This is a genomic window from Rhizobium sp. RU20A, assembly GCF_900155885.1.
In the GTDB taxonomy this organism is placed as follows: Bacteria; Pseudomonadota; Alphaproteobacteria; order Rhizobiales; family Rhizobiaceae; genus RU20A.
In genome coordinates, this window is record NZ_FTMB01000001.1 from 1017411 (window position 1) to 1129885 (window position 112475).

112 protein-coding genes, 2 tRNA genes, 1 other RNA gene and 1 pseudogene (2 of these 116 cut by a window edge) are annotated in these 112475 nt (G+C 62.8%); 51 read left to right on the forward strand and 65 right to left on the reverse strand.

The window, feature by feature from the left end:
• Both F3H41_RS04950 and F3H41_RS04955 read left to right on the forward strand, forming a co-directional pair.
• On the forward strand, window positions 1–250 hold the 3' end of the coding sequence (locus F3H41_RS04950) for a sulfate/molybdate ABC transporter ATP-binding protein (protein WP_149737434.1). It extends 785 nt beyond the left edge of the window; the window shows 250 of its 1035 coding nt (coding positions 786–1035); its start codon lies off the left edge, out of view; it ends in the stop codon at window positions 248–250.
• Between the two features lie 172 nt (window positions 251–422).
• Window positions 423–498 (forward strand) — tRNA-Lys (locus F3H41_RS04955).
• Between the two features lie 310 nt (window positions 499–808).
• Here the strand turns inward: F3H41_RS04955 and F3H41_RS04960 are convergent.
• Genes F3H41_RS04960 through F3H41_RS04970 form a run of 3 tightly spaced genes read right to left on the reverse strand, consistent with a single transcriptional unit; the run spans window position 809 to window position 3604 of the window.
• Entirely contained in the window at window positions 809–1720 is a 912-nt protein-coding gene (locus F3H41_RS04960) for a PhzF family phenazine biosynthesis protein (protein ID WP_149737436.1), read from the reverse strand.
• 31 nt (window positions 1721–1751) lie between these two features.
• The gene (locus tag F3H41_RS04965) at window positions 1752–2498 is read right to left on the reverse strand and encodes an NUDIX hydrolase (RefSeq protein WP_149737437.1); all 747 of its coding nucleotides are present in this window, start codon (window positions 2496–2498) and stop codon (window positions 1752–1754) included.
• A complete protein-coding gene (locus F3H41_RS04970) occupies window positions 2498–3604 on the reverse strand; it encodes an endonuclease/exonuclease/phosphatase family protein (protein ID WP_149737439.1) in 1107 nt (368 codons plus the stop codon). Before F3H41_RS04970 ends, F3H41_RS04965 begins: the two co-directional genes overlap by 1 nt.
• Window positions 3605–3790: 186 nt before the next feature.
• Here F3H41_RS04970 and F3H41_RS04975 point away from each other — a divergent pair, with 186 nt between their 5' ends.
• Together F3H41_RS04975 and F3H41_RS04980 are read left to right on the forward strand one after the other, a co-directional pair.
• Window positions 3791–4174 carry a DUF4189 domain-containing protein gene (locus F3H41_RS04975; protein ID WP_149737441.1) on the forward strand — a complete coding sequence of 128 codons (384 nt, stop codon included), beginning with the start codon at window positions 3791–3793 and terminating at the stop codon, window positions 4172–4174.
• 174 nt (window positions 4175–4348) lie between these two features.
• Window positions 4349–6250: a hypothetical protein gene (locus F3H41_RS04980; protein ID WP_149737442.1), complete on the forward strand. Its 1902-nt coding sequence runs from the start codon at window positions 4349–4351 to the stop codon at window positions 6248–6250.
• Window positions 6251–6562: 312 nt separating this feature from the next.
• Here F3H41_RS04980 and F3H41_RS04985 read toward each other — a convergent pair whose 3' ends face one another.
• The 5 genes from F3H41_RS04985 to F3H41_RS05005 all read right to left on the reverse strand — a co-directional run bounded on the left by F3H41_RS04985 (window position 6563) and on the right by F3H41_RS05005 (window position 10628).
• On the reverse strand, window positions 6563–7789 hold the full coding sequence (locus tag F3H41_RS04985) for a PLP-dependent aminotransferase family protein (protein ID WP_149737444.1): 1227 nt from the start codon (window positions 7787–7789) through the stop codon (window positions 6563–6565).
• 144 nt (window positions 7790–7933) lie between these two features.
• Window positions 7934–8230, reverse strand: coding sequence for a helix-turn-helix domain-containing protein (locus tag F3H41_RS04990; RefSeq protein WP_149737445.1), 297 nt, complete (start codon window positions 8228–8230; stop codon window positions 7934–7936).
• Window positions 8227–8379, reverse strand: coding sequence for a hypothetical protein (locus F3H41_RS21410; RefSeq protein WP_244616074.1), 153 nt, complete (start codon window positions 8377–8379; stop codon window positions 8227–8229). Before F3H41_RS21410 ends, F3H41_RS04990 begins: the two co-directional genes overlap by 4 nt.
• 529 nt (window positions 8380–8908) lie before the next feature.
• Complete coding sequence (ilvC, locus tag F3H41_RS05000) at window positions 8909–9928, reverse strand: ketol-acid reductoisomerase (protein WP_149737446.1); 1020 nt, start codon at window positions 9926–9928, stop codon at window positions 8909–8911.
• A 49-nt stretch (window positions 9929–9977) separates the two neighbouring features.
• A complete protein-coding gene (locus F3H41_RS05005; protein ID WP_244616075.1) occupies window positions 9978–10628 on the reverse strand; it encodes a TetR/AcrR family transcriptional regulator C-terminal domain-containing protein in 651 nt (216 codons plus the stop codon).
• A gap of 196 nt (window positions 10629–10824) precedes the next feature.
• Here F3H41_RS05005 and F3H41_RS05010 point away from each other — a divergent pair, with 196 nt between their 5' ends.
• The 4 genes from F3H41_RS05010 to F3H41_RS05025 all read left to right on the forward strand — a co-directional run bounded on the left by F3H41_RS05010 (window position 10825) and on the right by F3H41_RS05025 (window position 12459).
• Complete coding sequence (locus tag F3H41_RS05010) at window positions 10825–11304, forward strand: hypothetical protein (protein ID WP_149737450.1); 480 nt, start codon at window positions 10825–10827, stop codon at window positions 11302–11304.
• Window positions 11305–11315: 11 nt separating this feature from the next.
• Window positions 11316–11639 (forward strand): hypothetical protein, encoded by a 324-nt coding sequence (locus F3H41_RS05015; RefSeq protein ID WP_149737451.1) that lies wholly within the window; start codon window positions 11316–11318, stop codon window positions 11637–11639.
• 39 nt (window positions 11640–11678) lie between these two features.
• On the forward strand, window positions 11679–12050 hold the full coding sequence (locus tag F3H41_RS05020) for a DUF4087 domain-containing protein (RefSeq protein ID WP_149737453.1): 372 nt from the start codon (window positions 11679–11681) through the stop codon (window positions 12048–12050).
• Window positions 12051–12150: 100 nt separating this feature from the next.
• The gene (locus F3H41_RS05025; protein ID WP_149737454.1) at window positions 12151–12459 is read left to right on the forward strand and encodes a hypothetical protein; all 309 of its coding nucleotides are present in this window, start codon (window positions 12151–12153) and stop codon (window positions 12457–12459) included.
• A gap of 14 nt (window positions 12460–12473) precedes the next feature.
• Here the strand turns inward: F3H41_RS05025 and F3H41_RS05030 are convergent, their stop codons facing one another.
• Window positions 12474–12938 (reverse strand): Lrp/AsnC family transcriptional regulator, encoded by a 465-nt coding sequence (locus F3H41_RS05030; protein ID WP_149737455.1) that lies wholly within the window; start codon window positions 12936–12938, stop codon window positions 12474–12476.
• 159 nt (window positions 12939–13097) lie between these two features.
• Here F3H41_RS05030 and F3H41_RS05035 point away from each other — a divergent pair, with 159 nt between their 5' ends.
• Window positions 13098–13814, forward strand: coding sequence for an aspartate/glutamate racemase family protein (locus F3H41_RS05035; RefSeq protein WP_149737457.1), 717 nt, complete (start codon window positions 13098–13100; stop codon window positions 13812–13814).
• A 17-nt stretch (window positions 13815–13831) separates the two neighbouring features.
• Here F3H41_RS05035 and F3H41_RS05040 read toward each other — a convergent pair whose 3' ends face one another.
• The gene (locus F3H41_RS05040; protein WP_244616123.1) at window positions 13832–14191 is read right to left on the reverse strand and encodes a helix-turn-helix domain-containing protein; all 360 of its coding nucleotides are present in this window, start codon (window positions 14189–14191) and stop codon (window positions 13832–13834) included.
• 201 nt (window positions 14192–14392) lie between these two features.
• Between F3H41_RS05040 and F3H41_RS05045 the strand changes: the two genes are divergently transcribed.
• Both F3H41_RS05045 and F3H41_RS05050 read left to right on the forward strand, forming a co-directional pair.
• Window positions 14393–15283 (forward strand): SDR family oxidoreductase, encoded by an 891-nt coding sequence (locus tag F3H41_RS05045; protein WP_149737461.1) that lies wholly within the window; start codon window positions 14393–14395, stop codon window positions 15281–15283.
• Between the two features lie 306 nt (window positions 15284–15589).
• Window positions 15590–16702, forward strand: coding sequence for a hypothetical protein (locus F3H41_RS05050; protein WP_149737463.1), 1113 nt, complete (start codon window positions 15590–15592; stop codon window positions 16700–16702).
• A 30-nt stretch (window positions 16703–16732) separates the two neighbouring features.
• Here F3H41_RS05050 and F3H41_RS05055 read toward each other — a convergent pair whose 3' ends face one another.
• On the reverse strand, window positions 16733–17860 hold the full coding sequence (locus F3H41_RS05055) for an ATP-dependent RecD-like DNA helicase (protein WP_149737464.1): 1128 nt from the start codon (window positions 17858–17860) through the stop codon (window positions 16733–16735).
• A 199-nt stretch (window positions 17861–18059) separates the two neighbouring features.
• Between F3H41_RS05055 and F3H41_RS05060 the strand changes: the two genes are divergently transcribed.
• Complete coding sequence (locus tag F3H41_RS05060; RefSeq protein WP_149737465.1) at window positions 18060–19118, forward strand: AbrB family transcriptional regulator; 1059 nt, start codon at window positions 18060–18062, stop codon at window positions 19116–19118.
• 3 nt (window positions 19119–19121) lie between these two features.
• Here F3H41_RS05060 and F3H41_RS05065 read toward each other — a convergent pair whose 3' ends face one another.
• A complete protein-coding gene (locus F3H41_RS05065; RefSeq protein ID WP_149737466.1) occupies window positions 19122–19481 on the reverse strand; it encodes a type II toxin-antitoxin system PemK/MazF family toxin in 360 nt (119 codons plus the stop codon).
• A complete protein-coding gene (locus F3H41_RS21200) occupies window positions 19474–19743 on the reverse strand; it encodes a MazF family transcriptional regulator (protein WP_188129342.1) in 270 nt (89 codons plus the stop codon). The genes F3H41_RS05065 and F3H41_RS21200 overlap by 8 nt, the downstream gene beginning before the upstream one ends.
• Before the next feature lie 68 nt (window positions 19744–19811).
• On the opposite strand from F3H41_RS21200, the gene F3H41_RS05075 reads away from it, so the two are divergent.
• Window positions 19812–20657: an aldo/keto reductase gene (locus F3H41_RS05075; RefSeq protein ID WP_244616076.1), complete on the forward strand. Its 846-nt coding sequence runs from the start codon at window positions 19812–19814 to the stop codon at window positions 20655–20657.
• A 37-nt stretch (window positions 20658–20694) separates the two neighbouring features.
• Here the strand turns inward: F3H41_RS05075 and ilvN are convergent, their stop codons facing one another.
• Both ilvN and F3H41_RS05085 read right to left on the reverse strand, forming a co-directional pair.
• Window positions 20695–21267, reverse strand: a complete 573-nt coding sequence (gene ilvN, locus F3H41_RS05080) for an acetolactate synthase small subunit (RefSeq protein ID WP_149737470.1) — start codon at window positions 21265–21267, stop codon at window positions 20695–20697.
• A gap of 17 nt (window positions 21268–21284) precedes the next feature.
• Window positions 21285–23063, reverse strand: coding sequence for an acetolactate synthase 3 large subunit (locus F3H41_RS05085; protein ID WP_149737471.1), 1779 nt, complete (start codon window positions 23061–23063; stop codon window positions 21285–21287).
• Window positions 23064–23358: 295 nt separating this feature from the next.
• On the opposite strand from F3H41_RS05085, the gene F3H41_RS05095 reads away from it, so the two are divergent.
• Window positions 23359–25431 (forward strand): ATP-binding protein, encoded by a 2073-nt coding sequence (locus F3H41_RS05095; protein WP_244616077.1) that lies wholly within the window; start codon window positions 23359–23361, stop codon window positions 25429–25431.
• 3 nt (window positions 25432–25434) lie between these two features.
• On the opposite strand, the gene miaA is transcribed toward F3H41_RS05095, so the two are convergent.
• Window positions 25435–26367, reverse strand: a complete 933-nt coding sequence (gene miaA, locus F3H41_RS05100) for a tRNA (adenosine(37)-N6)-dimethylallyltransferase MiaA (protein WP_149737475.1) — start codon at window positions 26365–26367, stop codon at window positions 25435–25437.
• Between miaA and serB the strand changes: the two genes are divergently transcribed.
• A complete protein-coding gene (serB, locus tag F3H41_RS05105) occupies window positions 26366–27259 on the forward strand; it encodes a phosphoserine phosphatase SerB (RefSeq protein ID WP_149737476.1) in 894 nt (297 codons plus the stop codon). The two genes, miaA and serB, sit on opposite strands and share 2 nt — an antisense overlap.
• Before the next feature lie 14 nt (window positions 27260–27273).
• Here the strand turns inward: serB and F3H41_RS05110 are convergent, their stop codons facing one another.
• Window positions 27274–27774: a DUF4405 domain-containing protein gene (locus F3H41_RS05110; RefSeq protein ID WP_149737477.1), complete on the reverse strand. Its 501-nt coding sequence runs from the start codon at window positions 27772–27774 to the stop codon at window positions 27274–27276.
• 201 nt (window positions 27775–27975) lie between these two features.
• Between F3H41_RS05110 and F3H41_RS05115 the strand changes: the two genes are divergently transcribed.
• From F3H41_RS05115 to F3H41_RS05135, 5 genes are all read left to right on the forward strand, one after another.
• The gene (locus F3H41_RS05115) at window positions 27976–28722 is read left to right on the forward strand and encodes an EAL domain-containing protein (protein ID WP_149737479.1); all 747 of its coding nucleotides are present in this window, start codon (window positions 27976–27978) and stop codon (window positions 28720–28722) included.
• Between the two features lie 83 nt (window positions 28723–28805).
• A complete protein-coding gene (locus tag F3H41_RS05120) occupies window positions 28806–29102 on the forward strand; it encodes an antibiotic biosynthesis monooxygenase (protein WP_149737480.1) in 297 nt (98 codons plus the stop codon).
• A 314-nt stretch (window positions 29103–29416) separates the two neighbouring features.
• The gene (locus F3H41_RS05125; protein WP_149737481.1) at window positions 29417–30829 is read left to right on the forward strand and encodes a cytochrome P450; all 1413 of its coding nucleotides are present in this window, start codon (window positions 29417–29419) and stop codon (window positions 30827–30829) included.
• 15 nt (window positions 30830–30844) lie between these two features.
• A complete protein-coding gene (locus F3H41_RS05130; protein WP_149737483.1) occupies window positions 30845–31825 on the forward strand; it encodes a lysophospholipid acyltransferase family protein in 981 nt (326 codons plus the stop codon).
• Window positions 31826–32041: 216 nt separating this feature from the next.
• The gene (locus tag F3H41_RS05135) at window positions 32042–32548 is read left to right on the forward strand and encodes a ferritin-like domain-containing protein (protein ID WP_149737485.1); all 507 of its coding nucleotides are present in this window, start codon (window positions 32042–32044) and stop codon (window positions 32546–32548) included.
• Window positions 32549–32659: 111 nt separating this feature from the next.
• Here the strand turns inward: F3H41_RS05135 and F3H41_RS05140 are convergent, their stop codons facing one another.
• The 10 genes from F3H41_RS05140 to F3H41_RS05185 form a co-directional block, all read right to left on the reverse strand.
• A complete protein-coding gene (locus F3H41_RS05140) occupies window positions 32660–33703 on the reverse strand; it encodes an acyltransferase (RefSeq protein ID WP_149737487.1) in 1044 nt (347 codons plus the stop codon).
• 238 nt (window positions 33704–33941) lie between these two features.
• A complete protein-coding gene (locus tag F3H41_RS05145; RefSeq protein ID WP_149737488.1) occupies window positions 33942–34289 on the reverse strand; it encodes a cupin domain-containing protein in 348 nt (115 codons plus the stop codon).
• 36 nt (window positions 34290–34325) lie between these two features.
• Window positions 34326–35651, reverse strand: coding sequence for an FAD-binding oxidoreductase (locus F3H41_RS05150; protein WP_149737490.1), 1326 nt, complete (start codon window positions 35649–35651; stop codon window positions 34326–34328).
• Window positions 35652–35664: 13 nt separating this feature from the next.
• Entirely contained in the window at window positions 35665–36555 is an 891-nt protein-coding gene (locus tag F3H41_RS05155) for an ABC transporter permease (RefSeq protein ID WP_149737492.1), read from the reverse strand.
• 33 nt (window positions 36556–36588) lie between these two features.
• The gene (locus F3H41_RS05160; protein ID WP_149737494.1) at window positions 36589–37539 is read right to left on the reverse strand and encodes an ABC transporter permease; all 951 of its coding nucleotides are present in this window, start codon (window positions 37537–37539) and stop codon (window positions 36589–36591) included.
• A gap of 162 nt (window positions 37540–37701) precedes the next feature.
• Entirely contained in the window at window positions 37702–39366 is a 1665-nt protein-coding gene (locus F3H41_RS05165; RefSeq protein ID WP_149737495.1) for a peptide ABC transporter substrate-binding protein, read from the reverse strand.
• 141 nt (window positions 39367–39507) lie between these two features.
• Window positions 39508–40839, reverse strand: coding sequence for an FAD-binding oxidoreductase (locus tag F3H41_RS05170; protein WP_149737496.1), 1332 nt, complete (start codon window positions 40837–40839; stop codon window positions 39508–39510).
• A gap of 1 nt (window position 40840) precedes the next feature.
• Window positions 40841–41554 carry an SDR family NAD(P)-dependent oxidoreductase gene (locus tag F3H41_RS05175; protein ID WP_149737497.1) on the reverse strand — a complete coding sequence of 238 codons (714 nt, stop codon included), beginning with the start codon at window positions 41552–41554 and terminating at the stop codon, window positions 40841–40843.
• Entirely contained in the window at window positions 41551–42048 is a 498-nt protein-coding gene (locus F3H41_RS05180; RefSeq protein WP_149737499.1) for a MarR family winged helix-turn-helix transcriptional regulator, read from the reverse strand. The genes F3H41_RS05175 and F3H41_RS05180 overlap by 4 nt, the downstream gene beginning before the upstream one ends.
• 300 nt (window positions 42049–42348) lie before the next feature.
• The gene (locus F3H41_RS05185; RefSeq protein ID WP_149737501.1) at window positions 42349–43989 is read right to left on the reverse strand and encodes an ABC transporter ATP-binding protein; all 1641 of its coding nucleotides are present in this window, start codon (window positions 43987–43989) and stop codon (window positions 42349–42351) included.
• A gap of 228 nt (window positions 43990–44217) precedes the next feature.
• On the opposite strand from F3H41_RS05185, the gene F3H41_RS05190 reads away from it, so the two are divergent.
• The gene (locus tag F3H41_RS05190) at window positions 44218–44730 is read left to right on the forward strand and encodes a ferritin-like domain-containing protein (RefSeq protein ID WP_149737502.1); all 513 of its coding nucleotides are present in this window, start codon (window positions 44218–44220) and stop codon (window positions 44728–44730) included.
• 33 nt (window positions 44731–44763) lie between these two features.
• Complete coding sequence (locus F3H41_RS05195; protein ID WP_149737504.1) at window positions 44764–45339, forward strand: isochorismatase family cysteine hydrolase; 576 nt, start codon at window positions 44764–44766, stop codon at window positions 45337–45339.
• A gap of 4 nt (window positions 45340–45343) precedes the next feature.
• Here F3H41_RS05195 and F3H41_RS05200 read toward each other — a convergent pair whose 3' ends face one another.
• On the reverse strand, window positions 45344–46519 hold the full coding sequence (locus F3H41_RS05200; RefSeq protein ID WP_149737505.1) for a zinc-dependent alcohol dehydrogenase: 1176 nt from the start codon (window positions 46517–46519) through the stop codon (window positions 45344–45346).
• Between the two features lie 363 nt (window positions 46520–46882).
• On the opposite strand from F3H41_RS05200, the gene F3H41_RS05205 reads away from it, so the two are divergent.
• The 11 genes and pseudogenes from F3H41_RS05205 to F3H41_RS05245 all read left to right on the forward strand — a co-directional run bounded on the left by F3H41_RS05205 (window position 46883) and on the right by F3H41_RS05245 (window position 57095).
• Window positions 46883–47644 (forward strand): helix-turn-helix domain-containing protein, encoded by a 762-nt coding sequence (locus F3H41_RS05205; protein ID WP_149737507.1) that lies wholly within the window; start codon window positions 46883–46885, stop codon window positions 47642–47644.
• Window positions 47641–48123, forward strand: a complete 483-nt coding sequence (locus F3H41_RS21415; RefSeq protein WP_210246642.1) for a MobC family plasmid mobilization relaxosome protein — start codon at window positions 47641–47643, stop codon at window positions 48121–48123. The genes F3H41_RS05205 and F3H41_RS21415 overlap by 4 nt, the downstream gene beginning before the upstream one ends.
• A 278-nt stretch (window positions 48124–48401) precedes the next feature.
• Window positions 48402–48839: pseudogene (locus F3H41_RS21470) on the forward strand (relaxase/mobilization nuclease domain-containing protein); the annotation flags it as partial.
• Between the two features lie 274 nt (window positions 48840–49113).
• Entirely contained in the window at window positions 49114–49368 is a 255-nt protein-coding gene (locus F3H41_RS21475) for a hypothetical protein (RefSeq protein ID WP_244616144.1), read from the forward strand.
• Between the two features lie 3 nt (window positions 49369–49371).
• A complete protein-coding gene (locus F3H41_RS21480) occupies window positions 49372–49704 on the forward strand; it encodes a hypothetical protein (protein WP_244616145.1) in 333 nt (110 codons plus the stop codon).
• 135 nt (window positions 49705–49839) lie between these two features.
• Window positions 49840–51621 (forward strand): type IV secretory system conjugative DNA transfer family protein, encoded by a 1782-nt coding sequence (locus F3H41_RS05220; protein ID WP_244616078.1) that lies wholly within the window; start codon window positions 49840–49842, stop codon window positions 51619–51621.
• A gap of 180 nt (window positions 51622–51801) precedes the next feature.
• On the forward strand, window positions 51802–52035 hold the full coding sequence (locus F3H41_RS05225; RefSeq protein WP_149737513.1) for a type II toxin-antitoxin system Y4mF family antitoxin: 234 nt from the start codon (window positions 51802–51804) through the stop codon (window positions 52033–52035).
• A 282-nt stretch (window positions 52036–52317) separates the two neighbouring features.
• Complete coding sequence (locus tag F3H41_RS05230) at window positions 52318–53124, forward strand: DNA adenine methylase (protein ID WP_149737515.1); 807 nt, start codon at window positions 52318–52320, stop codon at window positions 53122–53124.
• A gap of 2 nt (window positions 53125–53126) precedes the next feature.
• Complete coding sequence (locus F3H41_RS05235) at window positions 53127–54320, forward strand: metallophosphoesterase (RefSeq protein ID WP_149737516.1); 1194 nt, start codon at window positions 53127–53129, stop codon at window positions 54318–54320.
• On the forward strand, window positions 54320–56173 hold the full coding sequence (locus F3H41_RS05240; protein ID WP_149737517.1) for a hypothetical protein: 1854 nt from the start codon (window positions 54320–54322) through the stop codon (window positions 56171–56173). Before F3H41_RS05235 ends, F3H41_RS05240 begins: the two co-directional genes overlap by 1 nt.
• A gap of 304 nt (window positions 56174–56477) precedes the next feature.
• A complete protein-coding gene (locus tag F3H41_RS05245; protein WP_149737519.1) occupies window positions 56478–57095 on the forward strand; it encodes a hypothetical protein in 618 nt (205 codons plus the stop codon).
• A gap of 51 nt (window positions 57096–57146) precedes the next feature.
• On the opposite strand, the gene F3H41_RS05250 is transcribed toward F3H41_RS05245, so the two are convergent.
• From F3H41_RS05250 to F3H41_RS05275, 6 genes are all read right to left on the reverse strand, one after another.
• Window positions 57147–57464, reverse strand: a complete 318-nt coding sequence (locus F3H41_RS05250; RefSeq protein WP_149737521.1) for a helix-turn-helix transcriptional regulator — start codon at window positions 57462–57464, stop codon at window positions 57147–57149.
• Between the two features lie 17 nt (window positions 57465–57481).
• Window positions 57482–58804: a HipA domain-containing protein gene (locus F3H41_RS05255; RefSeq protein ID WP_149737523.1), complete on the reverse strand. Its 1323-nt coding sequence runs from the start codon at window positions 58802–58804 to the stop codon at window positions 57482–57484.
• Window positions 58805–59038: 234 nt separating this feature from the next.
• Complete coding sequence (locus tag F3H41_RS05260) at window positions 59039–59545, reverse strand: hypothetical protein (RefSeq protein ID WP_149737525.1); 507 nt, start codon at window positions 59543–59545, stop codon at window positions 59039–59041.
• A gap of 80 nt (window positions 59546–59625) precedes the next feature.
• Window positions 59626–60771, reverse strand: coding sequence for a hypothetical protein (locus tag F3H41_RS05265; protein ID WP_149737526.1), 1146 nt, complete (start codon window positions 60769–60771; stop codon window positions 59626–59628).
• Between the two features lie 174 nt (window positions 60772–60945).
• Window positions 60946–61299 carry a hypothetical protein gene (locus F3H41_RS05270; RefSeq protein ID WP_149737528.1) on the reverse strand — a complete coding sequence of 118 codons (354 nt, stop codon included), beginning with the start codon at window positions 61297–61299 and terminating at the stop codon, window positions 60946–60948.
• Window positions 61296–61706, reverse strand: a complete 411-nt coding sequence (locus F3H41_RS05275) for a helix-turn-helix transcriptional regulator (RefSeq protein ID WP_149737530.1) — start codon at window positions 61704–61706, stop codon at window positions 61296–61298. The genes F3H41_RS05270 and F3H41_RS05275 overlap by 4 nt, the downstream gene beginning before the upstream one ends.
• 95 nt (window positions 61707–61801) lie before the next feature.
• Between F3H41_RS05275 and F3H41_RS05280 the strand changes: the two genes are divergently transcribed.
• The 3 genes from F3H41_RS05280 to F3H41_RS05290 are packed head-to-tail and all read left to right on the forward strand — an operon-like array spanning window position 61802 to window position 63438.
• On the forward strand, window positions 61802–62020 hold the full coding sequence (locus F3H41_RS05280; protein ID WP_149737531.1) for a helix-turn-helix domain-containing protein: 219 nt from the start codon (window positions 61802–61804) through the stop codon (window positions 62018–62020).
• Between the two features lie 10 nt (window positions 62021–62030).
• Window positions 62031–62297, forward strand: a complete 267-nt coding sequence (locus tag F3H41_RS05285; protein WP_062554093.1) for a helix-turn-helix domain-containing protein — start codon at window positions 62031–62033, stop codon at window positions 62295–62297.
• Window positions 62263–63438: a tyrosine-type recombinase/integrase gene (locus tag F3H41_RS05290; RefSeq protein ID WP_244616079.1), complete on the forward strand. Its 1176-nt coding sequence runs from the start codon at window positions 62263–62265 to the stop codon at window positions 63436–63438. The genes F3H41_RS05285 and F3H41_RS05290 overlap by 35 nt, the downstream gene beginning before the upstream one ends.
• Before the next feature lie 2 nt (window positions 63439–63440).
• On the opposite strand, the gene F3H41_RS05295 is transcribed toward F3H41_RS05290, so the two are convergent.
• Window positions 63441–63516: transfer RNA gene (locus tag F3H41_RS05295), tRNA-Ile, on the reverse strand.
• Window positions 63517–63701: 185 nt separating this feature from the next.
• On the opposite strand from F3H41_RS05295, the gene F3H41_RS05300 reads away from it, so the two are divergent.
• Complete coding sequence (locus tag F3H41_RS05300) at window positions 63702–64454, forward strand: SIMPL domain-containing protein (RefSeq protein WP_149737532.1); 753 nt, start codon at window positions 63702–63704, stop codon at window positions 64452–64454.
• A gap of 247 nt (window positions 64455–64701) precedes the next feature.
• Here F3H41_RS05300 and F3H41_RS05305 read toward each other — a convergent pair whose 3' ends face one another.
• The 9 genes from F3H41_RS05305 to F3H41_RS05345 all read right to left on the reverse strand — a co-directional run bounded on the left by F3H41_RS05305 (window position 64702) and on the right by F3H41_RS05345 (window position 72282).
• Window positions 64702–65061 carry a hypothetical protein gene (locus tag F3H41_RS05305; RefSeq protein ID WP_149737534.1) on the reverse strand — a complete coding sequence of 120 codons (360 nt, stop codon included), beginning with the start codon at window positions 65059–65061 and terminating at the stop codon, window positions 64702–64704.
• A gap of 194 nt (window positions 65062–65255) precedes the next feature.
• Window positions 65256–65660 carry a ketosteroid isomerase-related protein gene (locus F3H41_RS05310; RefSeq protein WP_149737535.1) on the reverse strand — a complete coding sequence of 135 codons (405 nt, stop codon included), beginning with the start codon at window positions 65658–65660 and terminating at the stop codon, window positions 65256–65258.
• Window positions 65661–65919: 259 nt separating this feature from the next.
• Window positions 65920–66342, reverse strand: coding sequence for a secondary thiamine-phosphate synthase enzyme YjbQ (locus F3H41_RS05315; protein WP_149737536.1), 423 nt, complete (start codon window positions 66340–66342; stop codon window positions 65920–65922).
• Window positions 66343–66356: 14 nt separating this feature from the next.
• The gene (locus F3H41_RS05320; RefSeq protein WP_244616124.1) at window positions 66357–67856 is read right to left on the reverse strand and encodes a DegQ family serine endoprotease; all 1500 of its coding nucleotides are present in this window, start codon (window positions 67854–67856) and stop codon (window positions 66357–66359) included.
• A 252-nt stretch (window positions 67857–68108) separates the two neighbouring features.
• Window positions 68109–68492 carry an ACT domain-containing protein gene (locus F3H41_RS05325; RefSeq protein ID WP_149737540.1) on the reverse strand — a complete coding sequence of 128 codons (384 nt, stop codon included), beginning with the start codon at window positions 68490–68492 and terminating at the stop codon, window positions 68109–68111.
• Between the two features lie 210 nt (window positions 68493–68702).
• Window positions 68703–69656: a protease modulator HflC gene (locus F3H41_RS05330; protein WP_149737541.1), complete on the reverse strand. Its 954-nt coding sequence runs from the start codon at window positions 69654–69656 to the stop codon at window positions 68703–68705.
• On the reverse strand, window positions 69656–70777 hold the full coding sequence (gene hflK, locus F3H41_RS05335) for an FtsH protease activity modulator HflK (protein WP_149737543.1): 1122 nt from the start codon (window positions 70775–70777) through the stop codon (window positions 69656–69658). Before hflK ends, F3H41_RS05330 begins: the two co-directional genes overlap by 1 nt.
• Before the next feature lie 161 nt (window positions 70778–70938).
• On the reverse strand, window positions 70939–71454 hold the full coding sequence (locus tag F3H41_RS05340; RefSeq protein WP_149737545.1) for a dihydrofolate reductase: 516 nt from the start codon (window positions 71452–71454) through the stop codon (window positions 70939–70941).
• 33 nt (window positions 71455–71487) lie between these two features.
• The gene (locus F3H41_RS05345; protein ID WP_149737546.1) at window positions 71488–72282 is read right to left on the reverse strand and encodes a thymidylate synthase; all 795 of its coding nucleotides are present in this window, start codon (window positions 72280–72282) and stop codon (window positions 71488–71490) included.
• Between the two features lie 120 nt (window positions 72283–72402).
• Here F3H41_RS05345 and ssrA point away from each other — a divergent pair.
• From ssrA to F3H41_RS05365, 4 genes are all read left to right on the forward strand, one after another.
• Window positions 72403–72770, forward strand: a transfer-messenger RNA (tmRNA) gene (gene ssrA, locus F3H41_RS05350).
• Window positions 72771–72889: 119 nt separating this feature from the next.
• Entirely contained in the window at window positions 72890–73408 is a 519-nt protein-coding gene (locus F3H41_RS05355; RefSeq protein ID WP_149737548.1) for an SspB family protein, read from the forward strand.
• Between the two features lie 20 nt (window positions 73409–73428).
• A complete protein-coding gene (locus F3H41_RS05360; protein WP_149737549.1) occupies window positions 73429–73638 on the forward strand; it encodes a DUF4169 family protein in 210 nt (69 codons plus the stop codon).
• Between the two features lie 63 nt (window positions 73639–73701).
• Entirely contained in the window at window positions 73702–73923 is a 222-nt protein-coding gene (locus tag F3H41_RS05365) for a ribbon-helix-helix domain-containing protein (protein WP_149737550.1), read from the forward strand.
• A 34-nt stretch (window positions 73924–73957) separates the two neighbouring features.
• Here the strand turns inward: F3H41_RS05365 and F3H41_RS05370 are convergent, their stop codons facing one another.
• The 5 genes from F3H41_RS05370 to F3H41_RS05390 all read right to left on the reverse strand — a co-directional run bounded on the left by F3H41_RS05370 (window position 73958) and on the right by F3H41_RS05390 (window position 84824).
• Window positions 73958–74740: a GGDEF domain-containing protein gene (locus F3H41_RS05370; RefSeq protein WP_149737551.1), complete on the reverse strand. Its 783-nt coding sequence runs from the start codon at window positions 74738–74740 to the stop codon at window positions 73958–73960.
• Between the two features lie 219 nt (window positions 74741–74959).
• The gene (locus F3H41_RS05375; protein WP_149737552.1) at window positions 74960–78727 is read right to left on the reverse strand and encodes an AsmA-like C-terminal region-containing protein; all 3768 of its coding nucleotides are present in this window, start codon (window positions 78725–78727) and stop codon (window positions 74960–74962) included.
• A 64-nt stretch (window positions 78728–78791) separates the two neighbouring features.
• Window positions 78792–80222, reverse strand: a complete 1431-nt coding sequence (locus tag F3H41_RS05380; protein ID WP_149737553.1) for an FAD-linked oxidase C-terminal domain-containing protein — start codon at window positions 80220–80222, stop codon at window positions 78792–78794.
• Between the two features lie 205 nt (window positions 80223–80427).
• Complete coding sequence (locus tag F3H41_RS05385; RefSeq protein ID WP_149737554.1) at window positions 80428–83601, reverse strand: efflux RND transporter permease subunit; 3174 nt, start codon at window positions 83599–83601, stop codon at window positions 80428–80430.
• Entirely contained in the window at window positions 83601–84824 is a 1224-nt protein-coding gene (locus tag F3H41_RS05390; RefSeq protein ID WP_149737555.1) for an efflux RND transporter periplasmic adaptor subunit, read from the reverse strand. The genes F3H41_RS05385 and F3H41_RS05390 overlap by 1 nt, the downstream gene beginning before the upstream one ends.
• A 327-nt stretch (window positions 84825–85151) precedes the next feature.
• On the opposite strand from F3H41_RS05390, the gene F3H41_RS05395 reads away from it, so the two are divergent.
• From F3H41_RS05395 to rpsU, 4 genes are all read left to right on the forward strand, one after another.
• Entirely contained in the window at window positions 85152–87662 is a 2511-nt protein-coding gene (locus F3H41_RS05395) for a UvrD-helicase domain-containing protein (RefSeq protein WP_149737556.1), read from the forward strand.
• A gap of 307 nt (window positions 87663–87969) precedes the next feature.
• Window positions 87970–88179 (forward strand): cold-shock protein, encoded by a 210-nt coding sequence (locus F3H41_RS05400; protein WP_149737557.1) that lies wholly within the window; start codon window positions 87970–87972, stop codon window positions 88177–88179.
• Window positions 88180–88555: 376 nt separating this feature from the next.
• The gene (locus tag F3H41_RS05405; RefSeq protein WP_149737558.1) at window positions 88556–88867 is read left to right on the forward strand and encodes a cold-shock protein; all 312 of its coding nucleotides are present in this window, start codon (window positions 88556–88558) and stop codon (window positions 88865–88867) included.
• Window positions 88868–88996: 129 nt separating this feature from the next.
• Complete coding sequence (gene rpsU / locus F3H41_RS05410) at window positions 88997–89233, forward strand: 30S ribosomal protein S21 (protein ID WP_149737559.1); 237 nt, start codon at window positions 88997–88999, stop codon at window positions 89231–89233.
• 163 nt (window positions 89234–89396) lie between these two features.
• Here the strand turns inward: rpsU and ppk2 are convergent, their stop codons facing one another.
• Both ppk2 and F3H41_RS05420 read right to left on the reverse strand, forming a co-directional pair.
• Window positions 89397–90335, reverse strand: a complete 939-nt coding sequence (ppk2, locus tag F3H41_RS05415; RefSeq protein WP_149737560.1) for a polyphosphate kinase 2 — start codon at window positions 90333–90335, stop codon at window positions 89397–89399.
• Window positions 90336–90486: 151 nt separating this feature from the next.
• Window positions 90487–91764, reverse strand: coding sequence for a DUF2778 domain-containing protein (locus tag F3H41_RS05420; protein ID WP_244616080.1), 1278 nt, complete (start codon window positions 91762–91764; stop codon window positions 90487–90489).
• Window positions 91765–92100: 336 nt separating this feature from the next.
• Between F3H41_RS05420 and F3H41_RS05425 the strand changes: the two genes are divergently transcribed.
• On the forward strand, window positions 92101–93306 hold the full coding sequence (locus F3H41_RS05425; RefSeq protein ID WP_149737562.1) for a GGDEF domain-containing protein: 1206 nt from the start codon (window positions 92101–92103) through the stop codon (window positions 93304–93306).
• A gap of 100 nt (window positions 93307–93406) precedes the next feature.
• Window positions 93407–93901, forward strand: a complete 495-nt coding sequence (locus F3H41_RS05430; protein WP_149737563.1) for a CreA family protein — start codon at window positions 93407–93409, stop codon at window positions 93899–93901.
• Between the two features lie 75 nt (window positions 93902–93976).
• Here F3H41_RS05430 and F3H41_RS05435 read toward each other — a convergent pair whose 3' ends face one another.
• The 4 genes from F3H41_RS05435 to F3H41_RS05450 all read right to left on the reverse strand — a co-directional run bounded on the left by F3H41_RS05435 (window position 93977) and on the right by F3H41_RS05450 (window position 97828).
• Window positions 93977–94291 carry a hypothetical protein gene (locus F3H41_RS05435; protein ID WP_149737564.1) on the reverse strand — a complete coding sequence of 105 codons (315 nt, stop codon included), beginning with the start codon at window positions 94289–94291 and terminating at the stop codon, window positions 93977–93979.
• 194 nt (window positions 94292–94485) lie between these two features.
• The gene (pncA, locus tag F3H41_RS05440; protein WP_149737565.1) at window positions 94486–95115 is read right to left on the reverse strand and encodes a bifunctional nicotinamidase/pyrazinamidase; all 630 of its coding nucleotides are present in this window, start codon (window positions 95113–95115) and stop codon (window positions 94486–94488) included.
• Between the two features lie 161 nt (window positions 95116–95276).
• Window positions 95277–95741 carry a chemotaxis protein CheW gene (locus tag F3H41_RS05445; RefSeq protein ID WP_149737566.1) on the reverse strand — a complete coding sequence of 155 codons (465 nt, stop codon included), beginning with the start codon at window positions 95739–95741 and terminating at the stop codon, window positions 95277–95279.
• 2 nt (window positions 95742–95743) lie between these two features.
• On the reverse strand, window positions 95744–97828 hold the full coding sequence (locus F3H41_RS05450) for a methyl-accepting chemotaxis protein (RefSeq protein WP_149737567.1): 2085 nt from the start codon (window positions 97826–97828) through the stop codon (window positions 95744–95746).
• A gap of 225 nt (window positions 97829–98053) precedes the next feature.
• On the opposite strand from F3H41_RS05450, the gene F3H41_RS21205 reads away from it, so the two are divergent.
• From F3H41_RS21205 to F3H41_RS05460, 3 genes are all read left to right on the forward strand, one after another.
• Window positions 98054–98227, forward strand: coding sequence for a hypothetical protein (locus F3H41_RS21205; protein ID WP_188129344.1), 174 nt, complete (start codon window positions 98054–98056; stop codon window positions 98225–98227).
• 199 nt (window positions 98228–98426) lie between these two features.
• Window positions 98427–99026, forward strand: coding sequence for an SCO family protein (locus F3H41_RS05455; RefSeq protein ID WP_149737568.1), 600 nt, complete (start codon window positions 98427–98429; stop codon window positions 99024–99026).
• 104 nt (window positions 99027–99130) lie between these two features.
• The gene (locus F3H41_RS05460) at window positions 99131–100036 is read left to right on the forward strand and encodes a 50S ribosomal protein L11 methyltransferase (RefSeq protein ID WP_149737569.1); all 906 of its coding nucleotides are present in this window, start codon (window positions 99131–99133) and stop codon (window positions 100034–100036) included.
• 245 nt (window positions 100037–100281) lie between these two features.
• On the opposite strand, the gene F3H41_RS21210 is transcribed toward F3H41_RS05460, so the two are convergent.
• Entirely contained in the window at window positions 100282–100443 is a 162-nt protein-coding gene (locus F3H41_RS21210; protein ID WP_188129345.1) for a hypothetical protein, read from the reverse strand.
• 317 nt (window positions 100444–100760) lie between these two features.
• Here F3H41_RS21210 and F3H41_RS05465 point away from each other — a divergent pair, with 317 nt between their 5' ends.
• Window positions 100761–102590, forward strand: a complete 1830-nt coding sequence (locus tag F3H41_RS05465) for an aminopeptidase P family protein (protein WP_149737570.1) — start codon at window positions 100761–100763, stop codon at window positions 102588–102590.
• Window positions 102591–102647: 57 nt separating this feature from the next.
• Here the strand turns inward: F3H41_RS05465 and F3H41_RS05470 are convergent, their stop codons facing one another.
• From F3H41_RS05470 to F3H41_RS05510, 9 genes are all read right to left on the reverse strand, one after another.
• A complete protein-coding gene (locus tag F3H41_RS05470) occupies window positions 102648–102956 on the reverse strand; it encodes an AzlD domain-containing protein (protein WP_149737571.1) in 309 nt (102 codons plus the stop codon).
• Window positions 102953–103702, reverse strand: a complete 750-nt coding sequence (locus tag F3H41_RS05475) for an AzlC family ABC transporter permease (RefSeq protein ID WP_149737572.1) — start codon at window positions 103700–103702, stop codon at window positions 102953–102955. The genes F3H41_RS05470 and F3H41_RS05475 overlap by 4 nt, the downstream gene beginning before the upstream one ends.
• Window positions 103703–103895: 193 nt before the next feature.
• Window positions 103896–104729, reverse strand: coding sequence for a 3-methyl-2-oxobutanoate hydroxymethyltransferase (panB, locus tag F3H41_RS05480; RefSeq protein WP_149737573.1), 834 nt, complete (start codon window positions 104727–104729; stop codon window positions 103896–103898).
• Complete coding sequence (gene panC, locus F3H41_RS05485) at window positions 104726–105601, reverse strand: pantoate--beta-alanine ligase (protein ID WP_149737574.1); 876 nt, start codon at window positions 105599–105601, stop codon at window positions 104726–104728. Before panC ends, panB begins: the two co-directional genes overlap by 4 nt.
• A gap of 281 nt (window positions 105602–105882) precedes the next feature.
• Window positions 105883–107331: a bifunctional serine/threonine-protein kinase/universal stress protein gene (locus tag F3H41_RS05490; protein WP_210246643.1), complete on the reverse strand. Its 1449-nt coding sequence runs from the start codon at window positions 107329–107331 to the stop codon at window positions 105883–105885.
• A gap of 4 nt (window positions 107332–107335) precedes the next feature.
• The gene (locus F3H41_RS05495) at window positions 107336–108073 is read right to left on the reverse strand and encodes a metallophosphoesterase family protein (RefSeq protein WP_149737576.1); all 738 of its coding nucleotides are present in this window, start codon (window positions 108071–108073) and stop codon (window positions 107336–107338) included.
• Between the two features lie 98 nt (window positions 108074–108171).
• The gene (gene ligA / locus F3H41_RS05500) at window positions 108172–110337 is read right to left on the reverse strand and encodes an NAD-dependent DNA ligase LigA (RefSeq protein WP_149737577.1); all 2166 of its coding nucleotides are present in this window, start codon (window positions 110335–110337) and stop codon (window positions 108172–108174) included.
• Between the two features lie 89 nt (window positions 110338–110426).
• On the reverse strand, window positions 110427–112100 hold the full coding sequence (recN, locus tag F3H41_RS05505) for a DNA repair protein RecN (RefSeq protein ID WP_149737578.1): 1674 nt from the start codon (window positions 112098–112100) through the stop codon (window positions 110427–110429).
• 234 nt (window positions 112101–112334) lie between these two features.
• On the reverse strand, window positions 112335–112475 hold the end of the coding sequence (locus F3H41_RS05510) for an outer membrane protein assembly factor BamD (protein ID WP_149737579.1). Its footprint extends 726 nt past the window's final position; the window shows 141 of its 867 coding nt (coding positions 727–867); its start codon lies off the right edge, out of view; it ends in the stop codon at window positions 112335–112337.

A 112475-nucleotide genomic window follows, 5' to 3' on the forward strand; every position in this document is an offset into this window, starting at 1 on the left:
GGCCGAGGGACATGCGGATGGCGATGGCAGGCTCTACTTCCGCCCGCATGATATCGAGATGCTGGAGGGCTGCGGCGGCTGTCTCGCCGGCATCGTCACGGCCTCGCGCCGCGTTGCCGGCACGCGCCATGTGGAAGTGTCCACGGGCGCCTCCAATGCCAGCGTCGAAATCGAACTACCCATCGATCGCGGCAATGTCGACGGCAGCCGCCTCGCCTTCCGCCCGAAAAAGTGGACCCTGTTCCGCTGAACCCTTGCGACACAGGGGCTGGCGCCCACCGCGCCACCCCCGCCGTCTTTCACCTTTCCACAGGCAGGATGGAAGCCGGCAAAAAGAAATTCAAAAAAATCCGGCGGGGCGCTGGACAAGCCGAAAGAAGCTCTTTATAGCCCCCCTCACACCGCGGCGACGCGGTCCGGATGGGTGATTAGCTCAGTTGGTAGAGCAGCTGACTCTTAATCAGCGGGTCCACGGTTCGAGCCCGTGATCACCCACCAAAAACCAAAGACTTCCCGAAATCAGTTGCTGTTTTGGTCGAACGTTCTGAAGTGTTGTTTCAACGCGCGGAGCGCGGCCAGGCGGGCCTGGTAGGCGCGGCGAATCACGTGGATATAGGTTTCCTGCGGGGACCCTGAGTCGCCCTTGAAGGCTCCTCCCATCCTCACAAATTCTTCTCCGCGACGAAGTCAGACTGCATCATGCCGTCGAGCATGCGTATGATGCAATCGCGCACCTCCGTGAGAGAGCACGAGCCTCGCTTTCATCCGGGGATGCGAAGCGCCCGAGGGGCGCGGGCTGGCAGAACCGTCAGATGAAAAGCTGGCCTTCGGCCACCTTGACGGCGTGGCCACCGATCCGGGCGGCACTGACCTTCGAACGCAGGATATCGACGTGCAGATGCAGATAGGACGCCCGCCCCATCTCCACGCCCTGCTCGATCAAAAAGGCATGGTGCCCGTCCACCGGCTGGTCGAAATGGTTGATCGTGCCGGAAAAGGCAGCGGCGGCGGCGCCGGTTGCCGGGTCTTCTGAAATGCCCATGCCGGGTGCGAACATGCGCGCGTGGAACCGCGCCTGATGATGCCGTCCGCCGCGGCAATAGACGTAGGCGGCGGCAAGCCTGCCATCCGCCATCGGCGCCATGTGCTCCCAGCGGGCCAGATCGAAATCGATCGCGGCGGCGGCCGACAGATCATGCACGGGAATGGTGACGAAGGGCACGCCCGCGCTCCAGAGCATCGGCATATGGTTCTCGAAGCCGATATCCGTGCTCTTGATCGAAAGCGCATCGGCGAGCGCCTGCCGGTCGAAGCTTGCCGGCAGAGCCTCGGCATGGCGCGGCAGATCGAACTCGGCAAAGCTTGGCTGCCCCGCCTCCAGCCGGATCGCGCAGCGCACCGGTCCGACCTCTTCCTCCAGCACCTTTACGAGATCGATCGTCGCTCCGCGATGGGCAGCTTCCGCGAGCGCCACCGCGGTGCCGACCGTCGGATGGCCGGCGAAGGGAAGCTCGTGAACAGGCGTGAAAATGCGCAGCCGCGCGCCATGGGACGGGTGTTCGGGTGCCAGCACGAAGGCGGTTTCCGACAGCGAGAATTCGCTCGCAATCGCCTGCATCTCGTCCGCTGACAGCCCATCGCCATCCAGCACCACCGCCAGCGCGTTTCCCTTGAGCGGTTCTGCGGTGAAGACGTCATAGATGGCGTAGCGGCGGACCATGGGTGGCTCCCTCCAGTGTTTTCCTGTCTTTTCAGGAAGTTTGCCCGCCTTCGAACAGCCAGGCAAGCATGGGCGGCATGAAATGCGCATAGCCATGGCGGGCCGGATCAGCATCGCGGATCGCCACTACGCCGGCAATTTCCGGATCCGCCTCATCGGCGGCATGGGCGCCGATGCGGCCAACGAGCGTCTCGGCATCCTCCGCGAAGCGATAGACGCGGAACAGCGTCACATAGTCGTCGGCGTGCAGCGCATGAAAATCCCCGACGCTGACGGCATCCGCCAGCGAAAGGCCGGTCTCTTCCAGCACCTCGCGGGCCATGTTGAGATCAGCGTCGCAGCGCCCGTCGATGACGTCCTCGGGATCGAGCGAGCCGGCCGCGCAATAGACCTTGCCCGGATTGGCCGTATGCGCACCCATCTTGATCGCGATCACGGCGTTGTCGGCCGATAGCAGCACCGGAATCGAGAAGAGATGCGCCGCCCCGCCCGCAGGCTTCGCCTTGCGCCAGTAAAGCAGCGTGGAAAAGGGCACGACATGGCCGACGGCATGCACGGCGCCCGCAGACAGGGTGATGCGGCTGTGCAGCACCATCTGCCCGTCATACAGGCTGGGATTGGCTGCCACCTCCGCCGCCCAATTGTCGCTGATCTCGGCCGCGTGGCTCAACAGCAGCGGATGCGGGTCGGGCGAAACCGTGAGGTCCAGCCGGTCGAGGCGGAAAATCGTGTTCTCGGCAATGCCATTGGTGATGAGCGCGGGGGAAATGGAAGACATCAAAGGTCCAGTGTTGCAACGACCGGGCAGTGGTCGGAGGCTTTCGGCCGGTCCCAGCCGGTCCGCGGAAAGCGCTCAACCGCCTGCCCTGGCGGAAATAGGGTTCGAAACGGCTGCCCCTGGCGGATGATCTCCGGCACGGCATCGGGATTGCTTCTAGCAAGCGCCTGTGACAGCCAGAGGTAATCGAGCTGGCAAAGATGGCGTTCCTGCGGCCCGCGGCTGTGGAAGAGCGTCCAGCGGTCGATCTCCGGCCGGCGCCGCACGATGTTCTCGGCAAAGCCGTCATGGCTGAAGACGTCGAGCGCGCTTTCGCTCTCGGCCCGCGGCTGGAACGCATAGCCGCCGCGCCGGTCGCCGGTCACATCGATACGATCCTGATAATCGTTCATGTCGCCGGCGATGATAAAGGCCGCCTGTCCGCCGCCTGCGCCAAAACGATCCTCGATGATCCGCCGCACCGCCAGCGCCTCGGCCCGGCGCACCGGCATGGTGGCGCTGCGCCCGTCCAGCCCGTCCCGCGCCGGCCCCATCGATTTGAAATGCACCACATAGAGGGTGAAGGGCCGCCCGCCGACGGTGATGTCGAGCTCGAGACAGTCCCGCTTGAAGATCCGGTCGGAGGGAAGAAGCGAGAGAGCAGCGAGCGCGGGCGTGTGAAGATTAAGATCGGCATAGGTGAGCGCGGCATGGGAGCGCACGTTGGTGCAGACGATCGGCTCGCCGTCGCGCGTCTCCTCGCGCATCAGCACGGCCACATCGATGCCGCGCGTGTCATTGCCCTCGATCAGATATTTGCGCCGGTAGCCGCTACCGACCATCTTGAAGAGGTAGCCGTATTCGAAGGCCTGCAGCCCGGCCATGTCGTCAACTTCCTGGAGGCACAGAATATCGGCATCGCATTCCGCAATTGCCAGCGCCGAGAGCTGACGCGTGTCGTCCGTATGGGCGATCGTGCGCGCTTCTTCGAGCCGCTGATACTCCGCCTCGCTGCGCACCTCGAACAGTCTGAGCACCCGATCCTGCTTCAACTGGTTGCGAAAGCCGCTGAACTCGAAGCGGCTCATCAGGTTCTCGATGTTGAAGGTGGCGATGCGAAGCGACATGGGCGAAGCGAATCCGTTGCGATAACGCGAGACTACACGAATTGACGGATGGAAAACTCTTGTTCACCACGCCGGCATCCGCCCGGAAATGGACGCTTGGTGCTTACGAATAAATCACCGGCAGCGCTCGTTATATCAGCATTGTCTGCCGGATCGAAAACGCTCCGCAACCCAAGGGGAAATCACATGCTGCCTGTCCTTCGTCGCTCGATTTTCGGCCTCGGCTTCGTTCTCGCCTCGCTCGTCTCGGCGGAAGCCGCGCTCGCCGACAGCTTCGGCGCCATCTCCTATTCGCCCGAGACCGGCGCGACCGGCTGGTCGCACTCCTGGGACAACCGCCGCAAGGCCGAGCGCGTCGCGCAGGAAAACTGCTACGCCAATGCCGATGATTGCCGCGTTGCCATCTGGTTCAATAACGCCTGCGGCGCCGTCGCGGTCGGCGACGATGGCGGTTGGGGCTCCGCCTGGGCCTACAACAGCCGCGGTGCCCAGCGCGCCGCCGTCGCCCAGTGCTCGCGCTATTCCGACGGATGCCGCGTCGTACGCTGGCAATGCTCGGGCGCGCGCTGAGAGGACCACCGAGAAGCGGCCGTCCCACCAGAAACGGCCGCCCAATTGCTTTGCCGGCTCATTGCTGAAACGCTGATTCTCTGCGATTTCTTCCGGGAGCGCCGCGTGTTCGCCGAACGCGCAACGGGCGCTCTCAGTCCTTGAGACTGCGCATCGGACAGATAGGTTTGGGGAATGCAAAATAGGGGCAGCCTGGGGGCGCGACTGCGTTACGCCTTCGACAAGAGCATGGCCGGCGGATCAGTGGCGCTGATCGGCTGGCTCGCAATCATTTCATTGATCGTCATCATGATTGCCGCCGCCTTTCTGGCGGTGACGGGCATTGCGCCGGAGGGCGGCGAGCCCGTCGGCTTCATCGAAGGCGCCTGGGAATCGCTGATGCGCACTATGGATGCCGGCACGATGGGCGGCGACATGGGCTGGAGTTTCCGCGGCGTCTCGCTCTTCGTCACGATCGCCGGCATCTTCGTCTTCTCGGCCTTGATCGGCGTTCTCTCCTCCGGTCTCGACAACAAGCTGGACGAGCTGCGCAAGGGCCGCTCCCATGTGCTGGAACGCGACCACACGATCATCCTCAACTGGTCGCCCTCGATCTTTGATGTGATTTCCGAGCTCGTCATCGCCAACAAGAGCCGCCGGCGCCCCTACATCGTCATCCTCGCAGGCAAGGACAAGGTGGAGATGGAGGACGAGATCGCCGACAAGGTGGCCGATCTCGCCAACACGAAGATCATCTGCCGCAACGGCGATCCGACAGACCTTTACGATCTCGGCATCGTCAACCCGCAGACCTCCCGTTCGGTGATCGTGCTCTCGCCGGAGACGGAAGACCCGGATTCGCAGGTGATCAAGTCGGTGCTCGCCATCGTCCACGATCCGAACCGGCGCAAGGAACCCTACCAGATCGCCGCCGAAATCCGCGATGCGCGCAATGCCGAAGTGGCCCGCATCGTCGGTGGAAACGAAGTGCAGCTGGTGCTCGCCGACGAGCTGATTTCGCGCATCGTCGTGCATTCCAGCCGCCAGGCGGGCCTCAGCGCCGTCTATTCCGAACTCCTCGATTTCGACGGCTGCGAGATCTACACGCTGGAGCAGCCGGGCCTCACCGGGAAAAGCTTTGCTGCGGGGGTGATGGGATACGAGACCTGCACGCTGATCGGCGTTCAGGACACGGCCGGCAAGGTGCATCTCAATCCGCACCCGGCCCGCGTCTTCGCCGCCGGCGAAAAGGCCATCATCATCGCCGAGGACGATGCGGCAGTGCGTATGAGCGAGCAGGAAATCCGCCTCACGCGCGAGGCCGTCCGCCCGCCCCAGTCGCGCACGGCCGGCGCCGAACGCACCCTCATCCTCGGCTGGAACCGCCGCGGCCCCATCATCGCCGCCGAACTGTCGCGCTACGTCGCCCCCGGCTCGCTGCTGACGATCGCCGCTGATACGCCCGACATTGCGGCCGATGTCGCCGACATCGAGCGGGCGAACGACAATCTGGCCATCGAACTCAAGCAGATCGACACCAGTGACCGCCGGCAGCTCGATGCGCTGGAGGTTCCGGGCTATGACCATGTCCTTGTGCTAGGCTACAGCGACCACATGGGCGCGCAATCGGCCGACACGCGCACGCTGGTCGTTCTGCTGCAACTGCGCAAGATCGCCGACGCCGCCGGCCGCCATATCAGCGTCGTCAGCGAAATGATCGACGTGCGCAACCGGGATCTGGCCGAAGTGACCCGCGCCGACGACTTCGTGGTCAGCAACAAGCTGGTCAGCCTCATGCTCGCCCAGGCCTCGGAAAACGCCAGCATGTCGGCGATTTTCGACGAGTTGCTGGATGAGGAGGGCTCGGAAATCTACATGCGGCCGATGACCGACTATATCGACATCACCGAGCCCGTGAACTTCTACACGATCTGCCTGTCGGCCCTCAAACGCGGCGAAATCGCCATCGGCTACCGCCGCCAGCGCGCCGGCACCGCAGACCCGCGCGATCTCGCCGGCGTCGTCGTCAATCCGAAGAAGACCGAGAAGATCGCCTACGACGCCGCCGACCGCATCATCGTGCTGGCGCGGGACTAAGCGGGCGGGTGAAGGTGCCGGCGCCGTGCTGCGGCATCCCCTTGTGCCGCTGCCGTATTCCGGCGCGCGCACCTCCCTCTCCGTCGTCCTGGGGCCTGACCCGAGGACCGACGCGCCCCTCTGCAGCCTTGGGGATGGGTTCTCGGCTCGAAGGCCGAGAATGACGGCTGGGAGTGTGTAGCCGGTGCCATCAAGCAAGCGAGAGCCCCACGCTGCACGGCTCCAACCGTGCTCGCCCTCCATCACAGGAATCAAAAAGGGCCTGCGCATCCACGCAGGCCCTCTTCAAAATCCATCAATCCAAAAGCCCGCTCACGCCGCCTTTGGCGCTTCGGCGCGGATCAGTTGTCCCAGGCGCTCCACGCCGCTGTCGATCATCGCGTCGGAGGCACAGGAGAAGGACAGGCGAATCGTGTTCTCGCCCGAACCGTCGGCGAAGAATGCCTTGCCGGGCACGAAGGCGACGCGCACCGTCTCCAGCGCCCGCGCCAGAAGCCGGGCCCCGTCCATGCCCTTGGGCAGCGTCACCCAGACGAACATGCCGCCCTCGGGCTTTGTCCACTCGACACCATCGGGCATATGGGCCTCCAGCGCGGCCAGCATGCGCTTGCGGCGGTGGCCATAGGTGGCGCGGATCTTGCCGAGCTGCTCATCGTAGAGCCGTTCCGCGACCTTGGTGATGACCATCTGGTTGACCGTGGAGGAATGCAGGTCGCCGGCCTGCTTGATGAGGACGAGCTTGCGCACGACTTCGGAATTGGCAACGACCCAGCCGACGCGCAGGCCCGGCGCCAGCGTCTTGGAGAAGGTGCCGCAATAGAAGGTCCGGGTCTTCTCGATGTCGCCGCCATTGCGGGCCAGATCAAGCGCCAGAATCGGCGGCACGCTTTCTCCCTCGTAGCGCAGCGACTGGTAGGCGGCATCCTCGATTACGGGAACGTCAAGCGTCTCGGCAAGATCGAGCAGCCATTCGCGCTCGGCCTTCGTCATGGTGACGCCTGTCGGATTGTGGAATTCGGGAACGCAATAGGCGAACTTGACGCGCCCGCCCTTCTCGCTCGCCGCCTCCGTGTAGGAGGCCGGCTCGCGATTGGAAAGCGGCACCAGCTTGTCGTAATTCGGCTCATAGGCATTGAAGGCGCCAAGCGCACCCATATAGGTCGGCCAGGTCACCAGCGCGGTGTCCTTCGGCGACAGGAAGAGTTTGCCGAGATAATCGAGCAACTGCTGCGAACCGGAGGTGATGAAGACATTCTGCGCCGTGCAGGTGATGCCGATCTTGGCCATGTCCTGAACGATCCAGTCGCGCAGCGGCTTGTAGCCTTCCGAGACCGAATATTGCAGCGCCGCATCGCCCTGCGCGCCCGACAGAACCTCCGAATAGGCCTCCGCCACCTCCGCCTTCGGAAACAGCGCCACATCCGGAATGCCGCCGGCAAAGGAGATGATGTCGGGCTGCTCCAGAAGCTTCAGAAGCTCGCGGATTTCGGACGCTTTCATGCGGCTCGCCCGGGTGGCGAAGATGCTTTCCCAGTTCATGTCGTGTTTCCTCGAAATTTTGTGCCAGACATGACCATGAGTCCGGATTTAAGTCAATAATGCTGACCTAATTTTTGAGATGCGGTTTTGCGGTTTTCGACACCGCATCAGGCGGCGCGGGGAAGATGTTGGAGAACGGCCGTTTCACCCGGCCTGCAAAGCGTCCTGCACGGCCTGAGGCGCACGGTCGATCACCAGGAGATAGGCACGCGTCGGCCCCTCCGGCTGCCGCGCCCCCTGCTCCCAATGGCGCAGCGTCTTGACCGAAAAGCCGAAGCGGCCGGCAAACTCCTCCTGCGTCATCTGCAACCGGGCACGAATGGCCCTCACATCAATGCGATCGGGAACGTTCACCCGGAAGCCATCGGTGGGCCCTTGCCCCCCGGCAAAGGAGGCCGCCTGTTCGAGGCCCCGGCGGATGCTGTCTGCGACAGAGCTCATGATCGTTTCCTTCTGTACGTGTCCACCAGGAGCGTCGTCAGCTGGCGGAATTCGTTGCGGTCCTGCTGGGTGAGATTGGCCCGCTCGTTCTTGGCGTAGGCCGTCAGCGCGAAAAGCGGCATTCCGGCATCGTGGTAGAAGTAGATCACCCTTGCACCGCCCCGTTTGCCGCGTCCCTCCAGCCCCCCAGCGCAGCTTCCGTATTCCTCCCGTACCCTGCACGAGGTCGCCGGCAAGGGGATTATGTGCGAGGTAATCGATCAGCAGGCTGCGCTCCTGCTCGTCCATCAGCCTGCGCGTGGACGAAAGGAATTCAGGGGTTTCAACGACCGTGACGGGCGAAGTCCGTGCCATAAGCGAATCTACCCCAATGGAGTATAGCAGGCAAGCGGGAAGCTTTATCCTTCGACGTTCGATCCTCGGTCTTCAAATGCAAAACGGCCGGAGGACATGCCTCCGGCCGGTGGTTACACTCCTGCACCCGTCGTGCTGGGGCTTGGCCCGAGCACCCGCAAGCCACTGATACGGCTTGCGAAATGGATCATCGGGTCGAGCCCGAGGATAACGGAAGCGGGCTTGGCATGCCGCTAGGTTCACAGCCTTGTCGACGAGCTTGTTCTTGCCGATCCCCGCACCGCCGAAGGCGTGCCAACGAGAGGACCGGGATCGGCAAGCCGCCTAGTTTACAGCCTTGTCGACGAGCTTGTTCTTGCCGATCCAGGGCATCATGCCGCGCAGCTTCGCGCCGACTTCCTCGATCTGGTGGACGTCGTTCATGCGACGGATGCCCTTGAAGCGGGCGGCGCCGGAGCGGTATTCCTGCATCCAGTCGGACGTGAACTTGCCGGTCTGGATGTCGTGCAGCACGCGCTTCATCTCGGCCTTGGTCTCGGCAGTGATGATGCGCGGACCCGTGACGTATTCGCCCCACTCGGCCGTGTTGGAGATCGAGTAGTTCATGTTGGCGATGCCGCCTTCGTAGATCAGGTCGACGATGAGCTTCACTTCGTGCAGGCACTCGAAATAGGCCATTTCCGGGGCGTAGCCGCCTTCGACCAGCGTTTCGAAGCCGGCGCGGATCAGTTCGACGAGACCGCCGCACAGAACGACCTGTTCGCCGAAGAGGTCGGTTTCGCACTCTTCCTTGAAGTTGGTCTCGATGATGCCGGAACGGCCGCCACCAACGCCGCAGGCGTAGGAGAGCGCGAGGTCGAGCGCGTTGCCCGACGCGTTCTGGTGAACGGCAACGAGGCAGGGAACGCCGCCGCCCTTCTGGTATTCGCCGCGAACCGTGTGGCCCGGGCCCTTCGGCGCGATCATGACGACGTCGAGCGCGGCCTTCGGCTCGATGAGGCCAAAGTGGACGTTGAGGCCGTGCGCGAACGCGATCGCTGCGCCGTCACGGATGTTGCCGGCGATTTCGGCCTTGTAGATGTCGGCCTGCAGCTCGTCCGGGGTTGCCATCATCAGGAGGTCAGCCCACTTGGCAGCTTCGGCAACCGTCATCACCTTGAAACCGTCGGCTTCGGCCTTCTTGATCGTCGGCGAACCGGCCTTCAGCGCGATGACGACATTGTTGGAGCCGCTGTCCTTGAGGTTCAGCGCGTGGGCACGGCCCTGCGAACCATAGCCGACGATGGCTACGTTCTTGGCCTTGATGAGGTTCAAATCGGCATCACGATCGTAATAGACGCGCATTGTGGTGTCCTTCCCTTGGCTCGTCGTTTTCCTTCGGAGCAGCCCTCACTCAGGCCGCTGCCGTATCCCTTCCCGTCCCGTAGAGCGTCAGGAAGGCGTCGACCGCCCGCCCCGCCCGCCGGGAAAATTCCGTCTTCATCGGCCCGGCATCCTCGCCGAGCAGCATCCGCAGATGCAGATCCGAGACCACGAGGCCATAGAAACTCTCATAGGCGATCTCGCTCGTCTCGAAGCGCAGGAGACTGGCGCGCCGGCCCGCCTCCATCAGCGCGACCGCGCGGCGACGCACCTGCCGGCGGCCCTGATCCTCCAGCAGCCGGCCGAGCTTGGAGCCCTCGCGGCTTGCCTGCCCGATCGCCAGCCGGTTCAGCGCCAGCGAGACCTCGCCGGAGAGAACGTCGAGCAGATCCTGCGCAAAGCTCACGAGAAGCGCCTTCAGCCGCTCGGCAGACAGGCGACCACCCTCGACCTCGACGCCGCGCACCTTGCTCGCCTGATAGGCGATCATGGCCGACAAGAGACCATCGCGGTCCCCGAACCACTTGTAGAGGCTCTCCTTCGAGCAGTTCGCCGCGCGCGCCAGTCCGGCCGTCGTCAGCGCCTTCTCGCCACCCTCGACCAGCAGGCCAAGGGCCACGTCGAGAACGGCTTCCTGCCGTTCCGAGCGCTCCGGCGCGTCGATGGTTATGGCGGTCTGCAAGGCTTCCTCCTGCGGCGCCGCAGGGCGCCAAAATAAGTACCGTACGGTACGGTTCGCCTTATGGCACCGGCCGGAGCTGCCGTCAAGCGACAAATCGCACCGAAAATGGTGAGAAGACCGCTAGCGACCGCGGACCCATCCCCCTGCACAGGCGCATGAGGATGCGCTAGGACATTGGACATATGGAGAAACACGCATGACCCCTGCCCGCATCCACCCCGCCCGTCGCCGATCCGCATCCTGGCTTGCGATCGGCCTTGCCGCCGTGCTCTTGCTCCCGCCCGTGACCGCCGAGGCCGGCAGCCAGGAGGATGTCGAAGCGCGGATCGAAGCCATGCATGGCAACATGGACGACTTTTGGCAGACCTTCGACGGCCTGCGCGAGAGCGCCAGGGGCCACGACGCGGAAAGCATCGCCGCCTTTGCGGAATATCCGCTGACGGTGAACGCCAATGGCGAGACCTACGACATCCAGTCCGCCCGGGATTTCGTGGATAATTTCGATGCGATCGTGACACAGGATACGCTGGATGCCATCACCGGCGTCGATATCGGCGATCTCCTCGTCAATGGCGATGGCGTGGCAATCGGCGACGGCACCGTCTGGCTCGCGGCCATCTGCGACAATTCCGACTGCTCGGCCACCCACTGGGCCATCACCGCCATCAACAACTGAGGCGGCCGCTCATGCGCAGTCTTCTCGCCCTTGCCCTTCTCATCAATGCCCTGCTCGTCACGATGGCGGTGCCGCCGGTCCGCGCCGCCGACAGCCTGACGCCGCCCTGGGTCGGGGTCTGGGACTGCGAAGTCGCGACCTTCACCTTCACGCCGACGCATTACGATGCCGGGGAAGGCCCCATGCCGATCCGCGCGGCAACGGTGGATGACGGCGTCTGGACGCTGTCCTTCGACGACGACTACCGCATCAACCTCTCCGCCGTGACCAAGACGACGATGGAGTGGCTCTCGCAAGCGAGCGGCGACGGCTTTTCCTGCAAACGCCTGTCCTGACGGGGTATGGCGCCCCAAGGCAGCAATCGAGGTTTTCCCATGAAGTCGCTGATCCCCCTCGTTTTTCTGAGCGCATTGACTTTCTCTGTCATCGCCACCGGCGCTGCAGCTGCCGAAAACCGCTGCGGCTATATCGAAAATCCGACGCCCGGCAACTGGTGGCTGACGGATGCCGATGCGAGCTGGACGATCGGCACCCAGGGCTCCGATGCCTATCCCGATGGCTTCGATCTCGTCCCGGATATTTCGGCCGGCGACTACCGCGCCACCAATGGCAATTACGGCTACGCCTGTGCCTGCATGTCTGTCGACACCGACAGGGCTGACGAGCGCATCACTGCGATCTACAGTTTCAAACAGATCCCGCTGTCGCGCTGCGAGAAGGACCCGGCCCTGAACCGGCCGGAATAGAGACAGCCTGTTTCCAGCGGAACGGCGTGGCGGACCAAAGCAGGTGAGGATGAGGACGAGGATGCCGAAACAGGCATCCGCAACCTCAAGGGAGATCACCATGCTGAAGATTGCATCCACCGCCGTCCTCGCCGGCCTCATCCTTTCCTCAACCGCCCTGCCCGGCCTTGCCCAGTCCTTCGACCGCGGCAACGGCAATGATCGCGGCGGCACCGGTGGTGGGCGCGGCGAGTATTTCTCCGGCGCATCGTCGGCGCCGGTCACCCATGTGCGCGCGCCCGGCCGCATCATTCTGCTGCAGCGCGGCGGCGCATACTGCGCGACCACCTGGGCCGCCCTGCACGACCGCCATGGCAAGCGCAACGCCATCCGCCACTGTGATGACCGTCGCCACATCGACCTCGATTGATCGCCAATCCCTGGTCAGCGGGCGTGTCCAACCGGCACGCCCGTCCCGCTTTTGAGCACCTCCATGGAGATCGACGCCGAGACGTCGAAAAGCTCCACCCGCCGCACGATCTCCTTGTAGATCACGTCGTAATGCTCGACCCGCGGCAGAACGATTTTCAGAATATAGTCGTAGTGCCCCGTCAGCCGATGCGCCTCGGTGATCTCGGCGATCTCGCCGACCGTTTTGCGGAACAGCTCGATCCAGCCGTCCTGGTGATGGGCTGTCTTGATGAGCGCGAAGACGGTTGTCGGCACCCCCATCTTCTCCCGGTCGAGCACGGCGACGCGTGCCGCAATATGCCCGCTTTCCTCCAGCCGCTGAATGCGGCGCGCGCAGGCCGAGAGCGACAGGCTGACTTTCTCGGCCAGCTCCGAGATCGGCAAGGACGCATCCGCCTGCAACAGGTCAAGCAGGCGTCGATCGCGCTCATCCAGCATTGCCATCCTCCATCGTGACGAGAAAGTCGCGCGTAATACGCGTCGACGACAGGAATTTATCGCTTGACCAGCCAAAAGAGAAGCAAACTTTGCAACCCCTTCGCGGCGTGTTCGGGCGATCATCAACCATCATCACAAAGCGCAAAAAGGGGACGCGAGATGAAGACCATTGGACTGATCGGTGGCATGAGCTTCGAGAGCAGCCTCGTCTATTACCGCATGATCAACGAGGCCGTTCGCAGCCGGCTCGGTGGCCTGAACTCGGCGGAAGTCATCCTTCACTCGGTCGACTTCGCCCGCATCGTCGCACTCCAGAAGGCCGGCCGCTGGGATTGCGCCGCCAAGGCGCTGTCCGATGTCGCCCGCGGCCTGGAAGCTGCCGGCGCCGACACGGTGCTCATCTGCACCAACACCATGCACCTCGTCGCCGACGCCGTCGCCGATGCCGTCAGGATCCCGCTGATCAACATCATCGACGAAACCGCCGCCAGCCTTTCCGCCGCCGGCTGCCTGAGGCCCCTGCTGCTCGCCACCCGCTACACGATGGAACACGGCTTCTATGCCGAGCGCATGGCCCGCCACGGCATCGAGATCATGGTGCCGGACGCGGACGGCCGCACCCGCACGCACGAGATCATCTTTGACGAACTCTGCCAGGGTCGGATCGAAGCCGCCTCGCGCGACGATCTTCTCGCTCTCATCGAGACGGCGAAGGCTGCGGGTGCCGATGCCGTTATTCTCGGTTGCACGGAGATCTGCCTGATCCTCGACCCAGCGGCCCTGCCGCTGCCGGGCTTCGATTCCACGGAAATCCACGCCGTCGCCGCCGTCGATTTTGCCCTCGCCGACCGCGCGCAAGAGCGCCAGGTCGCCTGAGGCGAGGAAAGAACGCCTCAAGCGCCGTCGCTGTCGAACCGGCGGCGCGCATCCTTGATCGCGCCGTGATGCTCCACCGACCAGTCGACCAGCACCCTCAAAACGCCGAGGAAGGATTGACCGAGATCGGTAAGGCTATACTCCACGCTCGGCGGTAGCGTCGGATAGACGGTTCGGGTGATGTAGCCGTCCCGTTGCAGGTCACGCAGCGTCTGCGTCAGCATGCGCTGCGAAATATCCGGGATCTGCCGCCTCAGCGCCGAAAAGCGCGTCGGCCCCGCCGCCAGCGACAGCATCAACAGCACATTCCACTTGCCGCCCATGCGGTCCACCACATCGCGCACCGGGCAATCGGACGCGGTGAAGCTCAGCCCCATCACGGTCAGCACCCGCTCGCCGGCACTTTCGCGCACATGCCTGTTCATGGCGGTTCCCTCCACGTAACCATCGCATGATTTTCTGCCTCCTTTACAAGAGGCCGTCAATTCCGAAATAAGACATGGTCTCAAAAAGAGACCAAGGACATTTCGCAAGGAAGACGCAAGCCGCGCTTCCCGGACGCTCAAGAGGAAAGAACCATGGGCAAGACCATTCTCGTCACCGGCGCTTCCGGCCAGTTCGGCCGCCTCGTCATCGAAAACCTGCTGGCCAGCGGCAAGGTCGATGCGAGCGACATTATTGCCGGCAGCCGCCACACCGCCAAGCTCGCCGATCTCGCGGCGCGCGGCGTTCAGACCCGCACTGTTGATTTCGATGCTCCCGCCGAGACGCTGTCCGCCGCCTTCGCCGGCGTCGACACGCTGCTGATCATCTCCACCGATGCGCTGGACGCCAACGGAACACGCCTGAAGCAGCACAAGGCCGCCATCGCCGCCGCCAAGGCTGCCGGCGTCGGCCACATTGCCTACACGTCCATGCCAAACGCCGAGACCTCGCTGGTGACCTTCGCGCCCGACCATCTCGGCACCGAAGCAGCGATCAAGGAAAGCGGCATCCCCCACACGATCCTGCGCAATTCCTGGTACGTCGAAAACCTATTCCTCTCGCTGCCCGCAGCGCTCGCCTCCGGCACCTGGTACACCTCCGCCGGCGAGGGTAAGACACCCTACATCGCCCGCGCCGATCTCGCCGCCGCGGCGGCCGGTGCCCTGCTCATCGCTGGCGCGGAAAGCCGCACCTACACGCTGACCGGCGACAAGGCCTATACGAACCGGGAGATCGCCGCGCTCGTGACCGCCATCACAGGCAAGCCGATCGCCGTCGTCGATCTCGACGACGACAGCCTTGCCGCCGGGCTTTCCCATGCCGGCGTGCCCGAGGCCTTCATTCCCACCTTCGTTTCCTTCGATCGCAACACGCGCGAAAAGCTGTTCGACATCGTCACCGATGACGTTCGCACCCTCTCGGGTCGTGCACCGCAGAGCCTTGAACGCGTGCTCGAAGCCAGCAAGGCAGCTTTCGGCGCCTGAGCATCGCCACGCGTTTGCTGTCTACACTCCCATTCGAGCCCCTCCCGGCGGCGGCCTGTCGCCGGGATTGAATGGTAGAGAGAGAAACCCGTGCAGCGCCCCGGCACGTGCCGGTGCGTTCAACATGCGTCATATGGAAAATGACACTTGTCAAATTCCCGCTGACTGTGCCTATTCTGTGGACGCGAGGGCCAGAAATGGGGATATGCCTATCCTCGTTGCTGCGAATCGACAGACTGTCGTGCGAGGACGCGCACATCCTTGCAGACGTGTCCGCATGTCGGGATCCAAAACGTAGAAAGAGCCATGCGCCAGGGGACCAGGCCAACTCCGGCGGATATCCGCAAAAGCCTCGACCGGGTGTTGTCGAGCAGCGTTTTCTCACGCTCCGAACGGCTGCGCGACTTTCTCTCCTATGTGGTCACGCGGGAAATGGCGGGCGAAGGCCCGCAGTTGAAGGGCTACGCCATCGCCATCGACGTCTTCGGCCGATCCGACGACTTCAACGCCGATACGGATCCGCTGGTGCGTGTCCACGCCGGCAAGCTGCGAAAGCTGCTCGACCGCTACTATGACGAGGAAGCCGGTGACGAAACCTGGCGGATCAGCCTGCCGCGGGGCGCCTATGTGCCGTGCTACACACCGCTGACGCAAGCCACCATTTGTGCAGAGGAAGATGCTCCTGCGCCCGTAGCCGCAAATCCGTTGCCGCCGACCCCGCTATCGGACTGGCGACCGCGGCCGATGTCGTCGCCGATGGCGCTCCTGTCCTTTGTCCTGCCACTGGCGCTGTTTGCACCGCTCAGCACCCCCGCACTCTCTCTGGACGGGGCGCGCAACACCCAGTTTGCGGCGCGACTGTCGCACGGTCTGGCCGATCCGGCGCAGGCGCTCCCCTTCGTCTCGATCGCAGAGACATGGCCGTCCGGCGGTGTCGAGCGCCGGTTCGCTGACGCGATAAGGGCGGCCGCGGTCAATTACCGGGTGCAGGTCTATCCGACGACTGGAACCATCCAGCCGCCCTATGGCACGGTACGCGACATGCGCTTTTCCATCCGCATTCGCACTCTCAATGTTGGCGGCGATCTCGCCGTGGACCTCGTTCACGATCCCTCGCACGACATCGTGGACACCCGGGTGATTTCCGCCGACGCCATCGACACTTCGGCCGACCTCACGTTTGAATCGACCACCCTCGCCGCAAGCTGGCTCAAGGTCACCGGCATGCTGTTTTCCTACGCCGAGAAGGCCGGGCTATCGAGCCCTCTGATGCTGTGCATGACGAAGACCAGCATCTACCACGCAAAGCTCACCAGGGACGCCTATGCCGCCGCCCGCTCCTGCCAGCGCGCGCTGCGCGGCCGCGCCAGCGATGATGCGCCGCTGGTGACCAATCTCAATCTGTTGACGCCCCCGTGACCTCGGGGAAATCGCGGCAATCCTGCGATGTCAGCGCACGATGGTGATCCGCTCGGCGGCGCGTGTGATCGCGGTATAAAGCCAGCGCTCGCGTGTATCGCGGAAAGCCCAGCTCTCGTCGAACAGGACGACGGTGTTCCACTGGGAACCCTGCGCCTTATGAACGGTCAGCGCGTAGCCGTAGTCGAATTCGTCGTAACGCTTGCGGGTCGACCAGGGGATCTCGCCCTCGGTCTCCTCAAAGGCAGCCTTCAGCAGCTTGATCTTCGCCGCCCCGCGATCCATGTCGTCGTCTTCCGGGCGGATCATCAGGTTGATGCCGGGCTTGACGGTTTCCTTGGACGAACTCATCACCTGCCAGAGCGACCCGTTCAAAAGCCCTTTGGCCGGATCGTTGCGAAGGCACACCAGCTTGTCGCCGGATTGCGGATAGTCCGTTGCAAACCCTTTGAGCTCGCGAAGCCGCATATTGTAGCGCCGGCGCGTCTTGTTGGTGCCGACGAGGACCTGGTCTGCCTCGAGCACCAGCGGCTGGGTCACCTCGCCGCGCGGGATTACCTGGGCGGTGCCGTAGTCCCCATGCATGATCTCCTTGCCCTCGCGGACCTGCATGGCAAGCTGGATGATCGGATTGTCGCGCGCCTGCCGGTGGATGTCGGTCAGAAGAAAATCCGGTTCCTCATTGGTAAAGAACCCGCCGCCGGAAACCGGCGGCAACTGGCCGGGATCGCCGAGAACGAGGATCGGCGTGCCGAAGCTCATGAGGTCCCTGCCCAGCGCCTCGTCCACCATCGAGCATTCATCGACGATGATCAGCGCGGCTTTTGCGACCGGCGACTGGCGGTTGATGGAAAACATCGGCGCGACCTGCGTCTTGCCGGTCTCCTCGTTCTCCACCTCTTCCTCGCCGCGCGGGCGATAGATCAGGGAATGGATCGTCTTGGCATTGGAGGCGCCACGCGAGCGCAGCACCTGCGCCGCCTTGCCGGTGAAGGCCGCAAACAGCACTTCCCCATCGACATTCTCGGCAAAATGCTTCGCCAGCGTCGTCTTGCCCGTGCCGGCATAGCCGAACAGCCGGAAGAGCGGCGAACGCCCTTCCTTCAGCCAGCGTGAAACGGCCTTAAGGGCCTCGTCCTGTTGCGGTGCGAACTGCATGGTCGGGACAAGGCAGGATTCGGGGCGATCCTGCAAGCCAAATCGGCAGTTGCGATTGACGCGCAAGATCGCGCTTTGCTCTCCCCTTTCGATCGCGAAGGCCTTAAAGGGGGTGCGGGAGACCAATCCAAGGCGTTGACCTCAATCCGGCAGCAAAGACCGGAGGGAAACGAACCGGCACGGGAAACACGAAGAGATCATGCCCGCAAACGCTCTGCGCTGGATCTGGCTCGCCGTCCTGACGCTCGCCATCACCTTTGGCCTCGAAGCAGTGCAACTGCCCGCTGCCCTGCTCATCGGCCCGATGGCGGCCGGCATCATCATTGCCCTCACCGGCACCCGGCTGACGATGCCCGCCTTTGGCCGCAGCATTGCCCAGGCCGTCATCGGCGTGATGGTCGCGGGAACCGTCACAGCCGATCTCCTCGTGACGTTTTCGGCACGCTGGCCGGTGTTCCTCGCCAGTATCGTTTCCGTGGTCGCCGTCAGCACGCTCAGCGGCTATGTCCTCGCCCGGATGAAAGTGCTGCCGGCAACGACCGCCATCTGGGGTTCCTCGGCAGGCGCCGCGTCGGCCATGGTGGTGATGGCGCAGTCCTACGGCGCCGATGCCCGGCTCGTCGGCTTCATGCAATACCTGCGCATCATCTTCGTCGCGGGCATCGCCGCGGTCGTCGCCAGAACCGTGGGCGGCGTCACCGCCAGCACGCCGGCCCATACCTTCTTCGCGGCACCGGATGTCGTCCCCGCCCTTAACGCCGCCGCCATCGCGATCGGTGGAAGCGTGATCGGCAAGGCAACCCGCCTGCCAGCGGGCCTGCTCCTCGGTCCGCTGCTCCTCGGCGCCGCCCTGCATGTGGCGGGCGTCACCTTCTATGTTCCCGCAATCGTCCTGGCCCTCGCCTATGCCCTGCTCGGCTGGACGATCGGCCTCGGCTTCGATCGCGATGTGCTCCTGCACGCCGGTCGCGCGCTCCTGCCGGTGACAACATCGATCCTTCTGCTCATCGGTTTCTGCGGTCTGCTGGCCTATGCGCTTCACGTCTTCGCCGGCATCGACCCGCTCACCGCCTATCTCGCAACCAGTCCCGGCGGCATGGATTCCATCGCCATCATCGCCGCCGCCATTGACGTGGACGTACCCTTCATCATGGCCCTGCAAACCGCACGCCTGCTGGTTATCATGGCGATCGGCCCGAGCCTCGCCCGCCTGCTCGCCAACCGTCTGATCCGCCGCGATGCCTCGTCCGGGCAATGAGTGTCAGCCGGAAGCGGATACTTCGAGATCGAGCAGCCGGCCGACATAGCTGCGCATGAGGGTGACAATGTCGATGGGGAGCGTTTCGACGTGGCGCAGGACACGGGCCTCGTGGTCGAGGAAACGGACCTGATCGGCGAGAATCATGCCTCTCGTCTTGAAGCCCCCGGGGATGGACACTTTAGTGGGCCAAGGAGTCATGTTCTTCGTAATCGGGCACACGATCATGCGCTTGGAGACCTCGTGCATCAGCGCATTGGAAATGACCAAGGCCGGGCGACGGCCTGCCTGTTCGGTACCGAGCGCCGGATCGAGATTGAGGATGACCACGTCGCCCGCACGATAGACAGCCACGTCATTCATGATCGTAGAAGCGCTCCGAGCCGACGTCCGGACCCCAGTCTACCGTTGGCGGCTCATTCTCCGGACCAAGGCGACGAATTTCGGCCACAATATCGGCCAGCGACGGCGCGAGCTTCGGGCGGGCGGTCTCGATCATGCCGCGACCATCGCGCACGACGAAGTCGACAACATCCCCGGCCTTGAGGCCGAGCTTGTCGAGCTCCGCCTGCGGCAGGCGGATAGCGGGGGCGTCGTTCGACAGAGATATCATGACCTTTGTCATTGCCGGGCTCCTTCTGCGCCCTTTATATCATGGTCCGACCCATGAAAAAGAGCCGGAAGGAGCATGGCATGCCGCGGAGCATTCCAGACACCGCACTGCCGGGAGGGCTCTCCCTTCCCATTCTCGGCCTCGGCACCTGGGCGATGGGGGAACGGGCCGAAGCTGCTGACCGCGAGGTGGAGGCGTTGCAGCGTGGCCTCGACCGGGGCATCACCCTCATCGACACGGCGGAAATGTATGGCGATGGCGGCGCCGAGGAAGTGGTGGCGCGGGCCATTGCCGGGCGACGGGAGAAAACCTTCATCGTCAGCAAGGTCTACCCGTGGAACGCCAGCAGCACGGGCACCATCACCGCCTGCGACGACAGCCTGCGGCGCCTCAAGACGGATTGCATCGACCTTTACCTGCTGCACTGGAGAGGTAGCCATCCGCTTGCCGAGACCGTTGCGGCCTTCGAGGCCCTAAAGGCTGCGGGCAAGATCCGCGCCTGGGGCGTTTCCAATTTTGACGTCGCCGATATGGAGGAACTGTTCGCGGTCGAAGACGGCGCCAACTGCGCGGCCAATCAGGTCATGTACAACCTGACCCGGCGCGGGATCGAATTCGACCTCGTGCCCTGGTGCAGGGAGCGCGGCTTGCCGGTCATGGCCTATTCGCCGATCGAACAGGGATTGCTGGCACGCCACCCCGACCTCGTCCATATGGCGAAAGCCTACCAGGCAACGCCGGCGCAGCTCGCACTCGCCTTCGTCATCTCTCAGCCCGGCCTGGTCGCCATTCCCAAGACATCCGATCCGCACCGGGTGGAGGAGAACGTTGCGGCGCTCGACATTGCGCTCACCGTCGAGGACCGGCGGGTGCTCGATGCCCTCTTCCCGCCCCCGCAACGAAAAATGCCGCTGGAGATGGTCTGATCTCCAGCGGCACGATCTCGTCAGCGCGAAGACGCGGTCACATGCCCTGCGGACCGCGGTTCATGGCGGCGATGCCCGTGCGGCAGATCTCGTTGAGGCCGAGCGGCTTCATGACCGAGACGAACTGGTCGATCTTAGACGACTTGCCGGTGATCTCGAAAATGAAGTGATCGACGGTCGCGTCCACGACCTTGGCATGGAAGGCATCGGCCAGACGCAGCGTCTCTGCCCGGGTCTCGCCCGAACCGACCACCTTGACCAGCGCCACTTCCCGCTCGATCGGCCGCTCCTGCCCCAGCATCCGGGCGCGGACCGTCAGATCAACGACGCGGTGCACGGGCACGATGCGCTCGAGCTGCGCCTTGATCTGCTCGAGAACACCCGGCGTACCCCGCGTCACGATGGTAATGCGCGACAGATGCGCCTCATGTTCGGTTTCCGAAACCGTCAGGCTTTCGATGTTGTAGCCGCGACCGGAAAAGAGGCCGATGACCCTGGCAAGGACGCCCGGCTCGTTATCAACCAGCACCGAAAGCGTGTGGCTTTCGACCGACTGCGTCTCCTTGGCGATGAAATAGGCCGAACCGGTCGGCTGTAGCTGTGCGTTCATGGTCTTGTTCCTCCCGGTCAGACGAGCTGACGGCCCTTGGCATCGATGGCATTGGCAACGGCTTCGTCGGTCGCCTCGTCCGGCAGCAGCATCTCGTTATGCGCCTTGCCCGAGGGGATCATCGGGAAGCAGTTGGCGAGATTGGCCACGCGGCAGTCGAAGATCACCGGCGCCTTGGTATCGATCATCTGCGTGATAGCCGCATCGAGATCCTGCGGCTTGTCGCAGCGGATGCCGACGCCGCCATAGGCTTCGGCGAGCTTCACGAAATCAGGCATGGCTTCGGTGTAGGAGTTCGACAGGCGGTTGCCGTGCAGCAGTTGCTGCCACTGGCGTACCATGCCCATGTACTGGTTGTTGAGGATGAAGATCTTCACCGGCAGATTATACTGCACGGCACAGCTCATTTCCTGGATGCACATCTGGATCGAGGCATCGCCGGCGATGTCGATGACGAGGCTTTCGGGATGGGCGACCTGCACGCCGATCGCCGCCGGGAAGCCGTAACCCATGGTGCCGAGGCCGCCCGAGGTCATCCAGCGGTTCGGCTGTTCGAATCCGTAGAACTGCGCAGCCCACATCTGGTGCTGGCCGACTTCGGTGGTGATGTAGGTGTCGCGGTCCTTGGTCAGCTCGTAGAGACGCTGGATCGCATATTGCGGCATGATGACGTCGTTCGACGGCGTGTAGGAGAGCGACTTGCGCGCCCGCCAGCGCTCGACGCTCGTCCACCAGTCATCGAGGCGGTTCTTGGCCAGATCCTTGGCTGCGGAGCGCCACAGCATGACCATTTCCTCGAGCGCCAGGCCGACATCGCCGACGACGGGGATATCGACGCGCACGTTCTTGTTGATCGAGGAGGGATCGATATCGATGTGGATCTTCTTCGAGTTCGGCGCAAAGGCATTCAGGCGGCCGGTGATGCGGTCGTCGAAGCGCGCGCCGATGCAGACCATGACGTCGCAGTCATGCATGGCCATGTTGGCCTCGTACGTGCCGTGCATACCGAGCATGCCGAGCCAGTTCTTGCCCGAGGCCGGATAGGCACCGAGACCCATCAGCGTGGAGGTGATCGGGAAGTCGGTGATCTCGACGAGGTCTCGCAGCAGCCGCGAGGCCTCGGGTCCGGAATTGACGACACCACCGCCGGAATAGATGACCGGCCGGCGGGCGGTGCGCATCAGTTCGACCGCTTCCTGGATCCGCCTGTGATCGGGCTGCTTCTTCGGCTGATAGCTCGACTGGATGGGCGAGACCGACGGCGGCGTGTAGGTCCCGGTGGCGAACTGAACGTCCTTGGGGATATCGACGACCACGGGACCCGGACGGCCGGACTGCGCAATGCGGAACGCCTCATGAATGGTGCGGGCGAGTTCGTTGACGTCCTTGACCAGCCAGTTGTGCTTGGTGCAGGGCCTGGTGATGCCGACCGTATCGCATTCCTGGAAAGCATCCGAACCGATGAGCGTGGTCGGAACCTGGCCGGAGAGGCAGACGAGCGGGATGGAATCCATCAGCGCATCTTGCAGCGCCGTGACGACATTGGTCGCGCCCGGACCGGAGGTGACGAGAACGACGCCGACCTTGCCGGTCGACCGGGCATAGCCTTCGGCCATGTGGCCGGCGCCCTGTTCGTGCCGGACGAGAATGTGCTGGATGTCGTCCTGCTGGAAGATTTCGTCATAGATCGGCAGCACCGCGCCGCCCGGATAGCCGAATATATCCGTGACACCATTGTCCTTCAGCGCCTGGAGAACGATCTCCGCGCCCGTCATCTGCATTTCCGTCCCGCTCATCGACCTGTTTCCGTCCATTGTTCTGTTTCCGGCTCTGCTAGCGTGTTTCAGGGCATAAAAAAAGGCCCCGTCAGGAGCCTCGTTTCGCGCATGGGTGGCTGTCGCCGGATGGTTATACCATCCTGCCCATGCGCGGTCCCACCACAAGAATGTTTGCGAAAATGTTCATGGCCGACACCCGTAACGGCAAATTCGGCATTCGTCAACGTTTGTCGCGCCAATGCCCTGCTTTGGGACGGCAACCGCTTGTTAAATGAACCGTTGTACGGTTCCTTCGGAGCATAAGAGGTTTGCCTTGACGGACAGGACAGAGGGTGACGCTGGAGCGACCGAAGCGGAGCGTCGGGATACGCTGGCGCGCGGCAATCGCTTTCTCGGGCGCGTTGTTGCCTGCGGTGGGTCGCGCGCGACCATTGCCGCTGTTGCCGAGCATGGCGAGACCTCGCTGACGGAACTGTGGTCTGTCGGCCGCCTGATTTCCATTTCCGTCGGGACCCGCCGCGTGGTGGCGCTGGTCTCCTCCATGCGCACGACGAACAACGACTGGGGCGAAGACGCGGACAACGTCTTCGCCATCGAAGTGGAACTGATGGGAGAGGTCCAAACCGGCCCCGGCGGGCGGGCGGAGTTTTCCTCCGGCATTTCCCAATATCCGTATCTAGGCGCGATCGCGCACCGCATCCGCGTCGGCGATCTCGCGACGATCTACGATACGGGCCTTGCCGATGTCTGCACCATCGGCAAACTGACCCAGGACGAAAGCATCGCCGCGACCATCCACATTCCCTCCATGCTGTCGAAGCATTTCGCCATTGTGGGGACGACCGGTGTCGGAAAATCCACGGCCGTCACGCTCCTCCTGCACAAGGCGATCGAGGCAGATCCAAAGCTGCGGGTGCTGATCCTCGACCCGCACAACGAATTTGCAGCCGCCTTCCCACACCATGCCGTGGTCATCGAGACCGATACGCTCGACCTTCCCTTCTGGCTTTTCAAGCTGGAGGAGTTCGCCGAGGTCGTCTTCCGCGGCCGCCCGCCCATTCCCGAGGAGATGGATATCCTGCGCGAAGCGATCCCGGAGGCAAAGCGCGCCTTCCGGGGCGGCAACGATGCGGGCAATATGCGCCGGCAGGCCGACAAGACCAATTATACCGCCGACACCCCCGTGCCCTATCGCATGGCAGATCTGATGGCGGCCATCGACGAGCGCATCGGCAAGCTGGAGGGGCGGCAGGAAAAACCGTACCTGCGCGCCTTGAAGGCAAAGGTCACGTCGGCGATCAACGACCCGCGCTTCCGCTTCATGTTTTCCACCAATACGATCACGGATACGATCGTCGAAGTCCTGACCCGCATCTTCCGAATTCCCGGCGATGGAAAACCGGTGACGACATTCCAGCTGTCCGGGATTCCCTCCGAAGTCGTCAATGCCGTCGCCTCGGTGCTGTGCCGCATGGCCTTTGACATCGGCCTTTGGAGCAATGGCGGCGTGCATATGCTTGTCGTGTGCGAGGAAGCCCACCGCTACATCCCGGCCGATCCCAATCTGGGCTTCTTTCCAACCCGCCAGGCCATCGCCCGTATCGCCAAGGAGGGCCGCAAATACGGCGTCTCGCTCGGCATCATCACCCAGCGCCCGGGCGAACTCGACCCGACCATCCTGTCGCAGTGTTCGACGGTCTTCGCCATGCGCCTTGCCAATGAGCGCGACCAGGAGATCATCCGCTCGGCCCTGCCGAATTCCTCGGCCTCCACCACCAGCTTCATCGCCTCGATCGGCAACGGCGAGGCCATCGCCTTCGGCGAAGCGGTGCGCGTGCCGATGCGAATGCGCTTCGACCGCGTCAGCGAAGACCTCCTGCCCCGCGCCAGCGTCAGCCGGCACGAGCGGCAGGCATCGACCAATTCAACGGTGGATCTTGCCACCATCGTGGGTCGCATGCGCGCAGCCGGCGGCATCGGCGGGCCGGATATCTCGGCGTTCCAGAACAGCTATATGGCCGCGACAGGATTTGAGCAGCACGACGATGATGTTGCCTTTCACGACCACGGCGAGGAGAGCAACGAGGTCGCCACCCTGCCCTCCTACCGCCCGGCGATGCTCCCGCGCGAGCCCTCAGCGCCGCCGCCACGCAGCGGGCAGGATCGTTTTGAACAGATCCGCCGACAGATCCTGTCCGAGAGCGCGCATCAACCCGCAGAGCAATACACTGCGCCGCCAGCCGACCCCGCTGCCGCCACTCAGCGTCAATCGCCCTACGCCGTCGCCCGTCCGGATCCCGCCGGCGACCCGCCCCAGCGCGTCGAAATATCCTCACTGCGCGAAAGCCTGATGAAAAGGCCTCTCGGCGGCTTCTTCAGCAAATAGTCCTCACAGCGCAAGGGCGTTCCGGAGGGCAACCGCATCCGTCGGATCGATCCGCTGCCAGTCCTCGCCCATCTGGTTGCGGAACCAGGTCATCTGCCGCTTGGCATATTGCCGCGTCGCCGTTGCCGAGAGCGTGGCCGCCTCGGCCGTGGAAAGCCGGCCCGCCAGCATCTCTCCGATCTGCTGAACGCCGATCGCCCGCATCACCGGCCTGTCCGCCGGCAGCGCCAGCGCCTGCAGGGCCCGCACCTCCTCGACCGCCCCTTCGTCCATCATCTGCAGAAAGCGCCGGTCGATGCGCTCGTACAGTGTCTCGCGCGGCGGCAGGGCGACGAGCTTCAGGGCACGCGCGGGATCGACGACAACGGGCCCGGCCGCCGCCTGAAAGCTGGAGAGCGGCCGGCCGCTGGCCTCGAACACTTCGAGCGCCCGGACAATGCGTTGCGCGTCGCCGGGGGCAAGCCGCGCCGCGGTTTGCGGGTCGGCGTCACCAAGAACCCGGTGCAGCGCTTCGGACCCCTCGCTCTCAAGCCGTGCCCTGAGCGCGGCGCGCAGTTCAGCGGGAATGTCCGGCATGTCCGAGAGACCACCGGTCAGGGCGCGGAAATAGAGCCCGGTGCCGCCGATCACGATGGGCAGGCGTCCGTGCGCACGGATCGCGGTCAGCGTCTCTGACGCCTCCCGCAGCCAGGCACCCGTGGAATGGACCGCGGATGCCGGAACATGGCCGTAAAGATGATGTGCGATCCCCTCCATCTCCGCCAGGGAGGGTCGCGCCGTCAGCACCCGAAGCGTATCGTAAACCTGCATGCTGTCGGCATTGACGATCTCGCCGCCCTTTGCTTGCGCCAGACGAAGTGCAAGCGCCGACTTGCCGCTCGCGGTCGGCCCCGTTATCAGGATCGCATCGAAATGATCGTCGAGGTTTTTCATCATGGCTCTCGTTGCCACGCTTGTCGCCGCTCCGTCAAACCCCGTGCTGACGTCGGCCCTTGGCGAGGCGGCCGCAGCAAGCGTCGCGGCTGCCGGCCTCTACTGGCTGGCCGATGGCATCGCCTGTGACATCGCCCTGAAGGACGGCGCCGACGCCGCCACCGCAGAAGAGGCCCTGCGCGCCGCCGTGGCCGGCCATCCCGTCGACGTCATCGTGCAGGAGGCCGACAGCCGGCGCAAGCGACTGCTGATCGCGGACATGGATTCCACCATGATCCAGCAGGAATGCATCGACGAACTCGCCGCCGAGGTGGGCCTGAAGGAGAAGGTCGCGGCCATCACCGCGCGCGCCATGAACGGCGAGATCGCCTTTGAGCCGGCCCTCATCGAGCGCGTCGCACTCTTGAAGGATCTTCCCGCCGCCGTTGTCGGCGAGGTCATCGAAAAGCGCATCACGCTGATGCCCGGCGGCCCGGAGCTTGTCGCCACCATGCGGGCGCGTGGCCACTATACCGCGCTCGTCTCCGGCGGCTTCACCGTCTTCACCGGTCCGGTCGCCGCGCGCCTCGGCTTTGACGAAAACCGCGCCAACACGCTGATGGTCGAAGACGGGAAGCTGACTGGCGAAGTCGCGCGCCCGATCCTCGGCCGCGAGGCCAAGGTCGAAGCCCTCCTCGATATATCCGCCCGTCTCGGCATTGCGCCTGAAGACGCCATGGCCGTCGGCGACGGCGCCAACGATCTCGGCATGATCAAGCTCGCCGGCAGCGGCGTTGCCCTGCACGCCAAGCCGGCCGTCGCGGCGGAGGCGAAAATCCGCATCGACCACGGCGACCTGACCGCCCTTCTCTACATCCAGGGCTATCGCCGCAGCGATTTCGCAGCGCCGGACTGAGTTGCCAGCAAGAGTCAGTTGCCGGCCGGTTTCACGCCGGCGAGCGTGGCGATCATGGCATTGTTGTCCTTCGCGGCCTCGCTTGCGATCACCTCGAAGCTCTTGCCTTCCGCAGCACCCGCATAGCCGGCCGCAATCAGCAAAGCCACGATCTCGGCCGCCGGCACGTCCAGCACCGGCGCGAGTTCTGCCGGCGTACCCTTCAGCATGGTGCGCGAGAACTGCACATAGGGCGGCAAGGTCCGCGAACTGCTGTCGAGGAAGAAGGGCACCGTCAGGGCCACGCTGATCACGATCGCAATGATCATCGGCGTGCGCTTGAAATAGGCCATGAAGGGCCGCCAGTTGCGCCACAGATGCAGCACGAAGGGCGCAATCAGCAGCATGCTGAGCCACTCATGGATGCCCTTGAGCGGGCCGCCGATCTTCACGAAAAGAAAAACGCCGGAAATCAGCGAAATGATGAAAAGGCCGGTGGTCAGCGGCGTGGCGTAGCGCAGGAGAAGGTCTTTCATGGAAGTGGTCCAATTCTTGAGTGTCCCAGCTATCTTGCCGACCGACATCTCCAAGAAAAGTTAAATATTAGAAAGATTCCAATCTGTGCAGACATTTCTCCCGTTGCGCGTGCACGTCCCCGGAGAGGGACACAGTTGATAACGAACAAGTTACAAGATAGCCTTGTTAAGATATATCGAAGATAAATCGGAGTCGTCCGCATGAGCTGCTCTTCCTGTGCGAACGGCACAAAGTTTCCCATCGACATCACCATGGCCTTCCAGCCGATCGTCGACATCAACACCGGCAAGCCCTATGCCCACGAGGCGCTGGTGCGCGGCGTGAATGGCGAAGGCGCCGGTGCGATCCTCTCTCAGGTCTCCGACACCTCGCGCTATGCCTTCGACCAGACATGCCGCGTCAAGGCGATCGAGCTGGCGGCACGCCTTGCCATTGCCGACAGCGAGGCAAGCCTCTCGATCAACTTCCTGCCCAACGCCGTCTACGAGCCCCGCGCCTGCATTCGCGCCACGCTTGAGGCCGCCACCACCTTCGGCTTTCCGACCAACCGTATCATCTTCGAATTCACCGAGACGGAGCAGGTCGATCCCGACCACGTGCTGAAGATCCTGCAAGCCTACGCCGCCATGGGCTTCCAGACCGCCATTGACGATTTCGGCGCCGGCTGGTCGGGCCTCGGCCTGCTCAACAACTTCATTCCCGACATCGTCAAGCTCGACATGGCCCTGATCCGCGACATCGACCAACGCTCCCACGCCCGGACCATCGTCTCGCACACCCTGCGCATGCTCGAGGAACTCGGCATCGCCGCAGTCTGCGAAGGCATCGAGACGCAAGGCGAATATCAGGTGCTGCGCGATCTCGGCGTACGCTACATGCAGGGCTATTTCTTCGCCCGGCCGAGCTTCGAGGCGCTGGCTGAGATCGCAATGCCGAAGGCGGGCTGAGCGCGCCTGAGCCGATTGACGCGTCGGCCACCGCCCGTTACCACGGGGGCACCGCTTGTACGGCGACGGGAGGACAAACGAACATGCTGATCCAGTTGGTCACGATACACATCAAGGACGGCAACGACGCCGAGTTCCTGGAAGCCTTCCGGATCAATTACGAGGGCACGCGCCAGGAGCCGGGCAATATCCGCTTCGACGTCCTGCGCGATCAGGCCAACCCCAACACCTTCGTGATCTACGAGGTCTTCGCCTCCGCCGAGGCCGTGGAGGCGCACCGCGCCACCGAACACTACAAGGAATGCATGCGCCGCCTCGACCCGATCCAGGCGGCGCCCCGCAGCAAGCTCCTCTACGATGCGGAAATGGGCGATTTCTGAGCGCCTGATCCTGGCGCCCCCGGCGCGCAGCCCACAATCTGCCGCAGCCCGCCCTGCCGCGAACCTCTTCTCGTTCCCGCCCGTCATCTAAGCCAGCAAGCCGGAGTTGAAGGGCAGCGCCTGCGGCTCGCGCACGCAGCCCTTGGGCCGACAAAATCGTGTCATGAGCGGCCAATCTGCCCATCCACGCCGGGGCGGGGCTTGCGGCGAAGAACATTCGGCGGCAAACGTGACGCAACACGCGGGTTGGGGAACCCGCAGAGATTGTCGCGCGGAAGGCTCGCTGCCTCCTGCCGCGTAGCTGTGGGGCCCGCATGCACCTTTCCTTCCGGGCCACGCCGCCGGCCATTCTTGAAACCATGGGTCACGGCGCTTTCGAGCCGGCCCACCCGGCACCCATGACCGGGCCCGGCCGCGACTATCTCCGCCTCTACCGTCTGGCACGGCAGGACTATCTCAGCGTCTTCCGCGAAAACGACTACCACACCCGAAACTCGCAACTGCGCGGCTTCGGCCGGCAGCTCGTCACCGTCAACGTTCCAGACGACATCAAATATGTGATGGTGACGCGCCACGACAATTTCGAGCGCAAGGCGCCCGCCATGCGCCGGGCGCTGGAGCATCTGTTGGGCGACGGCCTCTTCATCTCCGATGGCGAGACCTGGAAATGCCGCCGTCCGATGGTCGCCGACATCGTTCACAAGGGGCGCATTCCACAGTTTTCCCGGCATATGGAGGAGGTCTCGCAAGCCCTCGTCACGCGCTGGGCGGGCCTTGCCCCCGATGTCACCGTCGATGCGCTCGCCGAGATGGGCGGTCTGACGGCCGAGATCATCGCCCGCGCCGTCTTCGGCGACGATATCGGTCCGGATGCCGCCAACGAGGTCGTCTGCGGCTTTACGAGCTTCCAGAGCGTCGTCGACAACATCAACCTCGCCTATGTCGCCGGCTTCGACAACGGCATTCCGGTCGTGAAGACCCCGCGCCTGCGCCGCGCCATCAGGCGGGTGCGGGCCGTCATCGACCGCGTCGCGGCCAATCACCTCGGCTCCACCCATGGCGACGGCTCGATGATGGACCTTCTGGTGCGCCGCCAGAAGAAGAACCCCGAGCTTGGCCTCGATCTCGCTGCCCTGCGCAACGAGGCCGCGACCATCTTCATGGCGGGTCAGGAAACCACGGCGGGGACGCTGACATGGATCTGGTATCTGCTGGCCCACGCACCCTGGGCCGAAGAGGCGCTGCACGGCGAGATCGACCGCGTCTGCGGCACCCGCACGCCAACGCTGCAGGATGTCGCCAGCCTCGACTACACCCGTGCGGTCGTGGAAGAGGCGCTGCGCCTTTATCCGCCGGTGCCGCTGCTCGGGCGGCAGGCGCGCGAAGCGGATCGCATCGGCGGCATCGATGTGCTGCCGGCCGGTCTCGTCACCATCTCGCCCTGGCTAATGCACCGCAATCCGGACATCTGGGACCGCCCGCATCACTTCGTGCCGGAACGTTTCCTGGGACCGGGCCGTCCGGCGCCCTATACCTACTTCCCCTTTGCGATTGGGCCACGCATCTGCGCCGGGCTGCAATTCGGTCTTACCGAAACCATTCTGTGTCTGGCGATCCTCGCGCAACGCTTTAGATTGCGCATGGCGCCGGGCGTCAGGGTGCGGCCGGCCGCACGACTGACGCTGCGACCCGTCGGCGGCATGCCGATGACCGTGCATTCGCGCTGAAAGCAGGCTTTGACCATGCGAACCACGGACAGGACGGCCGGTCTCCAGACGCGCAAGGCCTTCGTCTGGCAGGAAGAGACCCCGCCCCGCCTGGCCGATCTGATGGCCGGCGGAGACCGGCGGCGTGACTTCTGGCGCTACTGGGTCAGGGATACGCTGCGCGACTTTCCCAAGCGCCTCAGTCATTACGGCCTGCGACCCCTGCCGGCGCGCGTTGCCTCCGCGCTGGGTGCCCTGCACTACGGCATCCTCGGTCGCTATTATCCCGGCATCAGCCGGCGCATGCGGGACAATGCGGCACGCATCGCCCCGGAGCGCGATCCGGAGGCCGTGATGGTCGCCAACTGGCGCAACAAGGGCCGGCTGATGGCGGAATTTTCCGTCCTGCCTCGGATTGCCGCCGGAAACGGCGTCACCGTCACCGGCGCGGAACACCTGCGAGCGGCGCGCGCCCGCGGTCCGGTGGTCATGCTGGCCCTCCACCTCGGCAACTGGGAACTGATTTCCCCCGTCATGCGCGGGCTGAACGTGCCTTTCGCCACCTTCTACATGCCGCCCGAAAGCCGCTTCGAGCACCGCACCGCCTGCCGTATCCGCCGCAATTTCGGGGCCGAGCTCCTGCCGCCGGGCCTCACGGGCGTCCGGCCCGCACTCAAGCGTCTGGCTGAGCCCGATGGCGTGGTGATCATCTTCGGCGACGAAGGTTTCGACGGGCGCATCATGGCGCCCTTTTTCGGCCGCCCGGTGCATCTGGCCGGCAACCTCGCCATCGCGGTGCGCCTTGCCCGCCATGCCGGCGCCTCCATCCTGCCGGTCCACGTGATCCGGGAGGATAGCGCGCGGTTCGAATGCCGGATGCTGGAGGCCATCACGCTCGACCATCAGGCCGGGGCAAACGCTTCCCTCGGCCCGGAGGTGGAGCGCCTCAATGCGGTGATCGAGCCCGTCATCCGCGCCCATCTCGACCAGTGGTTCTTCCTCGACCACCGATTCTAGACGCTTTTTCCTCAACATGAAAAAACCGTCGGAACGTTTGCGGATGACCCCGGTTAGGCGGCCTGAGGAACGGTTCGTGTCAACCGGACGCGGCAGGGATGGTGAACGTGGCGGTTTTTCCGGTTTCACGCCATGGCCAACGAAACGGCAGACGAGCGCCCCACCTGTCCGGACCGCCCTCACCCGAAGAATTTGTCATCCGACAAGGAGATTCCCGTGGCTACCAAGACGCTGAACGACCTCTTCTACGACACGCTGAAAGACATCTACTATGCCGAGCGCCAGATCCTGAAGGCCCTGCCGAAGATGGCCCGCGCCGCCAGCGACGAGAAGCTCAAGCAGGCCTTCCTGCAGCACAAGGAGGAGACCCAGGGCCAGATCGAGCGCCTGCAGCAGGTCTTCGAGATCATCGGCAAGCGCGCCCAGGGCAAGACGTGTGAAGCGATCCAGGGCATCATCGCCGAAGGCGAGGAAATCATGGAGGAATTCAAGGATACGCCTGCCATCGACGCCGGCCTGATCTCCTCCGCGCAGGCGGTGGAGCACTACGAGATCGCCCGCTACGGCACGCTGAAGGCCTGGGCCATGCAACTCGGCCACAAGGAGGTCGTCTCCCTGCTCGACGCCACGCTGAAGGAAGAGAGCAAGACGGACGAGAGCTTGACGCAACTGGCCGAAACGGCCGTCAACGCCGCCGGCGAAGGCGCCCGTAAGGCCGCCTGAGGCGAAACGGAAGACCAGGAATCGCGTTGGTCGACACGACGCGCAATGCGAGGGGGTGGCCAACGGGAGACGGCCACCCCTTCGTCTCTTCCGTTTTGCTGGACGCAGCGCTCAGGCGGCGGCGGGCGTCCTGCGGCTCGAGACCATCTCGGTCGCCGGTTTTTCCACGAGGTGGTAGATCAGCCAGCCGACGAGCACGGCGGCGGCGACGGCAAACAGCATGTAGCTCAGCCACGCCGCCACCGATCCACTCCAGCCCATGCCGCGCCAGCCCTGCGCCACTGCCGACAGGACGAGGCCGTGGGACAGGTAGAGCGAGTAGGAACAGTCTCCGAGACGGGACAACACCGTCAGGCGCGGCAGAGCACCAGCCCTTTCGATACCGACGAGACTGAGCATCATAATGGCTGCCGGCAGCCCGTGCAGCAGCCATCGGCCGTCCCCAAGTTCAAGGTTGCCCGTTCCGATGACGACTGCAAGACTGAGGATGAAGAGCCGCGCCAGCGCGCCGTTGGTGAAATTCACCGAGGACGCCATGTATCCGGCGATGATGCCAAGGCCGAATTCGAGGATAATCGGTGATGTCCAAAAAGCGAGCGCGCTCGCCTGCGGCCGGAAGACGAGGCCGGCCAGCACGATTGCCACCAGAAGGGTCGGCACGACGCGCAGCCGCCAGATGGTCGGCATCCACAGGCAGGCGCCAAAAACCGCGTAGAAGAACATCTCGTAATTCAGGGTCCAGCCCGGCACGAGAACCGGTGCCACAATCGTATCGCCCGGCATGAGGGACGGTATGAAGAGGTAGGACGCCACCGTATGCCACAGGGTGATCTGCGTCGATTGCAGCGCACTCGGCACCAGGAGAGCGACGAAAACGATCGCCGCTGTCATCATCCAGTAGAGCGGTGCGATGCGGCGAAGCCGCCTGGCGTAAAAGTCGATGAGGCCCACCTTTCGGTCAGCCGTCGTCTGCCACATCACGAAACCGCTGATGACGAAGAAGAGATCGACGCCGCTTTGCAGAAACTGCGGCCACCAGCCGTCATATCCCATGCGGGTCAGTTGCACATGCAGATGAAACAGCAGCACGGAAAAAGCCGCCGCGCCGCGCAGCACATGTATCGATCGAAAGTAGGCCCGCCCGGCCGGCTCCATGGCATCCCCCGCTCGGCGCCTATCTCAGCACGGAGATACCACGGGCTTATTGAAAAATATCTAATGAATGTACAGTCTTACGAAGATTTTGGAAATGCGCTATGGCTGGACGATGTCCTGAATGCAAATGACCCTGCAGAAGAGGGATGGAGCGAAGCGGATACGCGCCGCGGGTTGGGCACGGCGCGCACCGGGACGGGATGGGGGACGGCTGTCCCTGTCCCGTCCAACCGGTTGATCAGGGCTTCGGAATGACCGTCGCCAGCTTCCGAAAGGGCGAGAGGATTTCCAGCCGGCTCGGCACGCCCTTGGCAATGGACACGATGGTGCCCGGACCGATCTTGACCGGCGTCTCCTCGGCCTGCGAATAGATGGCCTCGCCTTCCACGACGACGAAGGTCTCTTCCAGATCGCGGCCCGGATAATTGTAGATGCCGGGCTCGGCCTTCCAGACGGCGACGATCGTGCCGTTCTCGACCGGATCCTGCCAGATCGGCCGGCGATAGGAACCACCATCGCGCCCCTCGGCCGGCATGGCGGGCGTCAGGTCGATGTCGTCGGCGATGTTGTAGATGGGCATGCTCATTGCGGCAGTCTCCTTGGGTTTATCTCTTAAAAGAGGTCAGGCATGCGGCGGCAGCGCCGCCCCCGAAAGACGGGTCGCGAGATTGTCGCGGATCCGGTAGTAGCGCAGCGTCATGGCCGGGCCGAAGGCCATGTAGAAGGGAGCGGCCTTCAGCGGCTCCAGCTTCAAGGCCAGCTCATTCTCCGGTTTGTCCAGCGCCCATTCCGACAGGATCGAGCCGAGCATCGAGCCGGTCGGCACGCCGCGGCCGGAAAGGCCCGTCAGTGCAACGACGCCGGGCGCGAGATCGTAAAAGCGCGGAACGGTCCGGTACTGCATGTCGAGTTCGCCGAACCAGAAATAGTCCCACCGGATCTCCTCGCGAATCTCGGGATGCAGCCATGTGAGACGCTCGCTCATCACCTGCCGCGTATAGGCCATGTCGCGCCCGCGCCGGCCCATGGGGAACATGGAGGCGACGATCCGCCCTTCGGCGTTGTATTTGTAGACGTAGATGTCGCCGCGCCCGTCATGGATCGTGGTGTTCTGCGGCAGCACGCTGCGGCGCGTTTCCTCCGACAACACCTGCGTCGCCGCCACGAAGACGCGCTGGATCTTGAAGGTCTGGTCGAGCTTCGGCCAGCCCCCGACGGTGTAGGCACCGGTGGTGAAGATCACCTTGTCGGCGATCACGGCACCGCCCGCCGTGCCGACCTTCCAGCCGCCACTCGCGTCGCGCTCGCAGGAGGTTGCGGCAGAGCCGGTGAAGATCGTCGCCCCCTCCTGGAGGACAGCCCGCGCCAGCCCGCGCGCATAGCCGAGCGGGTTGAGATGACCTGCCTCCTCGTGCAGCCACCCACCGTGAAAGCGGGGGCTGCCGGTGATCGCGGCCACCTCGTCGCGATCGAGGACACGCGTCTTCGCGCCGACCGCGTTGTAGGTCTCGACCTTCTTGCGGATATCGGCCAGCGCACCCTTGTAGGGAGCGCCCATCACATAGCCGTTCTGCACCCACTCGCAGTCGATCTGGTAGTCGCGCACAATGGCGGCGACCCGATCGTTCGCTCGCGTCTGGCGTTCGATCAGCCGTTCCGCCCACGGTTGCCCAAGCATCCTGCGCAGCTCCGGCAGGCCGTAGTGGGTAAAAGTCGGCGTGCAGTGGCCGGCATTGCGGCCCGAACCGCCGAAGCCCGCCTCCTCCCGCTCCAGCAGCACCACGCTGACGCCGGCTTTGGCAAGCTCCAGCGCCGTCGTCAGCCCGGCATAACCCGCACCGACGATACAGACATCCGCCTTCACCGTGCCCTCGAGCGTTTCCGTGCGCGGGGCGGCGACGGCCGTCGCATACCAGAGCGTAGCGTCGAAGGGCGAAAACCGCGTCATGGCACCCTCCCCCTCAGTTCAGGTCGCTGCGCGCATCGAGCGCATCGCGCAGGCCGTCGCCGATGAAGTTGAAGCTGGTGACGGCCAGCGTGATCGCCACACCTGGCACGATGGCAAGCCAGGGTGCCTTGTCGAGATATTGCTGGGCGCCATTCAGCATGTTGCCCCAGCTCGGCAGCGGTGGCTGGATGCCATAGCCGAGGAAGCTGATATAGGCCTCCAGCAGGATCGCCCGCGCCACCGTCAGCGTCGCCGCCACGATGATGGGTCCAACGGCGTTGGGCAGAAGCTCGCGGAACATGATCCAGCCGTTCGGCAGGCCGAGCATGCGCGCCGCCAGCACGAAGTCGCGTTCGCGCAACGAGCGCACCTCCGCCTCCACCAGACGAGCGATTTCCATCCAGCTCGTCACCGCGATGATGACGGTGATCATGAAGGGGCTCGGCTTCACGAAGGCCGCAAGCGCCAGAAGCAGGAAGATGCTCGGGAAGGAAAGGAAGGCATCGACAAAGCGCATCAGCACCGCGCCCACACGCCCGCCATAATAGCCTGCGACGACGCCGATGACGGTGCCGATCAGCGTCGACAGCACCATCGCGAAAAAGCCGACCAGCAGCGAGATGCGCCCGGCATTGAAGAGCCGCGCCGCGATGTCGCGCCCGAGCGGATCGGTCCCGAAGATGTGGGAGCCGGTCAGCGGCGGTGCGAAACGGGCGCGCAGATCGATATAAAGCTCGTCATAGGGCAGCAGATAGGGCCCGACGACGCAGGCAAAGATCAGGACCGTGATCATCACGAGGCCGACGACGGCCAGCTTGTGGCGGGCGAAGCGGCGGACGGTGCGGCTCTGCCACCAGTGGGCACTGGCCGGGGCTGCGGAGGTCGGAAGCGTGGCTGCGGACATGGATCTATCCCTTCAGACAGGTGGGGGCGCGTATCAGCCGAGGCGGATGCGCGGATCGACGAGCGCGACGAGGAGATCGGCGAGAAGACTGCCGGCGAGCACGAGAATGGCGGAGAACATCAGGAGGCCCATCACGACGGGATAATCGTGGTATCCGAGACTATCGAGGAAAAGCCGCCCCATGCCGGGCCAGGTGAACACGGTCTCGGTGACCAGCGCGCCGCCGAGGATCGTCGGCAGTTGCAGGCCGGCGAGCGTGATCATCGGCAGGAGCGCATTGCCCACCACATGCTTCATCAGCACCCGGCGCGGCGAGAGCCCCTTGGCGCGCGCCGTGCGCACGAAATCCTGGTTGATGACATCGAGCGTCGCCGTGCGCATGTAGCGGCTCCAGACGGCGATGTTGACGAGCGCCAGCACAAGGCTCGGCATGATGAGGTGAATCGCGTAGTCGTAGAAGGACTGGTCGCCGATCGTGTACATGTTGCCGGCCGGCAGCCATTTCAGCTTCAGGGCGAAGACGTAGATGGCGACGAGGCCGAACCAGAAGGTCGGGATTGAGAGCGCCACCATCGCGCCGACCGTGGCGGTGTAGTCGAAGAGCGAATAGCGCTTCGTCGCCCCCTTGATGCCGATCCAGGTGCCGACGAGGATCGAGATCAGCGTCGAGGAGCCCATGAGCAGGAGCGTGGCGAAGAGGTGGCCGGAGATGATCTCCAGCACCGGCCGCTGATCGCGATAGGAAACGCCCCAGTCACCCTGCAACAGCCGCCACGCCCAGTCGAGATACTGGATGGGAAGCGGCCGGTTCAGGCCCATCTGCTCGGCGATGCGGTCGAGCGCTTCCCGCGTCATGCCGGGCGTCAGCGCAAACTGCGACAGAGGACCGCCGGGCGCAAGGTTCAGCACGGCAAAGCCGATGATCGACACAAGCACCAGCAGCACGAGACTCTGCCAGAGACGGTTCAGAAGATAGGAAACCATGGGGCTTTCTCCGGGTCAGCCCGCGGATGACACCGGCGGGCATGCCTTGAGGATCGTCCGCAACGGCCGCCGACGCCCGGCTCCGGCAGGAGCGTGGGGCAAGGTTCGGCCGGTGCGGTGCGATGAGCCGGGCCTTCACGAAAAGGCCCGGCGAACGCTCGATCAGCTGACCTTCCAGCTGCCGACGTTCCAGGTGTCGATACGCGTGTTGATGTTGAACACGACATTCTCGACGCCCTGCCTGTGGCCGCGCACCGTGGCATACTGGAACAGCGGCAGGAAGGGCAGTTCGGCGCGCATGATCTCCTGGATCTTGAAATAGGCTGCCTTGCGCTCTTCCGGCACGAAGAGGCTACCACCCTTGGCGAGCAGCTCGTCCACTTCCTTGTTCTCGAACTGCCAGGTGTTCTGGCCCGAACCGCCCTTGGCGGGGCTGGAGGTGGAGCGGAAGAAGTCGGAGGTGTCGGGGTCCGGGCCGGTCAGGAAGTCGAGGCCGACGATGACGGTGTCGAACTTCGAGAGCATCCAGTAGTCGCCCCACATGACGGCGGGCGGCAGGTTGGAGATCGTCATGTCGATGCCGAGATCCTTGAACGACTGCTGCATGTACTGCTGCACCTGTTCGCGGATGTGGTTGCCGGCCGTGGTCGAGCAGGTGAAGGAAAGCTTCACGCCATCCTTGGCGCGGATTCCGTCATCGCCCGGCATCCAGCCCGCCTCGTCCAGCAAGGCCTTGGCCTTCTCCATCGAGTATTCATGCTTCGGCAGATCCGGATTGTAGTAGAAGGACTGCTGCGGCACGTAGCTTTCGGTTGGCGTCGGCAGGCCGTAATAGAGCGCGTCGATGATCGATTGCTTGTCGATGGCGTGGTAGAGCGCCTGCCGCACCTTGGGGTCCTTGAATTGCGGCCGCTCCATGTTGAGCGTGAAGGATTCCACCGTCGAACCCGGCACCACCGTGACAACCTTGCCTTCCAGCCCCTTCGCCTCGTCGTAATGGTCAGGCGTGATCCACTGCAGGCCCACCACGTCGATGTCGCCGGTCTTGAACTGCGTGTACATGACGTTGAGGTCGGGCACGTATTTGTAGATCAGCGTCTGGATATGCGGGCCGTCGCCGAAATAGTCGGCATTGGCTTCGAGCAGGATGTAGTCGCCGGCAACGCGCTCCTTCCACTTGAAGGGGCCGGTGCCGATGGGCGCATTGTTGTAGGGCGCCGTGTTGCGGTCGGCGGCCTCGCCCAGCGCATGTTTCGGCGTGATGAAGGTGGACGCGAGGATCGACGGATAGGGCGCGAAGGGCTTTTCCATCTTCCAGGTGATCTCGGTCGGCGACACCACCGTCAGCTCGCGCACATATTCGTGGCCGGTCTTGCGCCAGGAGCGGAAATTCGGATCGACCAGCAGTTCCAGCGTGAACTTGACGTCCTCGGCGGTGAACGGCGTGCCGTCATGCCACTTCACGTCGTCGCGCAGCTTCACCTTCCAGGTGAGGCCGTCGGCGGAGATGCCGCCATTTTCGACCGTCGGGACTTCGGCAGCGAGCGCGGCAACGAAGGCGCCCTTCTCGTCCACGTAGAACAGCGGATCGAAGATGCTGAAATGGATGCCCTCATCCACCTCGATATGCGGCATGTGCGGGTTGAAGACCGTCGGCTCCTGCGAGAAGCCGACGGTCAGCTGTCCCGTGGCATCCTTGGCCCCTTGCGCGAAGGCGCGCGTGAAGCCCGGAAGCCCGGTCATGACGACGCCGGAGGCGCCGAGCGCGAGAAGGCCGAGCGCCTGGCGGCGCGTGGTGTTCAGGAATGGCTTTTTGGTATCGGACATTTTTCAGTTCCCCTTTTATGCGATGGAGTGACATGTCATCTCAGTGTGTGCTTCCGCCTCTGCGGGCAGTTCAGCCTCCCGACGGCAGTCGCCAGCCGGCACGCGGTGCAACCGGCGGCGGACCGCCGGCAGCTCTGGTCGTCAGAAGCCGCTGATGAGTTCGATCTTCGACCCATCCGAAAAGCGGCTGAAACGGAAATCGCGGCGCTCCACGATCGGCGTACGCCCGAGAACGATGTCGGCCATCAGCCGCCCGGCTGCCGGGCCGATGCCGAAGCCATGGCCGGAAAAGCCGGTCGCGACGTGGAAGCCGGGGATCGCATCGATGGCGTCGATGACCGGCACGGCATCCGGCGTCACGTCGATCATGCCGCCCCAGCGCTGCGCGATCTCGGCCTTCTTGAAGACCGGGAAGGCGACCGAAAGACGCTTGAGGGCTGCGTCCGACATGGCCTTGGAGGGGATCGGGTCCAGCACGCGGTTGTATTCGAAGGGCGAGGCCTCATCGAGCGCCCAGCGGCGCGGAATGCGCGCCTCGTCGAAGAAGCGGCCGCCGAGCCGGAAGCGCAACGAGCGCCACTCATGCGAAAAGGCCGGCAGGAACTTCATGCCGTAGCGGAACGAGGCCGGCACGAGATCGACGATGTTCTGAGCCCCGTCGGCAATCGTATAGCCGCCGTCCTGGCGCTTGCGCAGCGCGAAGCCGCTCGCCCAGATCGCCTCGTCCGGCCCGCCTTCCAGCGGCTTGGTGCGCAACACCGAATTCAGCACCTTGAGCTGCGGCAGGTCGAGCCCGTTATTGCCCATGAAAAGGCTGGACCAGGCACCACCCGCCAGCACCACGGATTTGCAGGCGATTTCGCCGCGCTCCGTTACGACGCCGGAAACCTTGCCCCCCGCCATTTGCAGGCCGCGCACCGCGCATTCGGTGAGGATATGCGCGCCACGATCGCGCGCCGCTTCGGCAATGGCGGGTGCTGCGCGCTGTGGCTCGGCGCGGCAGTCGCCCGCCGTATAGAGAGCGCCTGCGATCTTCATCGTATTGCCGGGATATTTGGCGTTGAACTCCGCAGCGCTCAGCATGCGGCTTTCGATCTGGTATCCCTCCAGATTGCGGTTCCAGCGCTCATGTTCGTCGAATGCCTTTTCATCCGCGCAGGTGAAGACGATGCCGGAGCGCTTGAAACCGGTCTCACGCCCCGTGCGGCGGTTGAGGTCGGCCCAGATGCGCAGCGCCTCGGCCATCAGCGGCACTTCGCGCGGATCACGCCGGGAGATACGCACCCAGCCCCAGTTGCGGCTCGACTGTTCATGGCCGATGCCGCCCTTCTCGCACAGCGCGACGCGCAGGCCGCTGTCGGCAAGCTCCAGCGCCGTCGACGTTCCGATGATCCCGCCGCCGATGACGACGACATCCACCTCCTTCGGCAGCTCGGCATCGCCATGGACGGGAACGACATAAGGACCGGGCATCTCAGAAAAATTCCTCAAGCTGGCAATTGATGGCGAATTCGGCGACCGAGGCCGAATTGGGTAGGGCAAGCAGCATGGCGATGATGCGGGCGAGATCGTCCGGCTGCGTCATCATCTCGGGCGCGCGGCCGGAGAGCGTCGTGCCCATGTCGGTCGCCACGAAGCCGGGGCAGACGGCGGTGGCGCGGATGCCCTGGTCGAAACCGGCCTGGCGGATGGCATGCGCCAGCGCCACGGCGGCGAACTTGGAGAGAGAATAGCTGCCGGCACCGGCCGATTTCACCCGCTTGCCGGAGAGCGAGGCGAGAATGATCACCCTGCCCCTGCCCGTTGCGGCCAGCGCCTCCCAGGCGGCCTTTGCGAGGCGGCGCGGCGCCTTGAGGTTGACCGACATCATGGCGTCAATGTCGTCATCCTCGGCCTCGATCACCGTCTTCGGGATCATGATCCCGGCATTGGCGACGAGGGCATCGATACGGCCGAACCGGCCAAGCGCCTCGGAAACCCAGCGCGCTTCCGCCGTCACGTCGCCGGCCTCGTAGGCGACAAGCTGGACGCGGTCCTCATGGCCCTCGGCCCAGGCCGGCATCACCGGCTTGCGCATGCCGAGCGACACAGTCCAGCCCTGCCGCAAAAGCTCGGCGCCGACATGGTCGCCGATACCGCGGCTGGCTCCTGAAATCAGCGCCACGGCGCCTTCTGGAAAATCGCTCATGACAGCCCCACGATGCGGCGATAGGCGCGCCGCAGGATATCGATGACCAGCTTCTGCTCGTCCTCGGGAATGAAGGAGAAGAAATCGCGCGACTGCTGCGGCACGATCTCGCGGATCTTCACCGCCAGCGCCGAGCCGGCCTCGGTGATGTAGAGCTGCTGCGCCCGGCTGTCGTCCGGCGAAATCTCGCGGCGGATGAGCCCGTGATCCTCCATCTGGTCGATCAGCCGGCCCATGGCAGAGCGGTCGCGCATGATGAGGTGGGCGATCACGGAAGGACGAATGCCGGGATAGTCGTCGACCAGCAGCAGCGTGGTGATCTTGCCCGTGCCCTTGGCGACATCAAGCCCCTCCAGCCGCTCGTCCAGATCGCGTGACACGGCGAGGTTGAGGGTGCGGATGTAGAAGCTCAGCGTGTCCTCGAGCACATCGATGTTGATGTCCTTGGGGATCGTCGGTGGCTTGGCCAGGGGTTTTGCAGGCGGTTTCGTCATGGAGTTTCCGTTCGACTGGACGAAGCTCTCCCCGCCGCAGCCAGCGCTTCGCCGGCCGCAGCTTCGGGCTTCCGTCGCTGTCGTATGTCAATGTCGTGACGACATGAAAGGCCAGATAGTGGACCTTTGCAACTATTTTTTTCCGAAGAATGAATTATTTTCTTTTAAAATCAATGAATTGAGCCAGAAACGCCAGCATCGCCGGCCCCTCTTGGGGTCGACGAAAAATAGGGCTCCGACGAGCCGGACGGGTGCGGACAGGCCGTTTCCGAGCCGCCCGCAACCCGGCCTTTCGCGTGATCAGACCGCCGTGGCGGCCGGTTCCCAATCCGCCCCGGGGATCGCCGAGACGAGCTTGCGGGTATAATCGTGGCGTGGATCGCGGAAGATCTGCGCCGGCGGTCCCTGTTCGACCACCACGCCGCGATGCATGACGATGACGTCGTCGCAGATCTGGCTGGCAACACGCAGGTCGTGCGTGATGAAGATCATCGCGACCTTCATCTCCGCCTGCACGCGGGCCAGAAGTTCGAGGATCTGCGCCTGGATCGACACGTCGAGCGCCGACACTGCCTCGTCCGCCACCAGCACCACCGGATCGAACATCAGTGCACGGGCAATGCCGATGCGCTGGCGCTGGCCGCCGGAAAACTCGTGCGGGAAGCGGTCGAAGGCCTGCTCGTCAAGCCCGACCAGCGCCAGCAGCCGGAACGCCTTGGCCCGCGCTTCCGCCACCGCCACGCCATGCGCCACCGGCCCGACCGTCAGGATCTTCCCGATGGTATGGCGCGGATTGAGCGAGGCGAAGGGATCCTGGAAGATCATCTGCATATAGGGCCGAAGCGCGCGGAAACTGGCCTCGTCCATCGGCGCGATGTCGCGTCCGTCAAAACGGATCGCTCCGCCATCCGGCTCCAAAAGCTTCAGCAGCACGCGTCCGAGAGAGGATTTGCCCGAGCCGCTTTCGCCCACGACGCCGAGCGTCTGGCCCTTGCGCAGCGTGAAACTGACCCCATTGACCGCCTTGACGACCCGCGCCTTGCGGAAGAACGAACCGGCGCTGCGGTACTCCTTTTCGAGGTTTTCCACCTCCAGCACCACGGGCGGCGCCTCGCGGATCTCGGCCGGGCGGGCGCGCATGCGCGGCACGGCGGCCACGAGGCGCTGCGTGTAGGGATGGGCGGGATGGACGAGCACCTGATCGGCCCGGCCTTGCTCCACCAGATGCCCCTTTTCCATCACCACCACCCGGTCGGCGATCTCGGCGACCACGCCGAAATCATGGGTGATGAACATGACGCTCATACCCTTGCGCTTCTGGATCTTGCGGATGAGATCGAGGATCTGCGCCTGCGTCGTCACGTCGAGCGCCGTGGTCGGTTCGTCGGCGATCAGCACGTCCGGATCGAGCGCCAGCGCCATGGCGATCATCACGCGCTGCCGCTGCCCGCCGGAGAGCCGGAACGGATATTGCAGCCGCATCAGCGCCGGATCGGGCAGCCCCACCTCTTCGAGAAGCGACAGAACCTTGGCCTTGCGGCTCTCCGCCGTGCCAAAGCCATGCGCCTCCAGCACCTCCGAGATCTGGTCGCCGACCGTCATCAGCGGATTGAGCGCCGACAGCGGATCCTGGAAGATGATCGACACCGCCCGGCCGCGCAGCGGACGGATGGTTTCCTCGCGGGCGGCGAGAATATCCATGCCCTTGAAATGGATCTCGCCGGCGCTGACGGTGATGACGGGCGATAGAAGACCCATGATCGTATTGGCGGTCACGGATTTTCCGGAACCCGATTCCCCGATGATGCAGAGGATCTCGCCCGCGTGAAGATCGAAGGAAATGTCCTTGACCGCATGGGTGCGCTCCATTCCCGGCGGCAGATCCACCGTCAGATTGCGAACGGACAGCACCACGTCGGCCGACGTGGAGGTTTGCGACATAAGTTCCCCTTGTTTTTGTAACTTTGTTCGCCTGCGGTCATTGTGCGCCGCAGCGAAGATAGTGGATCATGTCCACTATTTTGTCCAGCGCCGGAAAGGCGGAAAGGCGAGATAATGCGCACCGTCAACCCGCACCCCCGCCCCGCGCATGGTCACCGACGGATGCTGTTAAGGGGAACACCTGCGCGTCGCGCCTGTTTGGACAGTATCCACGAAAGGGAGAACACCATGTCCGATCACGACATCCGCAGCATCTTCGTCACCGGCCTTCGCAATGCGCATGCGATGGAAAATCAGGCGCTGTCGATCATGAAGCCGCAGCTTCTGCGCGTCGAAAACTATCCCGACGTGCTTGACAGGTTGGAAGCCCACAAGCGCGAAACCGAAAACCAGATCACCCGGCTCGAAACCGTCCTGTCCCAGTTGAACGAGAGCCATTCGGCGCTGAAAGATGTCGCGCTCTCCTTCACGGGCTCGATGGCCGCGATGGGCCACACCATGGCCGGCGACGAGATCCTCAAGAACAGCTTCGCCAATTTCGCCTTCGAGAATTTCGAGATCGCCGCCTACAAATCCCTCCTGACCGTCGCCGACCTCGGCGGCTTCACCTTTGCCGTCCAGCCGCTGACGGCCAATCTCGCCGAAGAACAGGCTATGGCGGCCTGGATCGACGACCACGTCGCCGAGATCACCACCCGCTTTGCCACCCGCAAGCAAGCCGGCCAGACCGCCAAGGTCTGACCGCGCCGGGCCAGGAGCGGGAGGACGGGCGGCATGGACGGGAACTGGTCCCATATCTGCGTCGATATGCAGCGCATGTTCGCCGAGGACACCCCCTGGCACGTGGGCTGGATGGACACCATTTTGCCTGCCATGAGCGAGGTTGCGCGCCGTCATGCGGCGCGCACCATCTTTACCCGCTTCGTGCCGCCGCAGCATGCCGACGCGGCACCCGGCATGTGGAAGCCCTATTATGAAAAATGGTGGATGATGACGGGCGAGCACCTGCCGCCCGAGATGCTCGACCTCATCGCCCCGCTTGCCCGCACCCTGCCGCCGGCGACCACCTTGGACAAGCACACCTATTCGCCTTGGATGGACGGCCGCCTTCACGCTGCCCTTGCCGGCCGCAACATCCGCCGGCTCGTCATCACCGGCGGTGAAACGGACGTCTGCGTGCTGGCGACCGTGCTGGGTGCGGTGGACCTTGGCTACGACGTCACCCTTTTGGATGACGCCGTCTGCAGCGGCACGGACGCGACGCATGACGCCGCGCTTGGCCTCCTCAAGACCCGCTATTCCAGCCAGTTGCGCGCCATGAGCACCGAAGCCTTTCTCTCGCTCTCCTGAAACCTCACGGCTTCAGCACCACCTTGATGCAGCCTTCCTTCTTGTCCCGGAACGTCTTGTAGAGTTCCGGCCCGTCCTCGAGCCCGGCCCGGTGGGTGATGACGAAGGACGGGTCGATCTCCCCCTTCTGGATGCGCTCCATGAGGACCGGCAGATAGGCCTGCACCGGCGTCTGCGCCATGCGGAAGGTGAGGCCCCGGTTGATCGCCGAGCCCATCGGGATCTTGTCGAGGAAGCCGCCATAGACGCCGACGATCGAGACCGTTCCGAAGTTGCGGCAGCAATGAATCGCCTGGCGCAGCACATGCGGCCGGTCCGTTCCCATGAAGGTCGCGACCTTGATGCGGTCGATGCGCGAATCCCAACTCGCGGATGGATCGGCTTCCGTTCCCACCGCATCGATGCAGGCATCCGCACCGCGCCCCTTGGTCAGCTCCATGATCCGCTCGTAAATATCCTCCTCGCGATAATCGAGCGTGATCGCCCCCGTCGCCCCGGCCAGCACCAGCCGCTCCGGCACGCTGTCGATGGCGATCACCCGCTCCGCGCCGAGCAGGAAGGCCGAGCGGATCGCCATCTGTCCCACGGGACCGCAGCCCCAGATGGCGATCGTATCGCCCTGCTGGATGTTGCAGAAATCCGCCGCCATGTAGCCGGTCGGAAAAATGTCCGAGAGGAACAGCACCTGCTCGTCCGTCAGCCCGTCCGGCACCTTGATCGGCCCGAAATCGGCATAGGGCACCCGCAGATATTCCGCCTGCCCGCCGCTGTAGCCGCCCAGCAGATGGGTATAGCCGAACAGCCCCGCCGGCGAATTGCCCCACATCTTCGTCGCCTTCTGTCGCGAGCGTTCCGGATTGCTGCGCTCGCAGGCCGAGAAGAAGCCGCGCTGGCAGAAGAAGCACTGGCCGCAGGCGATGGTGAAGGGAATGACGACGCGATCGCCGACCTTCAGCTTGGAATTGTCCCGCCCGACCTCGACGACCTCCCCCATCGTCTCGTGCCCCATGATGTCGCCACCATGCATATCGGGCATGATGCCGTCATAGATGTGCAGGTCCGACCCGCAGATCGCACAGGCCGTCACCTTGATGATCGCATCCCGCCCATCCTCGATGACAGGATCCGGCACGCTCTCGCACCGGATGTCGTGCTTCCCATGCCACGTCAAAGCCTTCATCACCACTCTCCATCAGATCACGCCACCGGCGCGGAAGCGCGCCAGGCGGGGATGGTGTCTGACCGATGAGGACGGGGATTGTTCCGGAACGTTATGCGAAAGCGATTTGCACAGGGGCCACGCAAGAGGAACGTCTCAACCAAGGCGTATAAAACCAACGCAAACGTCGGGAAATGAATGAGATTGGTTTACTTTGGTGGGCCCGGAGGGCCTGCCGAATTCCAAGAAAATCAGCAGCTTAACCCTGTGTGGGACGAAGACCCCATTTTATAAAAATCAATGGCTTAGTAAAGCCGCCGTCCCACTTTTTCCGGCCGTTTCCGCCCCTTCTTTCCCGGTTGCATTGCGGCCAGGGAGGCGCGCATGAGCGGGGTGCGGCCATTTCGGGACGTGAAGCTGCAATGGCTTCAACAGTTGAGCTGCGACAAGGATTTGAGCGACAGCGCGCGATCCGTGGCGCTCTATATCATCACCACGCATTTGAACGGCCACACCGAGAAGGCGTGGCCATCCTATCAAACGATTGCCGACGCGACCGGCAAGAGCGTCAAGACCATTCAGCGCGCCGTCCGTGAACTTGAGGTCAAAGGATGGTTCGAGGTCCAGCGCGGAAATGGCGTCGGGCACAACACAGAATATCGTCCCTCAGCGGCATCGATTTTACGCGCATCGGACGCCCGCGAAAAGACGGACAAAGTTGTCACCCTTTACCCTGACAAAGGCGGTCAAAATCGTCCGGAAAGGCGGTCAGATCTGTCCAGCGAAGGGGGACAAATATGTCCACCAAACCCAGAGAAAGAAAAAATAAAAAAACCTAACCCGCGCGAGGACGCCCCGCCGCGCGTCGAAACGCGGCGAGCCGTCCCGCTCGTTTTCGTGGCCGAGACCAAGGCGGATCAGGTCGAGCAGTGGCGCTCCTGGTTGCGACGTCACGGCTTTCCTTCGATCGACGCCTTGGGCCTTCGAACGGTGAAAACCAAGAAGCCGGGTTATGCCTTGCCGGGCTACTGGCCACCTGATGACGCAAGCCCCAGCGCCCTCGATTGGATTGCATTCTTCAGCCACCGCCGTGACCACATCGCCGATGAACCCGCGAGGCAAACCGATCTTCGGAGGGCGTCATGACGGCTGGCGATTTGAAGGGAGCAAGGCGACCCCTGTCATACGGCGAGCCTTCTGACAGGGAGCCTTGTGAGGGGAGGCAGGCCTCCCCTTCAAACCCCACCAAGAGCACGCGGCGATCGCCCAAAGGCGAACTCAATGCCGTCGTGGTTTTCCGCTGCACCGCATCGGAAAAGCAGACGCTGACCGCTCGCGCAGCAAGGGCCGGTCTGCCCTTCGCCACGCTGATGCGGGAAGCGCTTGGCTTGACCGAGGCGCGCCGCCGCCGTCCGGTTCCCAAGGTGGACCCGGAGTTGGTGCGCGCCGTCGCCCGGATCGGTGGCAACCTCAACCAGATCGCTCGTTGGCTGAACACGGCCCAGGTTCAGGGCCAGGTGTCCGCTATCGACGCAATCACGGTTGCCGCGCGCCTGGTCGCGATCGAGCGGGCGCTTTCGGAAACGCTTGAGAAGTTCACGGCCAAGGATGGCGCGCCGTGCTGATCAAGTTTTTCCGAAACGGCCAGGGCGGCGGATCGGGACCGGTTGACTATCTGGTTGAGCGCGACGTCGTCGCTTACGACCAGAACCGCAACGCGATCCGCGACGAGCGCGGCGAGATCATGCTGTTTGCCCGCGAGCCTCTGCCGGAAGTGCTGCGCGGCGATGCAGACCGCATGCGCGCGCTGATCGACGCCTGCCCGCACCAGTGGACCTATCGCGCCGGCGTCATCGCCTTCACGGCGGAGGACGCGCCGAACCCTGCCCAGCAACGACAGGTCATGGACGCTTTCGAGAGCCTTGCCTTTGCCGGCCTCGAAGCCGACCAGCGCGATATGCTTTGGGTGCGCCACACCCATGAGGGCCGCGTCGAGCTGCATTTCGTGACGCCGCGCATGGAGCTTGTCAGCGGGCGCAGCCTTAATATCGCGCCACCCGGCTACCAGAAGCACTACGACGCCCTGCGCGATGTTCTGAATAAGGAACACGGTTGGAATGACCCAATGGCGCCGGAGCGCGCTCGCGAGACCGTCAGCCTCATCGAAAGCGTCAGGCGCGGTGATGCCCGCGAGCTGATCCATGACTGGATAGTCCTGCGCATCGAGACCGGCGAAATCCTTGACCGCCCGAGCATGACCGAGGCTTTGACGGCGGCAGGTTTCGACCTGCCGCGCGCCGGCAAAAATTACATCACCGTGCGCGATCCGGAGACGGACGAGCGCTGGCGTCTGAAAGGAGAGCTGTTCCGTGAAGACTGGACCCGAGAGAATACCATTGAGCGAGCGCTTGAAAGATCGGCTGGCGAGCCCAGCCGCTCCGGAGGCCGGCTCGACGCCATCGCCCTCGACGATCTTCGAGACCGACTGGAGCGAAGCCTTGAAGCGCGCGCAAGCTACAATCGAGACCGATATCCGCAGCTTCACGGACGCGAATCGCCGGCACTTGAGCGAGGCGCTGGCAATGACCGAGGCGGACGTGAACCGGCTTCGCTCGATGGTGCAGCCGTTCTTGCTGACCATGGGCGCGGTGGCCTTGCTGATCATCCTGCTGAGTTTCACCGCGAGCTGGTTTTGGGCGGGTCTGATGATCGACCGCGCCCAGAGCGCAAGCCTCTTGCAGATGGGCTTGCAGATCAACCAGACCAACAGCGGCAAAGTCCTGACATGGGACGTCAACCGTCTTCAGCTGATCACCTGTCAGGCAGGGACCGGCAAAACCCCATGCCTGAAGATCGTCCAGGGAGATTGACCGATGACCGGAACGACCAGACCACCGATGACCGAGAGCCTGTCGCCGCTGGAGCGCGAATTGCTGGGTTACGTCGAGACGTTGATGAACACCTTGCAGAGCGGAACCGCGCAGTTCGAGGCGCTGGAGAAACGCTCGACCGACATGATCGAAAACCGGCAAGCGGCTTTGGAAGGATCGCTGAAATCGCTCATCGCGTCACAGGCTACCTTCATGAACGCCTGGCTCGCCTCCGGCAATCCTTCCAACGGCACGGCCTCGACCGAACTGACGGAAGCGTTCGCCCTGCTGGAGCAAGCCGAAGCGATCCTGGAGACGGTCGCGCCGCCGACGTGAGAGGCCGACCGACCGCGCCCGGTCGCGGCCGCGTTTGATTTTCATTCCCGTCTGGAGATTTTATCCATGAATTTGATCATTCAGCCTTACCGCTTTGCTCTTTCCATCGCCGTTGTGGCAGGGGGTTTCCTGCTGATGGAAACCGCACCGTTGTTCTGGCCACCCATTTACCAGAACGCGCGCGCCGCGATCCTGGTCATGTTTTGCGGGTTTGCGCTGCTGACCTTGGCGGGAGACACCCAGGGCCGCATCCGCAGCGCGTCGGGCTTAGCTGTGGGGGCTGCCCTCCTTGCCGCGTCTGCTCTCGCCCTTACCGACCCCACTATTGCGGCAGGCGTCCTGCTCGACAGCTTCAAGGCTTGGCGCAACGCCGGCTATTCCGGAATCGAGAGCATCCGGGGCATGGCATCGACATGGGATCGCTTTACCGAAGGCCAAAAGCTGGGTCTGCAAACCAGCCTTGCAATTGGCCTGCCTGTACCGCTTTTCTTCATCTTGCGAGCGATCTCGATAGCCGCCCCGGCATCGTCCAGCCGGATTTCCAAACGAGGACCATGGCGCGCCCGGTGGATGAACCGGAGCGAGCTGCGCCAGCTCCGGCACAACGACGCGGGCTTGCCGCTCGGTCTCTCCGGCGGCGCAATGCTGCGCTATCGCCCCAACCCGAAAACCGGATGGCGTGCCGGCCACCATGTAGCCATTGCCGGCACGCGCGCCGGGAAAGGCGTGTCCGTCGTCATTCCAGCCATCATCGACCATGACGGGCCGGTCGCCGTTCTCGACATCAAGGGCGAGAACTTCGCCGTCACACGCCGCTATCGCCAATCGCTCGGGCGCCAGGTCGTGGTTCTCAATCCCTTCGGCGTCATCGAGCCATCGAAGGATCGTTTCAACCCACTCGACTACATCCGGCAAGCGCACCTCGTCCGAGACATCGAGGTCATTGCCGAAGGCCTTGTTCGACCGGAAAGCGGAAACGGCGCGCACTTCGCCGAAATGGCGAAATCCATGATTGCCGCTGTGATCGAGGTCGTCATGACCAAGCGCGCCGAGGCCGATCGCAACCTCATCACCGTCATGGACCTGCTGCTTTCGGCCGGCTTTGAAAAGACGCTGGCAGATTGGGCCGGTGCCCCAGAGACATTCGGTACCCGCCCAGCCGCCGCCGCTGCCACCTTCCTTGCTGCCGGGGAAAACGAGCGCGGCGCAATCAAGACGACGATCAAGAAGGCCTTCGATTGGGCACGTTCCGATGAACTGCGCAGTTTCCTCAGCGCCTCCACATGCTCGCTCGAAAATCTGTTCGAGGGCCGCGCCGACCTCTTCATGGTCGTACCGCTCGACCAGGTCGACGCCCAGGCCGTCTTTCTCCGGCTGCTGACGAACATAATTCTCGGCATGGCCGTGCGCCTTGAAGGCGCGAACAAGCCGAAAAGGAACGTGCTGCTGGTCTTGGACGAGTTTGTTCGCCTCGGTCGCATGGAAAAGCTGATCAACATCGCCAACGTCGCCGCCGGCTGCGGCATCGAGGCGCTGTTCATCACCCAGGACAAGGGCCAGATCGAAAGCGTCTACGGCAAAGGCGACACCGCCAGCATTCTCGGCTCCTGCGTCACCACCCGCATTTTCGGCCTCGGCCGGGGTGAATTCGAAACCGCCAGTTGGGCCGCGAACGCGCTTGGCGATCAGACGGTGCTCACCCGCACCAAGCAATCGTCCGCGACGTTCGGCGAAAGCCGCAAGACCTCAACCGCCGAGCAGAGACAGAAACTGATGACGGCCGATCAGATCCTGGAGATGAAGACAGGTAAGATGCTGCTGCTGGCGGGCTCGAAGCCGCCAGCACTCATTGACGCGATCGTGTCGCACCGGCATCCAGCATATCGGGGGAAGCTGGACCGGAATCCGATGGTGTGATTAATCTGCTAGGCTATTTAATCGGCCAGGAATTGCTATCACTTCCAATCAGCGGGTCGTTCACTTCCAACATGTCGATGTCGGCGGCATCGCATGGGCTCGGTCTGATTTTCCCGATCGGGAAATTTTTCTCGACAAGGTGGCCGATGTGCTGCTATTTTCCCGATCGGGAAAATGACTATGGCAACACGAATAAGAACTCCAACCGATATCGGCGCCTTGGTTCGGACTACACGCAAGGAGCAAAACTTGCGGCAGGACGAACTTGCCGGCGTTTCCGGCGTCGGGCATCGGTTTATTGTCGATCTCGAGGCAGGCAAGCCCACGGCTCAAATAGGAAAAGTATTGCAGGTTCTCCAAACACTCGGCTGTTCCATCGACATTCTAGCTCCTGGCGAGCGCAGACAAAGATGATAACGACCCTTGTTTATACAATGGAAACAGCGATACCCACGCACAGGATGGTTCGTTCATTATGCGATCGAATATGGTGATGCAGACTAAACAAAATTCACGGAACAGTATCTATTCAGATACCCTATCAAGCCGGACAATAAAATGCCGATTCGGTCGATCCGCTTAGGAACGCTGCTTAAGAGAGCAGCTACTAAGCATGCTATCTATCATTTCGTGAGCTAAATCACACAATATAACTGCCAACAAAATTCAACGCGTAACCGCTTATAAAAGTTTGAGATGCACCAGGAAAAGATAAAGCCGTTAAGATGGGCGGGCAGCAAATCAAATGTTGCCCAGCAGATTACTGGCTTTTTGGATTTTTCGAGGCAGTATGTTGAACCATTTTGCGGCTCAGCTGCATTTTTCTTCGACAAAAAGCCGAAAAAAGCCGTTCTCAATGATCTGAATCATCCGTTGATATGCTGCTACGAAGATCTTCGTAAAAACCCCATTCGTCTTTGGGAGATCTACAACGAAATCGAGATAGATCCGCAGTCATATTACAATGTTCGAGAAATGTTTAACGACATTCCTCCTTCTGTGGAGAGGTCTGCATACTTCTTGTATCTAAATCATTATTGCTTCAATGGAATATACCGAACAAATTTAAAGGGCCGATTTAACACGCCGTTTGGCGCAAGCAATAAGGCAAAAGCAAAGCTTTCTCTAAGTGATGTTGTGGAATTCTCCAATGTTCTGGAGTCGTGCGAGTTTTATAATTTGGACTTTGAACAGTTTTTGTCCGAAATAAATCCAGAGGGCGCCTGCATATACATGGATCCACCCTATTTTACGAGCGAGGCGAGGGTTTTTGGCGAGTACGGTGAAAAAATATTTGGAATTAGAGATCTTATAAGGCTTAGAGATGCTGCAGATAGATTATCGAAGAATAACATTGTCGCTGTTTCTTACAGGGATTGCGGCGAATTTAGAGAGCTGTTCGGACATATGCATATTTCCGAAATTACCGTGACGAGGAACGTCGGCGGATTTTCTGGGCGACGAAAAAGAGAAGTGGAATTGCTGGCGCGTGCGGGGGAGTGATTATGCGCTTCATAATTGTTAGCGACATCCACTGTATGTCCAAGGAATTAAAAGACGTGCAGGGGGGCTATGCAGGTTCCCAAGGTAGTTCCTTCTTCATCGAAGAACGCGTCCCATCTCGCAATCCAATTATGGCTATCGAGCAGGCGGTCTCGGATTTTGATGGCAGCATTGACGCGATATTGTGCCTTGGAGACATGGCGCACCAGTCCAAGCGACTACCTATGCTTCAAGCATGGACGGATTTGCACGAACTGGGCCGAAAGCTGAATGTTCCTGATATAGTTGGAATAACCGGAAATCATGATCTGCTTTCCCGCGTGGATTCGATAGAGGATGCCGAAAACCGAACGGACTTTCTGAAGAATATTAGCCCCAGATTTCCGAATAAGGACGAAGCGTTCAGCGCGTCTTATTTTCAAAACGGCGTGGCCTCGAAAGAATTCGAACGATGCCTGCTTATTGCTGTAGACACGTGCCGATGGCACGGGCTTGGAAAAGACGACAAGACTTCAGAAAAAATATGGAACGTCGGTCACGTCAGTGACACGATGAGGCAAGAGATATTGGCGCAAATACGCGCTTCAGCCTTGAGCCATGTGGTGATCATTATGCATCACCATCCAATCAAGGTCGATGACATATTGGATACAGAGGAAGATCAAATGTCCTCTGGGGCGCAATTGCTGGCCGACATTGGAGATACAGACAAAAACTGTATTGTTATTCATGGACACAAACATCAAGTTAATATTAAAAGGCACTCAAAAGGGTTGAGGCCTCCTATAATATTTTCGTCTGCTACTTTTGCAGCTCGTCCTTATCCAAGTCAAACGACCGGGTTTTACAACCAGTTCCACATATTGGAATTTGATACCAATAAAAGCTTGTTCCCTTCAGGCGCGATATACTCTTGGAATTGGGCTGCGTCCGCGTGGATAAAGAGCAAGCTGGATACCATGCCCTTTCGTCAGGCGTTTGGCCCGGAAATTTTATTAGAGAAGCTTGCCGCTGAACTGGCAGGTATCCCTTTAACATCCAAGGTTGCTCGACAGGAGCTGTTCGCCGGTTGTCCGGATCTCGAATTTCTGCCGATGAGTCAATTTGATGACTTGAACGAAATTCTTATGAAAAAATACAAACGCATGCTTGTGGCTCACCAGTCCACAATCCAAGCGATGATTGAGGCAAGCTGATGGTTGTTGTCACCCAATTCAACGCCCGCAATTCATCACCAAGCCAGATTGCGGCCACTTTCGTGATGCCAGAATATTTCGAGGAGGTGGCGGCCTATCAAAATACGGTTTTGATCGGGCCCCGTGGCATCGGTAAAACCACTCTTCTAAAGACGCTTACCGCTCAGGGACTGGTAACTCTACATCAAAGAAAAGATGTCGCAGAAAGGCTGAAGAAAATTGATTTCAACTATACGCCAATCTACATACCAGCAGAATCAATCTGGAAGGGCACGTCTCACGTCATTAACGAGGAGATTGGAGACGAGAGCGATCGCGATCTGATCTCTAGCGGCCTGTTCTGCGATCATTGCCTTTATCACGTCGTTTCATCAATCGACGAAAATCGCGACCTTAAAAGAAGTCTGAAAGACGGGGTTGGCTACCCATGGTTGGCAGACTTCGACGACTCTATGGAGCGCAAAATAGCTACGGCCTGTGCTGAAATTTGGCAGCTTCCTGGCAGGCCGAGTTCGCTCTTAGGGCTCAAACTTGATTTGCTTAAGCGGGTGAATCAGTTTCGAGCCGCGATATCTTCTAAGGACACTTTGGACGAGGTTCGCAAAGGGGGGCGTCTGGATTTCCTCGTCATGCTGAGGGCATTTCTCGACATAACTGATAAGTTCGCCGGCTTAAAGCGCTGGACAATCAGCTTTGATGAAATGGAGATCGCCCCAAAGCGAGTTCTCGCAGATCTCTATGAAAGCCTTCGCTCTTTCGACCAGCGGACAGCTATCAAGCTTTCTCTTTTTCCGTATGTAGATTTTATCGATCAACATTCCGCTGATCAGTCTGGTATGGCCAGCCCAAATCCGGCACAAGATTTTCACACTGTGGTGCTGTCCAGCAAATTTTCTAACCCCGATTATTCGTTTGCCCGTAGCATAGTCCGATCGGAATGCGAGGTTCGCAACATCGCCTTTGGCGAATTTATTGCCTATTTGAATAGCTCAAACGCCATACTTCACGGGACAAGGCGCTTTTCTGACGACGGCTTCGTGAGGCAGCCGAAAGCCATCTACCAACACGTTGTGCATAGAGCAGGCGACCAATCCTTTAAGGCTTATATGGAGAGCAAGGGCGTCCACAACGGAGACGATCTAGAAAATGTCACGGGGGAGGCTTTCAGAGCGCAGACCATTCGGAAAATTTTTCCAATCGCTGAGCTCAGGGCTTATTATTTATCAAAGACAAAGTCGAGCGCGAGGGGGGAGAGTGTTCGTAGATCATCCGTAAAGGGCTTCGGATACTATCATGGCTTCGACCAGATCATCTCTCTTACAGAGGGAAACCCTAGAGCTATCAAGTACTATCTCAACGAATTGCTTCAGGATATGCGCTCGGGGATAGACTCGCGTGTAGCGCAAAATAAAGCGATTTCGCAGAATGTTGACCGTTTCCGCGCTCTTGTTGCCTCCCAATCTGCCGACACGGCAAACGCAAATGGAACAGCTCTATCCACCCTCCAGCTTATCGATCTTCTAGGGTATTCTCTTGCCAACTCACTGTACGGCAATGATTTTCCTGCTGAGCCAGCGCTTAGTTACAAGATTAAAAATCTGAATGTGAGCATGCGCAGAGCAATGATCTCCGCTATAAATTCGGGGGCCATCATAGTTGAGGAGCAGGCGAGCGGAAAAAATCTACTTTTTGACCTAGAAGGATGTCGGTTGCGAATATCGCATCGGCTAGCGCCTTTTTATAAACTTCCGACAATCACCGGTCAGGAACGGATTTTGTCAGAGCCTCCACAGAAGAGCGCAAAATTTGATGATCAACCCGATCTGTTGAATTGGGGTGGCGTAAATGATTAGTTTGAAGTTGCTACAGCCATCAAGTGTGGCGGCAGATATATATATCGGCTGCGTTGGATACGAATTAAGATCGTCGGAGGCATTGCGCACATACAATCTGTCGATCTCGAGTCGAGAAAAGCTATTGCTTGACTACGATTGTGGAGACAGGCTTTCATACCCTCGAAACATTGAATTCGTCCGGGGTATTGATTGCGAGTTGTTTAAGAATACAATGGAGCTTATTAAGGCGATAGAATATAGGATAGTTGGCGGCCCAAAGAAATGTGTTATGCTCGACGTAACATCTTTGGATAGACGCGTTATGGCCAAAGTTCTGGAGTCTCTTTTTGATTTAAGGGCTTATATATCCAATATTGAGATTATTTACTATCCGCAGACGTTTGTAGAGCCAACGGCTGTATTGGAGCAGGTGCTCACCTTTGCGCCAGTGACCTCACGTTTTGTCGGCGAAGCTTCATACTCAAGAGACGCCCTTTCTCTGATAGTCGGCGCGGGTTACGAGTACGGACGCATCGTAGGTGCAATTGACGTGCTGGAACCAGAAAGAGTGTATTGTTTCCATCCGGTCGGCACCGACAGCCGCTTCGAAGAGGCTATTTACAAAAACAACCTCGGATTTAGCTTCTTGGACAATCCGGACTTTCTTCTTCCGTATGATTTGTTGACCCCTTATGAACTATATCAAAGCCTTAGAAGCTTGATCGAGGTGGAGCTTAGGGAGCGGGATGTCCTGCTGCTGCCGCTCGGTCCTAAGATTTTCGCCGCTATTTCGATCGTGATAGCATTACAGCTTTCGCCATCTGTGATGGTCTGGCGTCATTCCACAACATCCCATTCCAAGCCCTCAACCAACTTAGACGCGGTGGCTGATGGGAAGAGGATAGACTTTTCGTTTAGCTTCTCTGAGCCTGCAAACTGAGTAGATGACCAAAGATTTCAAGGGGACGCTGAGATTCCCATCATGGTGACATCAAGGCTTTGCCTTCCGAGATTGCGGGAGCCCATTGAGGTTTGGTGCTTTTGGCACAAACCCCACGACAAAGCCGAACAACCGACCTATTCTATCTAGCGTTTCGCGCGTTGGGTTCGCCGCGCCGGCCTCTATTTCAGCGATTTGGCGCCTAGTAAGTGACAGCGCTTTTGCAAACTCTTCCTGCGTCATGCCGAAACCTTTGCGGATTTCGACAACCGCTTCAGGTAGCCGTAAGTCTCCGTTTCGCGCACGCTCCGCAAGTGTTCGCCGGTTTTCAAGTATCTCCTCTTTCGTCGGCTTTTTCCATCGAGCCATCTAGCGGTCCTTCGTCATCATTGAAACGCCGCCAGAACGCTATCTGCGATCTCGATACAGCGTCCCATTGCCCTCTCCAGAATATGCGCAGACGCTCCCATATCTTTCGCCATGGCCGGAGCTTGGCGCAGATGTTCGGCAAACGCGGTAAGCGTAGCTGCGAGCGCTCTCTGGTCAGCAGGATCAGGCATCAGCTCGCCGCAAATCCGCTTCCAATCGGGAAGATGATCGCGGCCACCGTCACGCATCATGGCCCAGCGGGTGGAGCGAACAATCCCCTCTTTGGCGAGCCGCATGGGCGCGAAATCAAAGAGCGGAGACAGGCGGATCGTGCCGTCCTGGTGTTTGCTCAATGCGGAATTTCGACCGTGATTATCGGGGTTGCCGAGCGCCAGGTTGGCGATGTCGCGCTTCAGGTATTCGACAATGTCCGCGAAGGGATCGGCAGAATATTGGCGCAGAACATCGATATAGGCCTCATGCGTGCCGACATGGCCGAAATCGGCGACGCCGACCGCGGACACGAGGCTTTCCTGCCCCAGTCGGACGGTTCCGCCGCCTTCTCTCTTCTTCCGGTCAAAACGAGGAATAATCAAAACACCTTCGGCATAGGTCGAAGGTTCGCTGACATTCAGACCGATCTCTTGAGCGATCCGCGAATAGAGGGCTTCTCCTTCGAGGATGAGGCGGTCCACAGGCTCGTTGCTGCGTACCAGCTTGACGATGACGTGGCGCACGGCCTCTTCGTCGGTCACGAAGCTGTCGGGATAATAGAGCCCGTCATTGGCCTGGGTCATCGAGACCTTCGGCCATTCGCCTTGAAGGCCGCTTGAGCCGGAGGCGAGCATCCCGAAGCGATCGGCGACTTCCATGAAGCGATCCGACCGCTCAAGGATTTCTGCCTCTGTCACCCCTTGGCGCTCAACACCGCGCAGCCGTTCCGCTTCGGCGTCCGCTGCTTCTTTGATGCGGATATTGCCGATGCCGCCAGTCGCCGATCGCAGAAGCAGTGGCAGATCGGAAGCGCGCGAGCCTTCAGTAAGGCCGAGGTGCTCGGCAAGCTTTCGCCGTGCATGCCCCTGGGGCATAAGATCCAAGAGAAAGGGCGGCCAGCTGCGGCTGTATCGGTTTTCGAGATCGACGGGATAACGGACGGATAAGGCGCGATGGTCTCGGACCGTCTTTCCAGCCGCAAACTCCGCCGATGCCACGGTGACGAAATAGTCAAGATCGTAATCGACGATCGACGCGCCCTGGAAGCCGGCCGCGTCGTCCTTGAGTTCCAATGTCGCGGCGTGATGCCACTCACCGTCAAAATGGGTTTGAAGCGTTAAGCGCATTAATTGACCCTCTTAATGGATCAATTATCGCAGAATTCGCATACATTCAACCCAATAAAGTGGGTTGAATCATGCATTGGAACACTGAATCTATATCGAGATGCCCAAATCACCTAAGTTACGGCGGTGCCATGGAGAAGACTTCTCCAGCAGAGATAGACACCGCGATGAGCGCTCAACAAGAAATGAGTCTGAAAATGTGGCCTTTTGGCGCAAAAATCTAACAATAGGCGTTCAGCTTGACACAGATTGTTCATTCTTAATCGTTCGATCGATTATAGGATCGACGGACTTAAATGACTCGAACATCCCTTTCATATCCATATATACAGGATCCAGGTCTTCCATCCTCCGTACCGCAAGAAGGCTTTTTCGCAAATCGTTCATTGACGTTTGCAGCTTCTTCACGGCTACAGAATCCTGTAAGGACAGATTTTGAGTGTATGCGCTATAGCCGGAATACTGTCTGGATAGGCTTGCTGCAATCTCGTCCCTCTTTTGAGAGTCGACTTTACCATCGTTGATAAGACCAGACGTAAAAGACTGAAATAGAACGAGCATATTTTCCCGTTCCTTATTCAAATTCTTGACAGCCTCGACCTTCATTTCTTCGATACGGTTCACTCGGGCTTCATACAGTGACCACCCGATCGTGTAGCCGCCCAAGCCTCCGGCCACCATGGTGGCGCATGCTGTGGCAAGGATATGTTCGCGGCAAAACGCAAGAGCTCCCTTCCACATTGTCAACACCTCCTGGTCGCAGATCGCGCACGACTACATGAACTCAGTCTGATAGTATATAGGAATTAATTGACGGATCGTTAGGGTTTTTGCCCGTTCCGGTTGACCTTGACGGACACGCCGGTCTTCAGGCCGACCTCTTTCTTTGTCGCTTCGCGTCTGGGACACACGACCTTTTCCCAAAGATCGAAGTTTGCGTGCATTTCCATCGATTCGCGAATATCCGCTTCGAGCTTCTCGTCGCATACTGAGCGGGTGGCATTGGCAGAATTTTCAACCGTTACTGCGATAGCTTCCTGCGCAGAAACACCCGCGCCTGAAATAGCCAGCATAGCAGACACGTAACCCGCCAACATGACGTCCTTCATCGGGCGTCCAAAATACCCCGGCGAGTGTATTTCGACACTCACGCCGCCAAAATACTTCTTGTCGTAATATTTTTCAATTGCTTCGTGAAATGACAGCTGAAGGAAATTTTCGAGTTCACCCTTTCTCAAGGCGATGTACTGAGACGCAAAATAGTTAGTTAGATCAAAAGCTTCCGTGAGATCCTTTACATCGATCACGTCTTCCGTAACCCTGATCAAACTTCCGGATGTCTCCTTCCATATGTATTCGCCGTATGCAAATTCGTAGATATCTCGCTTATCCTCATCTTTCGATACTTGGATAATCGCCTGACGATTCTGCATCAGCCTGATGAGTCTTCGACTAAACTGGCCTTTCGCCATCGTCACGTCGAGCCACTTTACTTTCCGAGCAGGTATTTTTTCATCGGGATAACGACGGCTGACCACTTGATAATTCGGATCGAACTCGCCTTCAAACTCGCCAATGTAGACAGTCGAGTTGTAGCCTTTGCCGGGTATTACAATGAGGTCGCCCGGACGAGCTTCCGCATACAGGTCGTGAATCTCATGTACGAACCGTGGGGCCTGCACAGCCGGATTCTTAACTTGATAAGTCGCGGCGTCTCTACTCGGCTCGTCATCCTTTTTCGAGCCCCGGTGCCATAACGAAATACGCTTGGCCATTCGGAGCCGGTTTCGGAAATCTTCATCGTCAATGTTGATTACCGCTGGCAACGTGATGCCTGGTATGTCCAAGAAAACCGAATTCGTTTCAAAAAAATCCGCGTAAAAGCGCTTCCCATCCCCGGGATGAAGAATGAAGATTCGATGATCGTCAGGAAGGATGCGAATTTCTGGATCAATTACAACGGCCATAGACGCCCCGACAGAATCACTCTTAGATAGAGTATAAAATCTATTCAATGCGCTACAACGATTGCAATATTTCTCGCCTCACCTCCACAACCTTTATACGAAATTTGTTCGTTTCGTATAATTGACGGACTTTCGACAGAACGACCTCGGGGCGTTCCTCGCAACGCAATCGCATCAAGCTTGCCAGCTCCCAAAACGGTCGCGGAAAATCCTGATCCGAGTGACCATCTTTCGGCCACGCAGTGCAATCGCGCACGAGAACACCATCACTGAAAAGCCTGTTGTCGGATACAGCCAAGCGCCCGAAGAATTTTCACGATCAAACAAGATGAGCAGAATGGCGCCAATCGCTGCGAAGAAGACCATCCCGAAATCGTACTGCTTTGAAAGGCTCGTGAGCCGGGCCGAATGCTGGGCATACCGCAATTGCCTTGCCAACCTTCGCTTTTCGGATGCCAGTTGATCGCGCTGGCGACCAAGCACGTACACGCCCTGCATTATCTGCTCTTCGAAGCTCGATTTACTCATATCGCTGACCTCAGATATTTTTCTGCAATTTCCTCTGCGAATTCGCCGTGCTGGTCGGCGTAGTCGATCAGGAACCGGATGAGCTTCAAGCGTTTGTCCGGTTCCACCTGACAGTTTTCCCTTGCAATGAAAGCGTCAACCGCCTCCGTGACATTGTGATACAAATCGACCTTGTCCCGATTGTAGGGGCTTCCTTCTCCCGTGAGCATCCAGGCGGGATTCACATTGAATTTTAAATGCAGAAGGCGGAGAAGCTTCGCGGGCATCTCGCGATTTCCGCGCTCGTAAGTGTTGTAAGCGCTTTGCGACACCTCAAGCGCTTCGGCAAAGGGCACTTGCTTGAGCCCGGAATCCTTTCGAATTTTCCCGAGCCTTTGCCCCATTGCCTCCATGAATCCGTCTTGCATCAAAATATCTCGAATACGATAAAACTGTTGCGGCTAGCGCGATTATATGATTCGTTCTGTCTTGTGTCGAATTATCTCTATGGAGTTGGGCAGTTATGCATTCTCAGCTTTTATCACCCAAACAACTCGCAGATCGTTCCGGATGGCCGGTTGCTCGCATCCGGAACCTGATCGCCAAGCAGGAGATCCGTCATGTCCGGATCGGCGGAAGCCTATTTCTGCCGGAAAACGCCGTGGATGAGTATCTTGCGGCGAATATGGTCGAGCCCAAGCAGAGGGCTTTGGCGCTTGCTGACAGCACCTCCAGAGCGTGAGGAACGGCACATGAAGCAACAAGCTGAAGCGCTGGCACCGCGCCCCATTTACAAGGTCGCAGTCAGCCGCGTCCGTGCGGCGGAACTTCTCGACGTCTCGACGGGCACCTTTGACGATTGGGTACGTCGTGGGTTGATGCCGAGAGGTGTGAAGATCGGCGCCTTGCGCCGCTGGGATGCCGAGGAAATCCGGGCGTCCTGGTACGACATGAAGGAGCAGGGACTGAGCGGAGACGAAGACGATGGCGAAAACCCGTTTGATCACGCGGTCGGGTAGCCAGCGCGTCCCCTTTAAATATTGTTCGCGGGATATCGATCGGCACGGCAACGAGCGTTTTTATCTCCGACTGCCAGGTATGCCGAAATACAGGATGACGTCCGCCTACCTGGACGAGGCAGGCAGCATTACACAGGCTTTTACGGAAGAGTATCACCGCGTGCTGGCTGGCGATCGTGGCGAGAAAACCGTGCCAATTTCGCGACTGGAGCCCGGCTCGGTTCGCTGGCTGGTCGAGACCTATTATCGATCCAAGGCGTTTCAAAGCCAGTCTCCTGCAACGCAAAAGGATAAGAAAAGTGTTCTCAATCGCTACTGCGCCAATGTGGGCGAGCTACCGTTCAAGAAGATCCGCAAATCGGACATTGAGGCCAGCCAGATGAAGCGCAGCGATACGCCCGGCGCGGCCGACAAGTTGGTGAAGTATCTGAAGGCGCTCTTCAATTGGGCGATCACCGCCGATCTAGCGACCTTCAACCCTGCGAACGGCGTCACAAAAATCCACAACTCGCCGGGCTTCCACACATGGAGCGAAGCAGAAGTGGCTCGCTTCCGCGCTGCCTACCCAGTCGGCTCCATGGCTCGCCTTGCAATGGAGTTGATGCTGAATTTGGGCGTCAGGCGCTCCGATCTCGTTAAGCTCGGCTGGCGAAACCTGACCGGCAATCGCATCGAGTTCTCGCCAGAGAAGGGGGCTGGCAAGTACACGCAGTCCCTGAGCTTACCGGTAACCGACGAGCTTCGCGAGGTGCTGGACGCGATCACCCATGATCAGCCGACTTTCCTTATCACCGAATACGGCAAGGCGTTCACTGGCAATGGCTTCGGCAACAAGATGCGCCAGTGGTGTAACGACGCCGATTTGCCCGAATGCTCGGCGCACGGCCTCAGAAAAGCGTCCGCAACGATCCTTGCCGAGGCAGGTGCTACCGAACATCAATTGATGGCGATCTTCGGCTGGTCTGATTCCAAGATGGCGCAGCACTACACCAAAGCCGCCCAATCCAAGCGAATTATCGATGCCGGTTTCGAGCGTCGCAAAACCTACGTGGCCCACAAAAATGTCCCACTTTCGCCGGTCCGAGATTCCGGTGAGGCAAATCAAGGAAAAAACGATGAAAAAACAACGTCAGAAGAGTGAGGTGGTGGGCCCGGAGGGACTCGAACCCCCAACCAAGCGGTTATGAGCCGCCGGCTCTAACCATTGAGCTACAGGCCCGACCGCGCAAGGCGGCGCAGGGGCAATGGAACCCCTTCGGGACGGTCCGCCACCCGTTGCGGGTTGCGGGCGCCCTTCGTTTCCGGCTCTAACGCAATTCGGCGGGGGCGTAAAGGCGGTGCCGCAATCCCTACACATTCCTTGCCCACAACCGCGCAAGGGACAGGAACCATCGGAGACCCGAAATGTCTGATTTGATTGCCTCACCGCGCCGTCTGGCCGGTGCCTTCCTCGTTGCGGCCCTTGCCTCGGCGGCAGCCTTGCCCGCCCTTGCGGCCGAAGGGCCGCAAAAGGGTGTGATCGTCGTCACCGGCGAAGGCGATGCGCAGGCTGCCCCCGATGTCGCCTTCATCACTCTCGGCGTCCAGGAAACGGCGGCGACGGCGCGCGAGGCGGTGACGGCCGCCAATGCGGCGATGGCGAAGGTGCTGGCCGCCCTGAAGGAAGACGGGATTGCCGATCGCGACATGCAGACGAGCGGCTTTTCGATCAACCCGCAATACACCTACTACGACAATTCCAACGGCGAGAACCGCCCACCCAAGCTGACCGGCTACCAGGCCAACAATGCCCTGACCGTGAAGCTGCGGGATCTGTCGCGGCTCGGCGAGGTGCTCGACCGCTCGGTCACGCTCGGCGTCAACCAGGGCGGCACGGTGCAGTTTGCCAATGACGATCCCAGGGCGACCATGACCGAGGCCCGCAAGAAGGCCGTCGACGATGCCGTCGCCAAGGCAAGGACGATGGCTGAGGCCGCCGGCGTTTCCGTCGGCCGCGTGCTGGAAATCTCCGAGACCATGGGCCAGCCCATCCCCATGCCGCAGATGATGCGCACCATGGCAAAGGATTCCGGCGCCGAATCCGTGCCGATCGCGGCCGGCGAAAACAATTATACCGTCTCCGTCACCATGCGTTTCGAGATCGCCGACAAACCGTAGCGGGAGTTGCGGTGAGGGCCCTATCCTGGGCCCGCGCCGCACGTGGCGATAAGGGCCGGGCGCCAGGCGCGTTCCGGCCGTTTCATACCAGGGGCCGCCGCACCCACGCCGTCCCATTGCCCAAGCCCAAATCAAAAGCACCCCCCGCGGGCGCGTTCCGCGAGGGGTGCTTTCAAACCGCCGGTCGAGGAAGACTGGACGGCAATGGGGGGGTCCGGCGCATCACGCGCCGGAGACTTGCACAGGCTTAGCGGCCGAGAACCGGGCAGCCACGCACATTGGCGAAGCTGATGGTACGGAAATCGCCGAAGCGGCGACCCTCGACGACGACGCGGCGCGGCGTCACATCGACGACCTGGGCGCGGCGGAAGCCGTATTCGCGGGCCTTCTCGACGGCAAGGCCAGGGTGGCAGCGGCCGCGGCGATCGCGGTCCCAGCGATCATTGTGGTGGCCCCAGCGTCGGCCCTCGCGCATGTCGACGCCATTCGGGCCGATGCGGAATTCCAGCGTGTCGGCCTTGGCGGCCGGTGCGGTCGCGGCCACGCCGGTCAGGCCCGTCAGCGCGACGGAAACGGCGATGACTGCGGTCTTGAGAAAGGTCTTCATCCTTGGTCTCCCATCTGTCACGGCGCTCTGCGCTGTCGCAGGGCCGAGCGTTGTGTGTGACAGTCCCTTCCGGACTGTCTCTCGTGGCTGAGGAGCAATTTCCGTCGCTCCATTGCGTATGACTATAGGGATCCAAGCTGAACGCTTCCGGAACTGCCCATTCATGCGCCGTTCAGTTGCCCGAAGGCTTGGCCTCAGTGGTCCAGCATCGCCTCGAAGACCCGCGTATTGCGATAGTGGCTAAGGCGCGAAACGGCGCCATCCTCGAATTCGAAAATCAAGACGCTGGGGATCGCATACTGCTGGCCGCTCGCCTGCGGAAAACCGCTCATCGTTTCGCGATAGGTGCCGTGCGCGGTCACGTCGGCGGCAACACGCTGGCCGAAGGCATCATGCATCAGCACGATGTCGGAGAAGGTCTCGTCGAAATGGCGAAAATAGGTGGCCACCGCAATGCGCAGGGGTTCTGCGCCGATGGTGCGCTGCCCCGTCAGGGAATCGAGCGCCACATCCTCGTCGAGGAAGGCGGCGATCGTGTCGAAATCCCGTCGATTGAGAGCTTCGATGAAGCGGCTCACCACGGTCTGGGCATCGGTCATACGGCATCTCCTCCGGCGCGGCGGGTTGGTCCCGCCTCTTCTGATCAGGCGTCTGGCGGCAGACCCTTCTTCGCCGGGAAAGGCGGGAGCGGAGCTACCGGCATTGCGCCGTCACCGATAACGCCAAAGGCTTGAAGACGTTCCCGAAAACAGCGCGGCATGACAGGAAAAAGGCAAACGGATGTCAGGCATGTCGTGCCGCCAGAGTTGCGCTCTCGGAACGATTTGTCCAGCCCCCCGAGGCTGCGGCTAAGTGGCCTCAGGCCGCCAGATGCAGAACGATCTCGCGCCGGTGCGGCCGCGACCGGTGTTCGAAGAGATAGAGCCCCTGCCAGGTGCCAAGGACAAGGCGCCCACGCATGACGGGAATGCCGATCGAGACCGCCGTCAGGGCCGCCTTGATATGGGCGGGCATGTCGTCCGGCCCCTCGTCGCGATGCACGAGATAGGCCATGGACGGATCGTCCGCCGCCGGAACCAGCCGGCGAAAGAAGGCGTCGAGATCGCGCCGCACGTCCGGGTCGGCATTTTCCTGGATCAGCAGCGAGCAGGAGGTGTGCCGCACGAAGACGGTGAGGAGCCCCTCGACGCTACCGGCATCCGCCACGAAATGCGCTGCCTCGCGGGTGAACTCGTAGAGCCCTGCCCCGCTTGTCTCGACGCTGATCAGACGCTGCGGCATGCAGGCCCCTCGCCCTATTCCATCCGTACCGTGACGAAACGCAGTTCGCCCGTCTTGTTGGCGACCATCAGGAGGGCGTTGCGGCGCCCATCGCTCTTCAGGCTCTCGACACGGGCGACCACGTCGTCCGGCGTCGTCATCGCCTCCTGCGCCACCTCGACGATGACGTCGCCGGCCTGCAGGCGGCGTTCGGCGGCGGCGGTTCCGGGCTCGACCTCGGTGATGACGACGCCCTCGACGTCTTCGCTGATGCCGTAGGTCTTGCGCGTGGCCTCATCGAGCGGGGCAAGCTTCATGCCCAGCACGACGCCATCGGCAGGCATGGCGGCGGCCGGCGGCTCGTCCGGCGCGGTGTCCTCGTCGGTGAAGCCATCGCCATCTTCCGGCGCCACCGTCGGATTGTCCTCCGCGCCCGCGCCATCCTCGCTGTCCTCCAGACGGCCGAGCGTGACCTTGACGGTCTGCTCCTTGCCATCGCGGATCACGACGACGTCCACGGCCTTGCCAACCGGGCTTTCGGCGACGACGCGCGGCAGGTCCCGCATCTCGCCGACATCCTTGCCGTCGAAACGGATGATGACGTCGCCGGTCTTGATCTCGCCATTGGCGATCGGACCGCCCGTGATGATGCCGGCGACCAGCGCACCGCGGGGCCGCTCCATGCCAAGGCTGGCGGCGATGTCGTCCGTGACCGGCTGGATGCGCACGCCGAGCCAGCCGCGCCGGGTCTCGCCGAATTCCCGCAACTGGTTGATGACGTTTTCGGCCAGCTCCGTCGGCACCGAAAAGCCGATGCCGATCGAGCCGCCCGAGGGCGAGATGATCGCCGTATTGATGCCGATGACCTCGCCATACATGTTGAAGAGCGGGCCGCCGGAATTACCGCGGTTGATGGCGGCATCGGTCTGGATGAAATTGTCGTAGGGACCGGCATTGATGTTGCGCCCGCGCGCCGAGACGATGCCGACCGTGACGGTACCGCCGAGACCGAAGGGATTGCCGATGGCCATCACCCAGTCGCCGATGCGCATCTTGCGGGAATCACCGAAGGGTACCGCCGTCAGCGGCTTCTTCGGCTCCACCTTCAGAAGTGCAAGATCGGTCTTGGTGTCCTTGCCGATCAGCTTGGCCTTCAGCTTGCTGCCGTCGGCAAAATTCGCTTCGATATCGTCGGCGCCGTCAATGACGTGATTGTTGGTGACGATATAGCCGGCCGGATCGATCACGAAGCCGGAACCGAGCGAATTGACCGTGCGCGGGCGGTTGCCATCCTGGCCCTGCCCCTTGAAGAATTCGTCGAAGAAGTCCTGGAAGGGCGAACCTTCCGGCACCTGCGGCATCGGCGCCTTGTCCTCGTTCTTCACATTCTGCGAAGTCGAGATATTGACGACGGCGCCGAGCAGACCTTCCGCAAGGTCCGCGACCGAAGCCGGCCCCTGTTGCGTGGTGCTCGGGCTCGCGGTCTGGGCGAAGGCCGGAAGGGCCGGCGCGACGCCGCTGACGGCGACGAGCATGGCTGTGGAGACAGCGAGCAGGCGGCGGAACGAGGAACGGTTCGAAGGCAGCATGAAAACCTCTAGTGTCATGTCGGGCCAAACGACCTGCGGGCCCCAGAAAAGCCGCGCACGGACCGCTTCGGTCAGCCGAGGATGGACTGCAAGATAAGGCGGAATGAAGACGCGTCTACAGGCATTTTCGTTCACACACCGGAACGTGTGCGCTCCGTTCAGGGAACCCTGACACAGGCAGATTTCGCGCGCGACCGCTCAGATGATCTCGTGGCCGAATTCACGCAGCGCTTTCAGCGCCTTTTCAAGGTCGGAGCCGGCAATGAAGACGTAGTCGGTGCTGAAGGTCGAATTGGCGAAGATCGATACGCCCGCGGTCGAGAGCGGATGGAGCAGCCCCGAGAGGACGCCGGGCACCTCGACCGGGAAATGATCTTCGATGCGAAGGCACCGCCAGCCCCCTGAACTCTGCACCGACGTCGGCACGCGGGCGGCGCGACAGACCAGTGTCATCTCTTCGCGCGAGCTGGACACTGTCCAGAAGCCGGGCCCCTGCAGCCAGTGCGGAATCGGCGAGCCAACGTTCAGCCGCGTGATGGCATATTCGGCCTCCACGAGACGGATCAGCAGCTTTCGGGACATGTTTTCAACCTCGAAGGATGCGAGGCGCAGGCGAGCCGGCAAAATGCGGGCCGGCTGCGCCGGACGCGATCGTTTCTCCGGTATTTGCGGCACGCGAGACGCCATGTCCACTGGAAAACGATGGCAATGAAAAAAGAGGGGCCGACCTTTCGGCCGGCCCCTCGGGTGATGCTGCGGGCTCTGCCGCTCCGCGCGCGACGGATGCCCCTTTTACGGAGTCGCCTGCGGCTGCTGCTGGCCGGCCGGAGCCGTCTGCGCACCGGTCGCCGGGGTCGGCGCGGCGGCGCCACCGGCATTGTTGAAGAAGCGGAAGAACTCCGAATCCGGCGACAGGACCAGCGTCGTATCCGGGCTGCCGATCGAGGCCTGATAGGCGTTCATCGAGCGGTAGAACTCGAAGAATGCCGGATCGCGCGCAAAGGCATCGGCAAAGATGCGTGTGCGCTCGCCTTCGCCCTCACCGCGCAGGATTTCCGAATCGCGCTGCGCTTCGGCGACGATCTCGACAACCTGACGGTCGGCGATGGCACGGCGGCGCTGGCCTTCTTCGTTACCGCGGGCGCGGATCAGTTCGGCTTCGGCCAGACGCTCGGCCTTCATGCGGTCGAAGGTCTGCTGCGAGACTTCCTGCGTCAGGTCGGTGCGGCGAATGCGAACATCCTCGATCTGCAGGCCGAGGTTTTCGGCATCGCGCGCGAGGTCCTGGCGCACTTCCCGCATCATCGAGGCACGCTCTTCGGAAAGAGCCGCTTCGAAGCCGCGCAGACCGTAAACCCGGCGCAGCGAGGCGTCGAGACGGGTGCTCAGACGGGCCTGGGCCGACAGGCGATCGCCCGACACCGATTCGCGGAAGCGACGGGCATCGGCGATCTTGTAGACCACGAAGGCATCGACCTCGTAGAACTTGCCGCCCGAAACCTGGACGCGGATATTGTCGAGGTCGAAGCGCAGCGCCTGCTTTTCGACATACTGGACGCGGTCGGCATCCATGAAGGCGAAGGGCAGCTTGAAGTAGAGGCCGGGCTCGGTCTTGACCGACTGGATCTGACCGAAGCGCACTACCACCGCCTGCTGGCGCTGATTGACCACGAAGACCGACGAATAGAGCGTCAACAGCAGAACGCCGAAGACGATCAGGAAGATGGGAAGACGGCTACCGTTCATCACTGTGCCCCTCCCGTGACCTGGCCGGCCGTCGGACGACCGATCTCGTTGAGCGGCAGATAGGGCAGCACGCCCTGGCCGTTCTTCTCGTCGATGATCACCTTCTTGGACTTGCCCATGACATCCTGCATGGTTTCGATGAAGAGACGGCGGCGCGTCACGTCAGGCGCAACCTTGTAGGCGTCGTAGACGGAGATGAAGCGCTGCGCCTCACCTTCGGCTTCCTTGACGACACGATCCTTGTAGGCGGCTGCCTCTTCGCGGATCTGGGCCGCCTGACCGCGCGAGCGACCGAGCACCTGGTTGGCATACTGGTTGGCTTCTTCCACGAAGCGATCCTCATCCTGTTCGGCACGCTGCACTTCGTCGAAGGCGTCGGCAACTTCGCGCGGCGGTGCCGCATCCTCGATCGCCACCGTGTTGACGGAAATGCCAGCGCCGTAGGTGTCCATGGTCGCCTGGATCGTGGTCTTCACATCTTCGGCGATCACCTGACGATTATCGCGGAAGATGTCCTGTGCCGGACGACGGCCGACCACTTCACGCATGGCGCTTTCGGCCACCTGCTGCAGCGTGTCGGCGGGATCTTCGACGTTGAAGAGATAGGCCTTGGGATCGGTGACCGAATAGAGCACCGAGAACTGCACGTTGACGATGTTCTGGTCGCCGGTCAGCATCTGCCCCGCCGCATTCTGGGTCGAGGAGGCGCGTGCACCGATATTCTGCTGCTGTTCCGTCACCTTCACGAACTCGACAGTCTCGAAGGGCCAGAAGTGGAAGTGCAGGCCCGGCATCGAGATTTCGTCCTTCGGCTTGCCGAAGCGCATCTCCACGCCACGCTCGTCCGGCTGGACGGTGTAGATCGAATTCATCAGGACAAAGCCGAGGATGAGAAGTGCGACGATTGCGACAACGCCGCCATTGAAGCCCCCCGGAACCACGTTCTTCAACTGGTCCTGTCCGCGGCGAATGATCTCCTCGAGATCTGGCGGTCCGCCATTGCCTCGACCGCCACCGCCGCCTTTCGGACGGTTCGGTCCCTGCCCCCAGGGTCCGCCCGGCCGGTTATTACCGCCGCCGCCGCCCCATGGGCCGCCGCCATTCTGATTGCTCCAGGGCATCAAATCCTCTTTAGTTGAACTCCCTCGGACACGGCACGCTGATTGCTCGCGCGGCCGCTTCCCGTGAACCCGTTATAGGTACCCGAACAAAGGCTTTCAACGCGCACCGTCCAGCAACGGCTGAAATGCCGCAGAATTGTTCGTGAAGTGCAAGACAGGGTTTACGAACGGCGCAAATAGCTGACGAAACGCATGGGGTGGCTGTCTTTTTCCCCCTGTGGCAGCACCTCTTCGAAGCTGCGGACGAAACGTTCGGGGTCGATATCGGGAAAACGCGTGTCCCCCGCAATCACTGCGCCCACCTCCGTCACATGAATCACGTCCGCTGCATCGATCGTCTGGCGATAGATCTCCCCGCCGCCGATGATGGAGACCTCCCCGACACCGAGCCGCTCCGCCTCGCGCCGGCCGAGCGCGATGGCCTCGGCAACGGAGCCGACGACGGCGACACCCTCTGCGGCGAAGGACGCATCCCGCGTCACCACGATATTGGGCCGTCCGGGCAGCGGACGACCGATCGACTGGTAGGTGCGCCGACCCATCACCACGGGCTTGCCCATCGTCAGAGCCTTGAAACGCTTCAAATCCGACGGCAGCCGCCAGGGAAGGTCACCATCGCGCCCGATCACACCGTTTTCCGCAACGGCCACGACGAGCGCCAGTTTTGCCTCAGCCATCACCCTCTCCTCGCCGCCCCCGAAGCCCGCAGATCAGACCGCCACCGGCGCCTTGATACTCGCATCCGCCTCGTAGCCGACGAGGTCGAAATCCTCGTAGCGAAAGCCGAAGATGTCCTTCACCGCCGGATTGATCTTCATCAGCGGCAGTGTCTTCGGCGTCCGGGCAAGCTGCTCGCGCACCTGCTCGAAATGGTTCGAATAGATATGGGCGTCGCCAAGCGTGTGCACGAAATCGCCGGGCTTCAGCCCCACCACCTGCGCCACCATCATCGTCAGCAGCGCATAGGCGGCGATGTTGAACGGCACGCCGAGGAAGATGTCGGCCGAGCGCTGGTAGAGCTGGCAGGACAGTTTGCCGTCGGCCACGTAGAACTGGAACAGGCAGTGGCAGGGCGGCAGCGCCATGTCCTCGACCAGCGCCGGATTCCAGGCAGACACGATGTGGCGGCGCGAATTGGGGTTGGTCTTCAGGCCCTCGATGAGATTGGATATCTGGTCGACATGCGTGCCGTCGGGCGCGGGCCAGGAACGCCACTGGTAGCCGTAGACCGGCCCGAGGTCACCGTTCTCGTCGGCCCATTCATCCCAGATCGTCACGCCGTTTTCCCTGAGATAGGCGATGTTCGTATCGCCCTTCAGGAACCAGAGCAGTTCGTGGATGATGGAGCGCAGATGCAGCTTCTTGGTGGTGACGAGCGGAAAGCCCTCGGACAGATCGAAGCGCATCTGGTAGCCGAAGACGCCGCGCGTGCCCGTGCCGGTTCGGTCGCCCCGGTCGATACCGTCGGCCATGACATGGCGGAGAAGGTCGTGATATTGCCGCATGGCGCCGGTCCCGTCGTCTGGAAGATCGCGTGACCCTACCCCATGGGGCCTGCCACTCCAAGCGCGGCCCGCGAAAGTCCACCGCTTTCAGGGGCCGCGTCTGCGGACTATTTTTGCGAGCCCCTTCCCTTCATCGTTATGACATCTTATATCCATCGGGCCGTCTTCGGGCGGCTATGGCAATAAACGGACGATGAAATAAACCTATTGGACCCGGGGGCGGTACCCGGCGCCTCCACCAGGAACCGGCGGACGATCATGCCCGAGGCCGGCTGCTGATGGGGGCGAAATAGGATCGACAAGGGTGTAAAGATCGCTCTTTTGCTCGGCATTGTACCACCGTTATCGGGCTAAAATTGTAGTTGCAAACGACAACTATGCTGAAGCTCGTCTCGCTGCTTAATCGCAGTGCGACACTTCAAATCAAGCCCTTGCGGGTAGCACCGTAAGGCGGGGTCCGAAGGCACCTGGCAACAGAAGCCTTCACCTTCTTTCCTTATGCGATTTCGTCTATACCTTCGTGGGATTCGTGCGCGGGTCTTTACCTGCGCGGCGGGCCGGTGGCATAACATCGGTGAGCTTGGCATAAGAAGAAGATTGGAAGACGATGTCTCAGGACCACATCCGCTACGACATTCTGGCCCAGGACGCGCTTCGGGGCGTGATCCGGAAGGTCCTGTCAGAGGTTGCCACCACCGGCCACCTGCCGGGTGACCACCACTTTTTCATCACCTTCCTGACCGGTGCGCCGGGCGTGCGGATCTCCCAGCATCTCAAGACCAAATATCCCGAGCAGATGACCATCGTCGTCCAGCACCAGTTCTGGGATCTGAAGGTCACCGAATCGCTGTTCGAGATCGGCCTGTCCTTCTCCGACACGCCCGAAAAGCTCGTCATCCCCTTCAATGCCATCCGCGGCTTCTATGACCCCGCCGTCAATTTCGAGCTGGAGTTCGACGTCTCCACGCTTGAGGACGAGGACGAAGAGGGCGCGGAAATCACCGCCTATCCCCTCACCCCGGTCGAGCGCACGGAAGACAAGGGCGGCGACGCACCCGATGATGGCGGCGACAAGCCGGGCGGCGGCTCCGTCGTCTCGCTGGACGCCTTCCGCAAGAAGAACTGACCGCGCGACGGAGGCCCGCCATGGCGGCAGAGATCATCAATCTGCGCATGGCCCGCAAGCAGAAGGCGCGCGCCGACAAGGAGCGCGCCGCCGATGCCAACAGGGCCGCGCACGGCCGCACCAAGGCCGAAAAGACCCTGACGCGCGCCCTCAAGGACCAGGCGGACAAACGCCTCGATCAGGGCCGCCTCGAAGGCAAGCCCGACGCAGGCGAGAAAAACGACGGCTGATCAACGACTTCCGCACGCATTCGGACTCAACCTCGCAACACCTTGATTCACCATGGCAGCGACATGATCCGCAAGCACTCGGCAACGCTGCACGGCCATCGCACGAGCTTTACGCTCGAGGAGCCCTTCTGGCAGGAACTGAAGGCCATTGCCGCGGCGCGAAAGATGCCGCTCGCGCGTCTCATTGCCGACATCGACGATGGCCGTGATCCGGAAACGAACCTCTCCTCCGCGATCCGCCTCTATGTCTTTGCCTGGGTCAAGCAGACGGGCCGGCCGCCCTAATGAAATCCGTCGCCACAGGCAACGCAGCTTTATGTCACGACGCCCGTTCGAGCACTGGCCCGACACGGGCCGTGCTGTCTGCCGGCTCGCCTGCATCCGGCGCGATTGTCACGCGGTTGCGTCCGCCGCGCTTGGACGCGTAAAGCGCCTCGTCGGCCCGGTTGAACACGCGGGAAAAAGCCGCGGGGCCCCTGAAGGCGGCCGTCCCGATGCTGGCCGTGATGATCCTGTCGCCGATCGATGCGGGGCGCTTCATCGTTTCGACCGCAAGACGCACATGCTCGCTGATCAGGGGCGCCATCTCCACCTCGAGGGCCGGCAGGAGAATGCCGAATTCTTCGCCGCCGAGACGGCCGACAACAGCGTTACGCCCTTCGACAGCCTCAACAAGGCTGGCGGCAATCGCCACCAGCGTTTCGTCGCCGGCGCGGTGGCCAAAACCATCGTTGATCTGCTTGAAATGATCGACATCGATGATCAGGAGCACGCCGCAATCGCCCGCCTGTTTTTCGATGATCGCCTCGGCCGCGGCAGAAAAAGTGGCGCGATTGAATATCCCGGTCAGGTGATCCGTCTGGTTGAGCCTGACGAGGCGCTCGTTGGTATCGGACAGTTCCTTCAGCTTGAAGGCGAGGTAACCGAAAACCGGAAGGCCGAGGAAAACCGGCAGGCTGCCCGACAGGGCCAGGGACACCTGCATCACGGTCCAGCCGAAGGGGGCGATGAAATAGGCCGTCACGACCATGCAGATCAGCGCGCTGACAAGCGTACAGCCGAAAGTCAGGGCGAGAATGCCCAGTCGCGTCACGCGCATCATGTGATCGTCGTTCCCATGCCGGAGTTGTCCTCTCGACCCACCATAGTCAGAATTCGCTAATATGTGCCTAATGCCTTTCAATCAATACTTCGATGAATTGAAGCAAATTAACTAAGGCGTATCCCAGACTGAAACACGCGAAGACTTGAGACAAGAAGAATGTCAGTTGCGCATATAGAGAAACGTGCAGATGTGATCACATCGCGAAGATCGATGCCGTCAGTTTTCCTGCCCGCGCGGGAGCGGCGACGGCAGTTCCCCGCCGCGAATGACGGCGTCGGGACCGGTCACCGGCGTGCGGCGCTCGGGCACCGCCTCCGGCTGCTGTTGCCCTGAAGCGGCGCGGCGTGCGGCCTCTTCGGCCGCTTCCGCCCGCGCCTTCCGCGCGGCCTCGGCCTCGGCCGCCCGGCGCGCTTCCTCCTGCTTTCGGGCCTCAGCCTCAGCGCGGATCGCTTCGGCGCGTTCCGCCGCTGCCTTGCGCCTGCGCTCTTCTTCGATCGCCCGCAACCGGATGCGTTCACGTTCCTGCGCCCGGGCCTTGTAGAGTGCGACCTCGCGGCGTAGCCGCTGCTTTTCGATCACATTGGCCTGCAGGATTTCCACGCGTCGCCGCTCGCGCTCGAAAGCCCTGAGCGACAGGAAGTTCGAAAGATCCGCCACATCAAGCGTCGCCGCCGGCGTCGCCAGAGGACCGGAAAAAGCGATCGTGACCGCCGGATCACCGCCCGCGATCGCCTGCTCGCCAGCGCGCAGGGTGACGCGCAGTTCCCCCGTCAAGCGGTCATCAACGAGGTTGAGGGCAGCATCGCCGGCAAAGAGCGCGGCCGCATTGGCTGCCGAGACCGACTGCAAGCGCAGTGTCCCAGCGGCAATGCTGAAGGGCACTGTGATTTTTTTGAAGGCGGACGTCCCTGAGAAAAGAATGCGCTCGGCATCCGGCAGGATTCTTTCGGCAGTGATCTCGCCACTGATGGCGTCGGCTGCCGAAAGAAGCGGGGCAAGCGCCTCACTGGTCAGGCCCGTCACGATGACATCGCCAAGCTGCGCGGAACCGGATCCGCTCAGCGAGCGCGCCATATCCGCCACGCTTGTCCCGGCCCCCTCCAGCGCGACCGAGAGATCCGCCTTGCCCGCCAAAACGGGGTGACCCGCGCTTTTCCAGGCAAGACCCGCAAGGTCAGCACCGGCAAGATCCAGTTTCGACGTGAAGGTCGCAGTCCCGTTGCCGCTCGCGGCGGAGATCCGGCCGGACATCTGCCCGCCATAGAGCGAGCCGGCCATGGCATCCAGCGTCACCGTGTCGCCCGTGAACAGCAGCTTGCCGGTGAAAGCCTGAACCGGCGCCAGAACACTTGTATCAAGGCTTGCCGCCGAAAGATCGATCTCGACGTCCACACCGGTCCAGAAGGGCTGTGCAACGGGGGTCGGTGAAAGCCCTCCGTCGACCATGCTTTCCACAGGGCCCAGCACCGTCTCGCCAAGCCAGGACAGCGCGGCACGATCGAGGCCGATCCGTCCAGCCACCCGCGGACGCGGGGCGGTGCGATCGAAGGTCAACTCGCCCTTCAGCGTATTGCCGTCCACGGCACCGTTGATCTCGTTGACGGCAACCGTGCCGCCGGTCGTCACGAGCTTCGCCGTCAGCTTGGCCGGCAGGCCCGTACCGGCACCGGGCAGCGCAAGCCCCTTCAGCAGCAGGAACGGCTCGATGTCGCGGCTGTCGATCGAAACCGTCTGCTCGCCGTCAAGAAAACGTTCGCGATCGAGGCTGAAATTGCCGTTGGCGGCAAAAGAGCTTCCTTCGGCGGTAAAGGTCATCCCGCCGCTGCCTGCACCGGTATCGTCGCTTTGCAGGCGCAGCGACAGCACCCCGTTCGGCGGCAGATCGAAGGGCAACGGATCAAAGCCCGCCTGTCCGACCAGCGTCAGCGTGGTCGGGTTCTCCAGGGTCGCCTCAAGAACCATGCTCTTGCCGGCGAGCGCCCTGAGGAAATCGGGAACCTGATAATGCGCGGCAATGCGCGTGCCGTTGGCGGTCCCGATCACGCCAAAAGTCACGGGCGCATTCCCGTCCTTGCTGCCGGCCGTCAACGTCAGGTCGAGCGCCGCATCCGTATAATAGCCGCCACCGCTGACGACGCGATCGAAGAGCGGATGGGGCGGCACATGCCGGGCGACGAGCGCAAGGAACGGCGAAAGATCTGCGGCCGCCAGCTTCATCTTCGCGCCGATGATCGGCTGCGTGAGCGAGCCGCTGACGCGACCGGACGCCGCAAGCTTGGCGCCGGCAAGATCGCCGACCGAGAGGCGCTCGATCTGCAACTGCCCCCCTTTCGATGTCAGAACCGCCTGCACGTCCCGGGCCTCCTCGCCGAAGGCCGCGAAACGATCGGCCTGGAGATCGACCGCGATCGTGTGGGCGAGGATTGCATCGGTGGAATTGTCGCCCGCCACGATACCGGTCAGCGCCCGCAGTGCATCGATATCGACCCGGTTGCCCTTCAGCTGAAGCGTCAAGGAGGGGGCCTGCCCATCCGGCGACTGCCGCTCGATCCGGCCCTTCAGCGTCGCCGGCCCGACGGCGATCTCCAGTCCCTCGAATTGCTGGATCGTATCGGTGAGATTGACGGCGGCGGAAAAGCCGGCCGTCTTCAGCATGCGCAGCGACGGATCCACGGAGCCCGCGAGCCACGTGGCAAGACCGGAGGGCTGGTTGGACGCGATGAGCAGATCACCGCGGAAAGCGCGTTCACCCTTGAGGGTCAGCCGACCCTTGGCCTCCAGCTGCGTGCGCCCCGGCAGGAGCGCGACAGCATTTTCCACCTGCCAGCTGCGGCCATCGGGCACGACATCCAGCCGCACATCGCGCACCGTGGTATCGCCGACGACAATGGCCGGCAGACGCAAGCTGGCGCGGCCCGGCACCTGCGGGATCGGGATATCGGCGATGATCGACAGGACAGCCTGGAGGCGCTCGCGCATCGACAGCGTCGGATTGCGCGAGGTCTTGCCGGCCTCCCCGCCCGCATTCCCGATGCGGCTGACGTCGATCTGCTGCCCGTCGGCCACCAGCAGGAAGCGCTGATCCTTGCCCGTATCGAGCGTCGCTTCGCCGGTCACCAGATAGGGGTCATCGCGCGCGCCGAGTTCCAGCCTGTATTCGGGAACGCGCACGCTTTCATTGGTCAGCGCGAATTTGCCCTTCAGCCGTGGCGGCACCTCGTTGGAACCGTCTTCCTTCGGCTCGCTTTCGCCATGCACCAGGGTAAAATCGCCCTCATAGACAGGGCGGAAATCGACGATCTTGATGAAGCCGTCGAGATCGACGCCAAAGGGCCGCGCGTCCGGCATGATGCGGGCGCGCAGAGCGACGCCTTGCGCCTCGCCAGGCACACCGGACGTCAGCGAAAAGGCACCGGTCTCGCCATCCAGCGCTGCCCGGCCGTCGACCCGCCAGGGCCCGCCCAGCGACCGGGCCGAAACATCGGCTTCGAGATTGGTGATGCGGCGTGTGCGGCCGGTTTGCTCGTCGATGAAATCGATGCTGCCGCCGGTGATCTCCACGTTCTCGAGAACCACCGCCTTGGCCGGAATGACGGCCCGCCGCCCGCGCGCCCAGTCGAGCGTCCCGTCCGGCTGGAGCTTCAGCGTTGCCTTCGGCTCCTCGATCCGCATGTCGAAGATCAGGGCTTCGCCGCTGAGGAAGGGTGCAAGCTCCGCATCCATGGAAAAGCGCGCCACCTGAATGAGCGGCTTTCCGTCATCCCCCTGCCCGACCCGCACATCGTTGAGCGTCACAGACGGGAACGGCAGCAGACGCGCATCGACGCTGCCGTGTACCACGACGGGCTTGCCCATGATCTGGCTTGCCTGCGTCTCGAATTCGCGCCGGAACGTCGTCCAGTCGACAAAATAGGGAGCGATCAGGGCGACGAACAACGCCACCACGACAAGCCCACCCAATGTCACCAAGATGCGCGACAGCACTCGTCTTTTCCTGTTCCCGCCCCGTCGAGGCTATCCATGCGACCGTCCCGTTGACGGCCCGGACCTACCCTACATACCCGCCGGCACCGCCGCCGACAGCAAAAATCTTGCCCGGATTGAAGATCATCTGGGGATCGAGAGCCTGTTTGATCGCTCCCATCAGCGCCAGCCCCTCGCCATGTTCGCCGGCAAGGAACTTCATCTTGCCCTGCCCGACCCCGTGTTCGCCGGTGCAGGTCCCGTCCATGGCCAGCGCCCGTGCATTCAGGCGCGCAACGAAGTCCATGGCACGCGCCGTCTCGGCCGGATCCTGATCATCGAAGATCAGGCCGACATGGAAGTTCCCGTCACCGGCATGCCCGACGATGGGCGCGAGAAAGCCGCTCTCGGCGATATCGGCCTGCGTCTCCGTCACGCAATCGGCGAGCCGCGAGATCGGCACGCAGACATCCGTGGACAGGATGCCGGCGCCGGGCCGCAGGCTCTTCTGCGCCCAATAGGCATTGTGCCGGGCCTTCCACAGCACGGCACGTTCGGCCGCATCCGTGGTCGCCCTGAAATCCGTCCCGCCGAACTCGGCCGCGATCTCGGCGAACTGCTGCATCTGCAACGCAACCATCTCCTGCGAGCCGTGAAACTCCACAAACAGCGTCGCGGTCTCCGCAAGCGTCAGGCCCGAATAGGCATTGCTGGCCCGCACCTGCGTGGCATCGAGAAGCTCGATCCGGGCTACGGGAATGCCGCTCTGGATCGTCAGGATGACCGCCTGGCAGGCTTCGCTGACGCTCGCAAAGGCGCAGACCCCGCCCCCGATCGCTTCGGGAATACCGTAAAGCTTCAGCGTGACGGCCGTGATGACGCCGAGCGTGCCTTCCGATCCGACGAACAGCCGCGTGAGGTCGTAGCCCGCCGAGGACTTGCGGGCCCGCCGCGCCGTGCGCACGATCCGCCCGCCGGCGGTAACGGCCGTGACGGAGAGAACATTGTCCTTCATCGTCCCGTAGCGCACCGCATTGGTGCCGGAGGCCCGCGTCGATGTCATGCCGCCGATCGAGGCATTGGCGCCGGGATCGATGGGAAAGAACAGGCCGGTGTCGCGCAGATAGGTGTTCAGTGCCTCGCGGGTGATGCCCGGCTCGACGGTGCAGTCGAGATCGTCGGCGTTGACCGCGAGCACCCCGTCCATGCGCGACAGATCGAGGCTGATGCCGCCGAAGGGCGCGTTGACGTGACCTTCCAGCGAGCTGCCGGTGCCGAATGGCACGATCGGCAGGCCGTACTCTCCGGCCGCCACCACCACCGCCTGCACCTCCGCCTCGCTTTCGGCAAAGATCACGGCGTCAGGAAGCTGCGGCTTGATATAGGTGGTGGTGTTGGCATGCTGGGCGCGGATCGCCTCACCGGTCTGGAAACGCGCACCGAAATGCGCCTTCAGTGCCGAAAGCCCTGCCGACCGCCGGGCACCTGCTTCCGGGCCCAAATCCGTTGCCTGCATCCACTCCTCCTTGCCCCGCCCTCACCGGACGTTTCGCCAGCCGCAACGGCTGGCTTGCCCCAGGTCGGTCATGCCCGAGTACGCGCTGCAGTCCAAGCCCCGAAATCCTGCTTTTTCAGGGCGCTAGTGTGCAAATCGGAATCACTTTGTCCAGAAGATGAATCAAGACATGAAGAGGGGCCGCACGTGGCGGCCCCGGCCTGCTCTATTCGGCCGGCTGCGTGGCCAGCCGATCGGCAGCGGCCATCTCCTCGGCAAGGCGCCGTTCTTCGTCTGCATGCGGCTTGGCCAGCCGCGCGATGACGAGATAGGCGACCGGCGTGAGGAACAGCGTGACGAGCGTGGCCAGTCCAAGGCCGCCGACCAGCACCCAGCCGAGTGCGATGCGCGCTTCCGCGCCCGCCCCCTGCGCCAGAACGAGTGGCACGGCGCCGACGATGGTCGCGATCATCGTCATCATAACCGGGCGCAGGCGGATGTTGGCCGCATCCTCGATCGCCTCGCGCACGCTCATGCCCCGGTCGCGCAGCTGGTTGGCGAATTCGACGATCAGAATGCCGTTCTTGGCCATGATCCCGACGAGCAGCACCAGGCCGATCTGGCTGTAGACGTTAATCGTCGTGCCCGTCAGCAGCATGGCCAGCATGGCGCAGGCCAGCCCCAGCGGCACGGTGATCATGATGATCACCGCCGACACGAAGCTCTCGAACTGCGCGGAAAGCACGAGGAAAATGATCACCATGGCAAAACCGAAGGTCACGAGAAGACCATTGGCATTCTCATTGAGCGTCGCAGCTTCCGCGAGCGGAATCACCCGCGAGCCTGGCGGCAGAAGCGGCTCGGCCATCTCCTCGACCATGGTGAGCGCTTCGCCGAGCGCCAGCCCGTCCGTCAGGCCCGCGGAGATGGAAACGGCCCGAAGCTGCTGCTCGCGGGTCAGTTCCGGCGCCACGGCCCGCTCCTCGACGGAGGCAATGGTGGACATCGGCACGATCTTGCCGTCGCCGGTCTTCAGGAAGATGTTCTGAAGGTCCGTCGGATCGTTCACCGGATTGGTGGAGGACATCAGCTTGACCGGATAGGCCTCGCCATCGACGAAGACATCCACGACGCTGGAGCCGTCGAGCATGGCCTGAAGCGCGCTGCCGAGGCCGGTAATGTCGATGCCGAGGTCGGAGGCCCGCTCGCGATCGATGGTGACGAAGAGCTGCGCCTGGTTCGGCTCGTAATTGCGCTGCACGTTCTGGAAGCGACCGGTATCCTCCATCTGCCGCATCAGAGCCGAGGCGGCATCGCCCAGCTTGGTATAGTCGTTGCCGACGATGGCGACCTGGAGGCCCTGGCCGGCGCCGCGAATGCCGAGACTGTTCGGCTGGTTCGCAACGGCGCGGACCGACGGAACACGCGCGGTGACCTTATTGATATCGGCGGCGATCTGCTGCTGCGTCCGCTCGCGCTCGCCCCAGGGTGCCAGCGTCAGCACCATGAAGCCGGAATTGGTCGAGCCACCCTGCCCGGAGATGGAAAAGACGTTCGCGACCTCGCCACTGTCGAGCAGCGGCTGGATGCCGTCCTCGATCCGGCGCATCTGCGATTGCGTGTAGTCGAGCGAGACGCCCTGCGGTGCGGAAATCCGCAGCAGGATCGTGGCGCGGTCCTCCTGCGGCGTCAGCTCCGATTTCACGCCCGTGAAGATCAGGAAGCCGGCGCCGGTGAAGAGAACGGCGGCAATGAACACCACCAGCGGCGCATTGAGGCAGGCACGGAGGGCATGGCGATAGGCGCCGGCAAAGACATTGCCGATCTTCCCCATCACGCCGCCGCCGTGTTCCTTGTGCTGGGTCAGCATACGCGAGGCGAGCATGGGACAGAGCGTCAGCGCCACGAAGGCCGAGAGCAGGATGGAAAAGGCGAGCACGAAGCCGAATTCGCGGAAGAGGCCGCCCGTCTGGCCCGGCAGGAAGGAGAGCGGAATGAAGACAGCCGCCAGCGTGGCCGTCGTCGCGATGACGGCAAAGAACACTTCGAGCGTGCCATGCACCGCCGCCGCGCGCGGCCCAAGCCCTTCGCCGCGCCGGCGCACGATGTTCTCCAGCACCACGATGGCATCGTCCACCACGAGGCCGGTCGCCAGCACGATGGCGAGCAGGGTGAGGATGTTGATGGAAAAGCCCGCGAGATAGATGGCGACCACCGTCCCGATCAATGCGATCGGCATGGTGATGACCGGGATCAGCGTCGCCCGCCAGTCGAGCAAAAAGAGGTAGATGACGATGGTGACGATGATGACGGCAACGACCAGCGCGATCTCCACCTCGTGGATGGCGCCCTTGATGAAGTTCGCATCGTCGCTGGTAATCCGCAGTTGCGTGCCCTCTGGCAGGATGCCGGTCATCTGGCTGACCGCGGAGCGCACGCCCTCGGAGATCGACAGCGTATTGGACTGCGCCTGCCGCACGATGCCAAGGCCGATGCCCGGTCTGCCGTTGGAACGCAGCGCCGTCTGCCCGGTATCGGGCCCGAGCGTGACGGAGGCGACGTCGCGCAGGCGGACATTCGTGCCGATCAGAAGGTTTTCGAAATCCTCCGGCGTCTGGAGATCGGCGGTGGCGCGCACCGTGATGTCCTGGCTGGTGCTGGTGATCGAGCCCGCCGGTACGTCGAAGGCCGCGGTGGCGAGCGCGGTGCGCAGGTTCGCGACCGTCAGCCCGCGTCCGGCAAGCTTGGCCTGATCCACATCGATGCGGAACACCTTCTCCTGGTCGCCATAGACGGCGACATCGGCCACGCCTTCGACGGCGGCGAGCCGGTCGCTGATCTCGTTTTCAACGAGCAGCGTCATGTCTTCCATCGACAGCGTGTCGGAGGTGAGCGCAAGGCGCATGATCGGCTGGCTGTCCGCATCGGCCTTTACGATGCGCGGCTCGTCGATCCCATCGGGCAACTGGTTGCGCACCCGTCCGAGCGCATCGCGAATATCGTTGGAGGCCTGGCCGATATCGACGCTTTCGGAGAATTCCATCGTCACGCGGCTGGAGCCGAAGGAGGAGCGCGAGGCAATCTTCTGGATGCCCTGCACGCGGGCAACCGCACCTTCGATGATCGAGGTCACCTCGCGGTCGATCGTCTCCGGCGATGCACCGTCGAAATCGGTGGTGACGGAGACAACTGGTCGATCCACCTGTGGCAGTTCGCGGATCTCGACGCCGTTCAGCGCCGCAAGCCCGGCCACAATGATCAGCGTATTGACCACCAGTGCAAAGATCGGCCTGCGAATGAAGAGCGCGGTGAAGCCGGCGCTGCCGCCGGCCTTGATGGCGGAGGCGGTTCCCTGCGGTTCTGCGGTGCGGGCTTCGGTTTCGGTCTTGTCAGCGCTCATCAGCGGGTGCCCTCCGCCTTGGCGGTGCGGGTCGTCGCATCCGATTCGGAGGTCCGGTCCGCGCTGACCTTCGGCGTTTCAGCGTCCCCGCGCTGCTGGCCGGCCATGGAAACCGCTCCGCCGTCCCGCAGCCTCTGAAGACCCTCGGTCACCACCGGATCACCATCGGCAAGCGTTGCGTCGACCAGCACCTTGTCCGGGTTGCGCTGCACGATCTTGACCGGCACGCGCTCGCTCTTCTCGGCGGCGACGCGCCAGACGAAGGACCCATCGCCGCTCCACTGCACCGCCAGCGGATCGACCGTCGGATAACGGTCTCCGTCAAAGGCCATCGTCACGGCAAAGGACATGCCGGCCCGCAGGCGGTCATCCGCATTGTCGATGCGGGCGCGAACCCGCAGCGTCCGGCTCGCCTGATCAATGCGGTTGTCGATGGCATGGACGACGCCCTTGAGCGGCGTGCCGGGCTGCGCGACGGCCTCGGCCGTCACCGGCTGGCCGACCTTGACCTTTGTGGCAAAGCGCTCGGGCACCCAGTAATCGACGAGGATTTCCGAACGGTCGTCGATATTGGCGATGGGGCTTGAGGTCGTGACGTAGTCGCCGACATTGACCGTGATGATGCCGACGATGCCGCCGGTCGGCGCCGTGATGTCGCGGCGTTTCAGATCGAGTTCAGCGGCCTGGAGGGTGAGTTCGGCGCCCTGCAGCGTCGTCTCCGCATCCCGCAGGTCCTGCACCGCGAAGGCCGAGGCGTTCCGGCGGAAGCGCTCCACCTTCTCGCGGGCGCTGTCGAGCGCCACGCGCGCCTGCCGCGCGGCAATCGTCTGGTCGGCGGAGTCGAGCTTTGCGATCACCTGCCCGGCCTCAACAACGTCGCCGGACTTCACCAGAATGTCCGTCAGGTTGCCGGTCGCCGACGGCGTGACCGTCACCGAGCGGATGGCCTCGCCATTGCCGATGGCGTTCAGGCGGTCATTGATGACGGCGGAGCCGACCGGGCGCGTGACGACAAGCGTCGGCCCGCCTCCACGTTGCCGATTGCCGCTCTGCGCCTGCCCTTCGGGCCCGGTGGCGGGGGCCGGCGCGATGACGGCAACGATCCCCTCGGGCAGACCCGCGCCGCGCAGCACATCACCTGCGCCGGGAGCCATCCGGCCCCATGCCACGACACCCGCGCCAATCACAACAACGCTCACGACAACCTGTTGCCAAAGCCGCATCTCGTCTCATCTCCAAGGAAAACTCTGGCCGGGTTGAGGAAAGCCCCGGCGCACGCCAAATGCTCATATGTCGCGTTGATCTAGCTTGACGATACCGCATTGCAAACCGCCATCCGATCACAGAATGGGGAGGTTACCGAATTGTAATTCTTGAGGCACATTCCGCGCCGATGTCTCCTGCATGTCATCATGGCGCGTCCGTGTGACGATGAGAGGGTGATGGCGGCAAGGCGGCGCCGGACCCGTAAACCGTGGAAAGGCGGCCGTTCCGGAATAAAAGCAGAACACGTTCTGGCCTTTCAAACCCGAATCACTACATTGGGCCGCATGATCAGCGGCTTTGACGATATTCCCTTCTTCGACGAGGAACCCGTGCCGGCGCGCAAGTCCGGCCGTGCAGCGCCCGAAGCGCATCCTCCCGAACCCCGCCAGACGGCGCGCGCGGAAGGCGCCCCGCCGCCAACCGGTGGCATTGCCGCCCGTGCCATGGCGGCACGCGATGCGCAGCGCATGCCGGACTACCTCGCCGGCCTCAATCCGGAACAGCGCGAAGCGGTGGAAACCATCGATGGCCCCGTGCTGGTTCTCGCCGGCGCCGGCACCGGCAAGACGCGCGTGCTGACGACCCGCATCGCCCATATTCTCGCCAGCGGACGCACCTATCCCTCGCAGATCCTTGCCGTGACCTTCACCAACAAGGCGGCGCGCGAGATGAAGGAGCGCATCGGCGTGCTCGTCGGCCATGCCGTCGAAGGCATGCCTTGGCTTGGCACCTTCCATTCCATCGGCGTCAAGCTCTTGCGCCGCCACGCCGAACTGGTGGGCCTGCGCTCCGACTTCACCATTCTCGACACTGACGACGTGACGCGGCTGATCAAGCAGCTGATCCAGGCCGAAGGCATTGACGACAAGCGTTGGCCGGCCAAGCAGTTCGCCGGCATGATCGACGGCTGGAAGAACAAGGGCCTCGACCCATCCGACATTCCGGAAGGGGATGCCCGCGCCTTCGCCAATGGCAAGGGCCGCGAACTCTATGCTGCCTACCAGGCTCGCCTGAAGACGCTGAATGCCTGCGACTTCGGCGACCTCCTGCTGCACCCGATCCGCATCTTCCGCACCTATGCGGATGTGCTGGCCGAATATCACCAGAAGTTCCGCTACATCCTCGTTGACGAGTATCAGGACACCAACACCGCCCAATACATGTGGCTCAGGCTTCTCGCCCAGCGTCCCAAGGGCGTGCCGCAGAATGTCTGTTGCGTCGGCGACGACGACCAGTCGATCTATGGCTGGCGCGGCGCGGAGGTGGACAATATCCTGCGCTTCGAGAAGGATTTTCCCGGCGCCAAGGTCATCAAGCTCGAGCGCAACTACCGCTCGACCGAACACATCCTCGGCGCCGCCGGTCACCTCATCGCCCACAATGAAGGACGCCTCGGCAAGACGCTCTTCACCGACCGGCAGGACCCGGACGACGAGCGCGTGCAGGTGCATGCCGCCTGGGACTCGGAAGAGGAAGCCCGCGCCGTCGGCGAGGAAATCGAGCAGCTGCAGCGCGGCAAGCATCCGCTGAACAACATGGCGATCCTTGTCCGCGCCTCCTTCCAGATGCGCGAATTCGAAGACCGCTTTGTCACGCTCGGGCTCAACTACCGCGTCATCGGCGGCCCGCGCTTTTACGAGCGCCTCGAAATCCGCGATGCCATGGCCTATTTCCGCCTCGTCTGCCAGCCAGCCGACGATCTTGCCTTCGAGCGCATCGTCAACACGCCGAAGCGCGGTCTTGGCGACACCACGATCCGCAACCTGCACGACTATGCCCGCGCCCGCGACATCCCCATGCTCGCCGCTGCGGCCGACATCATCGAGACAGACGAGCTCAAGCCGAAGGCCCGCAAGGCGCTCTTCGACGTCGTGACCGACTTCCGTCGCTGGCAGTCGCTGCTCGAAAACACCCCGCACACCGAACTTGCCGAGCAGATCCTCGACGAGAGCGGCTACACGGCCATGTGGCAGGCCGACAAGACGGCGGAAGCCCCGGGCCGGCTGGAAAACCTCAAGGAACTGATCCGCTCCATGGAGGCCTTCGAGAGCCTGCGCGGCTTCCTCGAGCACGTCTCGCTCGTCATGGATGCCGAGACCAACGAGAACCTCGACGCCGTCTCCATCATGACGCTGCATTCGGCCAAGGGGCTGGAATTCGAGACCGTCTTCCTGCCGGGCTGGGAGGAAGGCCTGTTCCCCCACCAGCGCGCGCTGGACGAAGGCGGTCGCTCGGGCCTCGAGGAAGAACGCCGCCTCGCCTATGTCGGCATCACGCGCGCCAAGCGTCGCTGCCACATCTGGTTCGTGTCGAACCGCCGCATTCACGGCCTGTGGCAATCCACCATTCCCTCCCGCTTCCTGGACGAACTGCCGCACCAGCATGTGGAGGTCGCCGAGATCGACCAGAGTTATGGCGGCTACGGGCGCGGCGGCTACGGCCAGTCACGCTTCGACAAGGCAGAGCCCTTCGCCAATTCCTATTCCACCCCCGGCTGGAAGCGCGCCCAGAGCAACAAGACGGATGCGACCCGCACCAACTGGGGCAACCGCTCCGGCCATGCGGTGGAGCGCATCGGCTATGGCGAAAGCGGCCCGCGCGGCCGCACCATCGATGGCGAACTGATCGCCAAATCGACGACCTCGGAGCCCTCCCGCTTCACCGTCGGCGACCGCGTCTTCCACATCAAGTTCGGCAATGGCAACATCTCCGCCATCGAGGGCAACAAGCTGACCATCGATTTCGACCGCGCCGGCCAGAAGCGCGTGCTGGACGGTTTCGTGGAGAAGGCGTGAGGCGTGGAAGGCCGCGCCATGCCCGACCGCCAAACGCATGTGACAGAAAGTAAAATCGGGGCATGGGAAAATAATTCGATCGATGAAACATCAGCCATTCCAGCGACTTCCGTGCCGTCTCGGCAGTTTATGAAGATAAAATAAACGCCTGCGCCATTGCATATCCCGGCAAAGGGCCTATATCTCAGCCATCGAGACTTGCTAGTGATCTTTGCTTGGGCCAAAAGCCCTTCGGTTTTCTCTCAAAATTCGATCGAAAGCGGGCATGGTGTGTCCGCACTCTCATACGATTGGAAGGAAAATCGTTATGGCAATTGGTACTGTAAAGTGGTTCAACGGAACCAAGGGTTTTGGCTTCATTCAGCCGGAAGATGGTTCTGCTGACGTTTTCGTTCACATCTCGGCCGTTGAACGCGCCGGCATGGGTTCGCTCAACGAAGGTCAGAAGGTTCACTTCGAACTGGTTCGTGACCGCAAGTCGGGCAAGAATTCTGCGGACAACCTCAAGGCCGCCTGATTGGCAGCCGGAGAACAGACCGCATGAAATGTCACTCAGGACAGTTGACCACGGATGTACTGGCAGCTGGACCAAGGTTTCGGGATGTTTGCGCGCTCATGATCGCGCAGCCCTTGAGACCGGAGTGATGGGAGAGGTCGGGTCACAAGCCCGGCCTTTTTGCTTTTCAGGGCTCCGCACTGTCGACGCCGCTTTCCCTCACCGGAAAGACGGCGTTTTGTCGGGTGCCCTCCCCGGACCTCCCCGCCAATCGCAACGACGCTTTGTCGTAACGACCGGCGGGGCAGAGATGGGCCATGACCTGCCAGCCGGCAGGCCATCCACCGGTTCACCGCACGACACGTTGCGGGACAGCCGCGAAACCAGAGGTTTGGCGATGCGCAAGACACCCTATGCCGTGGGCGATCAGGTCACCCTGATCACCGGCATCATCCGTTCCGACGAGGGCGCCAAGGAATGCCGCATCGTGGGTCATCTGCCACTGAAGGAAGATGGCGAGCGACAGTACCGCGTTCAGCTCGGCGACGAGAAGTTCGAACGCCGCGTGACCGAGAGCGACATCGAGACTAGCGCCACGGCCGACGAGACGGGTGGCGAAGATGGCGACGAACCCGTTTCCGGCGGCTCCTGGCTGAAGAGCGCGAGCATTCGCAGCCGCAGGGCGACCGCCGCGCCGCGCCGCAGCTAGTCCCGGCCGCATCCAAGCAAGCCTCCGGCGAGCGCCCCACAGGTCGCACACCGCAAACACCGATCACCGCCGCGGCACGCCTCTTTCCTGCTGCCGCGCCATCGAAACACAAACGAAAAGGATAGTGCCTTGCAGGTATTGGTACGAGACAACAACGTCGATCAGGCCCTCCGCGTCCTCAAGAAGAAGCTTCAGCGCGAAGGCGTCTTCCGCGAAATGAAGGCCCGCAGCGCCTATGAGAAGCCGTCGGAAAAGCGCGCCCGCGAAAAGGGTGAAGCCATCCGCCGCGCCCGCAAGCTGGCCCGCAAGAAGCTGCAGCGCGAAGGCGTGCTGCCCGCACCGAAGAAGGCCGCCAACGGCCGCTGAGCCGCCCGCCGGGTTCCACAAGCCTTTGGCAGTTGAGAGCGGAACCGGGCGCGAAAGTCCTGCCGCCATGGTTGGCCCCCGTCATTGAAACGCCCGGCCTGCACGTGCAGGTCGGGCGTTTTGGTGTGGCGAAGCAGCCCTCCGATATCGGGAGACCGAAGGCTCAATACTTCTCGGGCACGTAGAGGTCGCGCGGTAGCACCTGGCGTTCGTAATCGGGATTGAAGACGCGCTCGGGAAGCGTGACCTCCTCGTGCGGCACATCCTCGTAGGGGATGAGCGAGAGCAGGTGATCGATGCAGTTGAGGCGGGCGCGCTTCTTGTCGTTGCCTTCGACGATGTACCACGGCGCTTCCGGGATGTTGGTGCGCGCGAAGGTCTCTTCTTTGGCCTTGGTATAGTTTTCCCAGCGCACGCGCGACTGGAGGTCCATGGGCGAGAGTTTCCACTGCTTGAGCGGATCGTGAATGCGCATGGTAAAACGCATCTGCTGCTCTTCATCGGTGATCGAGAACCAGTACTTCACCAGCCGGATTCCGGAACGGACCAGCATGCGCTCGAATTCCGGCACGTCGTTGAAGAACTGCTCGACCTGATCCTCGTCGGCAAAGCCCATGACGCGCTCGACGCCCGAACGATTGTACCAGGAGCGGTCGAAAAGCACGATCTCGCCGCCGGCCGGCAGGTGCGGCACGTAGCGCTGGAAATACCACTGGGTCTTTTCGCGGTCGGACGGCGCCGGCAGGGCCACGACGCGCACGACACGCGGATTGAGGCGCTGGGTGATGCGTTTGATCACGCCGCCCTTGCCGGCGGAGTCGCGGCCCTCGAACAGGACGACGACCTTTTCCTTGTGGTGCGACACCCAGCTTTGCAGCTTGATCAGTTCCGACTGCAGCTTGAGCAGCGCGCGGAAATAGTCGGCGCGCGGGATCGATGGCGGATGACTGGCCTTGTAGATGCTGCGCAGCTGTTCGGAAATTTCCGGTTCCGACAGTTCCAGCTCGTAGTCTTCATCGAGCGTGTCCTGCAGCTCGGCCTCCAGCCAGGAAAGGGCGCCGTCCTTGGTTTCGTCGTCCTGCTTGGGCTCTTCCTGCGTCATGACCTGCGTCCTCGATGCTGCTGATAAGAAGGGGTTCGACGCGCTTATTCCATGGCCACATGACACTTATTTGACGAGGCTCATACAGCCGGAAGCCCGCCGCCGGGCGGATACCGGAGACGGGCCTTGAGGCAGCAACGGGAGAAGGTCGTCAGACGCCGCGGCGGTAGAGCTGCGCGATCTGCGTACGGGATTTCGGCATGCTTTCCACGACGATGATCATGTTGACATGCCCGCGCTTGAACGCGGCCAGGAAGGCCGGATAGTTGCGGAAGGCGATGCAGCCGTGGGAATCGCCCGGCGAGCGCCGCAAGAGGTAGGAGTGGGTCAAAAGACCGTCGCGTCCCTTGGGATGCTTGCCGTCGACCGAGGTCATGCGCAGCGCCTCCACCCCGTGGAAGCGGCTTTCGCGCATCGTCAGGCGGAACACGCCGGGCGGGGTCGGGCCACGCATCTTCACATGCGTGTATTTCGGGTTGTCACGCATCTCGCCAATGCCCGAATGGGCCTCGAGGCGGGTGCCATCCGGCATGTAGACGGTCGCGCCGGAGATGTCATAGACGGCGATGCGGGTGCCCTGCCCCGGCCATGCGCCGCCGCTGAGCCCGCCGCCGAACAGTCCCTCGAAGAAGGACTTCTCCGGCTTGGCATAGGCAAGCTCCTTCTGCCCACGGGTGTTGCGCCCGCGCGGCTTGTCCTCGGCCGTGCTGTCCGCATTGGCCTTCGGTTTCCCGTCCGCCTTGACCGGGCCGCGGGCGGGCTTGGCATCCTCGTCCACATCGGAATCGGGGATAAGCGTCGTGATTCGCGGGCGCCAATCCGGAACCGGCACGCTGTCCGGCAGCGCCATCGCCATGTCGGTGGCGCGCGACTGCAGCACGTAGTCGAAGGCCTTGGGGCTGGTCTCCTCCTTGCCCGCATCCGGCTCCACGAGCGCCGTCACGAGCGGCGACGTGTCCGTCTCGGCTGCCATGGCCACCTCGACGGCCGCAGATTCGGTGGTCTTGCGGCGCTCGATTTCGGCACGCGCCACCTCAGCCTCGATCCGCGCCTTTGTCATCGCTGCCAGCACGGTCTGCCGCTTGTGGGAAGCGCGGATGGCATCGACCGTCAGCGCGGCCTGGCGCTGCTCGGATTCGGTCGGCTTCGAGAGGCGCGCAAACTTGTCGGGCACGATCCGCCGCTCGGCTTGCGCCTGCCGGATGATGGGCTTGAGGCCGAGCGACGCATCGAAGCGATGGCTGGCCTGAGCACCGGGCGGCGTAGCGGCATGCTGGACCGACAGCAATGTCACGGCCGTCCAGAAGGCGGCGGCCAGGGGAAGTGCGGCAAGGCCGAAGGCGACCACGGTGGCCGAAGACCCGTTGCGGCGGCGGGAAGAACCGGAAACGCCGGCCTTCGGAGAAGCTGTCGTGGAAAACACCGTCATACTCATACCCGAACTCGATAACGCACACGCGCCCCGGGGATGCTGACGAAACGAGCCGCTCCGAAAGGGACCCGTTAACCATGACAAAACATGGTAACCAAAGTCTTTAAGGTCTCCCACTTCCTTTTCGCACGCACCCAAGCGTTCATTCGGATCGTCAGCCAGGTGGTTCCCTCCCGCCAGTCAGGACCCGGCAACCCCTGGATGGGGAAAATGGCAGCAATAGAGCGAAAAGTTCAAATCTCCCCAATTTTAACGAGTAAAAATTAACCTACCCGGTTTAGCTCTCGCTTAAGGCGCGGCCATGAGAGCCACGCATCTGCGAGAACGAAGAGCATGGCACAAATGATGGTGATCGCTTTTCCCATGGACAGCCTCGCGCTGTTGGCGCTCCTGCCGGCTCTCCTCCTGCCCGCCTTGCGCAAGGGCATGGCGGGGCATCTGCTGACCGCAGGGCTTGTCGCCGTATTGCTTGGCACGCTGGCAACCGAATTTACCGCCGTTTTCGGAACTGCGTTTCCGGCCGCTGCCAACTGTCTTGCAGCGCTGCTGCTGGCATTCGGCCTGCTGCTTCAGGGCTTGCGAACGGGCGCTCGTGATCCCGCAAGCGAAAGACACGCGACGCTAACGCTTCTCGGCCTTGCCACACTCACCACCATCGCGGTTCTCGCGCTGAAGACACCGACGCCAGCCATGATTGCCGTCGCGGTGGCGCTGCTTCTGCCGCAAGCCGCCATCGGGACGCTGACGCCCCGTCTCATCCGGCTCCCTGCCACCGTCTTTCTCATGGCTGGTGCGTTCGCCGATCTTGCCGGCATTGTTCAAAGCCTGCCGCTGGCCGCTGCCTTCGCGGCCGTTCTTCTCACCCTGTCTGTCGAGGATGTGCTGCGGCTTCGCCGCGCCGCAGAGCGGGATGACCTGACGGGCCTTTATAACCGCCGCGCTTTCATGGACCGCGCCGGCAGTGTCGAGGGCCTCGCCTCGGTCATTCTGATGGACATCGATCATTTCAAGGCGATCAACGATCGCTACGGACATGCAGGAGGCGACCTTGCCCTCGTTCACGTCGCACGCATCCTGTCGGCCTATCGCCGCTCCGACCGTGCGGGCGGCGCGCTGGTTGGACGCCTCGGCGGTGAGGAATTTGGACTTCTGCTCCCCGGCATCGGCGAAGAGACAGGCATTCGGGAGGCCGACCGCTTGCGCCAGACGCTTGCAACCTCGCCGCTGCGCCTCGTCGATGCCGAAGGTCGGCAGGACCTCGTCCATCTCACGGCCAGCTTCGGGGTATCGACAACCGAACGCGGCACGGATGCGCACGCAAATCTCACCGCAGCACTCCGTCAGGCCGACATGGCTCTTTACGATGCAAAGAAGGCAGGTCGTAACCGGGCCGCCGCCTGTAGCAAGCGCCAGGCGGATCTTGCCAAGGCGAAGCGCGCCCTGCATGCCGCCGCCGTGGAAATGCGGGCGCACGAAACACCGGGCTTCTCCCGGCAACCGGTTCCGGATCGGGACACGTCCCAAGCCTCTGCCGGATGATGCTGGAAAGACCGCCGTCCCCTTCTGACGGCAAGGCTCTACCGGCATGCCCCTGCCCACCCTATGTTGACCCTATCGGATCAACTGGAGACTTCCCGCCATGCCCGCACCGTCCATCCGCGCCGCCCTTGGCGGCCTTGCGACCCTGCTCGCCCTCAGCTTGCCCGTCCACGCCGAGACCGTCGGCAGGGTCGGCGTCGACTGGATCGGCAATGATATCCTTATCGATGCCATCGCTGATCCAAAGGTGAAGGGTATCACCTGCCACATCACCTATTTCGACCGCAGCGTGATTGACCGGTTGAAGAACGGAAACTGGTTCGAAGACCCCTCGAACAATGCGATCGCCTGCCGACAGACCGGACCGATCGAAGTGGGCGACATTGACCTGTCAAAAGATGGCGAAAGCGTCTTCCGTGAGGGTCTGTCGCTGATCTGGAAGAGCCTGATCGTCACGCGTGTCTATGACAAGGCCAACGACACGCTGATCTATCTTGCCCATTCCAGCCAGATCAAGGATGGCTCCGCGAAGATGTCGATCTCCACCGTGCCGCTGTTCAATCAGCAGGTTGTCTGGACCAGGGGCAAGCCGTAACGGATGCGTATTCACGAATACAAAACGCCCCGGCATTTTCTGCCGGGGCGTTTTGTTTCAGTCGGACCTCAGGCCTTAGTTCGGGGCTTCAACGCCGCGGTAGTAGCGGCCTTCGCCCGGCACAAACACCTGCGGGGCGTCGCGCTCGATCGAGCCGGTGCTCATGGCATCCACGTTCGGCTGGCGGCTGACGCCCTCGTAGTAGGCGCTTTCACCGGTGTCCGGCAGAGCCGGAGCAGCGGTACCGGCCGAGGACGAGCCTTCGGCGGAGAACATCTGCTTCGTAACGCCCGTGTAATAATCGCCGTTATCCGGACGAGCCATGGCAGTACCGAAGCCGGCGGTGGTGAAGAGAGCTGCAGCAATAGCGAGCTTGATCGAAGTCTTCATGGTCTTTCTCCTTCTGTCTTCGTTCTCTGTTGTCCGCTGTTCTTGGGAGAGCGGAAATTTTTCTGCGTTATATCCGGTGTCAATCTTGTGTAGTTCACCGGGTCGACACAGCCAGAAAACGGCACAGAACGAAAATAGTTTCGCCGGCCATCAAACTTTCTGCATCACGCTCGCTTGATCCATTCGCGTGTCCATCAAACGACCGCGAGATGGTCGCGTGAGGTCAGGATGGTAACACCGCGGGCGCGCATCTCGGCTTCGGCCTCGGTGACGCCATCGGGGGTGATGCCCCGGCAGGCATCGGAAAAGACGCGCACGCGCGCATCCGGCAGCATCTCCCGTGCATCAAGCGCCGAAAAGCGCACGCAATAATCGGTCGCAAGCCCGCACAGGTCGATGGCACCGACACCGCGCTCCGCCATAAAGGCCGCCAGACCCGTCACGGCCTCGCGATCATTGTCGCGGAAGGCCGAATAGCTGTCGACAAGCCGGTTCATGCCCTTGCGCTGCACATGGTCGATGCGGGCCAGATCGAGATCCGGATGGAATTCGGCATCCCGCGTTCCCTGGACGCAGTGGTCCGGCCACAGCATCTGCGGCTTGCCACCCAGCTCCCCGATCGTGAAGGGCTTGGAGCCGGGATGCTGGGAGGCGAAGCTTCCATGGTCCGCCGGGTGCCAGTCCTGCGATGCGACCACGAGATCATATCCCCCCTCGCGCATCAGCCGGTTGGCGATCGGCACCACCTCATCCCCCTCCGCAACCGCCAGATGGCCGCCCGGGCAGAACCCGACCTGGATATCGATGAGCAGCAGGCACTTCATGGCATTCTCCTGAATCTGGATGCGGTTGGCGGCGACGACAGATGTAGACCGAAGCGCCCTTCATCGCCATCCGCCACCGATGAAAACGCTGCCCTCTCACCGAAACGACGAAGCCCCGGCATCGCTGCCGGGGCCGTTGAAAGCGCGGAAGGAACAAGCGATCAGGCGGCCTGCGCCAATTCGTCGGCAATGACCGTGTCGAGGTTGAGGAAGCAGACCATCGACTTGTCGAGCGCCACGATGCCGCGGCAGAAAGCGCGCTGGGCTTCGGGAATGATTTCCGGCGGCGGCTGCAGGGCCTCGCTCTTGATGGTCATCATGTCGGAGACCTGCTCGACCAGGAGACCGACGAGCTTGCCGGCAATGTCGGTGACGATGATCGCCGAGCGCTCTGACGGCTCGGTCATGTTCATGCCGAGACGGCAGGCCATGTCGATGACCGGGATCACCGCGCCGCGCAGGTTGATGAGGCCGAGCACGAAGTCGGGCGTATGGGGCATCGGGGTCACCGGTGCCCATCCGCGAATTTCGCGGATCGCCATGATGTCGATGCAGAATTCCTGGTCGCCCAGATGGAACGACACGATTTCGAGATAGTCGCCGGTCTGCTTGAGGGCATTGGACATGATCAGAACTCTTCCCAGTTTTCGCCGGAGGTCGAGGGCTTGGATGCCGGCGGGTTGCTGTTGCTGTCGAAGGCGCCGGACAGGCGTCCGAGGAGCGCCTTGGCGGGTGACGGGGCTGCCCGGCTGGTGCGCGTCGCCGCGACCGGACCGGCAGCAATGGTGGGCGCCACGGCGCGAACCGGGGACACGGGTGCGGCAGTGCGCACGCTGGAGGATGTGGTCGAAGACGGCGTGTGCGACGCGCCATTCCAATTCTGGTTGACGCTGGCGCGACCACGATCCTGCGCATCGAGGCGGAACTGGCCGATGATCTGCGTCAGATTGTCGGCATCCTGCGCCAGCGTGTGGCTGGCGGCATTGGTCTCTTCCACCATCGCCGCATTCTGCTGCGTCATCTGGTCGAGCTGGCCGATGGCCGTGTTGATTTCATTGAGGCCGATGGACTGGTCGCGGGCGGCCTGGGCGATCGAGCGAACGTGTTCGTTGATGCGCACCACGTCCTCGCCGATGCGGCCGAGCGCTTCGCCGGTCGCCTGCACCAGCTTGACGCCCGTGCCGACTTCCTCGCCCGAGCGGGCAACGAGCGACTTGATGTCCTTGGCTGCGCCCGCGGCGCGCTGGGCAAGCTCGCGTACCTCCTGTGCCACCACCGCAAAGCCCTTGCCGGCTTCACCGGCACGGGCAGCCTCGACGCCGGCATTCAGCGCCAGAAGGTTGGTCTGGAAGGCGATTTCATCGATGACGTTGATGATCTTGCCGATTTCGTTCGATGCCGTTTCGATGCGCGCCATCGCCGAAATGGCTTCCCCGACGATCCGCCCGGACTCCTCGGCATTGATCCGGGTCGCATCCACCATCCGCGTCGCTTCCTCGGCCTTGTCGGTCGAGCTCTTCACCGTCGAGGTGATCTGGCTGAGCGCCGCGGAGGTTTCCTCGAGCGAGGCGGCCTGCTGTTCGGTGCGGCGCGACAGATCGTCGGCGGCCGAGCGCATCTGGCGGCTGTTGGCGTGAATGGAGCTGGCATTGGCACTGACGTCGCTCAGCACCCGCTGCAGGCGCGTGACGGTCTGGTTGTAGTCGCGGCGCACGCTTTCGAGGTCGTCGTGGAAGGTCTGGCTGATCGTTTCGGTCAGGTTCCCCTCGGCGAGGCGGTTGAGGCCCCGGCCAAGCGCCTCGACGGCAAACTGCACCTGGGCCACTTCCTGGGCGCGCTGCGCATCGCGACTGGCGCGCTCGTCGTCCGTCTCGCTCTGTCGCTTGGCGGCCGAGACTTCAAGCGACCGCTTCTCGACAGCCGCCTGGCGGAACTGTTCGAGCGCACGCGCCATGGTGCCGATTTCGTCGCTGCGCTCGAGCTGCGGAACGCGGCTGTCGAGGTCGCCGGAAAGAACCCGCTGCATGCCGTCGAGCACCGTCTCGATGCCGCGGCGCAGGATATTGCCGTTGATGACGAGCATGACCAGCATGGTGATCATCGCAACGAGGCCGATGACGATCTGCAGCACCAGCGTGTTGTGGGAGCGCTCGCCAGCTTCCGCCACCCGCTCGGCAGCAAAAGCGGCGCCGGCGTTGGAGATGGCTTCCAGCGACTGCTTCACCCGCTCGCCGGCCCCGTCGATCGTATCGTCGATCGCATCATAGGCCTCGCCCGGGGCACCGTTCTCGACCATCGCTTTCAGATCGACGGCGATTGCGCTTTTCATTTCCGCGACATCGGCCTCGAACCGGTTGAGCGTGTCGCCCTGCCCGGTCTCGACGGCAACGGCCCTGAGCGCCGTCACATCGGACAAAATCTTGAAGTCGTTTTCGATGATTTTCAGTCGCTCGGGCTGAACGACCTTTTCTTCCCGGTCGATGATCGTATCCATGGCGGCGAGCACGACTTCGGCGTTCGCAAGACGCATCTTGTCGATGATCCGGACATTCGCCTGCGCGGAATCGGCAAGATCGAGCGCCGCTTCGACCTGGATATTCTGGTAGAAGCCCGTTGCCAGCATGGAGCCGAAGCCCAGCAAAGCGGTTGCGCCAAGCAATGTCAGTCGCTGGCGGACCGATAGATTGCGCTGCCTGCCCGTGGTGGCCGTCATGAAATGCCCCTCAAATGACCGGGCCCGGACCCGGAAAAGTCGAAATCGACGGCGCCGCCGCGCCATGCGCGAAACATCATCGACACACCATTGCCGTATGCTCGATTTTCAGACAGATCGATTAACCAATGCCTAATCGAACCGCGCAAATCGGGTGATACGCCCGCCCATGCAGGCTTTTGCGAAGATGATGACGCGTGGGCGCGCCCATGCTAGGATATTGCAATGATGACGAGGCTCCGAACCACGCTTGAACCGCAAACGCTCCGGCACACCGCTCTGGCGGCGCTGCTGCTGGCGCTGACAGTCCTGCTGTCCTGGGGATGGAGCGCATGGCTTGCCCACGGCAGCGATCTGCTGCTTTCCCTCGACGGGGCCAGCCTGGCCTGGTGCCTCTGACGAGAGGCCCCAACGCATCGGGCGCTAACCCTATCTCCAGTGCCCGTTAACACGCGTCAATTCGCCCTTTGCAGCCTGGTGTCCGCCTTGATACATGCGGGGCAGACGGAAGGTCGGCCGACCGCTCCCCTGCCGGCACGACATGCGTCCCCATGACGGTCGCAACGCTCGGCCGGTGACTTTGAACGGGAAGACGAGAATGAAGAACCTGCGCATCATCCTGTGGACCGTGGCTGCCCTCATGGCCGGCCTGCTCGGCTGGCTGACGTTCGAGCTGACGGCGAACCGGCAGGACCTCACCGCAAAAGCCTTCGGCGTGCCCTTCACCCTCACCGACCAGACCGGCAAGCCGATCACCGAGGCGGCCTTTAGGGGCAAGCCGACGGCGCTGTTCTTCGGCTTCACCCATTGCCCGGAAGTCTGCCCGACCACGCTCTTCGAATTGAACGGCCTTTTGAACAAGGTCGATCCCGACGGGACCAAGCTGCAGGCCTATTTCGTCACCATCGATCCCGAGCGCGACACGCCCGAAATCCTCGGCCAGTACGTTTCCAACGTCTCAAAGCGGATCACCGGCATTTCCGGCGAGCCGGACAAGGTACTGGAAATGGCCAAGGGCTTCCGCGTCTATTACCGAAAGGTGCCGGTGGACGAGAAGGATCCGAACGGCGACTACACGATGGATCATACCGCCTCCGTCTTCCTGCTGGACAAGGATGGCGACTTCAAGGGCACGATCGCCTATCAGGAAAATAGCGATACGGCCGAACAGAAGCTGAAGAACCTGATCGCCGGCTGACCGGCGACGCGGCACGGAACTTCCCCCCAAACCATCAAAGTGATACAGCGGCGCCACCATCGGCGCCGTTGGCGTCTGTTGCAGCCTCTTCCAGGACAGCCACCGTGAGCGAACTCAGACTCTACGTCGTCACCAATGAAACAGACTCCGAGCGGGTGCTCGCCTGTATGGAAAGCCTGTTCGAAGACGACGGCTTTGCCATCGCCACCATGGAAGTGGACGAGAAGAAGGACATCTGGGAAGCTTCCGTCTACCTCGACTTCGAGGACGAGGAATTCGTCGCCGCGCGGTTTCGCGAGTTGCTGGCCGAGAGCTTCGGCCATCTCGAGATCACCCGGGAGGTTGTCCCGGACCTCGACTGGATCGCCAAATCCCTCGAAGGCCTCCAGCCGGTGCGCGCCGGCCGCTTTCTGGTCCACGGCTCCCATGACCGCGACAAGGTGAAATCGGGCGACATCGCCATCGAGATCGATGCCGGGCAGGCCTTCGGCACCGGCCATCACGGCACGACGGCCGGCTGCCTTGAAATGATCGAATGGGTGCTGCGCCAGCGCGGCGCGGTCAAGGCCGGCCCCGGCCGCGGCGCGATTCGCAATGCGCTCGACCTCGGTACCGGCAGCGGTGTTCTCGCCATTGCCGCCGCCCGCATGGCCACAATCCCGGTTCTCGCCACCGACATTGACCCGGTCGCCACCCGTGTTGCCCGCGAAAACATCCGCCGCAACCGGGCCAGCGCCAACGTCACCGCCGTCACCGCTGCCGGCTTCCACTCCACGGAATTTGGCGCGCACGGCCCCTTCGACCTGATCATCGCCAACATCCTTGCCCGTCCGCTGATGCGCATGGCACCCCAGCTTGAATCAAATCTGGCGGGCAATGGCCTGGTAATTCTCTCCGGCATCCTCGCCAGCCAGCGCTGGAAGGTGCTGGCCGCCTATAATGGTGCAGGCCTCAAGCATGTGCGCACGCTCTGGCGCAATGGCTGGGTGACGATCCTCCTGTCACGCTGACGACCCTGCCCTTCGACAATCTTTGGCGCGTCGGTCAATCGAGCGACGCTTGCCGATTTGCGCATCCTGCGGACAAGCAAAAGGCGGTGCCAGTGGCACCGCCTTAAGGTCGGAAAACCGACGAGTCCGCGAGCTTGAGGAGGAGGAGGAGCGCTCAAGCGGACCTAGGTGTTCTGAAGGTCAGGTCGATGAGGGAGGAGGAGTATCGAACCGGACCCTATGCTCAGAACACTTAGCTTTGAAATTTAGCGATGCGCACCGCGACGACGAACTTCCTCGCGCGACAGGCCGAGCGCAGCAATCGTCGTGTCGTTGGAAGCCATCATGGAACCGCTGACGCGCAGGGCGGAGCGACCCTGCTGGGCTGCATCGAGGCTCTTGGCGTGGCGATAAATCGAAACCGGCATTTTCATTTCCTTTCGGGTCGAGGGTTCGTCGACCCCGTTTGTGGGTTCGCTTATAGAGCCCTTCGCAGTTGCGAGACAGACCGGCCGGGGAATGGGTGCCATGCAGCATGCGCATAGGATGAGACACAATGTTGCCTCTAATCCGATGAGACCTGGAGAAGGAGCGTCAACGACGTGGGTTTAGCCAGCGTTTTCAGCGCCGAAAGCTTCGTCCTTTCCATGAAAGCGGGCGGATAAGCCTATGGCACGATTCCGGTTGTGCCCATTTCGCGCTACCGTCGCCCCACATCACAGAATCGTTTCCGGAAAGACCGCCCATGTTCCAGTCCTTCGATGTCACCTCCACGCCCGAGTTTGGCCCGGCGCGTGTTAAAGCCCTACGCGAGCGCCTCAAGGCGGCCGGCGTCGATGGTTTCCTCGTGCCCCGCGCCGACGAGTTCCAGGGTGAATATGTGCCGGCTTCCGCCGAACGCCTCTCCTGGCTGACCGGCTTCACCGGCTCCGCCGGCGTCGCGCTGGTCACGCCGAACGAGGCGGTGGTGTTCGTCGATGGCCGCTACGTCACGCAGCTTGCCCAGCAGGTGGATCCCACCGTCTTCACCGGCGGCGACCTCGTCGGCGAGCCGCCGCATCGCTGGCTGGAGAACCACGCGCCGAAGGGCTTCCGCCTCGGCATCGACCCCTGGCTTCACACAGGCGCCGAAGTGCGCAAGCTCGAAGCCGCGCTCGGATCGGTCGGCGGCGCGCTCGTCCTTCTGGAGGACAACCCGCTCGACCGCCTGTGGACCGATCGTCCCGCCGAGCCGCTCGGACGCATCACGCTGCAAAGCCTCGACCATGCCGGCAAGCTCGCGTCCGAAAAGCTCGCCGCCATTGCCGAAGGCGTGCGCGAGCGCGGGGCCTCCGCCGTGCTGCTCACGGACCCCTCTTCCGTCGCCTGGGCCTTCAACATCCGCGGCGCCGATGTGCCGCATACGCCGCATCCGCTCGCCCGCGCCATCGTGCCGGCCGAGGGGCTGCCGCTGCTCTTCATCGACAAGCGCAAGGCGCCGATCACCGAAGAGGCCTACCTCACCCAACTCGCCGACCTCGTCGCCCCCTGGGAATTTGCAGCGCGCCTCGCCGCCCTTGCCGCCGAGGGGCGTCGCATCCTCCTCGATCCCGATCTCGCGCCGTACGCGCTGGCACGCCTCATTACCGAGAAGGGCGGCACCGTGGTCGAGGCCGCCGATCCGGCCCGCATTCCCCGCGCGGTAAAAAATGCCGCCGAAATAGAGGGATCGCGTCGCGCTCACCTGCAGGATGGCGCCGCGATGGTGGAGTTCCTCGCCTGGCTGGACGGGACGGAAGCCGGCACCGTCACGGAAATCGCGGTCACGAAACAGCTGGAGGCCAAGCGACGCCGCGTCGGGGAGCGGCTTCAAAACCCGCTGAAGGACATTTCCTTCGACACCATCGCCGGCGCCGGCGACCACGCCGCCATCATGCACTACCGCGTCACCACCGACAGCGACCGAACCATCGAGCCCGGCACGCTCTTCCTGATCGATTCGGGCGGCCAATACATCAACGGCACCACGGACATCACCCGCACGGTGGCGATCGGCGCGGTCGGCGCAGAGGAAAAGCGCTTCTTCACCCTCGTTCTCAAGGGCATGATCGCCATCAGCACGGCGCGTTTTCCCAAGGGCACGCGCGGCGTCGATCTCGATCCCCTGGCGCGCATCGCACTGTGGAAGGCGGGCGCCGATTTCGCCCATGGCACCGGCCACGGTGTCGGCTCCTATCTCTCGGTGCATGAGGGCCCGCAGCGCATCTCCCGCGCCAGCCAGCAGGAACTGCTGCCGGGCATGATTCTCTCCAACGAGCCCGGCTACTACCGCCCCGGCGCCTTCGGCATCCGCATCGAAAACCTCATCGTCGTCAACCAAGCGACGATGGTGGATGGCGGCGACCTGCCCATGCTCGGCTTCGAGACCATCACCTGGTGCCCGATCGATCGCCGCCTGGTGGTGGCGGACATGCTGACGGCGGAAGAACGCGCCTGGCTCGACACCTATCACGCCACGACGCGCGAGAAACTGATGCCGCTGATCGAGGGTGACTCGGTGCGCCGCTGGCTGGAGCAGGCGACCGCACCGCTCTGAGACATCAGGGTGCGGCCGGTTTTCCGATCCCCGATGGCAAGGCCGGCCGCTCGGATCTCAAATACCAAAGCTCTGGCGCAGCAGCACGACGGCAGCGCATCCCGCGACCATGGCCAGCAGCGTCGAATAGCGCAGCGCGATGGCAAGTGCGGCGACCATCGCCAGCGCCACATCCCACCCACCATAGGCAAAGGCTGGCGCGACCAGAGTGGAAAGAACGGCGGCCGGCACCGCGTTGAGCCCGGCCTCGAGCCGCGGCGGAATGCGGCGCATGCGCGTGATCAGCACATAGCCGCCGACCCGCGTGAGAAACGTCGCTGCGGCGGCCGCAAGGATGACCCAGGCCATGGGGACGGGATCGCTCATCGCTCGGCCCTCCCTGCCAGCGGGGCCGCAACGGCTGCGCCATCCATCCCGCTCTCCTCGGCCTGCCCGCCGCGCGGCGGCAAGAATGCAGCGACGAGAATGCCGGCGAGCGCGCCGAGGCTCACATGCCAGGGCGAGCCGACAACCTTGATGGCGATGACCGAGGCGACGGAACTGACCGCCACCACCGGCAACCAGTTGTCGCGGCTGCGAAAACCCAGCACCAGCCCCATGAAATAGATCGGCAGCAGCACATCGAGACCGATTGCCCTGGGATCGCCGATGAGACGGCCGAACATTGTGCCGAGGAGCGTCGCGCCGAGCCAGGCGCAATAGACGGTAGCGCCGAGCCCGAGATACCAGACAAACGTGATGCGCCCTGCCGCCTCCGCCCGCCGCTCCGCCTCGGCAAATTGCGGATCGGTCAGAAGGAAGAAGCTCAGCATCTTCTGCGCAAGGGTGAAGGAGGTGAACAGCCGGGTGATGGCCGCCGAATAGAGCACATGGCGGAAATTGACCGCGAAGACCGAGAGCACCACGAGCCAGGGCTGCACCGAATGCTGGAACAGTTCGACGCCGACGAGCTGGCTGGCGCCGGCAAAGATCGTCGCGCTCATCAACAGCGCTTCGCCGGACGACAGGCCCTTTTCAACCGCCACTGCCCCGAACAGGATACCGAAAGGGGCCGCCGAGACGGCCACGGCAAGGCCGCGCCGGGCACCGTGCATGAATTCCGAGCCGGTCATCGGCACTCCCTTCGGGAAAACGACGCGACGCGACCCCATCCGCTGATGCCCGTCCACAGCGTGTGGACATAGGGCCGGAACCTTGCGTGAACAAATCAATTTCCCTGAACGACCAATCCGTTTTCCTGATGGAACGAAGGCGGTACGGCGGACAGAAGCGTCCAAGCACCTTCCCCCCGCGGGAATACCTCCCTCAGTCCTTCTTCTCCGCCTTCACCTGAAACGTATGCTCGATCCCGGGAAAGGTACGGGCTTTGACCTCGGCGGCATAATCGGCGAAGGCCTGCGACATCAAGGGCGCGAGTTCGGCGAAATGTTTGACGAAGCGCGGCTTGAAGTCGTTGAAGATGCCCAGCATGTCATCGGAAACGAGGATCTGCCCGTCGCAGGCCGGCGATGCGCCAATGCCGATGGTGGGGGCGGCAAGGCTGGCGGTGATCTCACGGGCCAGCGGCTCCACCGTGCCCTCGACGACGATCGCAAAAGCGCCGGCCTCGTCGATCGCCTTCGCGTCCCGGCGGATCTTCTCCGCCTCGCGGTCGTTGCGCCCGAGCGAGCGATAGCCGCCGGTGGTGTTGACGAGTTGCGGCATCAGCCCGACATGGCCGAGCACGGGAATGCCGCGGCTGGTGAGGAAGGCGACGGTTTCGGCCATCTCCGCCCCGCCTTCCAGCTTCACGGCGCTGCAGCCGGTCTCCTTCAGCACCCGCGCGGCCGACTGGAAGGCCTGTTCCTTGGATTGCTGGTAGGAGCCGAAGGGCAGGTCCACGACGACGCAGGCCCGTTCCGAGCCGCGCATGACGGCCTGCCCATGGGCGATCATCATGTCGAGCGTCACACGAACGGTGGAATCGAGCCCGTAGAGCACCATGCCGAGGGAATCGCCGACCAGCATGAAATCGACGTGCGGATCGAGCAGGCGCGCGATCGGCGTCGTGTAGGCGGTGAGGCTGACGATCGGTCGCTCGCCCTTCAAGGCTGCGATCCCCGCAGGCGCCAGACGTCGCTTCTGTCCCTGTACGCTCATGCATGAGCTCCTTTTTCGCCGGTGACCCGGCTGATGATGCGGTTGTCGAGCAGACGGGTCGTCCCGAACCGCACGAAGAGAAGGAGAAGCACCGGCTGGTCGCCCGCGCTGGTGGCCTCGGCAAGCGTTTCGGGATCACGCAGCGCGACGACGTCCGGGATCGCCAGCGGCTCGGCGCGGATGAAATCCGTCACGGCCCGCTCGATCGCGCGTGCGTCGCGCAGGCCGCCCGCGATCAGTCGCTCGGCCTGCGCAAGCGCGCGCGGTACCACGACGGCCGCACGGCGCTCGTTCGGCGAGAGATAGACATTGCGCGAGGAGAGCGCCAGCCCGTCAGCATCGCGCACCGTCGGCACGCCGATCACGGACACCGGCTGGGCAAGATCCTCCACCATGCGGCGGATGATCTGCAACTGCTGGAAGTCCTTCTCGCCGAAATAGGCGCGATCCGGCTGGAAGATATTGAAAAGCTTGGTCACGACGGTCGCCACGCCGGCAAAATGACCGGGCCGGACCGCCCCCTCCAGTTCGCTGCCGAGGGTCGGGACATCCACCACCGTTTCCATCGGTCGCGGATACATGTCGGCAACGCCGGGCGCGAAGAGAAAATCGACGCCGCCCTCGGTCAGCATCGCCTGATCCCGCGCAAGGTCGCGCGGATATTTCGAAAGGTCCTCATTGGCGCCGAATTGCAGCGGATTGACGAAGATGCTCGCGGCCACCACGTCATTTTCGACCCGGGCGCGGCGCACCAGCTCCATATGGCCCTGATGGAGATAGCCCATGGTCGGCACGAGACCGATGCTGCGCCCGGCGCGGCGATGGGAGCCAAGCGCATCACGAAGCGCGGCGATCGAGGTCAGCGTCTGCAAGCGGGACTCTCCTCCACGCGGGGCACCCGGCCGGCGCCGAAGCCGGCCAGCCCGAACGTCATCATCCGATGGCATGCGCCGGTCTCAAGCCTGCGGCATACCGCCTTTTCCGGGTTTCCTTCCCGCCGGCACCCCTCCGCGCATCCGAATGCGCGAAACGATCTCCTCCCCGGCGACAAAAGGCATCCCGTCAGGCGGGGTTTCCTATCCTGTGCAGTGCAAAAAGACAATCCCGCAGCGCCAAAGGCGCCGGCTGGCTCGCGGCACGGATGCCGACGACCCTACGCCCGCATGTCCTCCGCGCCGCCCGCGCCCTCCGGCGGGGCGACATAGGGGCGGCGCACCACCGTGACCGTGCAGGGGGCATGGGCCGCCACCTCGCCGGAGACGCTGCCAAGCAGCGAGCGCATGGTGGAGGCGGCCCGCGCGCCCATGACGATGTGGTCCACCTGGTTTTCGCGGGCAAATTCCAGGATGGCCTCGGCCGGCGAGACGGCCTCGATGACGTGGAACGTCACCGCCCCCTCCGCAGCGCCCAGCGGCCGCGCCCAGGCTTTCAGCGCCACCAGCCGCTGCACATGCTTGTTGCGCCCCTCCTCGTCCAGCGTGTGGTCGAGCGCGATCCGGTTCAGCTTGAGGACATTGAGGCAGGCAATGCGCGCATTCGGCGTCGTCTCCACCACGCGCTGCACGGTGCGCAAAAGCGCGTCGGCCAGTTCCGGCGCGCCGTCATTGACATCGATGGCCACGGCGACGATCGGTGCGCCGGCAAGATGCGCCGCCGCCTGCTGTGGACGCATCGCCTCCATGCGATCGGGATCGAAACGGCGTTTGAGAACCTTGAAGAACCCGTCTCGGGATAGCCGCGCCGCGCGCGCGGTCAGCGGTACCGCGGAAAGGTCTTTCAGTTCCAGCGCCAGTTGTGCCGCCGATGGATGCCGCGCCGCCGGATTGACTTCAAGGCAGCGCAGGATGACCTCCTGAAATTCCGGCGAGATTGCCGCATTCAGCGCCCGCGGCGGCACGGGATCCCGCCACAGGCGGCGCTTCAGCCCGCTGAGACGCTGCGGATCACCAAAGGGTCGCCGCCCCGTCGCGAAGAAATAGAGGAGCACGCCGAGCGCAAAGAGGTCGGAGCGATAGTCGCTGCGCGTGCCCATCACCTGCTCCGGCGCCATATAGGGCGCGGTGCCATAGGGCAGGCGGAATTCCTCGTCCATCAGGTCCGGAAGCTGCGTGTGCCGCGCCAGCCCGTAATCGATCAGCACCGCCTCTCCCGTCTCGCGAAAGAGCACGTTGGACGGCTTCACATCGAGATGCACGACGAACTGGCGATGCAGCGCGGACAGTGCCGTTGCGATGGAAGCACCCAGCGCGGCCACCTCGTCGGGCGGCAGCGGCAGGCGCTCCAGCATCGGATAGAGCGAGGTGCCCGGCAGTTGCTCCAGCACGATGTAGGGCTGCGTGGAAAAATCGCCGTTCGCGACAAAGCGCGGCACATGCGGGCCGCTGAGACGCGGCAGGATCATCTGTTCCATCTCGAAGGAGACGATGGCGGCGGGATCATCCCCCTCGCCGATCATCGGCACCTTCATGACGAGCGGAAAGTCGATATCGGGATGCGTCACATGCCACAGCCGCGCCATGCCGCCGCGATGGGCAAGCGCGCCGATCGTGAACCCGTCGATGACGCTGCCGGTGGTCAGACGATGCGTTGCCGTCGTTGCCATCAACTCACCGCCCTTCCGCCAGCCGCTCGGCCAGCCGCGACGGCAGGCCGGCTTGCAGGATTTTTGCCGCTGCCGCCTCCACGTCATAGGCCGCGCGCAGGAAACTTAAGTCGAGGCTGACGGAATCGTAGAGCGCAAAGGCCGCTTCCGGCCGCCCGTCGCGCGGCTGGCCGACGGAGCCGACCACCGCCAGCCAGCGTCGCTGTGCCAGAAGCGGAATGTCCGCCGGCCCCGGCACGAAGCGCGTCACCTTGCCGGCATCCACCGTGCCGTAGAGGCAGGGCTTGTGAACATGGCCGCAAAAGCTGATCCGCGCCGCCGTACCCTCGAAATGGCTGCGCGCATCCTCCGTCTCGAGCACATAGCGCCAGCGCTCCGGCCGACTGCCCTCGGCGTGCACGAAGAGCATGTCGTCCAGCGTCGCCGTCAGCGGCAGGCGGGAGAGAAACAGGCGGGAGGGACCCGGCAGCATGTTGCGGGTCCAGTCGAGCGCGATGCGCGCCGTCTCGTTCATGCCGCTCGCCGAGGTCGCAATCGCCTCGTCGTGATTGCCGCGCACGACGATGGCGCCGGCCTCGGCCAGCGCGCGGGTGCGCTCCACGCACCATTCGGGGTCCGCGCCATAACCGACGATGTCACCGAGCACGGCAAACCGCGTCGCCCCCGCCGCCTGCGCCGCGGCGATGGCCGCCTCATAGGCCTCCCGGTTGCCGTGAATATCCGACAGGATCGCGATCTTCATGCCGCGTTCCCTCCTCCCTCAATCAGAAGGGAAGATAGGGGCTTCCTGCGGCAATTGCCATTCACCGTAAGTCGCGATCTACAAGGATTTTTCGGTTCTTAACCCGCAATCAGCGCCAGCCATTCATCCTCGTCCATGACGGTGACGCCGAGCTCGCGCGCCTTGTCGAGCTTGGAGCCCGCGCCGGGTCCCGCCACGACGTAATCGGTCTTCTTGGACACGGAGCCCGCCACCTTGGCGCCCAGCCCCTCGGCCCGCGCCTTGGCCTCGTCGCGGGTGAATTTTTCGAGCGAGCCGGTGAAGACCACGGTCTTGCCGGCCACCGGACTGCCGGCGGTGGAAATGACCTCCGCCGCCTCCGGCGTCACCTCGGCCAGCAGGCGATCGACCACCTCCAGATTGCGCGGCTCCTTGTAGAATTCCACGATGGTGCGCGCCACGACCTCGCCGATGCCGTCGATGGCGTTGAGATCGGCCCAGGCCTCGCTGCCCACCTCGCCGGCGGCCTTCATGCCGGCCTCGAAGGCCTCGTAGGTGCCATAGGCGCGGGCCAGAAGTTTCGCCGTCGTCTCGCCCACATGGCGGATGCCGAGCGCATAGATGAAGCGGGAAAGCGCCACGCTGCGCCGCGCATCGATCGCGTCGAACAGTTTCTTGACGCTCACCTTGCCGAAGCCATCGATGTTCTCGAGCTTGGCGAGCACCGAACCCTCCTGCCGCTTCCTGAGCGTAAAGATGTCGGGCGCCGTGCGGATCGAGAGCGCCGGATCCGCCGCCTCGAAAAAGAAGTCGATCTGCTTGGCGCCGAGCCCTTCGATGTCGAAGGCATTGCGCGAGACGAAATGCTTCAGATGCTCTTTCGCCTGCGCCGAGCAGGTGAAGCCGCCGGTGCAGCGCATCACCGAATCGACCTTGCCGGTCTTCTCGTTGATATCGCGCACCGCATGGCTGCCGCAGACCGGGCAGGTGCGCGGGAAGACGTAAGGGGTGGCATCCGCCGGCCGCTTCTCCAGCACCACATCCAGCACCTGCGGGATGACGTCACCGGCGCGCTGCACGATCACGGTATCGCCGACGCGAATATCGTGTCCCTCGGCACGGATCGGCTCGCCGGCATTGCCGAGGCCCTTGATGTAATCCTCATTGTGCAGCGTCGCATTAGTGACGACGACGCCGCCGACGGTCACCGGCACCAGCCGCGCCACCGGCGTCAGTGCGCCGGTGCGACCCACCTGGATGTCGATCTTTTCGACGGTGGTAAACGCCTGCTCGGCCGGAAACTTGTGCGCCGTCGCCCAGCGTGGGCTGCGGGAGCGGAAGCCGAGGCGCTGCTGCAGGTCAAGCCGGTCGACCTTATAGACGACGCCGTCGATATCGTAGTCGAGCGAAGGACGTTTCAGCCCGATATCGGTGTAGTGAGCGATGATATCCTCGACCTTGTCGAGCCGCTTCATCAGCGGATTGACCGGAAAGCCCCAGTCCGCAAAGCGCTTCACCCGCTCGAACTGTGTTGCCGGCATGTCGTTCGGCTCTGATATTTCGCCCCAGGCATAGGCGAAGAAGCGCAGCTTGCGGCTCGCCGTCACGCTGGCGTCGAGCTGGCGGAGCGACCCGGCCGCCGTATTGCGCGGGTTCACATAGGTCTGCTTGCCCTCCGCCGCCATTTTCTCGTTCAGCGCCAGGAAGTCGCTTTTCGCCATATAGACCTCGCCGCGCACCTCCATGACATCGGGCGCATCGGCCGGCAGGCGCTTGGGGATCTCGTCTATGGTGAGGATGTTCGCCGTCACATTCTCGCCCGTCGTGCCGTCACCGCGCGTGGCGGCGCTGACGAGCCGGCCCTTCTCGTAGCGGATCGACATGGAGAGCCCGTCGATTTTCGGCTCGGCCGTAAAGGCGATGGAATTGTCCGGCAGCAGGCCGAGGAAACGATAGACCGAGGCAACGAACTCCGCGACGTCCTCATCCGAAAACGTGTTGTCGAGCGAGAGCATTGGTCGGGCATGGGTGATCGGCGCAAAGGTCGGCAGCGGCGCCGCCCCTACCCGCTTCGACGGGCTGTCGTCGCGCACGAGCTGCGGAAATTGCGCCTCGATGGCAAGGTTGCGGGCCTTCAGGGCATCATAATCGGCGTCGGAAATCTCGGGCGCATCCTGCGTATGATACAGCGCATCGTGCCGCCCGATTTCGGCAGCAAGAAAGGCAAGCTCGGAGGCCGCTTGCAGCTCGGTCAGAGTCTCGACAGGGGCTTTTTCACTGGACATGACAGGTCTCCGCGGGTCGAGGACCTATCTAGCGGAATCAAGGCGGGCCGCAAGCCGGTTTGCAGCCCTTGCACACTGGGCGGACCGTCTCAGCCCTCGGCCGAAAGCAGCCGTGCCGCCGCCGCGCGTGCTTCCTCGGTGATCGACGCGCCGGCGAGCATGCGGGCGATCTCCTCGCGCCGCGCCGCCTCGTCCATGCGGGCAACACGGGTGGCGATGCGCTCGGATTGCGGCGCGGTCGGGCCCTTGGAGATGAGGAGATGTGTCGCCGCCCGGGCGGCGACCTGCGGGGCGTGGGTGACGGAGAGCACCTGAACCGTCGCCGACAGCCGTTTCAGACGCTGGCCGATGGCATCGGCCACGGCGCCGCCGACGCCGGTGTCGATCTCGTCGAAGACCAGCGTGGGGGCCGAGCCGCGATCGGCGAGCGCCACCTTCAGCGCCAGCAGGAAACGCGAGAGTTCCCCGCCCGAGGCCACCTTCATGATCGGGCCGCCGCGCGTGCCGGGGTTCGTCTGCACGTGGAATTCGACGGTGTCGATGCCCTCAGGCCCGCCATCATTCTCGTCGGAGGCGATCTCGACCATGAAGCGCGCCCGCTCCAGCTTCAGCGCCGGCAGCTCCGCCATCACCGCCTCGGCCAGTGCGCTCGCTGCGTTTCGGCGCTTGTCGGAAAGCGCGACGGCCGCGGCGCGGTAGGCCGCGCGGGTTTCGCTCACGTGAGCCTCCAGCCGCTTCAGCTTCTCCTCGCCCGCATCGAGATCGCCGAGATCGGCCACCATGCGCGCGGCGAGCGCCGGAAGCTCCGTCACCGGCACGGAATATTTACGGGCGGCGGCGCGCAGCGCAAACAGCCGCTCCTCGACGCGCTCCAGCTCTTTCGGATCATATTCGGTGCGCCTCAGCGCCGCTTCGACAGCCATCTGTGCATCCGAAAGATGGTGAAGCGCGGCATCCAGGAGTTCAACGGTCTCTTCCAGCAGACCCGGCGCCTCATGGCTCTTGCGCTCCAGCCGCCGCACCATGGAGGCGATCAGCGGCACGGGAGACGCATTGCCGTTCAGGAACTCGCTGGCCTCGTTGATGTCGCCGGCGATGCGCTCGGCCTTCATCATGCGGGCCCGCTTTTCCGCCAGTTCCTCTTCCTCGCCGTCGGTCGGCGCCAGCGCCTCCAGCTCGGCAACGGAATCGCGGATGTAATCGGCCTCGCGCGCGGCGGCCTCCACCTTGTCGCGATGTTTGCGAAACGCCTTCTCCGCCTCGCGGAAAGCGCCATGGAGGCGTGTCACGGCCTCGCGATCGGCGCCAAAGCCGCCGAATGCGTCCAGCAGTGCGCGATGCGCATCCATGTCCACAAGGGCGCGATCATCATGCTGGCCGTGGATCTCGACAAGGAACCGCCCGGCCTCGCGCATCAACTGCACGCTGACGGGCTGGTCGTTGACATAGGCCTTGGTGCGCCCGTCGGCATTTTGCATGCGCCGGAAGATCAGCTCGCCCTCGTCATCGATGCCGTTGTCACGCAGCAGGCGGCGGGCGGCATGGTCGAGCGGCACATCGAAGACGGCCGTCACCTGCCCTTTGTCCTCGCCATGGCGCACCAGCGAGCCGTCACCCCGCCCCCCAAGCGCCAGCGACAGGCTGTCGAGCAGGATCGACTTGCCGGCCCCCGTTTCGCCCGTCAGCACGGAAAGCCCCGCCTCGAAGGTCAGGTCGAGCCTTTCGATCAGGACGATATCGCGGATCGAGAGCTGGGAGAGCATCAGGGTCGCTTTTTCCGTTTCAGGGCAGTCGGCAGCGCGGACCAACTCCGGCGCTGTGAAAGGACGATGGACGTGATTCGCCTGAAAAGACGCTAGCGCAAATTCGGCCCCGCCACAGCGCCCTTCCCGCCCAAGCGCACATGTGGCGCCGCTCCGGGCAAATGCAAGAGCAAACCCCTCGCCTCACATGCAAACGGGCGCCGAAGCGCCCGCCAGATCGCAAGAGGCGGCGCCTCAGACGCCGAGGATCTTCTTGCCGGCGCGGGAAATCCACGAGCCCGAATTCTCGCGCGGCTCCAGGCCGCCGCTCTTCAGGAGCTTGTAGCTGTCGGCATACCACTGGCTGTCCGGATAGTTGTGACCGAGCACGGCGGC

Bases quoted from the DNA above. Each gene is read 5' to 3' on its own strand.
- F3H41_RS04960 (WP_149737436.1), bottom strand. From the start codon at position 1,720: ATGGTCCGCCGCTACGCCATCTATGACGTCTTCACCGCAGAACCGCTC.
- F3H41_RS04965 (WP_149737437.1), bottom strand. From the start codon at position 2,498: ATGTCTTCCATTTCCCCCGCGCTCATCACCAATGGCATTGCCGAGAAC.
- F3H41_RS04970 (WP_149737439.1), bottom strand. From the start codon at position 3,604: ATGTCGCTTCGCATCGCCACCTTCAACATCGAGAACCTGATGAGCCGC.
- F3H41_RS04975 (WP_149737441.1), top strand. From the start codon at position 3,791: ATGCTGCCTGTCCTTCGTCGCTCGATTTTCGGCCTCGGCTTCGTTCTC.
- F3H41_RS04980 (WP_149737442.1), top strand. From the start codon at position 4,349: ATGCAAAATAGGGGCAGCCTGGGGGCGCGACTGCGTTACGCCTTCGAC.
- F3H41_RS04985 (WP_149737444.1), bottom strand. From the start codon at position 7,789: ATGAACTGGGAAAGCATCTTCGCCACCCGGGCGAGCCGCATGAAAGCG.
- F3H41_RS04990 (WP_149737445.1), bottom strand. From the start codon at position 8,230: ATGAGCTCTGTCGCAGACAGCATCCGCCGGGGCCTCGAACAGGCGGCC.
- ilvC (WP_149737446.1), bottom strand. From the start codon at position 9,928: ATGCGCGTCTATTACGATCGTGATGCCGATTTGAACCTCATCAAGGCC.
- F3H41_RS05010 (WP_149737450.1), top strand. From the start codon at position 10,825: ATGACCCCTGCCCGCATCCACCCCGCCCGTCGCCGATCCGCATCCTGG.
- F3H41_RS05015 (WP_149737451.1), top strand. From the start codon at position 11,316: ATGCGCAGTCTTCTCGCCCTTGCCCTTCTCATCAATGCCCTGCTCGTC.
- F3H41_RS05020 (WP_149737453.1), top strand. From the start codon at position 11,679: ATGAAGTCGCTGATCCCCCTCGTTTTTCTGAGCGCATTGACTTTCTCT.
- F3H41_RS05025 (WP_149737454.1), top strand. From the start codon at position 12,151: ATGCTGAAGATTGCATCCACCGCCGTCCTCGCCGGCCTCATCCTTTCC.
- F3H41_RS05030 (WP_149737455.1), bottom strand. From the start codon at position 12,938: ATGCTGGATGAGCGCGATCGACGCCTGCTTGACCTGTTGCAGGCGGAT.
- F3H41_RS05035 (WP_149737457.1), top strand. From the start codon at position 13,098: ATGAAGACCATTGGACTGATCGGTGGCATGAGCTTCGAGAGCAGCCTC.
- F3H41_RS05040 (WP_244616123.1), bottom strand. From the start codon at position 14,191: ATGGGGCTGAGCTTCACCGCGTCCGATTGCCCGGTGCGCGATGTGGTG.
- F3H41_RS05045 (WP_149737461.1), top strand. From the start codon at position 14,393: ATGGGCAAGACCATTCTCGTCACCGGCGCTTCCGGCCAGTTCGGCCGC.
- F3H41_RS05050 (WP_149737463.1), top strand. From the start codon at position 15,590: ATGCGCCAGGGGACCAGGCCAACTCCGGCGGATATCCGCAAAAGCCTC.
- F3H41_RS05055 (WP_149737464.1), bottom strand. From the start codon at position 17,860: ATGCAGTTCGCACCGCAACAGGACGAGGCCCTTAAGGCCGTTTCACGC.
- F3H41_RS05060 (WP_149737465.1), top strand. From the start codon at position 18,060: ATGCCCGCAAACGCTCTGCGCTGGATCTGGCTCGCCGTCCTGACGCTC.
- F3H41_RS05065 (WP_149737466.1), bottom strand. From the start codon at position 19,481: ATGAATGACGTGGCTGTCTATCGTGCGGGCGACGTGGTCATCCTCAAT.
- F3H41_RS21200 (WP_188129342.1), bottom strand. From the start codon at position 19,743: ATGACAAAGGTCATGATATCTCTGTCGAACGACGCCCCCGCTATCCGC.
- F3H41_RS05075 (WP_244616076.1), top strand. From the start codon at position 19,812: ATGCCGCGGAGCATTCCAGACACCGCACTGCCGGGAGGGCTCTCCCTT.
- ilvN (WP_149737470.1), bottom strand. From the start codon at position 21,267: ATGAACGCACAGCTACAGCCGACCGGTTCGGCCTATTTCATCGCCAAG.
- F3H41_RS05085 (WP_149737471.1), bottom strand. From the start codon at position 23,063: ATGAGCGGGACGGAAATGCAGATGACGGGCGCGGAGATCGTTCTCCAG.
- serB (WP_149737476.1), top strand. From the start codon at position 26,366: ATGGCTCTCGTTGCCACGCTTGTCGCCGCTCCGTCAAACCCCGTGCTG.
- miaA (WP_149737475.1), bottom strand. From the start codon at position 26,367: ATGATGAAAAACCTCGACGATCATTTCGATGCGATCCTGATAACGGGG.
- F3H41_RS05110 (WP_149737477.1), bottom strand. From the start codon at position 27,774: ATGAAAGACCTTCTCCTGCGCTACGCCACGCCGCTGACCACCGGCCTT.
- F3H41_RS05115 (WP_149737479.1), top strand. From the start codon at position 27,976: ATGAGCTGCTCTTCCTGTGCGAACGGCACAAAGTTTCCCATCGACATC.
- F3H41_RS05120 (WP_149737480.1), top strand. From the start codon at position 28,806: ATGCTGATCCAGTTGGTCACGATACACATCAAGGACGGCAACGACGCC.
- F3H41_RS05125 (WP_149737481.1), top strand. From the start codon at position 29,417: ATGCACCTTTCCTTCCGGGCCACGCCGCCGGCCATTCTTGAAACCATG.
- F3H41_RS05130 (WP_149737483.1), top strand. From the start codon at position 30,845: ATGCGAACCACGGACAGGACGGCCGGTCTCCAGACGCGCAAGGCCTTC.
- F3H41_RS05140 (WP_149737487.1), bottom strand. From the start codon at position 33,703: ATGGAGCCGGCCGGGCGGGCCTACTTTCGATCGATACATGTGCTGCGC.
- F3H41_RS05145 (WP_149737488.1), bottom strand. From the start codon at position 34,289: ATGAGCATGCCCATCTACAACATCGCCGACGACATCGACCTGACGCCC.
- F3H41_RS05150 (WP_149737490.1), bottom strand. From the start codon at position 35,651: ATGACGCGGTTTTCGCCCTTCGACGCTACGCTCTGGTATGCGACGGCC.
- F3H41_RS05155 (WP_149737492.1), bottom strand. From the start codon at position 36,555: ATGTCCGCAGCCACGCTTCCGACCTCCGCAGCCCCGGCCAGTGCCCAC.
- F3H41_RS05160 (WP_149737494.1), bottom strand. From the start codon at position 37,539: ATGGTTTCCTATCTTCTGAACCGTCTCTGGCAGAGTCTCGTGCTGCTG.
- F3H41_RS05165 (WP_149737495.1), bottom strand. From the start codon at position 39,366: ATGTCCGATACCAAAAAGCCATTCCTGAACACCACGCGCCGCCAGGCG.
- F3H41_RS05170 (WP_149737496.1), bottom strand. From the start codon at position 40,839: ATGCCCGGTCCTTATGTCGTTCCCGTCCATGGCGATGCCGAGCTGCCG.
- F3H41_RS05175 (WP_149737497.1), bottom strand. From the start codon at position 41,554: ATGAGCGATTTTCCAGAAGGCGCCGTGGCGCTGATTTCAGGAGCCAGC.
- F3H41_RS05180 (WP_149737499.1), bottom strand. From the start codon at position 42,048: ATGACGAAACCGCCTGCAAAACCCCTGGCCAAGCCACCGACGATCCCC.
- F3H41_RS05185 (WP_149737501.1), bottom strand. From the start codon at position 43,989: ATGTCGCAAACCTCCACGTCGGCCGACGTGGTGCTGTCCGTTCGCAAT.
- F3H41_RS05190 (WP_149737502.1), top strand. From the start codon at position 44,218: ATGTCCGATCACGACATCCGCAGCATCTTCGTCACCGGCCTTCGCAAT.
- F3H41_RS05195 (WP_149737504.1), top strand. From the start codon at position 44,764: ATGGACGGGAACTGGTCCCATATCTGCGTCGATATGCAGCGCATGTTC.
- F3H41_RS05200 (WP_149737505.1), bottom strand. From the start codon at position 46,519: ATGAAGGCTTTGACGTGGCATGGGAAGCACGACATCCGGTGCGAGAGC.
- F3H41_RS05205 (WP_149737507.1), top strand. From the start codon at position 46,883: ATGAGCGGGGTGCGGCCATTTCGGGACGTGAAGCTGCAATGGCTTCAA.
- F3H41_RS21415 (WP_210246642.1), top strand. From the start codon at position 47,641: ATGACGGCTGGCGATTTGAAGGGAGCAAGGCGACCCCTGTCATACGGC.
- F3H41_RS21475 (WP_244616144.1), top strand. From the start codon at position 49,114: ATGGTGCAGCCGTTCTTGCTGACCATGGGCGCGGTGGCCTTGCTGATC.
- F3H41_RS21480 (WP_244616145.1), top strand. From the start codon at position 49,372: ATGACCGGAACGACCAGACCACCGATGACCGAGAGCCTGTCGCCGCTG.
- F3H41_RS05220 (WP_244616078.1), top strand. From the start codon at position 49,840: ATGGAAACCGCACCGTTGTTCTGGCCACCCATTTACCAGAACGCGCGC.
- F3H41_RS05225 (WP_149737513.1), top strand. From the start codon at position 51,802: ATGGCAACACGAATAAGAACTCCAACCGATATCGGCGCCTTGGTTCGG.
- F3H41_RS05230 (WP_149737515.1), top strand. From the start codon at position 52,318: ATGCACCAGGAAAAGATAAAGCCGTTAAGATGGGCGGGCAGCAAATCA.
- F3H41_RS05235 (WP_149737516.1), top strand. From the start codon at position 53,127: ATGCGCTTCATAATTGTTAGCGACATCCACTGTATGTCCAAGGAATTA.
- F3H41_RS05240 (WP_149737517.1), top strand. From the start codon at position 54,320: ATGGTTGTTGTCACCCAATTCAACGCCCGCAATTCATCACCAAGCCAG.
- F3H41_RS05245 (WP_149737519.1), top strand. From the start codon at position 56,478: ATGGCCAAAGTTCTGGAGTCTCTTTTTGATTTAAGGGCTTATATATCC.
- F3H41_RS05250 (WP_149737521.1), bottom strand. From the start codon at position 57,464: ATGGCTCGATGGAAAAAGCCGACGAAAGAGGAGATACTTGAAAACCGG.
- F3H41_RS05255 (WP_149737523.1), bottom strand. From the start codon at position 58,804: ATGCGCTTAACGCTTCAAACCCATTTTGACGGTGAGTGGCATCACGCC.
- F3H41_RS05260 (WP_149737525.1), bottom strand. From the start codon at position 59,545: ATGTGGAAGGGAGCTCTTGCGTTTTGCCGCGAACATATCCTTGCCACA.
- F3H41_RS05265 (WP_149737526.1), bottom strand. From the start codon at position 60,771: ATGGCCGTTGTAATTGATCCAGAAATTCGCATCCTTCCTGACGATCAT.
- F3H41_RS05270 (WP_149737528.1), bottom strand. From the start codon at position 61,299: ATGAGTAAATCGAGCTTCGAAGAGCAGATAATGCAGGGCGTGTACGTG.
- F3H41_RS05275 (WP_149737530.1), bottom strand. From the start codon at position 61,706: ATGCAAGACGGATTCATGGAGGCAATGGGGCAAAGGCTCGGGAAAATT.
- F3H41_RS05280 (WP_149737531.1), top strand. From the start codon at position 61,802: ATGCATTCTCAGCTTTTATCACCCAAACAACTCGCAGATCGTTCCGGA.
- F3H41_RS05285 (WP_062554093.1), top strand. From the start codon at position 62,031: ATGAAGCAACAAGCTGAAGCGCTGGCACCGCGCCCCATTTACAAGGTC.
- F3H41_RS05290 (WP_244616079.1), top strand. From the start codon at position 62,263: ATGGCGAAAACCCGTTTGATCACGCGGTCGGGTAGCCAGCGCGTCCCC.
- F3H41_RS05300 (WP_149737532.1), top strand. From the start codon at position 63,702: ATGTCTGATTTGATTGCCTCACCGCGCCGTCTGGCCGGTGCCTTCCTC.
- F3H41_RS05305 (WP_149737534.1), bottom strand. From the start codon at position 65,061: ATGAAGACCTTTCTCAAGACCGCAGTCATCGCCGTTTCCGTCGCGCTG.
- F3H41_RS05310 (WP_149737535.1), bottom strand. From the start codon at position 65,660: ATGACCGATGCCCAGACCGTGGTGAGCCGCTTCATCGAAGCTCTCAAT.
- F3H41_RS05315 (WP_149737536.1), bottom strand. From the start codon at position 66,342: ATGCCGCAGCGTCTGATCAGCGTCGAGACAAGCGGGGCAGGGCTCTAC.
- F3H41_RS05320 (WP_244616124.1), bottom strand. From the start codon at position 67,856: ATGCTCGTCGCCGTCAGCGGCGTCGCGCCGGCCCTTCCGGCCTTCGCC.
- F3H41_RS05325 (WP_149737540.1), bottom strand. From the start codon at position 68,492: ATGTCCCGAAAGCTGCTGATCCGTCTCGTGGAGGCCGAATATGCCATC.
- F3H41_RS05330 (WP_149737541.1), bottom strand. From the start codon at position 69,656: ATGAACGGTAGCCGTCTTCCCATCTTCCTGATCGTCTTCGGCGTTCTG.
- hflK (WP_149737543.1), bottom strand. From the start codon at position 70,777: ATGCCCTGGAGCAATCAGAATGGCGGCGGCCCATGGGGCGGCGGCGGC.
- F3H41_RS05340 (WP_149737545.1), bottom strand. From the start codon at position 71,454: ATGGCTGAGGCAAAACTGGCGCTCGTCGTGGCCGTTGCGGAAAACGGT.
- F3H41_RS05345 (WP_149737546.1), bottom strand. From the start codon at position 72,282: ATGCGGCAATATCACGACCTTCTCCGCCATGTCATGGCCGACGGTATC.
- F3H41_RS05355 (WP_149737548.1), top strand. From the start codon at position 72,890: ATGTCTCAGGACCACATCCGCTACGACATTCTGGCCCAGGACGCGCTT.
- F3H41_RS05360 (WP_149737549.1), top strand. From the start codon at position 73,429: ATGGCGGCAGAGATCATCAATCTGCGCATGGCCCGCAAGCAGAAGGCG.
- F3H41_RS05365 (WP_149737550.1), top strand. From the start codon at position 73,702: ATGATCCGCAAGCACTCGGCAACGCTGCACGGCCATCGCACGAGCTTT.
- F3H41_RS05370 (WP_149737551.1), bottom strand. From the start codon at position 74,740: ATGATGCGCGTGACGCGACTGGGCATTCTCGCCCTGACTTTCGGCTGT.
- F3H41_RS05380 (WP_149737553.1), bottom strand. From the start codon at position 80,222: ATGCAGGCAACGGATTTGGGCCCGGAAGCAGGTGCCCGGCGGTCGGCA.
- F3H41_RS05385 (WP_149737554.1), bottom strand. From the start codon at position 83,601: ATGAGCGCTGACAAGACCGAAACCGAAGCCCGCACCGCAGAACCGCAG.
- F3H41_RS05390 (WP_149737555.1), bottom strand. From the start codon at position 84,824: ATGCGGCTTTGGCAACAGGTTGTCGTGAGCGTTGTTGTGATTGGCGCG.
- F3H41_RS05395 (WP_149737556.1), top strand. From the start codon at position 85,152: ATGATCAGCGGCTTTGACGATATTCCCTTCTTCGACGAGGAACCCGTG.
- F3H41_RS05400 (WP_149737557.1), top strand. From the start codon at position 87,970: ATGGCAATTGGTACTGTAAAGTGGTTCAACGGAACCAAGGGTTTTGGC.
- F3H41_RS05405 (WP_149737558.1), top strand. From the start codon at position 88,556: ATGCGCAAGACACCCTATGCCGTGGGCGATCAGGTCACCCTGATCACC.
- ppk2 (WP_149737560.1), bottom strand. From the start codon at position 90,335: ATGACGCAGGAAGAGCCCAAGCAGGACGACGAAACCAAGGACGGCGCC.
- F3H41_RS05420 (WP_244616080.1), bottom strand. From the start codon at position 91,764: ATGACGGTGTTTTCCACGACAGCTTCTCCGAAGGCCGGCGTTTCCGGT.
- F3H41_RS05425 (WP_149737562.1), top strand. From the start codon at position 92,101: ATGGCACAAATGATGGTGATCGCTTTTCCCATGGACAGCCTCGCGCTG.
- F3H41_RS05430 (WP_149737563.1), top strand. From the start codon at position 93,407: ATGCCCGCACCGTCCATCCGCGCCGCCCTTGGCGGCCTTGCGACCCTG.
- F3H41_RS05435 (WP_149737564.1), bottom strand. From the start codon at position 94,291: ATGAAGACTTCGATCAAGCTCGCTATTGCTGCAGCTCTCTTCACCACC.
- pncA (WP_149737565.1), bottom strand. From the start codon at position 95,115: ATGAAGTGCCTGCTGCTCATCGATATCCAGGTCGGGTTCTGCCCGGGC.
- F3H41_RS05445 (WP_149737566.1), bottom strand. From the start codon at position 95,741: ATGTCCAATGCCCTCAAGCAGACCGGCGACTATCTCGAAATCGTGTCG.
- F3H41_RS05450 (WP_149737567.1), bottom strand. From the start codon at position 97,828: ATGACGGCCACCACGGGCAGGCAGCGCAATCTATCGGTCCGCCAGCGA.
- F3H41_RS21205 (WP_188129344.1), top strand. From the start codon at position 98,054: ATGATGACGAGGCTCCGAACCACGCTTGAACCGCAAACGCTCCGGCAC.
- F3H41_RS05455 (WP_149737568.1), top strand. From the start codon at position 98,427: ATGAAGAACCTGCGCATCATCCTGTGGACCGTGGCTGCCCTCATGGCC.
- F3H41_RS21210 (WP_188129345.1), bottom strand. From the start codon at position 100,443: ATGCCGGTTTCGATTTATCGCCACGCCAAGAGCCTCGATGCAGCCCAG.
- F3H41_RS05465 (WP_149737570.1), top strand. From the start codon at position 100,761: ATGTTCCAGTCCTTCGATGTCACCTCCACGCCCGAGTTTGGCCCGGCG.
- F3H41_RS05470 (WP_149737571.1), bottom strand. From the start codon at position 102,956: ATGAGCGATCCCGTCCCCATGGCCTGGGTCATCCTTGCGGCCGCCGCA.
- F3H41_RS05475 (WP_149737572.1), bottom strand. From the start codon at position 103,702: ATGACCGGCTCGGAATTCATGCACGGTGCCCGGCGCGGCCTTGCCGTG.
- panB (WP_149737573.1), bottom strand. From the start codon at position 104,729: ATGAGCGTACAGGGACAGAAGCGACGTCTGGCGCCTGCGGGGATCGCA.
- F3H41_RS05490 (WP_210246643.1), bottom strand. From the start codon at position 107,331: ATGGCAACGACGGCAACGCATCGTCTGACCACCGGCAGCGTCATCGAC.
- F3H41_RS05495 (WP_149737576.1), bottom strand. From the start codon at position 108,073: ATGAAGATCGCGATCCTGTCGGATATTCACGGCAACCGGGAGGCCTAT.
- ligA (WP_149737577.1), bottom strand. From the start codon at position 110,337: ATGTCCAGTGAAAAAGCCCCTGTCGAGACTCTGACCGAGCTGCAAGCG.
- recN (WP_149737578.1), bottom strand. From the start codon at position 112,100: ATGCTCTCCCAGCTCTCGATCCGCGATATCGTCCTGATCGAAAGGCTC.